The organism is Segatella maculosa OT 289 (assembly GCF_000243015.1).
Lineage (GTDB): Bacteria > Bacteroidota > Bacteroidia > Bacteroidales > Bacteroidaceae > Prevotella > Prevotella maculosa.
In genome coordinates, this window is sequence record NZ_JH594502.1 from 310,090 (window position 1) to 393,393 (window position 83,304).

78 protein-coding genes are annotated in these 83,304 nt (G+C 49.7%); 39 read left to right on the forward strand and 39 right to left on the reverse strand.

All coding sequences use genetic code 11. From position 1 onward, the window contains the following. Window positions 1-480: 480 nt before the first annotated feature. From HMPREF9944_RS05415 to ileS, 6 genes are all read right to left on the reverse strand, one after another. Window positions 481-2,115: a dipeptidase gene (locus HMPREF9944_RS05415; RefSeq protein ID WP_008564997.1), complete on the reverse strand. Its 1,635-nt coding sequence runs from the start codon at window positions 2,113-2,115 to the stop codon at window positions 481-483. A gap of 9 nt (window positions 2,116-2,124) precedes the next feature. Then, window positions 2,125-2,334 carry a hypothetical protein gene (locus tag HMPREF9944_RS05420; protein ID WP_008564998.1) on the reverse strand — a complete coding sequence of 70 codons (210 nt, stop codon included), beginning with the start codon at window positions 2,332-2,334 and terminating at the stop codon, window positions 2,125-2,127. A gap of 3 nt (window positions 2,335-2,337) precedes the next feature. After that, entirely contained in the window at window positions 2,338-3,243 is a 906-nt protein-coding gene (locus HMPREF9944_RS05425) for a DUF4296 domain-containing protein (RefSeq protein WP_044113391.1), read from the reverse strand. A gap of 4 nt (window positions 3,244-3,247) precedes the next feature. Further along, window positions 3,248-3,895, reverse strand: coding sequence for a lipoprotein signal peptidase (locus tag HMPREF9944_RS05430; RefSeq protein ID WP_008565000.1), 648 nt, complete (start codon window positions 3,893-3,895; stop codon window positions 3,248-3,250). After that, window positions 3,892-4,275, reverse strand: coding sequence for a TraR/DksA family transcriptional regulator (locus HMPREF9944_RS05435; RefSeq protein WP_004372613.1), 384 nt, complete (start codon window positions 4,273-4,275; stop codon window positions 3,892-3,894). The genes HMPREF9944_RS05430 and HMPREF9944_RS05435 overlap by 4 nt, the downstream gene beginning before the upstream one ends. A gap of 84 nt (window positions 4,276-4,359) precedes the next feature. Further along, window positions 4,360-7,995: an isoleucine--tRNA ligase gene (ileS, locus tag HMPREF9944_RS05440; RefSeq protein WP_008565006.1), complete on the reverse strand. Its 3,636-nt coding sequence runs from the start codon at window positions 7,993-7,995 to the stop codon at window positions 4,360-4,362. 833 nt (window positions 7,996-8,828) lie between these two features. Between ileS and HMPREF9944_RS05445 the strand changes: the two genes are divergently transcribed. Continuing rightward, entirely contained in the window at window positions 8,829-10,802 is a 1,974-nt protein-coding gene (locus HMPREF9944_RS05445) for a glycoside hydrolase family 97 protein (protein ID WP_008565008.1), read from the forward strand. A 20-nt stretch (window positions 10,803-10,822) separates the two neighbouring features. Here the strand turns inward: HMPREF9944_RS05445 and cmk are convergent, their stop codons facing one another. Both cmk and porQ read right to left on the reverse strand, forming a co-directional pair. After that, window positions 10,823-11,515, reverse strand: coding sequence for a (d)CMP kinase (gene cmk / locus HMPREF9944_RS05450; RefSeq protein ID WP_008565010.1), 693 nt, complete (start codon window positions 11,513-11,515; stop codon window positions 10,823-10,825). Further along, window positions 11,512-12,453 (reverse strand): type IX secretion system protein PorQ, encoded by a 942-nt coding sequence (porQ, locus tag HMPREF9944_RS05455; RefSeq protein ID WP_008565012.1) that lies wholly within the window; start codon window positions 12,451-12,453, stop codon window positions 11,512-11,514. Before porQ ends, cmk begins: the two co-directional genes overlap by 4 nt. A gap of 340 nt (window positions 12,454-12,793) precedes the next feature. Here porQ and HMPREF9944_RS05460 point away from each other — a divergent pair, with 340 nt between their 5' ends. From HMPREF9944_RS05460 to HMPREF9944_RS05495, 8 genes are all read left to right on the forward strand, one after another. After that, window positions 12,794-13,516 (forward strand): energy transducer TonB, encoded by a 723-nt coding sequence (locus tag HMPREF9944_RS05460; RefSeq protein ID WP_044113437.1) that lies wholly within the window; start codon window positions 12,794-12,796, stop codon window positions 13,514-13,516. Continuing rightward, a complete protein-coding gene (locus HMPREF9944_RS05465; protein WP_008565014.1) occupies window positions 13,517-14,488 on the forward strand; it encodes a polyprenyl synthetase family protein in 972 nt (323 codons plus the stop codon). Window positions 14,489-14,511: 23 nt separating this feature from the next. Continuing rightward, on the forward strand, window positions 14,512-15,288 hold the full coding sequence (locus HMPREF9944_RS05470; protein ID WP_008565015.1) for a TatD family hydrolase: 777 nt from the start codon (window positions 14,512-14,514) through the stop codon (window positions 15,286-15,288). A 14-nt stretch (window positions 15,289-15,302) separates the two neighbouring features. Then, window positions 15,303-16,151: a MotA/TolQ/ExbB proton channel family protein gene (locus tag HMPREF9944_RS05475; RefSeq protein ID WP_008565016.1), complete on the forward strand. Its 849-nt coding sequence runs from the start codon at window positions 15,303-15,305 to the stop codon at window positions 16,149-16,151. After that, a complete protein-coding gene (locus HMPREF9944_RS05480; protein ID WP_008565017.1) occupies window positions 16,145-16,675 on the forward strand; it encodes a membrane protein in 531 nt (176 codons plus the stop codon). The genes HMPREF9944_RS05475 and HMPREF9944_RS05480 overlap by 7 nt, the downstream gene beginning before the upstream one ends. After that, window positions 16,662-17,192, forward strand: a complete 531-nt coding sequence (locus HMPREF9944_RS05485) for an ExbD/TolR family protein (RefSeq protein WP_008565018.1) — start codon at window positions 16,662-16,664, stop codon at window positions 17,190-17,192. Before HMPREF9944_RS05480 ends, HMPREF9944_RS05485 begins: the two co-directional genes overlap by 14 nt. Next, complete coding sequence (locus HMPREF9944_RS05490) at window positions 17,185-17,676, forward strand: ExbD/TolR family protein (protein ID WP_008565019.1); 492 nt, start codon at window positions 17,185-17,187, stop codon at window positions 17,674-17,676. Before HMPREF9944_RS05485 ends, HMPREF9944_RS05490 begins: the two co-directional genes overlap by 8 nt. Before the next feature lie 78 nt (window positions 17,677-17,754). Further along, entirely contained in the window at window positions 17,755-18,258 is a 504-nt protein-coding gene (locus HMPREF9944_RS05495) for an Lrp/AsnC family transcriptional regulator (RefSeq protein WP_008565022.1), read from the forward strand. Here HMPREF9944_RS05495 and HMPREF9944_RS05500 read toward each other — a convergent pair. Together HMPREF9944_RS05500 and HMPREF9944_RS05505 are read right to left on the reverse strand one after the other, a co-directional pair. Beyond that, a complete protein-coding gene (locus HMPREF9944_RS05500) occupies window positions 18,253-18,747 on the reverse strand; it encodes a dihydrofolate reductase (protein ID WP_008565025.1) in 495 nt (164 codons plus the stop codon). The two genes, HMPREF9944_RS05495 and HMPREF9944_RS05500, sit on opposite strands and share 6 nt — an antisense overlap. Further along, window positions 18,744-20,030 carry a methyltransferase RsmF C-terminal domain-like protein gene (locus HMPREF9944_RS05505; protein ID WP_008565026.1) on the reverse strand — a complete coding sequence of 429 codons (1,287 nt, stop codon included), beginning with the start codon at window positions 20,028-20,030 and terminating at the stop codon, window positions 18,744-18,746. The genes HMPREF9944_RS05500 and HMPREF9944_RS05505 overlap by 4 nt, the downstream gene beginning before the upstream one ends. Before the next feature lie 108 nt (window positions 20,031-20,138). Between HMPREF9944_RS05505 and HMPREF9944_RS05510 the strand changes: the two genes are divergently transcribed. The 3 genes from HMPREF9944_RS05510 to HMPREF9944_RS05520 are packed head-to-tail and all read left to right on the forward strand — an operon-like array spanning window position 20,139 to window position 21,814. Beyond that, on the forward strand, window positions 20,139-20,912 hold the full coding sequence (locus HMPREF9944_RS05510) for a DUF6249 domain-containing protein (protein ID WP_044113438.1): 774 nt from the start codon (window positions 20,139-20,141) through the stop codon (window positions 20,910-20,912). 10 nt (window positions 20,913-20,922) lie between these two features. Continuing rightward, the gene (locus tag HMPREF9944_RS05515; RefSeq protein ID WP_008565028.1) at window positions 20,923-21,459 is read left to right on the forward strand and encodes an RNA polymerase sigma factor; all 537 of its coding nucleotides are present in this window, start codon (window positions 20,923-20,925) and stop codon (window positions 21,457-21,459) included. Beyond that, complete coding sequence (locus HMPREF9944_RS05520; protein WP_008565029.1) at window positions 21,452-21,814, forward strand: DUF5056 domain-containing protein; 363 nt, start codon at window positions 21,452-21,454, stop codon at window positions 21,812-21,814. The genes HMPREF9944_RS05515 and HMPREF9944_RS05520 overlap by 8 nt, the downstream gene beginning before the upstream one ends. 390 nt (window positions 21,815-22,204) lie before the next feature. On the opposite strand, the gene porE is transcribed toward HMPREF9944_RS05520, so the two are convergent. Further along, window positions 22,205-24,253, reverse strand: coding sequence for a PorE family type IX secretion system protein (gene porE / locus HMPREF9944_RS05525; RefSeq protein WP_008565030.1), 2,049 nt, complete (start codon window positions 24,251-24,253; stop codon window positions 22,205-22,207). A gap of 378 nt (window positions 24,254-24,631) precedes the next feature. Here porE and HMPREF9944_RS13310 point away from each other — a divergent pair, with 378 nt between their 5' ends. Then, window positions 24,632-24,844, forward strand: coding sequence for a hypothetical protein (locus tag HMPREF9944_RS13310; protein WP_244861119.1), 213 nt, complete (start codon window positions 24,632-24,634; stop codon window positions 24,842-24,844). A gap of 50 nt (window positions 24,845-24,894) precedes the next feature. On the opposite strand, the gene HMPREF9944_RS05535 is transcribed toward HMPREF9944_RS13310, so the two are convergent. Then, the gene (locus tag HMPREF9944_RS05535; protein ID WP_008565033.1) at window positions 24,895-27,009 is read right to left on the reverse strand and encodes a DNA topoisomerase 3; all 2,115 of its coding nucleotides are present in this window, start codon (window positions 27,007-27,009) and stop codon (window positions 24,895-24,897) included. 503 nt (window positions 27,010-27,512) lie between these two features. Between HMPREF9944_RS05535 and cdd the strand changes: the two genes are divergently transcribed. Genes cdd through HMPREF9944_RS05555 form a run of 4 tightly spaced genes read left to right on the forward strand, consistent with a single transcriptional unit; the run spans window position 27,513 to window position 30,752 of the window. Further along, complete coding sequence (gene cdd / locus HMPREF9944_RS05540; protein WP_008565035.1) at window positions 27,513-27,995, forward strand: cytidine deaminase; 483 nt, start codon at window positions 27,513-27,515, stop codon at window positions 27,993-27,995. Window positions 27,996-28,021: 26 nt separating this feature from the next. Next, window positions 28,022-28,759, forward strand: coding sequence for a (Fe-S)-binding protein (locus HMPREF9944_RS05545; protein WP_008565036.1), 738 nt, complete (start codon window positions 28,022-28,024; stop codon window positions 28,757-28,759). 24 nt (window positions 28,760-28,783) lie between these two features. Continuing rightward, window positions 28,784-30,157 (forward strand): lactate utilization protein B, encoded by a 1,374-nt coding sequence (locus HMPREF9944_RS05550; protein ID WP_008565037.1) that lies wholly within the window; start codon window positions 28,784-28,786, stop codon window positions 30,155-30,157. 19 nt (window positions 30,158-30,176) lie between these two features. After that, window positions 30,177-30,752 carry a LutC/YkgG family protein gene (locus tag HMPREF9944_RS05555; protein WP_008565038.1) on the forward strand — a complete coding sequence of 192 codons (576 nt, stop codon included), beginning with the start codon at window positions 30,177-30,179 and terminating at the stop codon, window positions 30,750-30,752. A 411-nt stretch (window positions 30,753-31,163) separates the two neighbouring features. Here the strand turns inward: HMPREF9944_RS05555 and HMPREF9944_RS05560 are convergent, their stop codons facing one another. The 10 genes from HMPREF9944_RS05560 to HMPREF9944_RS05605 all read right to left on the reverse strand — a co-directional run bounded on the left by HMPREF9944_RS05560 (window position 31,164) and on the right by HMPREF9944_RS05605 (window position 40,340). Further along, on the reverse strand, window positions 31,164-31,958 hold the full coding sequence (locus HMPREF9944_RS05560) for a TlpA family protein disulfide reductase (RefSeq protein WP_008565039.1): 795 nt from the start codon (window positions 31,956-31,958) through the stop codon (window positions 31,164-31,166). Between the two features lie 18 nt (window positions 31,959-31,976). Then, window positions 31,977-33,077, reverse strand: coding sequence for a DegT/DnrJ/EryC1/StrS family aminotransferase (locus HMPREF9944_RS05565; protein WP_008565040.1), 1,101 nt, complete (start codon window positions 33,075-33,077; stop codon window positions 31,977-31,979). Beyond that, window positions 33,074-34,006: a GNAT family N-acetyltransferase gene (locus tag HMPREF9944_RS05570; RefSeq protein ID WP_008565041.1), complete on the reverse strand. Its 933-nt coding sequence runs from the start codon at window positions 34,004-34,006 to the stop codon at window positions 33,074-33,076. Before HMPREF9944_RS05570 ends, HMPREF9944_RS05565 begins: the two co-directional genes overlap by 4 nt. Beyond that, the gene (locus tag HMPREF9944_RS05575) at window positions 33,994-34,404 is read right to left on the reverse strand and encodes a sugar 3,4-ketoisomerase (RefSeq protein WP_008565043.1); all 411 of its coding nucleotides are present in this window, start codon (window positions 34,402-34,404) and stop codon (window positions 33,994-33,996) included. Before HMPREF9944_RS05575 ends, HMPREF9944_RS05570 begins: the two co-directional genes overlap by 13 nt. A gap of 15 nt (window positions 34,405-34,419) precedes the next feature. Next, entirely contained in the window at window positions 34,420-35,580 is a 1,161-nt protein-coding gene (purT, locus tag HMPREF9944_RS05580) for a formate-dependent phosphoribosylglycinamide formyltransferase (RefSeq protein ID WP_044113395.1), read from the reverse strand. 26 nt (window positions 35,581-35,606) lie between these two features. After that, complete coding sequence (gene rfbB, locus HMPREF9944_RS05585) at window positions 35,607-36,755, reverse strand: dTDP-glucose 4,6-dehydratase (protein WP_008565047.1); 1,149 nt, start codon at window positions 36,753-36,755, stop codon at window positions 35,607-35,609. Window positions 36,756-36,760: 5 nt separating this feature from the next. After that, window positions 36,761-37,270 carry a metallophosphoesterase family protein gene (locus HMPREF9944_RS05590; protein WP_008565049.1) on the reverse strand — a complete coding sequence of 170 codons (510 nt, stop codon included), beginning with the start codon at window positions 37,268-37,270 and terminating at the stop codon, window positions 36,761-36,763. Beyond that, complete coding sequence (locus HMPREF9944_RS05595; protein ID WP_019967388.1) at window positions 37,267-37,890, reverse strand: cytidylate kinase-like family protein; 624 nt, start codon at window positions 37,888-37,890, stop codon at window positions 37,267-37,269. The genes HMPREF9944_RS05590 and HMPREF9944_RS05595 overlap by 4 nt, the downstream gene beginning before the upstream one ends. Further along, window positions 37,865-39,250, reverse strand: coding sequence for an MATE family efflux transporter (locus tag HMPREF9944_RS05600; RefSeq protein WP_008565051.1), 1,386 nt, complete (start codon window positions 39,248-39,250; stop codon window positions 37,865-37,867). Before HMPREF9944_RS05600 ends, HMPREF9944_RS05595 begins: the two co-directional genes overlap by 26 nt. 673 nt (window positions 39,251-39,923) lie before the next feature. Beyond that, the gene (locus HMPREF9944_RS05605) at window positions 39,924-40,340 is read right to left on the reverse strand and encodes a DUF3127 domain-containing protein (RefSeq protein ID WP_008565052.1); all 417 of its coding nucleotides are present in this window, start codon (window positions 40,338-40,340) and stop codon (window positions 39,924-39,926) included. A 200-nt stretch (window positions 40,341-40,540) separates the two neighbouring features. Here HMPREF9944_RS05605 and dnaN point away from each other — a divergent pair, with 200 nt between their 5' ends. Genes dnaN through HMPREF9944_RS05635 form a run of 6 tightly spaced genes read left to right on the forward strand, consistent with a single transcriptional unit; the run spans window position 40,541 to window position 47,954 of the window. Then, a complete protein-coding gene (gene dnaN / locus HMPREF9944_RS05610) occupies window positions 40,541-41,662 on the forward strand; it encodes a DNA polymerase III subunit beta (RefSeq protein WP_008565053.1) in 1,122 nt (373 codons plus the stop codon). 23 nt (window positions 41,663-41,685) lie between these two features. Beyond that, the gene (locus tag HMPREF9944_RS05615; RefSeq protein WP_008565054.1) at window positions 41,686-42,546 is read left to right on the forward strand and encodes a 3'-5' exonuclease; all 861 of its coding nucleotides are present in this window, start codon (window positions 41,686-41,688) and stop codon (window positions 42,544-42,546) included. Beyond that, entirely contained in the window at window positions 42,540-43,730 is a 1,191-nt protein-coding gene (gene coaBC, locus HMPREF9944_RS05620; RefSeq protein ID WP_008565056.1) for a bifunctional phosphopantothenoylcysteine decarboxylase/phosphopantothenate--cysteine ligase CoaBC, read from the forward strand. Before HMPREF9944_RS05615 ends, coaBC begins: the two co-directional genes overlap by 7 nt. Then, window positions 43,687-44,592 (forward strand): type IX secretion system protein PorD, encoded by a 906-nt coding sequence (gene porD, locus HMPREF9944_RS05625; RefSeq protein WP_008565057.1) that lies wholly within the window; start codon window positions 43,687-43,689, stop codon window positions 44,590-44,592. Before coaBC ends, porD begins: the two co-directional genes overlap by 44 nt. A 6-nt stretch (window positions 44,593-44,598) precedes the next feature. Beyond that, the gene (gene recN, locus HMPREF9944_RS05630) at window positions 44,599-46,260 is read left to right on the forward strand and encodes a DNA repair protein RecN (RefSeq protein ID WP_008565058.1); all 1,662 of its coding nucleotides are present in this window, start codon (window positions 44,599-44,601) and stop codon (window positions 46,258-46,260) included. Window positions 46,261-46,298: 38 nt separating this feature from the next. Next, window positions 46,299-47,954, forward strand: a complete 1,656-nt coding sequence (locus HMPREF9944_RS05635) for a tetratricopeptide repeat protein (RefSeq protein WP_008565059.1) — start codon at window positions 46,299-46,301, stop codon at window positions 47,952-47,954. 467 nt (window positions 47,955-48,421) lie between these two features. Here the strand turns inward: HMPREF9944_RS05635 and HMPREF9944_RS05640 are convergent, their stop codons facing one another. The 3 genes from HMPREF9944_RS05640 to HMPREF9944_RS05650 all read right to left on the reverse strand — a co-directional run bounded on the left by HMPREF9944_RS05640 (window position 48,422) and on the right by HMPREF9944_RS05650 (window position 51,041). Then, window positions 48,422-48,889 carry an HU family DNA-binding protein gene (locus tag HMPREF9944_RS05640; RefSeq protein WP_044113396.1) on the reverse strand — a complete coding sequence of 156 codons (468 nt, stop codon included), beginning with the start codon at window positions 48,887-48,889 and terminating at the stop codon, window positions 48,422-48,424. Between the two features lie 207 nt (window positions 48,890-49,096). Further along, window positions 49,097-50,734 (reverse strand): hypothetical protein, encoded by a 1,638-nt coding sequence (locus HMPREF9944_RS12525; protein WP_216594335.1) that lies wholly within the window; start codon window positions 50,732-50,734, stop codon window positions 49,097-49,099. 61 nt (window positions 50,735-50,795) lie between these two features. After that, window positions 50,796-51,041: a hypothetical protein gene (locus HMPREF9944_RS05650; protein WP_008565063.1), complete on the reverse strand. Its 246-nt coding sequence runs from the start codon at window positions 51,039-51,041 to the stop codon at window positions 50,796-50,798. Window positions 51,042-51,641: 600 nt separating this feature from the next. Here HMPREF9944_RS05650 and thrS point away from each other — a divergent pair. Continuing rightward, window positions 51,642-53,591, forward strand: coding sequence for a threonine--tRNA ligase (thrS, locus tag HMPREF9944_RS05655; protein ID WP_008565065.1), 1,950 nt, complete (start codon window positions 51,642-51,644; stop codon window positions 53,589-53,591). A 330-nt stretch (window positions 53,592-53,921) separates the two neighbouring features. On the opposite strand, the gene rlmH is transcribed toward thrS, so the two are convergent. Both rlmH and HMPREF9944_RS12730 read right to left on the reverse strand, forming a co-directional pair. Further along, window positions 53,922-54,392, reverse strand: a complete 471-nt coding sequence (gene rlmH / locus HMPREF9944_RS05660) for a 23S rRNA (pseudouridine(1915)-N(3))-methyltransferase RlmH (protein WP_008565067.1) — start codon at window positions 54,390-54,392, stop codon at window positions 53,922-53,924. Between the two features lies 1 nt (window position 54,393). Further along, entirely contained in the window at window positions 54,394-54,675 is a 282-nt protein-coding gene (locus HMPREF9944_RS12730) for a DUF4491 family protein (RefSeq protein ID WP_008565068.1), read from the reverse strand. A gap of 106 nt (window positions 54,676-54,781) precedes the next feature. Between HMPREF9944_RS12730 and HMPREF9944_RS05670 the strand changes: the two genes are divergently transcribed. Both HMPREF9944_RS05670 and HMPREF9944_RS05675 read left to right on the forward strand, forming a co-directional pair. Further along, window positions 54,782-56,530, forward strand: coding sequence for a phospho-sugar mutase (locus tag HMPREF9944_RS05670; RefSeq protein WP_008565069.1), 1,749 nt, complete (start codon window positions 54,782-54,784; stop codon window positions 56,528-56,530). 12 nt (window positions 56,531-56,542) lie between these two features. Next, entirely contained in the window at window positions 56,543-57,013 is a 471-nt protein-coding gene (locus HMPREF9944_RS05675; RefSeq protein WP_008565071.1) for a MaoC family dehydratase, read from the forward strand. Between the two features lie 504 nt (window positions 57,014-57,517). Here HMPREF9944_RS05675 and HMPREF9944_RS05680 read toward each other — a convergent pair. The 3 genes from HMPREF9944_RS05680 to HMPREF9944_RS05690 form a co-directional block, all read right to left on the reverse strand. Next, on the reverse strand, window positions 57,518-57,967 hold the full coding sequence (locus tag HMPREF9944_RS05680; protein ID WP_008565072.1) for an HU family DNA-binding protein: 450 nt from the start codon (window positions 57,965-57,967) through the stop codon (window positions 57,518-57,520). Between the two features lie 317 nt (window positions 57,968-58,284). Further along, window positions 58,285-59,901 carry a hypothetical protein gene (locus tag HMPREF9944_RS05685; protein ID WP_008565076.1) on the reverse strand — a complete coding sequence of 539 codons (1,617 nt, stop codon included), beginning with the start codon at window positions 59,899-59,901 and terminating at the stop codon, window positions 58,285-58,287. Window positions 59,902-59,940: 39 nt separating this feature from the next. Further along, the gene (locus HMPREF9944_RS05690; RefSeq protein WP_008565079.1) at window positions 59,941-60,156 is read right to left on the reverse strand and encodes a hypothetical protein; all 216 of its coding nucleotides are present in this window, start codon (window positions 60,154-60,156) and stop codon (window positions 59,941-59,943) included. A 373-nt stretch (window positions 60,157-60,529) separates the two neighbouring features. On the opposite strand from HMPREF9944_RS05690, the gene HMPREF9944_RS05695 reads away from it, so the two are divergent. From HMPREF9944_RS05695 to HMPREF9944_RS05705, 3 genes are all read left to right on the forward strand, one after another. Next, entirely contained in the window at window positions 60,530-61,228 is a 699-nt protein-coding gene (locus tag HMPREF9944_RS05695; protein WP_008565081.1) for an RNA polymerase sigma-70 factor, read from the forward strand. A gap of 113 nt (window positions 61,229-61,341) precedes the next feature. Further along, window positions 61,342-63,096 (forward strand): ABC transporter ATP-binding protein, encoded by a 1,755-nt coding sequence (locus tag HMPREF9944_RS05700; RefSeq protein WP_008565083.1) that lies wholly within the window; start codon window positions 61,342-61,344, stop codon window positions 63,094-63,096. Window positions 63,097-63,117: 21 nt separating this feature from the next. Next, the gene (locus HMPREF9944_RS05705; RefSeq protein ID WP_008565085.1) at window positions 63,118-64,842 is read left to right on the forward strand and encodes an ABC transporter ATP-binding protein; all 1,725 of its coding nucleotides are present in this window, start codon (window positions 63,118-63,120) and stop codon (window positions 64,840-64,842) included. A 406-nt stretch (window positions 64,843-65,248) separates the two neighbouring features. Here the strand turns inward: HMPREF9944_RS05705 and pheS are convergent, their stop codons facing one another. Continuing rightward, complete coding sequence (gene pheS, locus HMPREF9944_RS05710; protein ID WP_008565087.1) at window positions 65,249-66,289, reverse strand: phenylalanine--tRNA ligase subunit alpha; 1,041 nt, start codon at window positions 66,287-66,289, stop codon at window positions 65,249-65,251. 176 nt (window positions 66,290-66,465) lie between these two features. On the opposite strand from pheS, the gene HMPREF9944_RS05715 reads away from it, so the two are divergent. From HMPREF9944_RS05715 to HMPREF9944_RS05725, 3 genes are read left to right on the forward strand one after another with little or no spacing between them, the layout of a single operon-like run. Next, window positions 66,466-67,320, forward strand: a complete 855-nt coding sequence (locus HMPREF9944_RS05715; protein ID WP_008565089.1) for a DUF4348 domain-containing protein — start codon at window positions 66,466-66,468, stop codon at window positions 67,318-67,320. A gap of 18 nt (window positions 67,321-67,338) precedes the next feature. Beyond that, window positions 67,339-68,355, forward strand: a complete 1,017-nt coding sequence (gene murB, locus HMPREF9944_RS05720) for a UDP-N-acetylmuramate dehydrogenase (RefSeq protein WP_008565090.1) — start codon at window positions 67,339-67,341, stop codon at window positions 68,353-68,355. Further along, a complete protein-coding gene (locus tag HMPREF9944_RS05725) occupies window positions 68,352-69,119 on the forward strand; it encodes an MBL fold metallo-hydrolase (RefSeq protein WP_008565091.1) in 768 nt (255 codons plus the stop codon). The genes murB and HMPREF9944_RS05725 overlap by 4 nt, the downstream gene beginning before the upstream one ends. On the opposite strand, the gene HMPREF9944_RS05730 is transcribed toward HMPREF9944_RS05725, so the two are convergent. Genes HMPREF9944_RS05730 through HMPREF9944_RS05740 form a run of 3 tightly spaced genes read right to left on the reverse strand, consistent with a single transcriptional unit; the run spans window position 69,109 to window position 69,934 of the window. Continuing rightward, entirely contained in the window at window positions 69,109-69,354 is a 246-nt protein-coding gene (locus HMPREF9944_RS05730; protein ID WP_008565092.1) for a hypothetical protein, read from the reverse strand. The two genes, HMPREF9944_RS05725 and HMPREF9944_RS05730, sit on opposite strands and share 11 nt — an antisense overlap. Before the next feature lie 3 nt (window positions 69,355-69,357). After that, window positions 69,358-69,708 (reverse strand): phage holin family protein, encoded by a 351-nt coding sequence (locus tag HMPREF9944_RS05735; protein WP_008565093.1) that lies wholly within the window; start codon window positions 69,706-69,708, stop codon window positions 69,358-69,360. A gap of 4 nt (window positions 69,709-69,712) precedes the next feature. Next, window positions 69,713-69,934, reverse strand: coding sequence for a YtxH domain-containing protein (locus tag HMPREF9944_RS05740; RefSeq protein ID WP_008565094.1), 222 nt, complete (start codon window positions 69,932-69,934; stop codon window positions 69,713-69,715). Between the two features lie 238 nt (window positions 69,935-70,172). Between HMPREF9944_RS05740 and HMPREF9944_RS05745 the strand changes: the two genes are divergently transcribed. Genes HMPREF9944_RS05745 through HMPREF9944_RS05760 form a run of 4 tightly spaced genes read left to right on the forward strand, consistent with a single transcriptional unit; the run spans window position 70,173 to window position 73,688 of the window. Beyond that, window positions 70,173-70,661: an SPOR domain-containing protein gene (locus HMPREF9944_RS05745; RefSeq protein WP_008565096.1), complete on the forward strand. Its 489-nt coding sequence runs from the start codon at window positions 70,173-70,175 to the stop codon at window positions 70,659-70,661. 42 nt (window positions 70,662-70,703) lie between these two features. Beyond that, window positions 70,704-71,132 (forward strand): Holliday junction resolvase RuvX, encoded by a 429-nt coding sequence (gene ruvX / locus HMPREF9944_RS05750; protein WP_008565097.1) that lies wholly within the window; start codon window positions 70,704-70,706, stop codon window positions 71,130-71,132. Window positions 71,133-71,147: 15 nt separating this feature from the next. After that, on the forward strand, window positions 71,148-71,711 hold the full coding sequence (gene def, locus HMPREF9944_RS05755) for a peptide deformylase (RefSeq protein ID WP_008565098.1): 564 nt from the start codon (window positions 71,148-71,150) through the stop codon (window positions 71,709-71,711). A 9-nt stretch (window positions 71,712-71,720) separates the two neighbouring features. Then, the gene (locus HMPREF9944_RS05760; RefSeq protein ID WP_008565100.1) at window positions 71,721-73,688 is read left to right on the forward strand and encodes a tetratricopeptide repeat protein; all 1,968 of its coding nucleotides are present in this window, start codon (window positions 71,721-71,723) and stop codon (window positions 73,686-73,688) included. A 592-nt stretch (window positions 73,689-74,280) separates the two neighbouring features. Here HMPREF9944_RS05760 and HMPREF9944_RS05765 read toward each other — a convergent pair. From HMPREF9944_RS05765 to HMPREF9944_RS05785, 5 genes are read right to left on the reverse strand one after another with little or no spacing between them, the layout of a single operon-like run. Then, the gene (locus HMPREF9944_RS05765) at window positions 74,281-75,549 is read right to left on the reverse strand and encodes an ABC transporter permease (protein ID WP_008565101.1); all 1,269 of its coding nucleotides are present in this window, start codon (window positions 75,547-75,549) and stop codon (window positions 74,281-74,283) included. Then, a complete protein-coding gene (locus HMPREF9944_RS05770; RefSeq protein ID WP_008565103.1) occupies window positions 75,549-76,718 on the reverse strand; it encodes an ABC transporter permease in 1,170 nt (389 codons plus the stop codon). Before HMPREF9944_RS05770 ends, HMPREF9944_RS05765 begins: the two co-directional genes overlap by 1 nt. Beyond that, window positions 76,719-77,702: an HlyD family secretion protein gene (locus HMPREF9944_RS05775; protein WP_008565105.1), complete on the reverse strand. Its 984-nt coding sequence runs from the start codon at window positions 77,700-77,702 to the stop codon at window positions 76,719-76,721. Window positions 77,703-77,725: 23 nt separating this feature from the next. Then, complete coding sequence (locus HMPREF9944_RS05780; protein ID WP_008565106.1) at window positions 77,726-79,225, reverse strand: TolC family protein; 1,500 nt, start codon at window positions 79,223-79,225, stop codon at window positions 77,726-77,728. Between the two features lie 17 nt (window positions 79,226-79,242). After that, window positions 79,243-80,115 (reverse strand): GumC domain-containing protein, encoded by an 873-nt coding sequence (locus HMPREF9944_RS05785; RefSeq protein WP_008565107.1) that lies wholly within the window; start codon window positions 80,113-80,115, stop codon window positions 79,243-79,245. A gap of 182 nt (window positions 80,116-80,297) precedes the next feature. On the opposite strand from HMPREF9944_RS05785, the gene HMPREF9944_RS05790 reads away from it, so the two are divergent. Genes HMPREF9944_RS05790 through HMPREF9944_RS05800 form a run of 3 tightly spaced genes read left to right on the forward strand, consistent with a single transcriptional unit; the run spans window position 80,298 to window position 83,269 of the window. Next, window positions 80,298-80,519, forward strand: a complete 222-nt coding sequence (locus HMPREF9944_RS05790; RefSeq protein ID WP_008565108.1) for a DUF4492 domain-containing protein — start codon at window positions 80,298-80,300, stop codon at window positions 80,517-80,519. 60 nt (window positions 80,520-80,579) lie between these two features. Beyond that, the gene (locus HMPREF9944_RS05795) at window positions 80,580-82,130 is read left to right on the forward strand and encodes a cytochrome ubiquinol oxidase subunit I (RefSeq protein WP_008565109.1); all 1,551 of its coding nucleotides are present in this window, start codon (window positions 80,580-80,582) and stop codon (window positions 82,128-82,130) included. Beyond that, window positions 82,127-83,269: a cytochrome d ubiquinol oxidase subunit II gene (locus HMPREF9944_RS05800; RefSeq protein WP_008565110.1), complete on the forward strand. Its 1,143-nt coding sequence runs from the start codon at window positions 82,127-82,129 to the stop codon at window positions 83,267-83,269. Before HMPREF9944_RS05795 ends, HMPREF9944_RS05800 begins: the two co-directional genes overlap by 4 nt. The last annotated feature ends 35 nt before the right edge of the window (window positions 83,270-83,304 follow it).

Sequence of the window (83,304 nt, forward strand, 5' to 3'; positions counted from 1 at the left end):
GGGGGAGCTGCGAGCTTGCGGGCAATTAATTTGCACTCTATTTGTGCTCCCCTCCTTCGGAGGGGCCGGGGGAGGTTTCCGGGGGTGGGGGGAGGCTCCCGGGCTCCCGGATTTTAGGAGGTCTTCCAGCGGGAAGCCTCTTGGGGAGGGTGCACGACTTACCAGCATTTAATCAAACTCAAAATCAAAATCCAATTTTATGATTAACTCGCTTGTCTGTGTGCCCTCCCCGTTTTAAGGAAAGCCTCCCCCAACCCCCTCCGAAGGAGGGGGAGAAAGCCCACCCCTAACCCCTCCCGAGGGAGGGGGAAATATGCAAATAGACCTTGCGAACGCATTAGTTTGCAAGGCCTATTTTGTTTATTATGTATTGTTCATCATTAGCCCGCAAACTTGGTCTCCCCCTCCCTCGGGAGGGGTTAGGGGTGGGCTTCTCCCCCTCCTTCGGAGGGGGTTGGGGGGAGGCTTTCGGGGTGGGTGTTAGGGGATCGCCTTCTTCTCCATCTTCCTTGCATAGGGTGCGGGGTATCCAGAGCGCCAGACAGGGGCAGGAGTTCCACGCTTGGTGCGCAGGAAATTTCCGTTTTCATCGGTGGGTCTGACAACCATATCGTTGTATTTCACGATGAGGTGGAAAGCCAGCTGCGTCCAACGCGCAAGCATGCGCTGTGCCTGCAGGTTGCTATAGTCGTTGAGCTGGCGCAGGGCTGCCGCCTTATCGGTGGCATAGCGCCGGCAGGCTTCTTTCTCTATTTCTGCCTGCTGGGCAAAATAGCCCTGTTCGAGACTGTCGCGCACGGCTTTCAGACTTGGGAACATCTGGCTATAACGCGGATAGACCATGTTGCTGACCCAATTGCACACCCAGAAGGCATTCTTCATCGAGAAGGTAAGGGCATCAGCCCCAGGCGTGTTATAGCATTCGGGACGCACGGTGTTGCCACAATAGACAGGGGTGTAGGCTATCATGTTGCCGTCGTCGTTGCCAAACCACAGCACGCCGCCAATCTCACGGGGAAGCCATGAACGCATTTCGCTGACATAGGAGAATGTGGTTTGCTGGGTGCTCACGGGGCGCTCGTTGAAATAAGCTTTTCCGTCGACTTTATAGACCAAGGGCGAGGGGCGGTAGGGCATTTGCCAGATGCCGCCTCCGATGTCGAGGGTGTCGGTGGCGAGAGGTGTGCCTTCATAATGGTCGCGCATGGCAGTCTGCACGTCTTGCACACTGAGTTTATGCTTGGGCACTATCCAGAGTGGCATGTCTTCAGCGTTGGGATCAAGTCCCTCGGCCCAAGGCAAATAGCGGGAGAAGCCATCGGCAAAGCGATTGAAGAATGCCCACACACGGGCATCACAGAAACGACGTCCTCCGAAGTCGGGGCGCGCATAGGTCATCTTCCAGTTGAACTCGTCGTCACGCCCCTTGAACCACCCTTTGCTTCGGGCAAAGGAAATGACGTTCTTGCTATAGAGCACATTCTTCTTGTCTTTCATGTTGAAGTGTCCGATACGGCTTTGGTTGGCATGTGCACAGATAGCGTCATCGGGGATGCGCTGGGCCACCCACACCACTTTCTTGCTTCCCGCACCACAGCCCATCATCTCCATAATCCATGCTTCATCAGGGTCGCAGATGGTGAAGGTTTCGCCCTCGCTGTTGTAGCCATAAGCCTCTACCAAGGTTGTCATCACGCGAATGGCTTCGCGGGCCGTGCGTGAGCGTTGCAGGGCAATGTAGATGAGACTTCCATAGTCGAGGATGCCTGTGGAGTCGACCATTTCGGCACGCCCGCCATAGGTGGTTTCGCCAATGGTAACTTGATATTCGTTGATGTTGCCAATGACATTATAGGTCACGGGAGCCTCGGGAATGAAGCCGCGACACACGTTTGTTTCCCAATCATTGACGGCCCGCATTTTGCCTTTCTCATGCGTGGCTGCCGGATAATGGGTCAAACCGAGAAACGAGCCATAGCTGTCGGCATTGTAGGTGCAGATGACGCTTCCGTTGACACTGGCTTTCTTGCCTACAATGAAATTCGTGCAAGCCTGTGAAGAGACTGCATAAAGCATGAGGCCCAAAAGCAGAAAAAGAGTTTTATTGATGTTCATACTGATATATTAAGATAATCTAACATTCAACATTCTGATTTTCCCTTTCTCAACAAAAGCTTTTCCACCTATCCATTCGGTCATGGCAGGCTCACCGCTGAACGTATAACTGTTCAACACCTCTTTGCCACAGACTTCGACAACGGCATGATGCAACGTGTGGCCATCGTCGAAGATAACTTCATGAAAAGCCAATCGGCGGAGTGCATTTTCCTTCATAGTCTATCGGGTCATGGGCTTATTCAATTCGCCCTCAGGTATCATGGGAGTTGAGGGAGGAGTAAGGGGTTGCCTCTGACGGGAAGAATCGCGCGACAAGCTGTCGGCCTGGGCTTTCATTTCAGGCTTCTCTTGACTGGCATGCATGCGAAGGAGTCTGATTCCACTGACAATCATCAGCTTGAGTGTCGTGGTGTTCTCTCCAGGACTCTGACTTCGGCTGAGCATGAAAAATCCTCTGACTTCCTTGATGCCTAACCGTTTGTCGTCGCTCACCCTAATACTGCTATGACCTCCAGTCGAAAGATGAACCGTCTGTGAAGCTATGCTGTCATTGCTGAACCTCACGGAAAGCATCACAACACCATCGCGCATACCGTCCTGATAGATGAAATCACTGTTGAAATCAAGCATCAAGACATCACCCTTATGGAAAGCAGAGTCGGCTTTCAATGAGAAGCTATGCTGATTGAAAGGCTTCTGCGGTGCAAGCACCAATGAGGTTTCCTCACGCCATACATTGGCCGTGTCTCCTGTAAGACCAACGTTGGCAAAAGCATCTCCTGCCGAACCACCAAGTGCCACGGATTCATCTCTGAAACGCTTGGCAAGGTTTTCATAGATTGTTTTCAGCTGCTCGGTGTGGCGCAGATAATACACCAATGACGAATCGAAGTCGGCCTCAGTGTAACCATGTTTCTGAAGCACAGCCGTATGATATTTCACCATATTGACAGAGTCGTTGCCCGAGGCCGAAGCCATGGCGTCAGCCAGATGATAATCATAAAGAATATCTTCCATTTCGTCGGGCTGGATATAGGGAGAAGGTATGGTGGGCTTACAGCCTGCAATAAGCATCAGGAAGCCCACACACATCACGGTTTTCAATATTGCTTGCTTCATCAGCATCTTTTTATTTCTTTCTAAACGCTCCCTTCACAGTTTCTGAAAGGTGTTCAATCTCATTTCGATAGAACAGGAAAAGTGCAACAATACCTACAGAAATGCAGGCATCGGCAAAGTTGAACACAGGCGAGAAGAAGATAAATTCGTCTCCTCCCTTGAATGGAACCCATGACGGATAAGTGGTTACTATCATCGGGAAATAGAACATGTCGACCACCTTGCCTTGCAGGAAAGGGGCATAGCCTGTTCCAAAGGGCACGAAGCCTGCCACACTGAAAGGAGTAGAGGCCTCGAAGATGAGTCCATAGAACATGGAGTCGAGAATGTTTCCCACCGCACCAGCAAGAATCATCGACAGCACGACAATATATCCCGTTGTGTGTTTCTGCTTGAGCACCTGCCGAAGATACCAGCCTATTGCCGTGATTGCCACGAGGCGGAAAAGGCTGAGCACCAGTTTGTTGAAAAAGGTCATGCCGTAGGCCATGCCATTGTTTTCAACAAAACTGATATAGAACCAATCGGTGATATGGATAGACTCACCAAGACAAAAATGTGTCTTGACCTCAATCTTGATAAACTGATCTATAATAAGAATGACAGCTATCAGGATAAAGGCCAGGACACCATCGGATAGAATTTTGTTTTTTTTCATTTCTTTCTTGCGTTCTTCGATGCCACGCTCAATGTGGCATGAGGCACGATGCGGAGGCGTTCCTTTGGAATCAATTCGCCTGTCATGCGGTCAATCCCGTAGGTTTTGTTCTCAATTCTGAGTAATGCGCCCTCTAAAGCTCTGATGAATTTCTGCTGGCGCTGTGACATCTGAATCATTTCTTCCTTGCTCTGGTTGGCATTCCCTTCATCAAGCACCTTGTTATAGGTTGGTGAAGTGTCGTCAACCCCATTGCCGTCTTTATTCATCAACTGATCCATCAGCGCTGTGTATTCCGTACGAGCTACTTTCAATTTGTCATTGATGATAGAACGGAACTCTTCCAATTCCTCATCTGAATAACGTGCTTTCTTGTTCATAGGATATTAAATTTTTGAATTTATATATAAAAGGAAAGAGCCGGTGGCAGAGGGATGTTCCAACTGCCACACGATAGTCTCTTTTTAATCTTTCTCTACAAGGATATTGAGTTTGAAGTCATCAAATTCAACCTCTGCCCCCTGATTGTCGGCTATCTTGATGTCGTTGGCAAGCACCTGACTCTTAATCATCTCGCCGAACGATTCAATAGCGGCATCGGTCTGTACATTCGGAGCCACGGTAACAAGGATGCGGTCGGTAATCTCAAGTCCCGTTTCCTTACGCAGATTCTGAATACGGTTAATCAGTTCGCGTGCCATACCCTCACGTTTCAACTCTTCGGTCAACTCTACCTCGAGTGCCACGGTCAGATTGCCCTCATTGCTCACCAACCAGCCTGGAATATCCTCGCTGATGATGTCGACATCACATGCCTCGACAGTCACTGCCTGACCTTCAACCTCAAAGCTGATGCTTCCCGAAGTTTCGAGCAAGGCAATTTCGTCTTGGGTGAGCGCATCCATATGGGCTGCCACCGACTTCATCAGTTTGCCAAACTTCTTACCCATAACTCGGAAATTGCACTTTATCTTCTTCACGAGCATGCCCTGGCCCTCGACAAACAGAAGTTCCTTCACGTTGACTTCATTCTTGATGAGGTCGGCCACGGCTTCAATGTGCTGTTTCTGTTCAGCATCAATGGCAGGAATCATAATCTGAGCCAATGGCTGACGCACCTTGATGTTTACCTTACGACGCAAGGCAAGAGTCATTGAAGTTATCTTCTGTGCCATACCCATTCGGATTTCGAGGTCGGCATCTATTGCCTGCTCGTCAGCTACAGGGAAATGGTCGAGATGCACGCTTTCCAATTTGCCTCCCAAGTCATGATAGAGTTCGTCGGCATAGAATGGGGCAAACGGAGCCAGCAATTTCGTCACTGTCATCAGGCAGGTATAAAGCGTCTGATAAGCCGAAAGCTTGTCTTCACTCATCTCTGTGCCCCAGAAACGTTTACGGTTCAGACGCACATACCAATTACTCAAATCGTCGTTGACAAAGGCATCTATCAATCGGCCGGCACGCGTGGGGTCAAAGTTTTCCAATTCGTGCTCAACACCCTTTATCAGAGAGTTGGCTTTGGAAATTATCCAACGGTCAATCTCCGGACGGTTTTCAAGTGCCACCTGCTCTGCCTCGGGGTTAAAGCCGTCGACATTGGCATAGAGTGCAAAGAAACTATACGTATTATATAATGTTCCGAACAACTTACGGCGTGTCTCGTCTACTCCGTTCGGGTCGAACTTCAAGTTGTCCCAAGGCTCGGAGTTAGTCATCATATAGAAGCGTACAGGGTCGGCCCCATACTTATCAATCATTTCAAACGGATTGGTCACATTGCCCACATGCTTGCTCATCTTGTTTCCCTTGGCATCAAGCACAAGACCTGTAGAGATGACATTCTTGAAGGCCACATGATCAAACACCATTGTGGAAATGGCATGCAAGGTAAAGAACCAGCCACGCGTCTGGTCTACTCCCTCATTAATGAAGTCGGCAGGATAGTAAGCCGGAGGCACAGGGATGCCCTCATAGGTAGAAGTGACAAGCTCTCGACGATATTCGTCTTCGCTCTTGCCTGTAGCTTTCAGTCCTTCGGGTGCAATCTCACCCTCAAACGGATAGTGCTGTTGAGCATAAGGCATGGAGCCCGAGTCAAACCAAACGTCAATCAAATCGCTCTCACGCTTCATGGGTTCGCCTGCCTCGTTGACCAGAACGATATCATCTACGTATGGACGGTGCAGGTCGACCTTATCATAATTTTCTTTTGAATAGTCTCCAGGAACAAAGCCTTTGTCCTTCAGCGGATTGTTCTTCATCACACCGGCGGCCACACTCTTCTCTACTTCTGCATAGAGTTCTTCCAGGCTTCCGATACACTTCTCATTACGCTTATCATCCCGCCAGATAGGAAGAGGGGTTCCCCAGAAGCGTGAACGCGAGAGATTCCAGTCGTTCAGATTCTCCAACCAATTGCCGAAACGCCCCGTACCCGTACTTTCTGGTTGCCAACGAATAGTGTTGTTGAGTTCCACCATACGCTCTTTCTTTGCCGTGTCCTTAATAAACCAGCTATCAAGCGGATAATAAAGCACAGGCTTATCTGTACGCCAGCAATGCGGATAGTTGTGCACATGCTTTTCAATCTTGAAAGCTGTGCCCTCCTGCTTCATCTCCATACAGAGCACGATGTTCAGGTCTTCATCCTTTTCACTGGCGTTCTTGTCCCAAACTCCGTCAGGATTATATTTCGGGTCGTATGAATTCTTCACATAGTCACCGGCATGATGCCCATAGGCTTCCTTGTCTACGCAAGCCTTTATGAAGTTCTTGTCGAGGTCTTCCAAACCATAATATTTGCCCTGTAAATCAACCATTGGGCGAGTCTCACCCTGCTGGTTAATCAAATAAAGGGCTGGAATATTTGCGTCTTTAGCCACTTTAGCGTCATCAGCACCAAAGGTGGGCGCAATGTGCACGATACCTGTACCGTCTTCAGTGGTCACATAGTCACCCAAGATAACACGGAATGCCTCGCTGTCCATTTCAACAAACGTGTCACGACCGTCTTCGTTTGTAAACACTTTGTCAGTATGTGACTCGGCATAGGCTTTCACAAACGCTGGTGAAAAGTCATCCACCTTCTCGCAAGGCTTTATCCAGGGCATGAGCTGGCCATAATGAAGTCCTTCTAAATCAGAGCCTTTCACGCGGTCTACAATACGCCAGGGACATTGTTTATTCTCCTTGTCAAAAGCGCCAAGTTCGCCTTCCTTCACTTCCTGCTCTGGATTGAGATAGGCACTGACACGACTCTCTGCCATGATTAAGGTAACAGGCTGACCATCGTAGAGATTATAAGTCTCCACAGCCACATAGTCAATCTTTGGACCAACACAGAGTGCCACGTTTGAAGGAAGTGTCCAAGGCGTAGTGGTCCACGCAATGAAATAAGGCTTACCATGCTTTGTCCATTCGGCCTTGGGGTCTTTGATGAGGAACTGAGCCGTAACCGTAGTGTCTTTCACATCACGATAACATCCTGGCTGATTCAGCTCATGGCTCGACAATCCCGTACCGGCAGCCGGAGAGTAAGGTTGAATGGTATAACCTTTATAGAGCAGACCCTTGTTGTAGAGTTGCTTCAAAAGCCACCAAAGGGTCTCGATAAATTTATTGTCATACGTGATATAAGGGTGATCGAGGTCAACGAAATATCCCATTTTCTCCGTAAGTTCACGCCATTCAGCAGTGAACATCATCACATTTTCACGACATTTCTTATTATAGTCTTCTGTCGAGATATACTTCTGCGAAGCCTTATTGTCAATATCTTTCTTCGTAATACCGAGTTCTTTCTCTACGCCCAACTCAACAGGAAGTCCATGGGTATCCCAGCCCGCCTTACGGTGAACCTGATAGCCTTTCATCGTCTTATAACGGTTGAATGTATCCTTGATAGCGCGGGCCAGCACATGATGAATACCTGGATGACCATTAGCCGAAGGAGGACCCTCGAAGAAAATAAACTGTGGACAACCTTCGCGCTCATCGATTGACTTGTGGAAAATATCGTTCTTCTCCCACTCGGCCAACACCTCTTGATTTGTCTTGACCAGATTAAGACCGTCATGTTCGGCAAATTTCTTAGCCATAAATATCTATTATTATCATGCAACTTTTTAATGGCCGCAAAGATAAGCAAAATAGCTGAATTATAGATGTTTTTTTGGAGAATTTAAGCAATTCGACTGTAAATAAAGGCAGACTAAACTTCCCCCCAGCAAGTGCAACATTCCGAACAATACTTGCAAAACTCCAGCCTTGATATTGCGAAGTTCAACTTTCCCCTTGGTCTCCTGTTGATTTTAGCCTGGAGCTATCCAGCGCCAACCTGCGTACAATCACTCGGCAAATTCGCAGCCTTTGTCTTGCGATGCTCTCGCATGCAGGGCATGAGCAGCCTCCACATGGTCTTGGCCGACGGCATGACTTGCGCTTTTACATGATGAGGAAGTTCGTGCTGCGTTCTGCCCTATGTGCGTTCGATATGAGTCCCATGGAGAAAAAACAGGAAAAACTGCGTCTCTGAAGCATCGGATTAACGGAAAACAAAAAAGGAACACTCGTCCGACGGCTCGGAAGATAGCAAAATAAAAAAAGAAAGTTCGTCGCCCGCGGAAGAAGCTAAAAAACGTAAAAAGAATGCTCATCGCCCACGGGCGGCGAAGGATTTTTTAACAATTAGCTCTTTTCCTCCATGGATGACGAGCATTCTTTTTTTGTTTTACTATCTTCCGCCATGGATGACGAGTATTTTTTTTCTGTTTCCTTATCTTCCGAGCCGTCGGAAGGTCGTTTTTTCTATGGTTTATCTCTGACTCCCCGTTAAATAAGGAGGCAGAAAGACAGATTTGTTTCTTTCGATTTTGCCGTTCGCCGGTTTTGTCTTACCTTTGTGAAAACTGAACAACGCTTACGTAATAACATGAAGAAAAACCTTTTATTCGCATTAGGCTTATGCCTCTCAACGGGAAGCTTTGCCGACAATCACACCGTCTGCTCACCCGACGGGAAACTAATGTTGACCATCAGCAACGAGGGTGGGCACCCGTCTTACACGGTTAGTTACGATGGGGTGGAAGTGCTCAGACCCTCGGCACTCGGACTGACGGCGGACTATGGCGACTTCACGCAGGGCATGAAGCTCGTCAAGGCCATCGAGAAGCGCATTCAGGTGTCCTATGACATGACACGCACGAAGCGTGCACACGTCAGTTATGGGGCCAATCAACTGACGCTCGATATGGTGAACGCGAAAGGCTTTCCGCTGCAAATCACGTTCAATGTTGCGAACAACAATGTGGCCTATCGCTACACCTTGCTTCGACCGAAAAGCGGAACGCCACGCTGTGCCGTTATCCGCAGCGAGGCAAGTGGCTTCAATCTGCCTGACGAAACGCGCACGTTCCTCACGCCGCAGATACAGCCCATGATGGGGTGGGAGCGTACCAAGCCCAGCTACGAAGAGGAATATCGCCCAGACGCACGACTGGCAGATAAGTCGGCCTTCGGTGTGGGCTACACCTTTCCCTGCCTTTACCGCATACCGAACGGCAAGGCCGACACGTGGCTGCTCATCTCCGAAACGGGAACGGAAGACTATCCCGGTTGCCGCCTCTCCGAATATGAACCCGGCAAGGGCTATCACGTAGCCTATCCGCAGCCCGGCGAGAACAACGGCGTCGGGAGCGAATATGCTGCCGTCCCGCTGCCGGGGAGCACGCCGTGGCGCACCATCACCGTGGGCCGCTCGCTGCAGCCCATTGTTGAGACCACCGTGCCCTACGACGTGGTGGAGCCGCGCTACGAAGCAAAGGCCGAATACAAGCCGGGTAGGTACACATGGAGCTGGATACTTTGGATGGACGAGAGCTGCAACTACGACGACCAAGTGAGGTTCATCGATGTGGCTTCGAAGATGGGCTACGAATACATTCTCGTTGATGCGCTGTGGGATAAGCAAATCGGTTACGACCGCATTGAGCAACTCTCCCGTTATGCGCAGAGTAAGGGCGTCGGTCTAATGTTATGGTATAACAGCAACGGCACGGCAAACGATGCGCCACAGGGCCCGCGCAACGTAATGAACAATCCGATTAGTCGCAAGCGCGACATGGCATGGATGCAACGCATCGGTGTGAAAGCCATCAAGGTGGACTTCTTCGGCGGCGACAAGCAACAGACGCTGCAACTTTATCGGGATATCCTCAGCGATGCCAACGACTATGGGCTTCAGGTCATCTTTCATGGTTGCACATTGCCGCGCGGTTGGGAACGTATGTATCCGAACTTCGTGGCGAGTGAGGCTGCTTTAGCAAGTGAGAACGTATACTTCACGGACTATCATGCCAAGCGTGAAGCCTTTGAACTCACGATGTATCCTTTCACACGTAATGCTGTTGCGGCTTTTGATTGGGGTGGTGTGCTGATGAACCGCTATATGAGTAAGGACAATAAAAGCCGTCATCAACGCTTTACAGGTGATATCTTTGAAATGGCGACGGCCATCACCAACCAAACAAGCGTGAATTGCGTGGCACTTACGCCCAATGCGCTCGCTACACTGCCTGCCTTCGAAATCGAATGGCTAAGGCAGTTGCCCACAGCATGGAGCGACCTACGCTTCCTTGGCGGTTACCCCGGAAAGTATTTCGCTGTAGCCCGACAGACTACTGCAGGCAAGTGGTATGCCGCCGCCATCAATGCCGATCCGAAGCCGCTGACTTTGACGCTCGACCTGCCGATGTTTGCGGGAAAAGTGGTTAAAGTATATGCTGACGGCCCCAAGAAGAAAGGTTCATTGTGGCTTACGCCGAGCATGAAGCAGCAGAAAGTGGGGCGGAACGGCCGACTGACGGTGACGGTTCAGCCCAATGGTGGTGTGATTGTCAATGAGTAGAGCAGTCCCAAGGCGGTCTTTTAACCCTCGATTCTCTGCTCCACTTGTCGCATCAGCCAATCATTTTGCTCGGCAATCGTCATGTGGCTGTTGTCGAGTTCGATGGCATCTGCGGCCTTACGCAGTGGACTCACCTCGCGATGACTGTCAATATAGTCGCGCTCCTGCACGTTTTTCAGAATGTCGTCGAAGTCAGCTGGCATGCCTTTCTCCTTGAGTTCGTCGTAGCGGCGCCGTGCCCTTACCTCGGCAGATGCCGTGACAAACACCTTGAGTTCGGCTTCAGGGAACACCGTTGTGCCTATATCTCGCCCGTCCATCACGATACCTTTGTTCCTTCCCATGCCTTGTTGGCGGGCCACCATGGCCGCTCTTACGAACGGAATGGCCGCAATCGGGCTGACATGGTTGCTCACGTCGAGCGTCCGAATGGCCTCTTCCACGCACTCACCGTTGAGATATGTGTCGGGCCGACCAGCCTTTTCGTTGAACTTAAACGTGATATCTATGTTGCTCATCTGCTGTTTCAGCGCATCCGTTTTCACGCTTCCATCGGCATTAAATAGGCCATGTCGCATGGCAAAAAGGGTCACTGAGCGATACATGGCGCCCGTATCTACGTAGATATATCCTATCTTTTTGGCCAGTTCTTTGGCCATTGTGCTCTTGCCACATGACGAAAATCCGTCGATGGCGATGGTTATTTTCTTCATAAAGAATATGCGATATTGATGATGATTGAATGGTTACTGACGTGGTAAGTGCCGTAGGCAAGGTTGAGTTTGAAGCGTTCGAGGTTCAGTCCCGCGCCCATACTGAAGCCCGCTCCGTGGCTACTTTCGTTGCCAGATGTGTCGGTGATGCTCATTTCATGGGCGCGACGGAAGTTGTATCCCAGCCCTATCCAAATGCTTTCCGACAGGTTTACGTCGACACCGGCAGCCAAATGGTCAATGAATTTATAGTTCCAATGGTTCATATCCACAAGGGTTGCAGAGATGCGAAACGGCGTATTCGTGAGCCTTTTCGACGCACCCAGCTGCACGTCCAAGGGCATTTTCTCAAACGATTCGTCGTAGGCTTTGAGCTGACCGCCAAGATTTTTGGCCACAAGAGAAACCGACCAATCGTTGTCGTCATAGTAGTTCAGTCCCAAATCTACGCCCATTGCCGTTGAATGATAGCTGCCGATATAAGACATGATGAACTTGGTTGCGATGCCACCTGCAAGCTTTTCGGTCAGCATATAGGCGAAATAACCGGCCAAGGCGATGTCTTTTGCCGTGAAAGTGCCCGTCAGGTTGTTGTTCTCGTCGGCCTCTTTCATGGTGCCATAGTCCATGTATTGCGCCGAAACCGCCCACGACGCGTACTCGCCTACGTTGCGGTTGAAGGCCGCACTCCCCATGTTTGTCCCGCCATAGCGCATATAATTGAGGCCAACGGTCTTGTCCGAGACGTTCGAAAGCAGTGCGGGATTGCTGAAAATAAGGGCTTCGTCGTCCTCAACAAGGCTGACGTTGTCTCCCCCAACGGCTGCATTATGCGCACCGACAGGCAGCCGCAGGAAGTTATATCCCGTCTGACTTTCCTGTGCCATGGCCGATATTGCACAGCAGGACAGCAGCAGTGCGCATGCAGTTATTTTCATTTAATTTTCCTAATTATTCGGCAAAGATACGGCTTTTTTCAAATATAAGCATTAATTTTGCCTCACAAAGTAGCGGCATCGACCGAAAAGCGTTGGGCAAGGTGAATGGGCCTGCCGGACAGCTTGCTGGAGCGGGGCTTGCAATATCAGCCATATCGGCTTGCAATATGGCCCATATTACACGGTAAAATGGCTGATATTAGCGACCAATATGGCTGATATTGCAGGGCAATATGGCCCATGTTGCAAACCGGCCTGGCCGCGGTTGCCGCGCAATAGGTCGAATGATGCCGTTTCATGCCGTGCAAAGCGGGTCGGGAAAGAATTTATTTCAGACAATTTGGAACTGAAGAAATCATATCGTGCAGACTTAGAACACAAGCGGACAACGCACTTCTTGTTGGGCTTGACGCTGGTGTTGGCCTTGCTGTACACGGCGTTTGAATACGTTTCTCCACCCGCCGAAGACGGCCACGGCAACGAGATGACCGATGAGATGAGCGAGGACCTCGAACTGATGCCGGCCATGGATACGCGCGACATGATTGCCGCTGCACCGAATGCCGCCCCACATTCGGTGACCGAAAAGCTGAAAGCCGTGGACAAGGAACCCGATATGGTCCGCCGACTCGACCCGAACAACGGCGATGCCCAGCTCGGGACAGGGGGGCAAAACGGCCAAACGGTGCGCCAAGACGATGCGAACCCGACCGCAGCCTTGCCGCAAACGGCCCCCGACGACAGCAATCCGTTGCACTTCCGCATCGTGGAAAAACTGCCGGAGTTCCCCGGTGGCATGGTCGAACTGATGAAATGGCTCACGCACAACCTGCATTATCCGGCCTTAGCACAGCGACAACGGTTGGAAGGAAAGGTGGTCGTGTCGTTCATTATCAACAAGGATGGCTCCGTGACCGGCGAGAAAATAGAGAAAGGCATAGACCCTTTGCTCGACCAAGAGGCCTTGCGTGTGGTGAAGATGATGCCGAAATGGAAACCGGGAGTAGAGAAAAACAAACCTTGCAGGACGTTGTTTGTAATCCCGATAAACTTTAAGTTATAAATGAAAGCAGACGAACTCTTAGTGAAAGTCAACGACTTTCTTGACCATTTGCAGTACAATCGCAAGCCGGAAGGGCTGTATGCGCCCGTGAAATACGTTCTTTCGATGGGCGGAAAGCGTATCCGGCCGCTGCTGCTGCTGCTGGCTTACAATCTATATAAGGACGACCCGGAGTCGGTTCTCATGCAGGCTTGCGCCTTGGAGACCTATCATAACTACACATTGTTGCACGATGACCTGATGGATAATGCCGAGATGCGCCGCGGACATGAGACGGTTCACAAGCGATGGGACGCCAATACGGCCATTCTTAGCGGCGATTCTATGCTGGTACTTGCCTACGAACGCATGGCAAAATGCCGTGAGGTTTACTTGCAAGATGTGCTCCATACGTTCACGGAAACAGCCTTGGAGATAGGCGAAGGCCAGCAATATGACATGGATTTCGAGACACGTAACGACGTCACCGAGGCCGAATACATCGAGATGATACGCCTCAAGACGAGCGTACTCTTGGCTTGTGCGATGAAAATCGGGGCCATTTTGGCCGACGCGCCCAAGCAGGATCAAGAGAATCTTTATAAGTTTGGCGAGCAGATAGGGCTGGCTTTCCAACTTCAAGACGACTATCTTGATGTCTATGGCGACCCGAAAGTGTTCGGAAAAAAGATTGGCGGAGATATCATCAGCAACAAGAAAACCTACATGCTCATCAATGCTTTCAACCGTGCCGACGCTGAATTGCGTCGCGAACTGGTGCATTGGATCGAGGCAAAGACGTTTGATTGCGATGAGAAAGTGGCTGCCGTGACGGCTATATATAATAAGGTGGGTGTGGACAAGCTGGCAAGTGAGAAGATAGCTTGCTATTTCCAAGCAAGCAAAAAGTATCTTGATGCCGTGCAAGTGGGCGAGGACCGCAAGGCCGAATTGCGGCTTTATGCCCGTAAGATGATGGAACGGGAGTATTGACGACGGTAATCTGACAGAAAGAAATGACGTTCACTGATACGCATACCCATTTAGACGGCGAGGAGTTCAAGGCCGATTTGCCCGACGTTATCGGTAGGGCTAAGGCGCAAGGTGTGGGCCGTGTGCTCGTTCCGGCCATCGATTTGAAGTCCGTAGACACGGTGCTTGCGGTCTGCAGACAGTTTCCCGGCTATGCGTTTCCGATGATCGGGCTGCACCCGGAAGAGGTGAAAGCCGATTGGGAGACGCAACTTCGCCAGCTGAAGGCACGCTTCACGGAGGCTTCTTTCATTGCCATTGGCGAGGTGGGGCTTGACTTTTATTGGGACAGAACGTTCGAACGGGAACAGCTTTTGGCCTTTGAAGCACAGGTAGAGTGGGCGGTCGAGACGCAATTGCCGCTGATGATTCATTGTCGAAAGGCACAGAACGAGTTGCTGCATATCCTGAAACGCTATGAGAAAGAGCTGTCAGGGGGTGTCTTCCACAGCTTTACGGGCAACCAAAAAGAGGCCGAACAGCTGTTGAAATTCGAGCGGTTCGCATTGGGAATAGGCGGTGTGTTAACCTTCAAGAGCAGCCATCTGCGCGAAGACTTGCCCGCTGTGGTTCCCTTGGAACGTATTGTTTTGGAGACCGACAGCCCATATATGGCCCCCGTTCCACATCGGGGCGAGCGCAATGAGAGTGCTTTTGTGCGGTTGGTGTTGGAGAAACTGGCCGAAGTCTATGGCGTTTCGGCCGAAGAAGTGGCCCAAACGACCGAAGAAAATGTCAGACGTATATTCACGAAAATCTAAAAACGAAAATAGAAATGAAACATTTGATGGTGCGTTTTGCGGTGCTTTCGCTGCTGATAGGGGTGCTTAGTGCTCCGATAATGGCGCAGAACAAGACCGTAGGTTCGGCAAAACCAGACACGACAAAAGTTGATACGGCGACGAACGACGATGCCCTTGCGGCACAAATCGATGCGGCTTCGGCCGACAGCACGGCGTTGTTGGGCGACGAAGTGGCAGGCGAAGGCTTTCATCAGGCCCTGAAAACCAAGTTCATCGAGGGCAATGCGGGCTTCATGTCACTGGTGGCTTTGGCCTTGGTCATCGGACTTTCCTTCTGTATTGAGCGTATCATCTATCTCAGTCTCTCTGAAATTGATGCCAAAAAGTTCATGGTCGATCTCGATGAAAAGCTCATGCAAGGTGACATAACGGGTGCAAAAAGCTTGTGCAGAGACACGCGTGGGCCTGTTGCTTCCATCTGTTATCAAGGCTTAGAACGTATCAATGAGCGTATAGATAACATAGAACGGTCGGTCGTTTCCTATGGATCTGTGCAGTCATCTAACCTTGAAAAGGGCTGTTCATGGATAACTTTGTTCATCGCAATGGCCCCTTCTCTGGGCTTTCTTGGCACGGTTATCGGCATGGTTATGGCCTTTGACCAAATCCAAACGGCCGGGGATATCAGTCCAACCATCGTGGCTTCGGGTATGAAAGTGGCCTTGCTGACGACCATATTCGGCATCATCGTAGCCCTAATATTGCAGGTTTTCTATAACTATATCCTGTCAAAGATCGAGCATATCACGTCACAAATGGAAGAAAGTGCCATCACTTTGCTGGACTCGGTGATGAAATATAAGTTGAAGAACGAATGTTGAAGTTGCACGATATAGCCCATTGGCCCACGGAACGCATCTCGCAACGCGTGCTTTACCTGCTGATAGCATTGGCTGTGATGGTGTTTGCTTTGTTCTATTTTGTGGCTTATGACCGTCCGTTTGCCGACGATCCGAGTTTCAATGCGCCCTTGTTCACCGACTTGTTGCTGGTTTTTATGCTGCTGCTCGTGGTGCTTTCGTGTGGCTTGTCGGCGTGGGCTGTGATGCGAAGTGTGCGTCGTTTGCACGGAAAGGGAAGCGGAATGGAGAACAATGTGCCTGCTTTGCGCATCTCACATTGCGTGATGTTCGGAACTATTGGCATCTTTATTGTTGCTTTCCTTGTGGCATCCGGGACTGCAATGTCGGTCAATGGGAAGGCCTATCACGACTGGTTTTGGCTCAAGGTGTCGGATATGTTCATTTATACTTCGGTCCTATTGCTGGCGATAGCCATAGGAACAGTGATCTATGGTGCCACGAAATATTACAGAGGTTCAAGGAAAAAGCATGTTCAGGCATAGGAAACACGGTGTCCCGGTACTCAATACGACGTCGACAGCCGACATATCTTTCATGCTGTTGATATTCTTTTTGGTGGCCTCTTCCATGGACATTGATAAGGGACTTTCACGACAATTGCCGCCCGTGGAGCGTAGACCGCAGCAGGAAGAGACAGAAATTAACCGTCAAAAGCTGCTTGAAATCAAGATAACCGACCGGAATTTGTTACTTGTAGACGGCAAACCGATGCCGCTGAACCGGCTCTCCGGCCATGTAACGCGCTTCATCATGGCCCGTGGAAAAGACCATCTGATTTCCATAGATGCCAGTCCTGAGTCGGCCTACGATGTCTATTTCCACGTTCAGAACGCCCTTGTCGAGGCCTATCGTGCCTGGCGTGACCGCGCTTCCAAACAGAAATTCGGCCATGATTACCACCATCTTTCGCCCCGACAGCGCGAGGAAATCCGAGATATTTGTCCACAACGGGTGGCCGAGACCTACGACATGGCAGCGAAAGGAGGCCGAGATGAGTAGGTTTCGCAGGCGTTCGCACGAGATGCCGGGGCTGAATACGGCTTCGCTTCCCGACTTGATTTTCTCCGTTCTCTTCTTCTTTATGATCGTAACCCACATGCGAAAGGAGACCTTAAAAGTAGAGTGTCAGGTGCCACAAGGCCGGGAATTAACGCGATTGACCAAGAAATCAGCCGTCAGTTATATTCATATCGGCCGGCCTTTCGATGGGAAATATCCTGCTGCGGGCATGATATTCGATGGTTCGTGCATTCAGTTGAACGACAAATATGTCACGCCTGCGGAAATCATCGACTATATTTCGGCCGAAAGGAACCGTCTTTCTCCCGAGGATAAGCAGGCGATGACGGTCTCGATAAAGGCGGACAAAGATACCAAGATGCGTGTAATTAATGCCGTAAAGCAAGCCTTGCGTCAGGCAAAAGCCTTGAAAATCAACTATTCGGCAGTGGAAAATGGGCGCATTAAAAGTGAAAAAGAATAACGATTTGTCATAAAGTTGGCCGTTAAGTTGCAATATTCAAACAAATATACTACCTTTGTAGACAAATTAATATAAACCATGTTACATCATCATTTAGACGCATTGGATAAGAAAATCCTTAGACTTATTGCTGAGGATGCACGTATCCCGTTCCTTGAAGTAGCCCGCGCATGCAACGTAAGTGGCGCAGCCATTCACCAACGTGTGCAGAAATTAACGTCTTTAGGCGTGTTGAAAGGCTCGCAATTCATTATCGATCCCGAGAAAATAGGCTATGAAACGTGTGCTTATGTGGCCCTTTATCTGAAGGAACCTGAGAAGCATGATGCCGTAATTGAGGCCTTAAAGCGAGTTCCGGAAGTGGTGGAATGTCATACAACTACGGGCGGAATGGATCTCTTTATCAAGCTTTATGCGCGCAATAATCACCACATGATGCAGATTATTCACGACAAATTGCAGCCCTTGGGCCTGTCGAGAAGCGAGACGATTATCTCTTTTAGCATGCTCATCGACCGTCAGTTGCCTGTCAGCGAGATGGAAGTTGACGACGAGGAAGATGAAGATAAGGAGGATTTATAGGCAGAGTATGGGCTTTTGATAGACAGTAAAGGCGAATGTAAACGGATTATATTCGCCTTTTTTATGTGTTTCATAGTATATTCTGTGCCAATCTTGATAGTCAGGAAAGAAGGCATCGGCACGCTCGGGCATGGCATCTATCTCTGTTAGATAGAGCTTTTCGGCCTGATTGATGGCCTCTTTGTACACCTGTTCTCCCCCGATAATGAATACTTCCTCTTCATTTTGGCACTGTTCCAAGGCCTCTGCGAATGATGAAACCCGCACGCAACCGGCGAAAGATGCAACGGAACGGCTGATGACAATGTTCCTTCGGTGGGGCAAAGCACCGTTGGGGAGCGACTCAAACGTGCGTCGGCCCATGATAATCGTGTGGTCCGTGGTTAATTGTTTGAAGCGTTCGAGGTCGGCTTTGAAGGGATAAAGCAACTTATTCTGATAGCCGATGGCCCGGTTCTTGGCTACGGAAGCAATGAGAGAGAGTATCATTCGAGTACGATGGTTGGTTCTTTCGGAAGGTGAGAACTCTTGATTTTCCACGCCTGTGGATAGAGGTTGTTGGCCCGACTGCCCAAGTTCTTGGCGAAACCGAGCGGATATCCGCGATAAGTAATCAGTACTATGCCACGCGGACTGCCTTCCGGAAGCGTGATGGCTTCAGTGCGCAGGTAGGCGATGGCCTGCGGATAATCAATCGATATGCGCGGATAAGCCGAACAATCTGCTGCAACAGACAAGGCTTTCGAGTGGTCGGGAACGGTTTTTTTGCCCTTTATTGTGTCGGGGAGTGGGCCATGTGACAGCACATGCAACCCTTTTAAAGCCTTTTCGTCAATGGTTCTCACCATCTTCAGCCGCTTCTCTTCGTTCGCATTTTCAGTCTCTCCGTGCTTCCGAAGCACAGCCAAGAAGAAACCTTCACCGCGCGTTTTTCCCGGAATGAAGCGGTAGACGGGATTCGAATCAATGAGGCTCCCCGTGATGTTCCATGCCTTTTCCGTCGGAATCTCCACGAAGTCGGCCCCTAATTCCCGTGCAATCGATGCCGCATTTTCCTCATCTTCGTGCGCATTGAAAGTACAGGTAGAATATAGCAACAGTCCGCCTGGCTTCAGACAAGGCCAGATGTCGCTGACAATCTCACGCTGCAGGCGGGCGCATTCCTCTACTTTCTTCATGCTCCAATCGTCAATCGCCCCCGCATCTTTGCGGAACATGCCCTCGCCGGAGCAAGGAACATCGGCCAAAACGACGTCGAACTGCAACCTGCTTCGGCTGTAATCGCAGGCGTAATTATTGGTGACAACGATATCGGGGACGCCAAATTTCAATACATTCTCATTGAGAATGCTCGCCCGCCTGCGGACAGGTTCGTTGCTGAAAAGCATGCTTCCGTGGGGCAAGGCAGCAAAGGCACAGCCGGTTTTCCCACCGGGAGCCGCGCAAAGGTCAAGCATTCTGACCGGCATTTTGACTAATTCACGCAGCACATGGTCCACAAACATCGATGCAGCCTCCTGCACATAGTAAAGTCCGGCATGCAACAATGGGTCGAAAGTGAAGTCGGGGCGCGCCTTCAGATACACGCCATCGCGACACCAAGCCACGCCTCCTGCGCTGTCTTTTACGCCAAGACGCGCCGCAGCTCCTTTGAAAGGGTTAAGTCGGATACTCACGGGCGGCTCCTCGCGTAGGCCTTTTTCGAGCGTGGCATACAGTGCATCGCCCATCAATCTACGGGTGTATTCTGTGAAATCTGTCGGCAGTTGCATCGTATATTGTCTTGAATGATGGTGCAAATGTAGGAAAAAATTCGTTCCTTTGCAACTAAATAAGCCGGGGTTTCGTCTAAACCTCAGATAATAATCAATATAATGAATATGAAACAAACTCTAATCGCACTTCTGTTAGTGCTGACATTGGGAACAACCGACGTGGTCGTGGCACAACGACACAGGCATACACCGCGCACGGAAGCCTTATCGGGGAAGGCAAACCCCGATGACAAAGCACATCAAACGGCCGCGGGAAAGGCGAAAGATGAGGGCATTGATGCTTTCTCAGACACGACATCGGCGGCCGATGCCACCGTTATGGACACCACCGACACCACGTACACGTCGAGTTACGACGATGATGCAGATGATTTCAATGATGCATCGTGGTTCGTTAAGGCTATCACGGGCACCCTGGGCGCCAGTGCTGTGCTATTTGCCCTGCTGATAATCGTGCTTATCTTCCTACTTCTTATTTCTCCTTTCATTGTTGTCGTACTCGTTTTGCGCTATCTTTTCAAGCGACACAACGACAAAGTGCTGCTCGCCGAGAAGGCTATGGAGAGCGGACAGGCCATACCTTCGGAAGCAAAGCCCCGTACCTCGCGTTCCTATACAAGAGAAGGACAATGGCAACGCGGCATCAGGAACGTCTCAATAGGCCTTGGACTCATGGGGCTTTTCTGGTTCATCGACGCCGAAGAACTGATAGGTGTAGGCGTATTAGTGCTTTGTATGGGAGCCGGGCAGATGTTTATCGCACGCACCTCGCGTGGTATGACGCCTCCAAATGCTGACGACATGACAGACGAGGACCAAACCTATGACGAAAAACCTGCAGCGAATGAGCAGCAGGAAACCGAAGGCGACACGCAATAAGCTCTCATAAGTGAAGCAACCAACCGATATCTCTCTCGTCACACAGGTGGCTGTGTTTCGCAACCGGAAGGCTTTCGACCGACTGGTTGTGAAATATCAGTCGCCTATTCGGCGTTTCTTCCTTGCCCAAACGGGGGGAGATGCGCAGCTCAGTGACGACCTTGCGCAAGATACCTTCGTCAAAGCCTATACCAACATCACGCATTTTCGGGGCTTATCGAGCTTTTCCACGTGGCTTTACCGCATTGCCTACAACACCTTTTACGACTATGTGCGCCATCATAAGCCAACGGGTAACATCGATACTCCAGGCATTTTGGCTGCCAAGGCGGCCCATGTTGACAGCGGATTAAAATTGGATTTGCAGCATGCCCTGCGCATTTTGTCGCCCAAAGAACGTCTTTGTATCACGCTTCAACTTATCGAAGGGCAACGCATCGACAAGATTGTTGCCATCACAGGCATGGCAGAAGGGACGGTGAAAAGCCATCTTTCGCGGGGCAAACAGAAGCTGACCGTTTATCTAAAACAGAATGGATATGACTGAATATAATATTGATGAAAAACTGATTACACGCTTCTTTGAAGCTAATCGGATAGGAGAAATCGAGGATCGAGGCTTCTCCCGTAGGGTGATGCGGCAGCTTCCGGTATCCCGTATGCATCGGTTGAACACGCTGTGGACATTGCTTTGCACGCTCATCGCAGTGGTTTATTTCTTCATGCACCAAGGAACAAGAGTGCTCTTTGTGGCGTTTAGCCATCTCTGGAATAATTTTTTTGCCTCTCTTGTCATGCCGGAATGGAATATGACTACGGCGCTATTGACCTATATAGGGGTTGTTTTGGTGATGGTATTTGCTGTATATCATGTCTTAACAAATGCCCGGAGGTTCATTTAGCGGCTGTGTTTAGACGGATAAACCCTATTTGATTTATTTAACAAAATACTCAAAAAAGCGAACAAAAACATTTTGCTCGCTTTTTTATTTATTGCCTTTTGCGTTCTGTTTTCATTCACTTTATAAACTAATCAAAGTCATATTGCGTTACAAACTACGTCATTTTGCCGTGTAATCTGATGCATTTTAGAAACTTATTTGATATGAAAACATCGGCTATTTCATGCATTTTGTTCTGTTTGTATGCTTATATACGAAATAAGGGAAAGCCTAAATGGACTTTCCCTACAGCAAAGATAATATATTTTCAAGGCGAATGCAAATCTGATATGAATTTATTTGACAATAAAGGTGATAGGTTCAATCAGTCAGACGAAACGTCTTTGAAGCTCAAAAATAGATTTCTGTCTCTTCTTTTCCTTTTTTCTTCTGTTTGTTTTCAGGCTCTTTCTTCAGCTTTCCGTCCTTGTCGAACATGCCGTATGTTGTTCGAAGCACGCTGAATTCAGTGCGTCGGTTCAGCTGGTTGCATATTTCCTGCTGTTCTTTATCAAGCTTTTCGATGAAAGCGGGCGTGAGTTGGTCACCTTCTTTCAGCCAAGTATATTGCTCGGTCAGCTTCTTTTTGATAGTTTTCGGACGTTGTTTCCCATAGCCAACTGCCGTTAAACGGTCGGCAGCAATGCCGCTTTTGATGAGATAACGCACCACGTTCTCGGCCCTTTGTTGCGACAATCGCTGGTTGTATTCAGCCGAACCGCGGTAGTCACAGTGGGCCGCAAGTTCGATAGTCACATGAGGGTTCTCGTTCAAAAGAGCGACAAGCTGGTCCAAAGCCTGTGCCGATTCGGGGCGAAGTGTGGCTTTATCGAGGTCGTAGAAGATGTTGTCGATGAGCACGGGGGCCGTTATTGAGGCCAAAGGAAACTGTAACACGTGTTCTTCGGAAGCCTTTGTGGGGCGAATGTTGAGGGTTTCGTGGTGATTGAGAAAGCCATCACAGGTGGCAAGGAAAATGTAATCGACTCCCGGTTTCAGCGTCTGTGTGAACGAACCGTCGCCTCTTACGCTTAGTTTTAGGTTGGTTCCGTCGTTTCCCACCATGTAAACTTGCGCATGAGGAAGCTCATATCCGTCTTTTTCATATACCCAACCTTTGACCGTTTGCACGATTTCTGGGTATTCAAAGCTGTAGATATGGTCGTATCCCCGGCTGTCGTTGCGGTTCGAAGCGAAGTATCCGCGGTTGTGAGGACCTTCGAACGTCATGCCGAAATCATCACCGTTACTGTTCAAGGGATAGCCGGGGTGGGTGAGGGTTGCATGATTTTGCCCATCAAAATGGGCGATAAAGATATCTAAACCACCCAATCCCGGATGTCCATCACTTGAGAAATAAAGGTCTCCATTAGGCCGGAATGTGGGAAATTCTTCATTACCTGGTGTGTTGATTGGGCTTCCGAGGTTCTCCGTTCCGCCCAATCCTGCGGGCGTGATACGCACACGCCAGAGGTCAAGACCGCCCATTCCGCCCGGCATATCCGAAGTGAAATAGAGCCAATTCCCATCAGGAGAGACGGCCGGGTGGGCGAAAAGCGAGAGCGTGTCGCGGCTGATAGGCAGTTCAGTTGGCTTGCTCCAGGTGGCATCACTACGTTCGGAAGTCATGATTTTAGCGTAACGTGGGAGCGTTGGGTCAGTGGAACATTGTGTCAAATACATTGTTCTTCCATCGGGAGAAAAGCAACATGCCCCCTCATCAAAGGCCGAATTGAGGGCTCCACCAACGGGTTCGGGCTTGCTCCATAGGCCTTTATCGTTCTTTTCGGAGACGAAGATGTCGCCGTTCTTCGTGCCCGTGATACCGCTTAATTCATCACCTTGTGCATCGTTTCGCGTGGACGTGAAGTACAATTGGCTGAAATCGTTGCCGTAAAGCATGGGAGAGTAGTCGGCTTTATAGGAGTTGAAGGCAGTCTTCTTCACGGTATAGCTGCTCCCAAGCTTCTTCCATGTGGGGGCCTTACGGGCAGATTGCAGGCCGTTCACGACCAATGTGTCGTGCGGAAGCGAGTCTTTCAGGGCCAAGAACTCCTTTTCTGCTGCCTTATATTGTCCGTCTTTTAAGAGCAATCGCGCGTAGATCAGACGGTCATTGAGCGTAGCCTGTCGGTAACGAATGGCGTTTCTGAAAGCTGGAATGGCCCGTTGTGTCTGGTTAATTTTAGCGTAACAGCGTGCCATTTTCACGGCCCTTTGACCGCGAACTTCCCCTTCTTTAGCCGGTGTTTGCTGGTAGGCTTTGCGGTATTGCAGTGCAGCTTCGTAGTATTCTCCTATGGCTTGATGCTGTTCGGCTTTCTTCATGGCGCGTTCAACGCCGCAGGAAGCGAGGGCAAAGAGGGCTGTAATATATATAATAAGGTGATGTTTCTGCATATGAAAATAACGGAAAGCGTGGGGTTATATTATAGTTTTCAGTGGGTTTTGCCCTGTATTTCTGATAGATTTTTATATCTTTGCCCCGCAGATAAGGTCAATATGAAGATAAAAAAGTATTTTGTTAGACTTCTGATAGGCGTGTTTTGGACGTGTCTTGTATTGGAATTGCCTCAGCTTTTCTTGAATATTGCGTGGCCAGATGTGATGAATGATACTCTTTGGCTACTTGGTCCAACGTCGTGTTGTGCCTTGATAATCCGATGGTTTTACGTGCAAAGTCGGCGTAATTCGAATGCCGTGACAAAAGCATTATACGCTATGTCATGGCTCAGTTTGCCTGTTTTGGTGTTGCATTTGCTATTTTATAGTTATGTAATGACAGGCAGAACGTATGAGGTTCTCTATCAAGACAAGGAGTATGAAGTTGTAGTTGACTATGCGTCCTTTGCCACAAATAGTGATTATGTATCAGTATATAAGCGGTGGTTAGGTTTTCGAAAGACACTTTACAGAGGCTATTATGGAAGTGAAACCGATTCGTTGAGGAGCCGGAAAGCCATAGAAAGTTTCTTGAAAAAGCAGAATTAAGCGTGAAATTAGACATTCATCTAATGGTCATTAACCTTGATGAATGTCGTCTATGCTTTGTCATTGAAAGGCAAAACGAATTTACAACCCTCCTTCCAGCTGCTGCAGCCGTAGGCATTCTTTCCTTTGATGATGCGTCCTTTGCCACATAATGGGCAGGGTTTTCCGATGAGTTCGTCGCTCGGTTTCAGAGAGATATTCTTTGTAGAGACTTTTTTCTCGGTAGATTTTGGCGTCGCTTTCTTTTTTGTTTTCTTCTTTAAGTCTTCATCGGAGAGTATAGTCACGCGACGATTACTATTGTCACGCAACACATCATTCACGATATTGGAGATTTGCGCCTTTAATTCTTCGATGAATTGTGAGGCATCATACTTCCGATGTTCTATGTCGCGGAGCTTCTTTTCCCATATACCCGTGAGCTCGCAACTCGTGAGAAGCTTCTCATGAATCATGTCGATGAGTTCTATTCCCGTAGGAGTTGCCACGAGATTCTTGCGTTCACGGCGAATATATTTACGTTTGAAAAGCGTCTCAATGATGCCAGCTCGGCTTGAAGGACGACCGATTCCATTCTCCTTTAAGGCTGCACGCAGCTCATCATCTTCTACGAATTTGCCCGCAGTTTCCATGGCACGGAGCAGCGAAGCCTCTGTATAGAACTTCGGAGGTGTGGTTTGTTTCTCCGTAAGTGTAGGCGTGTGAGGTCCGCTTTCGCCTTTAGTGAAAGTGGGAAGAGCGGCAGTTTCACCCCCAATTTCGCCCCGAAGAGCGTGGGAAGTGGGTTGTTCTTCCTCTTGAGAAGCCATGTTATTTGAAAGCGTATCACTCTTTTCGTTCTTTGAGGAGATGCTTTCCGTGAGACTTCTCCACCCGGGTTCCAATATCTCCTTACCCGTAACTTTGAATTCTATGCCGTCAACTTCGCCGAGAACCGTGGTCGCTGAGAACTTACAATCAGGGTAGAAAGCACTGATAAAGCGTGTCGCAACGAGGTCAAACACGTTTTGTTCCATGATAGTAAGGCTTTTCACGGGAACTCCGGTCGGTATGATGGCGTGGTGATCTGTTACCTTACTCGTGTCGAAAACCTTCTTACTCTTGGGCAACTTCTTGCTCATGGCCGCCAAGTCCTTTATCCATGGCATGTATTTTGGTTGACTGTCAATCTTACATTGACTCAAACCATTGAGTATCTGCGGGCATTTCGGATAGATATCATCGCTCAGATACTGCGTGTCGACACGTGGATATGTCGTGAACTTCTTCTCGTATAGGCTTTGAATAAGGTTCAAAGTCGTCTCTGCCGAATAGCCGAATTTGCGGTTACAGTCCACTTGCAGCGACGTAAGGTCATAGAGATGAGGGGGCGCTTCGGTGCCTTTCTTCTTCTGAACGCTCTTGATGGTGAACGGTTTCCCATCGATAGTGGCGAACGCTTTCTCGCCTTCTTCCTTGCTGGTGAACTTACCCGAGGTGGCCGTGAACTGCGTATCGCGATAGATAGTGGCCAAAACCCAATAAGGTTCTGGCTTGAAATTGTCGATTTCCTTTTGTCGATTAACAATCAACGCCAGCGTCGGTGTCTGCACACGGCCGATACTAAGCACCTGCCTGTTCTGTCCGTATTTCAGCGTGTAGAGTCGGGTTGCGTTCATACCCAACAGCCAATCGCCGATAGCCCGACTCAAACCAGCCATATAAAGCGGTTGATATTGTTGCTGATCCTTAAGGTTTTGAAAGCCTTGTTGTATGGCTTCGTCGGTCATAGACGATATCCAAAGCCGCTTCACGGGGCATTTCACGTTGGCCTTCTGCATCACCCAGCGTTGAATCAGCTCTCCTTCCTGCCCGGCATCACCGCAGTTGATAATCTCATCTGCACCTGCATAGAGTTTTTCAATGGTCGAAAACTGCTTCTTAATGCCGTCATCGGGAATGAGTTTAATGCCGAAGCGCAGCGGAATCATCGGCAAGGCAGCGAGGCTCCAATGCTTCCAATTCTCGCTATAGTCGTTAGGTTCCTTCAGCTCGCACAGGTGTCCGAAAGTCCATGTGACCTGATATCCGTTCCCTTCCATGTATCCATCCTTGGCAGTCGTAGCTCCCAAGATGCGTGCTATATCCTTTGCTACACTCGGTTTCTCGGCAATACAGACAATCATTCTTTATCGGTTTAGGCTTGCAAAGATACGAATTATTGTTGAAAATAGTAAGGAAAAGCCGTTTGAACGTTCATTCTTGACGACATATTATAAGGAAAAGGGAGATTAAACGGCATTCACATGTTTTTAGATAAGCACGCAAATGTTTTCAGATAAGCATGTAAACGTTTTTATGATAGGGAGGAAAGCCATTTCCTTCCGTATGTTTTATGATTTCCATCCGTATCTAATTGAATTATCTCCACGGAGATAAATTCTTATCACCGTGGAGATAAATATTTATCTCCATGGAGATAAGGTCTTATCACCATGGAGATAATCCGACGAGATACGGATGGAAATCGCAGGAGATGCGGATGGAAATATGCTTCCCTCCCGTTCTGAGTCATAAGACATGCTTATTCGGCGTATCGGCTTAAGCTAAAAAAAATGTCCAGAAGGGCGTGGTTACTTCGATTTAATTTGTATCTTTGTGAATAGTATTAAACAACATAAAAAGCAGCATGGAGAAATTGAAGATTGAAATAGAATATGATTTCTGCCGACTTGATGAACTGAACGAACAAGACCGAAAGCTCATCGAATGTGCCAAGGCTGCGGTGAAGAACAGCTATGCCAACTACAGCCATTTCCATGTGGGGGCGGCCTTGCGACTGCATGACGGGCGGGTTGTCATCGGTGCCAATCAAGAGAATGCGGCTTTTCCTTCGGGGCTGTGTGCCGAGCGTTCGGCCATATTCGCTGCGCAGTCGCATTATCCGGAGCAGGCGATTGATGCCTTGGCTATTGTCGCTCACAACGAAAAAGGCTTCCTGTCGGACCCGATTACGCCTTGCGGTGCCTGCCGACAAGTGATGCTCGAGATGGAAGACCGGTACAAACAAGATGTCCGTATCTTGCTCTATGGCACGTCGGGGGTGTATGTTCTGCAGCGTGTGAAGGACCTTTTGCCGTTCGCTTTCGTCGATGAAAACATGAGGAAATAGCGCAAAAATTATTTATACAAAGCATTATGAAAGTTGGATTGTTTGTTCCTTGTTATGTCGATGCACTGTATCCGGAGGCCGGGATTGCTACATACAAGTTGTTAAAACACTTCGGAGTCGATGTTGACTACCCCGAAAAGCAAACTTGTTGCGGTCAGCCTATGGGCAATGCCGGCTTTGAAAACATGGCAAAACCATTGGCTCGGAAGTTCGATGACATGTTCCGTGGCTTCGATTATGTGGTGGCTCCGTCGGCCTCTTGCGCCGCTTATGTGAAGGTGTATTACCCCCGCTTGCTGAAAGGAGAGCACGAATGCCTGTCTTCAAAGAAGATGATGGACATCGTGGAGTTCCTGCATGACGTGCTTAAAATCACCTCTTTGCCGGGCAACTTTCCTCATGTAGTGAGTGTACATAACAGTTGTCACGGTGTGCGGGAGCTTGGTTTATCTGCCCCTTCTGAGCGGAATATTCCTCCTTTCAACAAGATTATCGACTTGTTGAAGCTTCTCAAGGATATCACGATCAAGGAACCGGAGCGCAAAGACGAGTGTTGCGGCTTCGGAGGTATGTTCTCTGTGGAGGAAACGGCGGTTTCTATTCGCATGGGAGAGGATAAGATTGACCGCCATATTGCCACAGGCGCCGAGTTTGTCACGGGGCCCGACAGCAGTTGTCTGATGCATATGGCGGGCATTGCCAAGCGCGAAAAGAAACCTGTCAAGTTCGTTCACGTGGCCCAGATACTGGCTGTCGGACTTTAATGTAGTTGAACAGGAGATGAAATTATGAGCACAGAACATTCAAAGAAGGCCGCCCTATTCAATAAGGACCGCGAGAAAACGACTTGGCATGACCAGACTTTCTGGTCGGTTCGCATGAAACACGACGACGTAGCTTACCAATTGCCCGAGTGGGAAGCCCTGCGCGAGCATGCAAGCAACATCAAAAAGCACACCATAACCCACCTTGCCGACTATCTCGAAACATTCACTTCGAACCTCGAAAGTCGTGGAGTTGTCGTGCATTGGGCCAAGGATGCCGATGAATTTAACGCCATTGTGTATGGCATACTCAAGTCGCATGGCGTGCGAAAAATGGTGAAATCGAAGTCTATGCTGACGGAAGAATGTGAGATGAATCCCTATCTTGAGGCCCGTGGAATAGACGTTGTGGAAACCGATTTGGGCGAACGTATCATTCAACTTCTGGGACAAAGGCCGAGCCATATCGTCATGCCTGCCATTCATTTGAAGCGCGAAGAGGTGGGAAGAATGTTCGAAGAAAAGGGCATTTCGCATGAGAAAGGCAACTACGATCCTACATATCTCACGCGTTGTGCACGTCATCATCTGCGCGAAGAGTTTATGAATGCCGAGGCAGGAATGACAGGTTGCAACTTTGGTGTGGCCAAAACGGGCGACATTGTGGTGTGCACCAACGAGGGAAATGCCGATATGACGACCTCCATGCCCAAGCTACATATCGTCTCAATGGGCATAGAAAAGCTCATACCCGACTATGCCTCGCTGGCTGTTTTCCAGCGTTTGCTCTGCCGTTGCGGTACGGGTCAGCCCACAACCACCTACACTTCGCACTTCCGACAGGCGCGTCCGGGGGCCGAAATGCACGTTGTTCTGGTTGATAATGGGCGCAGTGACACTCTCGCCAACTCCGAACATTGGGAGAGTTTGAAGTGCATTCGCTGCGGCGCCTGCATGAACACGTGCCCTGTTTACCGTCGAAGTGGCGGCTACAGCTACAGTTATTTCATTCCGGGGCCTATCGGTGTGAACCTCGGAATGTTGCATGATGCCCGGAAACATGCGGGCAACGTGAGTGCTTGTTCGCTGTGTTTGAGCTGCGATAACGTGTGTCCCGCCGAGGTAGCACCGGGCAGTCAGATTTATGTTTGGCGTCAGATGCTCGACAGTATAGGCAAGGCCGACCCGATGAAAGAGGTGATGTCGATGGGAATGAAAGTGCTTTTCGACTCGCCGATGCTCTATCAGACGGCCTTAAAGTTCGCTCCTTTCATCAATAGGGTACCCGAACACCTGACTAAAATGGGTAGTCTCAATCCTTGGGGTATTGGTCATGCGATGCCCGAATTTGCCAAAAAGTCATTCCATCAGCTGTGGAAAGAGGGTAAGGTGAAGTGAAACCATGTAATTTGCAAGTATGGAAAAGAAAGAATTTCTCGATAGATTGCGTGCCAATACGCGTGAGCAATACGATATGCCCGACATGAATATCAATGGCATTACCTATCCCGACACTGTCAAACAGTTTGTTGAAATGACGCAAACCGTGGGAGGCAATGTGATAGAAGCCCAAGAAACGGACGACTTGAACGTGCTTATTCGCCGCGCATATCCCGAAGCTAAGGTCATCGCAAGCCATCTTCCGGGCATCAAGGCCGACCGAAATCCCGATACAGTTGACGAGGCTTGCGCGCTGAATGGAACCGATGTGGGCGTCGTTCGTGGCGAAATCGGCGTGGCAGAGAACGCATGTGTGTGGGTACCTCAAACGATGAAGGAGAAAGCCGTGTGCTTTATCTCGGAGAATTTGGTCATCATTCTCAACCGAAACCAGCTGGTTGACAACATGCATCAAGCCTATGAGCGGATAAAGATGACCGACTATGGCTTTGGAACATTCATCAGCGGGCCCAGCAAGACGGCCGACATCGAGCAATCGCTTGTCATGGGCGCACAGGCTGCCCGTTCCGTCACGGTCATCTTGGTGGGTTGACAAATCGCCTTTGCTACCCCGGCTCGCAATATTCATTCATACTGCAGGCCAATCTCAACCATTTACGCATCAATCCGGCAGTGATGACGATGTAGAGATGCATAAACAAACAACTTGTCCGCCCAATCTATTTGTCAACAGCCAATCGTAACGTGAGTGGACGCATGAGCCGTGCAACCCTACATGCATTCAAGTAGCTATGGTGTCAGCCTCATTGATAATCAACGATTTATACCTTGCATTTTAATCTCAACCATTTTACCTTGCAATCCCAGCCATTTCGCGCGCTAATATGGCTGAGATTACGTCGCAATATGGCTGAGATTGTATGCTGAAATAAACCATTTTGTGCGCCAACCTTTTATATCCTATGTTTTGCATAGGCTTTCTTGCACTTTCAGAAGGGCGTTTTCACTTTTCTGAAACGAGTTTTTCAAGTTGCAGGATAAGCGCTTTACGAATCGTTTCGTTTGTTCCGTGAACCATATACTGCAGGGTTCCGTCGGCCGAAAGTATGAGGGTCAGCGGATAACCCTCACTGCCCACCCACTTCGTAAAATAGTTGTCGCGGGCCAAGTGTGTCCAATTAAAGCCTTGTTTTTCTGTAATCTGTCTGATTTTTTCAGGCGTTTCGAAGTCTGCCGAAAGGAATCTTACCTGTGGGAAACGCTCTTTCCATGTGGAGAGTTCAGGCATTTCCTTGCGGCACGGACCGCATCCTGAATACCAAACGTTGACAACGGTCACGCGTCCTCGCAGCGAATCCTGCGTCCATGTGCCGCCGTCGATGTCGTGAAGCATGAACGTTCCCGGCAGCTTCTGCCCGATTTCGGGTGCTTTCAGCTGTTTGTCTCCGCTGTGAGTCGCTGCTTCCATCTCGTCGAAAAGATGGGATGCCGCTTCGAACTTGTCGGCATTGACAACGTTTTCCCGTGCGATTTCATATTTCTTCCATGCTTCGGGAATAACGAAATCGGCCGAAACGAGCACGCGCAATGCCGAATGTTTCTCGCCGTCAGAGAGGTGTTGCATTCCTTTCTGAATGGAAAAAATCTCCTGTATTGGCAGTCCTTGCTTGAAGAAATGGCCGTTGATGATGATAGCCGGCATTTGTTTTTGTGCCTCTTGCGCCCATGTCTTCGGTGTAAAAAGCATAAGGAGCAACAGTAGCGAGGCAAAAGCAGTTTTGAAAAATGAGTACTTCATGATTTGTTATTTATGTTTTTAGTAAGTTTCTGTCCATTGATTGATGGCCTGTATGACCGTTTCCACCTCCTCGTCGGTCATGGCTTGGTTGCATGGCAGGCTGAGTTCGGTTTGCGCAATGCGCTCGGTTATCGGCAGTTTCAGTGTATTCCATGCCTTGAAACAAGCCTGCCGGTGGGGTGGGATAGGGTAGTGGACCATTGTTTCGATGCCTTTTTGATGGAGAAAAGCCTGCAGATTGTCGCGCTGTTCACAAAGGATTGGAAAGATATGGAACACGGAATTGGTCGGTCGAATGAGCGTTATTCGCTCGTTTTTGATGCCTTCAAGATAGCGAAGAGCTATCGTTTTGCGACGTTGGTTATCGGCATCAAGGTATTTAAGTTTAACCATTATGACCGCTGCTTGCACCTCATCAATGCGACTATTGAGGCCTTGATAGGGGAAAACATACTTGTGATTGCTACCGTAATTTCCAAGAGATTGCACCGCATTTGCAAGCATTTCGTCATTCGTTGTCACGCAACCTGCATCGCCGAAAGCACCCATATTCTTACCCGGATAGAAGCTATGTGCGGCGGCATTTCCTATGCTTCCGGTGCGCAATCCGTTCCATTTCAGTCCGTGACCTTGGGCATTATCCTCGACAAGTAGCAGCTTATGGCGACGGCAGATGGCTCGAATGGCATCGTTCATAGCACAGATTCCATAGAGATGCACAAGCAAAATGGCGCGCGTCTTGGGCGTTATGGCCTGTTCAATCTGCGTGGAATCGATTTGCAATTCGGCATTCGGTTCAATCAAAATCGGGGTCAATCGGTTCTCTGTCAGGGCGAGAATAGAGGCGATATACGTGTTGGCTGGCACGATAACTTCGTCACCTTCATGCAGAACGCCCAATTCCTTGTAGGCTCGGAAGATAAGAATCAGCGCATCAAGTCCGTTGCCACAACCGATACAATGCCGTGTTCCGATGTATTGGGCGTAGGCCGTTTCAAAGTCATGCGTGGCTTTTCCTTGCAGATACCAACCGCTATCGACGACTTGGTTCACGGCTTTGCAAAGCTCATCAGCATGTTGCCGGGTGATACGTTTCAGGGAAAGATAATCGATTTTCATAGGTTCCATTCATACCAATCATAGCAAACGGCACGCCCACCGAAGCCTTCTTTCTGGTAAATCAGGCTTTCGTTGAGCGTCAATCCCTGCCGTTCGGTGGATTTACCGAAGTCGAAATAAGTCTTATCTCGATAGACATTGTGAATCAATTCATCAAAAAGCAGGTCGAGTGCATGCAGTTGTTTGCCTTTCGGCGAGGCCGATATGTATTGTGTGTGTACCACGTCGCCGTATTCATAAACAACGGTTCCGGCGAGAAGTCCGTCAAGTCGGGCCGTGAAAAGACGGATGTTGTCGGGAAATCTCGCCTTGAGTAGCGTGATTTCTGACAAGGAATGGACGGGAATGACATGATATTTCGTTTGCAGGTTCTGCGTCAATAGCTGCCAAAAGTCGGCCCAACGATCGCTCTCCTCGATGATGATGCCAAGTTGTTTTGCCTTTTTCATGCCGCTATTCCGTATGCGGTAGCAAGACAAGGGCACATGAAGTTTGATGACAGAAGCTATGTCTCTGGCCACTAATTTGGCGTTGGTTGTACGGTAAATCGCGTAAAGGTCTTCCTCGGAAGGCTGTTGCTGATAGAGCCAAGGCACGGTTTTGTAGACCACTTTTCGCAAGCCTTCGTCGCGTAGATAGGCATTGATGAGGCGTAGAACGGTGATGGCTTCGGTGGCAGTGAAATGAGAATTGACAATCAAACCGCCGAAAGTGAGTCCCTGATGCGAGTAGAGCGTGTCGCCTTCTCGGTTGGCCGGCAGGAGCGCATAGAGTTTATTACGCCGGTAGATGAGGAGTGAATGGTCGGTAAAACGCTGATGATAGTCCATATAATCCCTATAAAAGAGAAACAAACCGTTTTTGGACGCGGCGACAAAAGCGTCCCATTGGCGTTTCAACTTGGGCGTATAGGGTTTTATTTCGAACATTTCAAGTAGGCGAGAAACTGTTGATAGTCGTAGATATAGTCTGCTTCGTCGAATTCATCTTCGGCCAATACGAGGCAAACGGCACCCGAAGAGAAGTCTTCAAGCGTCCGCCAAATACCCGTATCTACCAGCAGTCCCTGATAAGGATGGTTGAGATGATGGGTTATTTTGCTTTGTCCGTCGTCGAGAACCACGTCGAAACTTCCGCTCACGGCAACGATAAACTCGCGACAATGACGGTGAGCATGCCCGCCACGGCATTCACCAGAAGGCACATCATAGGTCCAATAGACGCGCCGAATGCCGAAAGGCACCTGCGTATATTGCTGTGCAACCGTCAGATTTCCACGCGGATCGATGATCTTCGGCAGGTCTATGATTTGGCCTAATGACTTCATGTGTTGGCTGTTTCCTTATTTGATGATGGTCGCTGCCACGCGTTTTGCCTTCTCACGCAGGGTATCCATGTCGTCATCAAGGTCGCCGTAGCATAGCACGACCCCCATTCTACGGCCTGTATGTTGGTCGGGTTTGCCGAAAATACGCACGCGTGTACGGTCTTCTTTCAGTGCTTCTACGAGATTGTATGCAGGTTCATGGTCGGCATTCTCCTTGGCCAGAACAACGGCCGAGCAGCCCTTGTGCTCCAAATGAATAGCAGGAATGGGCCAACCCATGATGGCTCGCAAGTGAAGTTCAAATTCATTGAGGTTCGTTGTGTGCCCCAAGGTGACCATGCCTGTGTCATGTGGGCGCGGACTTAGTTCTGAAAAGATGACTTCCCCTCGTTTTGTGAAAAATTCAACACCCCAGATACCCTGTCCCGTCAGTGCTTTTGTGACCTTTTCTGCCATCATTTCGGCTTGCTTCAAGGCTTCTTTCGAAAGTTGAAATGGCTGCCAACTCTCTCGATAGTCACCGCCTTTCTGTACGTGTCCGATGGGTGGACAGAAGATAGTTGGGGCGTTTTTCTGCGTCACAGTGAGCAAAGTGAACTCCGAATCGAAGTCAATAAACTCTTCAATAATCACCTCTTTCACATCGCCTCTGCCTTCTTCCATGGCCTCATGAAAGGCGGTTTGCAGTTCATTCTCATTGTGAACGTAGCTCTGTCCGTGCCCACTTGAACTCATCAATGGCTTTACCACGCATGGAAAACCTATTTCATCAGCGGCCCGTTTGAACTCTTCAAAGGTCTTTGCATAGAAGTATTTGGCCGTCCTTAAGCCCAATTCGCGTGATGCAAGGTCACGAATGGCGCGACGATTCATTGTGAAGTTGACTGCCCGAGCAGATGGAACAACTTGGATGCCTTGCTTTTCAAAGTCGAAAAGTCGCTCTGTTCGGATAGCCTCTATCTCTGGAACAATGATGTTAGGACGGTGCTTCTCGACTGCAGCGGCAAGGGCGTAACCGTCCAACATGCTGAAGACTTCGCGCTCATCTGCCACTTGCATGGCTGGTGCATCATTGTAACGATCGCACGCAACGACATGAAGTCCTGCTCTTTTTGCAGCAATTACAAACTCTTTTCCAAGCTCTCCGGAGCCCAAAAGCATGATTTTCTTTGTCATGGTTGGGGATATTATCGATTAAATGGTTATCTGTTACCGTACATTTCGGCGTAGTATTTCTGATAATCACCGCTGGTTACCTCTCCGACCCACTGCTGGTTGTCGAGGTTCCACTTGATCGTTTTCACGATTCCATCAGCAAATTTAGTCTCAGGATACCAGCCAAGCTCTTCCTTTATCTTTGTAGGATCGATAGCATAGCGCTTATCATGGCCCAGACGGTCGGTCACATGGGTAATCAAGTCGTTGTTGATCCAACTGATATCAATGTCGCCTTGCGCATCTTTCTCTTGTTTTTTGAGTACTTTGCGCAGGCTCTTGTCGGCTTCCATCATATCATGTATGGTCTTAATCGTAAGCTTTACGATGTCAATGTTGGTCATTTCGTTGTGTCCGCCGACGTTGTAAACCTCACCTTCGCGGCCTTCACGCACCACCATGTCGATGGCTTTGCAATGGTCTTCCACGTAGAGCCAGTCGCGAACGTTGAGCCCTTCGCCATAAACAGGAAGCTTCTTACCTTCCAAGATATTATTGATGATGAGTGGTATCAGCTTCTCCGGGAAATGATAGGGGCCATAATTATTGGAGCAACGCGTGATTGTTACGGGCATTTTATAGGTGTCATGGTAAGCCATGACAAACATATCTGCACTCGTTTTGCTGGCACTATAGGGGCTGTGAGGGCACAATGGTGTCTTTTCCGTGAAGTAACCTTCAGCACCAAGACTGCCATATACCTCGTCAGTTGACACCTGATGGTAACGCTTTCCGGCTTTCCATGTGGGATAGCCTTGGGCATCTTTGCCCGTAACCCATGCTCTGCGGGCTGCGTCGAGCAGATTCTGTGTGCCCAATATGTTGACGCTCAGGAAGAGTTGTGGGTCTTCGATGCTGCGGTCTACATGGCTTTCGGCCGCGAAATTGACCAAATAATCGATGTCATTTTCAGTAAACAGACGATCAACAAGCTCTCGGTCGCGTATGTCTCCCTTGACAAATACGCAACGTTTGCCGTCGATATCGTCCTTGATAGTACCGAGATTACCCGCATAGGTGAGTGCATCGAGAACGATAACTTTGATATCTTCGTTCTTATATTTGCGGTTCAAAAGATACTTGATGTAGTTAGCACCGATGAAACCGGCCGCACCTGTTACGAGATATGTCTTCATATTGTTTATAATTTTGTTTGTTTCTGTCCTATTGTTATAACTTCGCAATCTGTGAATTTATTGCCTTCAATGGTCAAACGCACTAAGGTTCGTTCCTTATGCCAGCCTTGAATGCCGGCTGCACCGGGATTGATATGCAGCAAATCGAGCCTCTTATCGGGCATGACCTTCAGGATATGAGAGTGCCCAGAGATGAATAAATCGGGCGGAGATGCATAGATTTTCGCTGCAATCGAACGGTCGTAGCGTCCCGGATAACCACCGATATGTTTCATCATCACGTCGATATCCTCGCATTTGAAACGCAGGATTTCGGGGTAACGTGCCCTTAGATCATACCCATCGCAGTTGCCATAGACGGCCCGAAAGATAGGTTTCATGGCTTCAAAGCGGTCAGCCAGCTCCACAGACCCAATGTCGCCGGCATGCCATATCTCGTCGCATTCGCCGAGATACAGTTCATATTTGTCGTCCCAATAAGCATGTGTGTCGCTGATGATGCCTATCTTCTTCATCTTTCAAAGCGTTTACGAACGAAAGAGATGATGAAGGCCGTGGTATCTTCCAAGCCTAACAAGCTACTGTTCACGCAGAGATCGTAGCTTTCGGCAGCTCCCCATTTCTTCCCGGTATAGTAATTATAATAGGTGGAACGGGCCTCTTCACGGGTATTGATGAACTTCCTTGCCTCCTCGTTTGTCAGTTGTTGGCGTTCGCACACACGCTTAATGCGGTCTTCGATGGCTGCCGTAATAAAGATGTTTATCGTGTCCTTGCGGTTACGAAGCACATAGTCTGCTGTCCTACCCACGAAGACACAGCTCCCCATATCGGCAGCTTTGGCGATAGCATCGCTTTGGAATTGATACAGACTCTCCTGTGAAAAGTTGTTCTTATAGAAGTTATTCTCGCCCATCAGCGGCACATGGGTATGAAACAACGAGCGAAGAAACCCCTTCTGTTCGTCGTTCTGCTCGAAGAACTTCTCGCAGAAACCACTCTCTTTGGCTGCCAGATTGAGCAATTCGCGGTCATAAAACGTGCAATTCAGGTCGTCGGCGAGTTGCTTGGCAATGATTCTCCCACCGCTTCCTACCTGTCTTCCGATGTTAATGATCATCTTCTTGTTCTCCATATTGCAATTCCTTATGTTGTTTCTTGAACTTCTTTACGTTGAAAAGCATGATGACTGCGGCGATAAAAGCAGCGAAACCATCAGCGAAGGGCATGGCATACCACACACCGTCTACGCCTCTGAACAATGGAAAGACGGCTAAGGCCGGCAGCAGAAAGATGAGTTGACGGGAGAGAGACAGGAAGATGCTCACCCTTACCTTGCCGATGCTCTGAAAGAAAAACGTGATGACCATCTGGCTTCCGATGAGAGGAAACAGCACCATACTGATGCGAATGGCCTTCATACCTAACTGAATCAGCGTCGGGTCTTTGGTGAACAGACGCGCACAGTAGTAGGGCATGAACATCGCGATGAGCCATCCTGTGGTCATGATCAGCGTGGCAGCAATAATCGAAAGCTTCACCACATGTATCATTCTGTCTATCTTTTGTGCACCATAGTTGTAACCTACGATGGGTTGCATGCCTTGATTGACGCCCAAAACGAACATCAGAAAGACGAAAGAAACCTTGTTTGCGATGCCGTAAGCACCCACATCGAGGTCGCTGCCATACCTGACCAGTTGCTGATTGATGAAGATAACGACGACACAGGCACACACATTCATGGCGAAAGGTGAGATGCCTACGCCGATGATGTTCCTCACCAACTCGCTGCGAAGCCTGTAGATGTCACGTTCAAAGTGCAGGAGTTCCTGCTTGTTGCTGAATATCCGAAGCTGCCATATCAGCGCCATCACCTGTGCAAGCACCGTGGCGTAGGCAGCACCTTGAATGCCCCAACCGAAGAGCATGATGAAGACATAGTCGAGCATCGTGTTCATCACGACCGTGACAATCGTGGCATACATGGCCTGACGAGGCTTCCCGGCTGCCCTGAGCACTGCGTTCATGCCGAAATACATGTGAGAAAAGACGTTGCCGACCAAGATAATCACCATGTAATCGCGGGCGTATGGCAGCGTGGCCTCACTGGCTCCGAAGAACTTCAAGATAGGGTCGAGGAACAAAAGACACACGACCGAGAATGCAATCCCAATGATAAGGTTCAGCGTTACCGTGTTTCCCAAGATGCTTTCTGCCGTCTTATAGTCTTTCTGTCCCAGCTTCATGGAGATGAAGGTTGAGGCCCCTACGCCCACAGCGGCACCGAAGGCAGTCGAAAGGTTCATGAAGGGAAAGGTGATGGCAAGTCCGGATATGGCCAAAGGGCCAACGCCCTGACCAATGAATATGCTGTCGACGATGTTGTAGAGCGACGCCGCCGTCATCGCCACAATCGCCGGCATGGCATATTGCAGCAGCAGTTTGCCCACAGGTCTCGTGCCCAATTGTAATGTCGCGTCCTTGTTGTCCATGATGCAAAGGTATAAAAATATTTTCAAACCCTACCTATATAATAAGGAGAAAATAAGGCTCCGAGGGGGAGCACAGTCTAAGGGGAAAGCCCCGCTACGAGGAACTCTTGGCCATTCCTTATAAAGAAGGGCGGAGGACCTCCATTGGGAGTCCTCTTGCACTTCCATTGGAAGTCCTCTTGTACCTCCATTGGAAGTCCTCTTGTACTTCCAATAGAAGTCCTCTTGTACTTCCAATAGGAGTCCTCTTGCACTACTGATAGTAGTCCTTTCGTACTACTGATAGTAGTCCTTTCGTACTACTGATAGTAGTCCTCTTGCACTACTGATAGTAGTCCTGTTGTATAGATAGTATCTATCCTGTTCTATACATAGTATCTATCCCTTCGTATAGATAGTATCTGTCCTCTCGTATAGATAGTATCTATCCAGCCCTATACATACTATCTATCCTATTGGCCCCAAAGTATAGGTCTTTGGCGACACTGAAAATCCATTCCGGCCCTTCCAAAGAGGAGGAAGAGGTTTCTTTCAACTGCTTCCGAGTAGGGGAGTGCGAGTTTGCGGGCCAATGACAAATAAAAACAGACCTTGTGAACTAAGGTGTCCACAAGGTCTGCTTGCTTTCTTATAAAGGCTGTATCCTTTCTGCGCGGAATGCCGTGCGTGCAATTTAGAAAGGTAGGTCGTCTGCACTTTCACCTTCGGCGGCCTGCTGCGGAGGGAACGGAGCCTGAGCCCCGTCCGGAGCCGGTGACGATGCTGCATTGGGGGCAGCCCCGAATGGTTCGGGAGCAGCCACTCCGGCACCTAATGTGGCAGGGTCTACAAGGCGGACATCGTAGGCCCGGATACTGTTGAACCAGCGACCATTGTATTCGTGAGCGTCGATATCGAACGAAACCGTCACTTCCTGACCGACTTGAATATTGAAACGCTGCAACCGTTCTTCGCCAAACACGCTGAAAACCATCTTGTGAGGATAGTTCTCATGGGTTTCTATCACGAAATCCTGTGCTTTCCATTCGCCACGTGCAGATGTACCCGAACGTGCGGGAAGTGCTGCAATAACCTTTCCTTGTAAATCCATAATCTGTTTTATATTGTTTTTTAAGTTTCAAAAAAGCCGAATAAGGGTTTTTGTTTTTACACTTCTGCTCGCGAAATTACTAAAATAGTTCTAATAAATGAAACATTTTATGCCTTTTTTTTGTTTTGCACAATGGTTTTTAGTATTTTTGTATGTGTAAAAAAATAAACGGAACATTAACTATTAAACGAAATATACTGATGAGATTTACATTATCAAGCAGTGCACTGAATGCACGTCTGCAGTCTCTTGCCAAAGTGATTAACGGCAAAAATTCTTTACCTATTCTCGACAGCTTCCTTTTCGAAGTTGGTAACAAGGAACTCAAAATCACGGCTTCTGACAGCGAAAACGTTATGACCTCCCTCGTTTCGCTTGACGAATGCGACGGCGAAGGGAGTTTCGCCGTGCCCAACCGTACGATACTTGATGCGGTCAAAGAACTTCCGGAGCAGCCTCTTTCGTTCGATATCGACACCGATGCACTCACCATTAAAATCCTCTATCAGAACGGTATATACAACTTCACGGCACAGAATGCCGACGAATATCCTCACACGCAGGCTGTTCCTGACGGCGCACACGTCATCACGATGAGTTCGGCCTCACTGGTGAACAACATCACTCGCTCGCTCTTCGCAACAGCTGCCGATGAACTTCGGCCCGTGATGAACGGTATCTATTTCGATTTGTCTACCGACTTCCTGTCCATCGTCGCCACAGACGGACATAAGTTGGTGCGCAACCAAGACTACACCGTGAAGAGCGATACCCCGGCTTCGTTCATTCTTCCGAAGAAACCGGCCATGCTGTTGAAGAATGTGCTGACAAAGGACGATAATGAGGTGGTCATCAAGTTCGACGACCGCAGTGCCGAGGTCCGTTTTGCCGAGGGCCAGCTTACTTGTCGGCTCATCGAGGGTAACTATCCCAACTATAATAGCGTCATTCCCCAAAATCCCAACAATATGAGTATCGACCGCAGGAGCCTTATCGGTGCACTGCGTCGTGTGCTTCCATTCGCCAGTGAGAGTAGCCAGCTTATTCGCTTCCATATTGAGACCGGAAAACTGGAGGTGTCTTCCGAAGATATCGATTTTGCCACCAGTGCCAAGGAGCATATCGTATGCGATTACAACGGGCCACAGATAAGCATTGGTTTCAAAGGTAGCTCTTTGCAGGAAATACTCAACAACCTCGACAGCGACGAAGTCGTCTTCCAATTGGCCGACCCGAGTCGCGCAGGTGTGATAGTCCCGGCCCAACAGCCCGAGAATACCAACATTCTGATGTTGATTATGCCGATGCTGCTTAACGATTAATGCATTTCCCACTCTTTTAGAAAATGAAATTAAATCTTACTAAGCCCCTCGTAGTCTTCGATCTTGAGACTACGGGGCTTGATATTGTAAACGACCGCGTCATCCAACTGTCCTATATTAAGATTTATCCTGATGGGACAGAGGAGCGCAATAACTTTCTTGTCAATCCGGGCAGACACATACCGGAGTTTGTCAGCGATCTTACCGGCATTGATGACGAGCGCATAAAAGATGCTCCCTCGTTCAAACAACTATCCACAACCTTAGCCGAAACGTTCAAGGGCTGTGATTTTGCAGGCTTCAATTCGAACCGCTTCGATGTGCCCTTGCTGGCCGAAGAGTTTCTGCGTGCAGGTGTTGATTTCGACTTTTCCAAATGCCGTCTTATCGATGCACAGACCATCTTCCATAAAATGGAAAGAAGGAATTTGGCAGCAGCCTACGAATTCTATTGTGGACGGAAGATGGAAGAAGACTTTGAGGCCCATCGTGCTGACCAAGACACCGAGGCGACCTACCGCGTGCTGATGGGTGAACTTGATATGTACACAACAGAAAGGCAGGAAGATACTGACCGCATCTTGCCCAACGACATGGACTATCTGGCAGAATTCTCCAAACAGAACGATAATGTAGACTTTGCAGGGCGTATCGTGTGGGCACCCGTGAACGGAAAAGACGGAAAGCCTTTGACTGATAAAGACGGGAAACCGCAAATGCAAGAGATATTCAATTTCGGAAAATACAAGGATATGCCCGTGGCCGAGGTGTTGAAGAAAGACCCGGGATATTATTCTTGGATGTTGGCAGCCGAATTTCCTAATAACACCAAACAAGTATTGACACGTATCCGACTGAGAGAATTCAACAACCGCTCATGCTGAAAGGGAAAAAGATCGTATTGGGAATCACAGGCTCCATAGCTACTTATAAGTCATGTCTCGTTATTCGGGAACTCATCAAGCGTGGTGCTGAGGTGCAAGTCGTCATCACGCCGTCTGGAAAAGAGTTCATCACGCCGATTACACTCTCTGCACTGACTCGAAAGCCTGTCGTCAGTGAGTTTTTTGCTCAACGTGACGGTACATGGAACTCGCATGTGGACCTTGGTTTATGGGCCGATGCCATGCTCATAGCTCCCTGCACGGCAAGCACATTGGGTAAAATGGCGCATGGAATAGCCGATAACATACTCATCACGACCTATCTCAGCATGAAAGCCCCTGTATTCATTGCTCCGGCAATGGACCTTGACATGTATCAACATCATTCAACACAGGCCAACCTCTTACAACTGAAAGCCTATGGCAATCACATCATCGAGCCCGTAAGTGGTTTTCTTGCCAGCGGTCTTGAAGGAAAAGGGCGTATGGAAGAACCAGAAAAGATAGTTGAGACACTCGAAATGTTTTTCAGTTCGGCAGATGATTTGAAAGGAAAACGTATCATGATTACGGCCGGTCCAACGTATGAGAAAATTGATCCGGTTCGTTTCATCGGTAATTATTCAAGTGGAAAGATGGGCTTTGCTTTGGCTGAAGAGTGCTATCAGCGTGGTGCAGAAGTAACGTTGATAAGTGGCCCGGTGGTTTTATCCTGCTCTAAAGGTATCAAAAGAATAGATATCGAAAGTTGTGAGGAAATGTATGAACAGGCTATCACAATCTTTCCACATCAAGATGTCGCTATTTTGTGTGCAGCTGTGGCTGATTTTCAACCGGAAAATGTGGCTAATTATAAAATCAAACGAGAAAAAGAGGACTTGGTTATCCGCCTGAAACCCACGCGCGATATTGCAGCCACGCTTGGGAAGATGAAGACCAATGAACAGCATCTTATTGCTTTTGCCCTTGAAACCAATGACGAAGAGAGTAATGCCCGACGAAAATTGGAAAGAAAACATGCCGACTTTATCGTACTAAACTCTACACGCAATCTCGGTACGACATTCCAAAACAACGAGAACAAAATAACGATTATCAACAGGGAAGGAAAGAAAGAATATGCCAAAAAGCCGAAAATCGATGTTGCTAAAGATATTGTTGACGAGCTGGCTACTCTTCTATAGTGGTTTGCTCATGGCACAAGAGCTACAGGCCACAGTCAATGTCAACTATTCCCAAATACAAGGAACCGACAAGACCGTGTTCGATAACCTGCAAACAACTCTTGAGCGATTTCTCAACGACAGGAAATGGACGGCTCTCCAATTTCAGAAGAAAGAACGAATACCGTGCAGTTTCAATATAACTGTTACCAAATATGACCCTTCGAGTAATCTTTTCACCTGCAAGGCCATCATACAGGCCAACCGTCCGGTGTACAATTCGTCCTACACGACTACCTTATATAATAATGTCGACAATGACTTCGATTTCGAGTTTGCCGCGTTCAGCCAGCTTGACTTCAACGAAGAACATATCGACAACCAACTCATAGCACTCTGTGCCTATTATGCTTACCTCATTATCGGTATCGATCTTGATAGTTTCTCGCCTTTAGGGGGAACTGATATTCTACAACGATGCCTCAATGTAGCAAACAATGCCCAGAATCTGAACTTCACTGGTTGGAAGAGTTTTGATGACAATCGTAACCGGTATGCCATCATCAATGACTACATGGACGAAGCACTTTCTCCTTTCCGCCGACTGCAATATGATTACTATCGCACAGGGCTCGACCAGATGGCCAACAACACAGAGAAGGCGCGTGTCAATATTTCCTCTGCACTCGAGGCCAATCTCCGCAAGGCCCACGAGAATCGGCCACTGAGTATGCTACCGCAGATATGGACCGACTACAAGAAAGAAGAGCTCGCTGCCATCTATCAAGGCAAAGGTACCCAGAAGGAAAAGGAAAGTGTCTATGGGCTACTCTTCAGTATCAATGCCAGCCAAAATAATTCATGGGAGAAGATAAAACAATAACAGTATATGCTGAAACAACTATACATTAAGAACTTCACGCTGATAGATGAACTGAACATCACTTTCAACAGTGGTTTCTCGGTTATCACGGGTGAGACCGGTGCTGGAAAGAGTATTATTCTCGGTGCGATCAACCTGCTCCTTGGTCAGCGAGCCGACACGAAAGTCATCAAAGCCGACGAAGACAAATGTGTGATTGAGGCACATTTTGACTTATCCAACTACAACATGGAGCAGTTCTTTGCAGATAACGATATCGATTATGAGTCAGAAGATACCATCATCCGACGCGAAATCAACAAGAACGGAAAGAGCCGGGCTTTCATCAACGACCTCCCCGTGCAACTTGGTCTTATGAGAGAGTTGGGTGAAATGCTGGTAGACATTCACAGCCAGCATCAAAACCTTTTGCTCCAAAAGGAAAACTTTCAACTCAACGTAGTGGATATCATTGCCCATGACAGCAAAGAATGCAATGCCTATCGGGAAAGTTTCGCCGCTTATAAAAAGGCGCAGGCCGACCTGAAACAGTTGGAAGAGAATATCGCACAAGGCAGGGAGAACGAAGAGTTCATGCGTTTTCAGTTCAACGATATCAACAAGGCCGGCCTGAAGGTTGACGAACAAGAGAGCATCGAACAAGAGTCCGAACAGCTCTCCCATGCCGAGGAAATCAAGGAAGCCCTTTCCGACAGTGACAACCTTTTAAGCGGTGAAGTGCAAGGGGCAGTGGAACAGGTGAAACGAGCCGCAGCCCGTCTGCATGCCATCGAACACGTATTCCCCGATGCCCGAGAACTGGCCGAACGACTCGACAACTGTCATATAGAACTCAAAGACATCGCATCGGAAATCGGTCGCGACGCAGACCACTTGGAGTTCGACCCAGCACGTCTTGACCAACTCAACGAGCGACTTGACACCATCTATTCGCTCCAGCAGAAGTTCCACGTATCAACCATAGCAGAACTCCTGCAAATCAGGGACGACCTCGAACGGAAACTCGGCAACATCGATAACTCAGACGAACTGCTCGAAGAAACCCGGACACGTGTGGAGCAGCTCCGAAAAGACTGTTTAGACAAGGCTGCCTGCCTGACCGAGAAACGCGAGAAAGCCGCCCTACTGGTAGAGAAAGAAATGGCGAGCCGTCTTGTGCCGTTGGGCATACCCAATGTAAGGTTCCAAATACAGTTTACCACCAAAGAACTCTCCGAAGACGGCCGTGACAAGATTGCTTTCCTCTTCAGTGCCAACCGCAGCACGCCTCTTCAGCCCATTAGCGAAGTGGCCTCAGGAGGTGAGATTGCCCGTGTCATGCTCTCCTTGAAAGCCATGATTAGCGGAGCGGTCAAGCTGCCCACTATCATCTTTGACGAGATAGACACCGGTGTCAGCGGACGCGTAGCCGAGATGATGGCACAAATTATGCAGGAGATGGGCCGCAACGACCGGCAGGTCATCAGTATTACTCACCTGCCACAGATTGCAGCCCTCGGTGCCGTCCACTACAAGGTGTCGAAGGAAGAAACTGCCGAGGGCACCGTCAGTCGAATGCAACGGCTCACCCCTGAAGAGCGCATACAAGAGATAGCCCAGATGCTAAGCGGAAGCAACGTCACGGCCGAGGCCGTCAGCAATGCCAAGGCGCTTTTGAAGAACGCCTGAAACACCTATCACAAAATAAGAAACAACTACTCCACACAATGAAAAAGATACTCCTTTTCTTTACGGTCTTTCTCCTCACACTCTCGGTGAAGAGCCAACCGGCTGCCGTGCGTAAAACAGTCAAATCTGTTTTCACCCTGACTACTTTTAACAAGGATGGAAGTCTACACGCTTCCGGCCACGGCATTTTTGTCTCGGCCGACGGACAGGCCGTCAGCACATGGACGCCCTTTGTGGGTGCCGACCATGCCGTCGTCATTGATGCTGATGGCAAGCAGTACACTGTGGAGACCATCATCGGTGCCAACGAACTCTACGATGTTTGTAAGTTCACCATCAATGCCCGCACGCTTCCCGCCACGCTCGCCCCAAGTCCGGCAAGCGGAACAACCTATCTGATGCACGGTTCCAATGCGAAGGTCGAAGCACGCCCATATAACATCGGCCGTGTGGAGAAGTTCATGAACCGCTACAACTACTATGTCTTCTCACAAAACGCCCCCGAGAACCTCACCGGCAGTCCCTTCGTCAATGCCCAAGGACAAGTCATCGGATTGCTCCAACGGAGCAAGAAGAGCGGCGAAGCGTATGCCACCGATGCCCGATTGGCAGCCGACCTTAAGGCGAATGCCTTCTCACTCAACGACCCCGTGCTGCGTACTTGCGCCATTCGCACGGCCTTGCCCGAACAACAAGATCAGGCACTCCTCACCATCATGATGACTGGGGAGACGGTCGACTCGCTCAAGCGACAAGCCTATATCGACGACTTCATCAGCCGGTTCCCAAAGGCTGTTGAGGGCTACTCGGCCAAGGGCATGAGCTACGTGGACGCAGGTCGCTATGCTGAGGCAGACAAGGTCATGCAGACGGCCCTCGAACGAGCCGACAAGAAAGACGAGGCCCACGCCGAATATGCCAAGGTCATCTTGCAAAAGCAACGCTATCATGCCGACAAGCCTTTCGCGCCGTGGTCGCTCGACAAGGCACTCGACGAGGCACGAAAGGCCGAAGCCATCAATCCTCTCGACATCTACCGTCACCAACAGGCACAAATCATCTACGCACAGGGTCGTTATCAAGAGGCGCTCAATAGCTTCCTTGCCCTCACCAAGAGTTCTATCCGCGGCGGTGAGCTTTTCTATGAAGCCGCGCAATGCAAGACCATGCTCAAGGCACCCGATACAGAGGTCATGGCACTGCTCGACAGTGCGGTGGCCGCCTGTCCTAAGCCACTCTCCGCGATAGCCGCACCCTACGTGCTGGCACGAGGCATGGCCTTCGACACACAGGGGCAATACCGCCTTGCACTGAAAGACTACAACCTCTATGACTCGCTCATGCAGGGACGGCCCCTCTCGGCCGACTTCTATTATCTGCGCTACAAGTGCGAGACACGCTCCCGCCAGTATCTGCAGGCCCTCAACGACATTGCCCGCGCCATCATCACGAGTCCTGCCGAACCAACCTATTATGCAGAGATGGCTTCGTTGAGCCTGCGCGTCCGTCGCAATGACGATGCCGAGAAGGCCGCACGTCGCTGTACGGAGCTGGCACCCGACTATGCCGACGGCCACCTGCTGCTCGGCATGGCCCTGCTCGAGCTCGGACGCAAGGAAGAGGCACGTACGGCCCTGCTCAAAGCCAAGGAATTGGGCGATAAGCGCGCCGATGAATATCTCGCGAAGCTGTAAGATATTCACTCAAACACCCAAAAACCACTCTCGACCCCCGGAAACCTCCCCCAACCCCTCCAAAGGAGGGGAGTAGAAGCCTCTCCCCCGACCCCTCTCCCAAGGAGAGGGGAGTAATATGCAAATAGACCTTGCGAATACTTTAGTTCACAAGGTCTATTCAATTCATAATGACATTACCCATCATTAGCCCGCAAGCTCGGTCTCCCCTCCTTTGGAGGGGCTGGGGGAGGTTATTGGGGAGGGCACACAGACAAGCGAGTTAATCATAAGGTGAATTTTGATTTTGACTAAATACAGGTAAGTCGTGCGCCCTCCCCTTGAAACCTCCCCCGGCCCCTCCGAAGGAGGGGAGACCGAGCTTGCACTGAATTAGTTTGCACGCTGTTCGCGCTCCCCTCCCTTTGGGAGGGGCTGGGGGTGGGCTTTCTCCCCCTCCTTTGGAGGGGGCTGGGGGGAGGCTCTCCTTAATTCCCGTGCTGCCCAATTCCCCCTTCCTCTTTTTTCTCTTTCTTCTTCTTTTTCTCCTCGCCTTTCCATTCCAACCACTCGATGACCGCGTCGGTCAGGCCACGGGTGGCCACCCGACTGGCAGCTCCACGCACATAGCGCGTCTCGGGAATGAAGCGCACGCGAACGCCGTTGATTTGGTTGGCCGACACTTTTTCTTCCTTGTCAACGCCGTTCTTGTTGGCCGTGGCCGTGAAGTAGAACGAGCCGATGCCCTCCAGCTTCACCGAGCGCCCCTCGGCCATGTATTCGCCCATAACGCCGCCCAGTGCCAGAAGCACGGCATACGTGTCGGCCAGGCTCACCGTCGACTCCTTGGACAGCCGCTCGGCAATCTGTTTCGTGGTTACGGGCGAACCCACAAGGACTGATTTCGGATACCACAGTCCGTTGATTTTCATTTTGACTCTTTTCCAAAATGCCATGATTTTTTGTGTTTTTTGTCTGCAACCGGACCGACGGTGCGCATCGACGGAAGTATAAGTCGTAAAGTACGGAAGTATAAGTCGTGGACTACGGGAGTATAATCCGTGCCCCACGGAAGTATAAGTCGTCAAATTGCACTGCCGGTATACGTTTACAGACGGATTAATATTAAAGTGAATAAATACAGGTTTTCAATCTCTCGTTTATCAGAAATGGATGAATGCGCGGACACAGCAACCGATGTAATTCTTTTCATCTGTACCAAAGGTGAATATGTTGTCAGCAGGGCTCCGGTCGAAGCAAACTACAGTAGCTTGCTGACCGTTGTATTCTCCGCTTGCCCAATACCAATAGTTCTCAAGTGCAGTCCCCCCGACCGCTGTAAAGATGGTATTCAATGTCGTCCAATCAAACTTGCCTTTAGTGGTAGGAAGGCTTGAACCGCCGTATTCCTCCATTGTCGTGGGGAAGTAGGTTACCTTGGCCAGTAACTTCAAGGCCTTTGCCCATTCACCGAGACTGGGCAGATACCATTTTCCGAGACGTTCGCCACTGAAAGCAGGTGGAGTGGTTGAGTTGTAATTGGCGGCAGTATAGAAAGAACCAAGCGTCGAATTGTTGGCCTTTACCGTTCCGTCTTGACTGCCCGAAGCATCATATGTCCAATGATAGCCGTCGATGTCAGCCAACTGCGTATTGAAGTCCGTGCTTTGGGTTGTGTTGAGCAACTGTGTGGACACCCCTAATTTTCCCCATGCTTGGTGAGTGGCAGGTGTTGTCGCGTCTGTCAGCGCAATGGCTGTTCCTTCTGTCCCGGCAGTCTTCTCTATGACGACCACGCCGATAGGCGTACGCCCTCCGGCCTCTGCCAATGTACCGGTGGTTCCGTCGCTGAAGAGATAACGCACGGGGAACACGACGTCTTTAACGTCGGGGGCGAACTTCTTGTTCGCGCCTGCATGGAAGTCTTTAGCGGTATAGTTGACCGTGACTGTTCCGGGGACATGACTTATAGGGTGTGTCACAGTGTATTCAATGTCGAATGTATTGTAAGTGTTGGGAGGCAGTACGAAGGTTGCGGAGTTGTCGGCAGGGGTGGCAGTTGCAGGCAGGGTGAAGCCTTTGCCGTCTGTGCCTTGCAGGTTCAGCGTGATGCTCTGCGAGGGCCCTGCGGGCGCGGTGGCAATGTCGAGACCGGCGTCACCGAAGTTGAAAGTACCGGCCAAGGGCTTATCGGCGGTTATCTTGATTTTAGTGAGTTTGCCACCGACTAACTTGCTGTCCGAAGAGAACGGTGTGAGGGTGAAGTAGGCGGCCTTGTGGCGCAGGGTGAAGTCGTAGTGGTCGCCGTTCTTGGTGGCGGTGGCTATTCCGCAGTCGCCACACTCGCCTATCTGTGTTGCCTCGAGGGGCAGCTTTTGGGTCTGTATGGGGGCGATGGTCACCTTGTCTTTCGTGCCGTTCTTGCCCGTGTAGCGCAGAATGTAGCTCGGGTCGGTGTAGGTGCCGTGGAAGTAGAACGTGGCCGTGGGCACTTTGGTGATGGTTCCACCACCGGCTGCGAGTTGGTCGCCGATGTTTGAATGGTGGCTCTCTATCACGTCAGAGCCGGTGTTGAGCCACAGGTGGTCGTTCTCCGTCCAGTAGAACTTGACCTTTGAACCGGTGTATTCGCCGGCGGTGCGGCTCTTGGCAGACTGCGGTGCAGGTGCCTCGTCTACCATGGTAAAGGCCGTGGCGCCTGCCGTCGGGTTGTCTTTGTCCTGCGCAGTGTCGTCGCTTGCACAACCTGCCGTCGAAAGGAGTGCGGCGAGCAGGAACAGGAATGTCATTGCTTTTTTCATTGTTTCCTTGTTTAATTGTTCTTTACTTGTTTTTACGTTTCACTTGGTTTGTGCTTGGGGCCTACCAGCCCTCGTCGAGCGCGTCGTGGTGGCCTCCGAAGCTGGGCGTGTAGTGCTCGAAGTCTTCGTCCAAGGCGTCTTCGTGGCCGCCCGTTCCCGGCGAATACGGCTCGAACTCCTCGTCAAGGGCATCTTCGTGCCCTCCGGTTGCATGCGAGCCGAGCAACAGCCGGCAATAGTCTTCCGTCTCGACCACCCGGATATGGGGAGGCACATAGACCCGCTTTTCTGTTTGTTTTCTGTTCATCTTTTATCTCGTTTTAGCGTGATACTCTTCGTTTGCATGTAGGGACGCACGGCTCGTGCGTCCGCTCCAATGGCCTATGAATTTGTCTGCTTGGTCACACACACTGTCATACTGCGCTGAGCGGACGCACGAGCCGTGCGTCCCTACATTTCGCCGTGTTATTTCGTTCATTTTTTGCTCGTAAAGGGACACGAAAATGCGAACAAAGGGAACTCCGAGAAGCCCTTTGTTTATTGGGGTTACGCGCGCTTCGCGCGCGCGTACGTGAAGACGTTTAAACGCCAGGTGCGCTAAGTGTGTGTGTGTGTGTGTGTGTGTGTGTGTGTTAGCAAATTATTTGGATTGGCCAAATAATAAGCGTTAAAAGATGCAGAGAAATCAAAGTTTCTTTGCATCAGGCTTACACCTTTATAATATATATGATTACTTTTTATCATCGCGTGCAAAGGTAAACAAAATTCGGGAAACAGAAAAGAAAAAGGGAGATAATCTTTCACAGACGGCAAAGAAATCGTGAAATAATGTGTCCCGTTATTTTGCTATCTCGTGCTTTTGGCGTAACTTTGCGCTCACAATTGATTGATAAAACTAATTTGTAACATGGTTAAAATCACTTTCCCGGACGGGTCTGTTCGCACGTATGAACAGGGCGTTACCGGTTTGCAAATCGCAGAGAGCATCTCGCCGGCTCTCGCCCGCAACGTTGTATCTTGCGGGGTTAACGGTGAGACCGTAGAACTGAACCGCCCCATCAACGAAGACGCGACGATTGCACTCTACAAGTTTGAGGACGAAGAGGGCAAGCACACCTTCTGGCACACGTCGGCGCATCTGCTTGCCGAAGCCTTGCAGGAGCTTTATCCCGGCATTCAGTTCGGCTTCGGACCGGCCATCGAGAACGGCTTCTTCTATGACGTCATGCCGGCCGAAGGGCAGGTGATTTCGGAGAACGACTTCGCCAAAATCGAGGCCAAGATGCTCGAACTGGCCAAGAAAGACGAGCCCGTCGTGCGCAGAGATGTCTCGAAGGCCGACGCGCTGAAGGAGTTCGAGGCCGACGGTCAGGCCTACAAGTGCGAGCACATTGCACAGGACTTGGAAGACGGCACCATCTCCACCTATACGCAGGGCCGCTTCACCGACCTTTGCCGCGGTCCGCACCTGATGTCCACCGGGCTCATCAAGGCCGTCAAGATAACGAGCGTGGCCGGCGCATTCTGGCGCGGAGACGCCAAGCGCGAGCAGATGACGCGCATCTACGGCATCACGTTCCCGAAGAAGAAGATGCTCGACGAATACCTCGTCATGCTCGAAGAGGCCAAGAGGCGCGACCACCGCAAGATAGGCAAGGAGATGGAGCTCTTCATGTTCTCCGACCGCGTGGGCAAGGGCCTACCCATCTGGCTGCCGAAAGGCACGCAACTGCGTCTGCGCCTGCAGGAACTCCTGCGCAGCCTCCTGCGTCCCTATCACTATCAGGAGGTCATCACGCCCGGCATCGGCGGCAAGAGCCTCTACGTTACCTCGGGCCACTATGCCCACTACGGGAAAGATGCGTTCCAGCCTATCCACACGCCCGAAGAGGACGAGGAATACATGCTCAAGCCCATGAACTGCCCCCACCACTGCGAAGTCTACGCCCGCAAGCCGCGCTCCTACAAAGACCTGCCGCTGCGCATCGCAGAGTTCGGCACTGTCTTCCGCTACGAGAAGAGCGGCGAGCTGCACGGACTCACCCGCGTGCGCAGCTTCACGCAGGACGACGCCCATATCTTCGTGCGCTCCGACCAAGTGAGAGCCGAGTTCGAGGCCAATATCGATATCATTCTCAAGGTGTTCAAGATGTTCCACTTCGACAACTACGAGGCGCAGATATCCCTCCGTGACCCGAAAGACAAAGAGAAGTACATCGGCTCCGACGAGGTGTGGGAGGAGAGCCAGAACGCCATTCGCGAGGCTTGCAAGGAAAAAGGCCTCACGGCACACGAGGAGATAGGCGAGGCCGCCTTCTACGGCCCGAAGCTCGACTTCATGGTCAAGGATGCCATCGGCCGCAAGTGGCAGTTGGGCACCATTCAGGTGGACTACAACCTGCCGGCCCGTTTCAAACTGGAATACACGACAGAGGACAACGCCAAGCAGACGCCCGTGATGATACACCGCGCACCGTTCGGCTCGCTCGAGCGCTTCACGGCCGTGCTCATCGAGCACACCGCGGGCCACTTCCCCCTGTGGCTGACGCCCGACCAAGTGGCCGTGCTCCCCATCTCTGAGAAATATAATGACTATGCAAGGCGAGTAGTCGACCATCTCGACGCTGCAGGCGTGCGTTGCGTCATCGACGACCGCAACGAGAAAATCGGCCGCAAGATACGCGACAACGAGCTCAAGCGCGTGCCCTACATGGTAATCGTGGGCGAGAAGGAAGCCGCCGAGGGCCTCGTCTCCATGCGCAAGCAAGGCGGCGGCGAGCAGGCCACGATGACGATGGAGGCGTTTGCAAAGCGCATCAACGACGAGGTGGCCGAGCAGCTGAAGACGTTAGACTGACCCTTCACGCCAGCCCTGCAGGACAGGCGCGTCACACGGTAAGGCAGACAACATGACACCCGCAGCGGTGTCTGTTGTCTGCCTTTCTTATGCGCTGTCGCCACGCCTCCGGTCACGGGCTTTCTGTCGACGAGGAGTTCCACGGCTGTTTCATCTATGTGGAACTGTGCATTCCACGTACGTGGAACTGTGTGTTTCATCTACGTGGGACTGTGTGTTTCATCTACGTGGAATTGTATGTTCCACGTACGTGGGACAGGTTGTTCTATATGCCTGTCCGTTCGGCAAGCAACTTGTCGACCCATTGACTTGTCGGCTTGTGGGCTAAGGCTATTCGTGATGGTAGGGCTCGCCCTTGATGATGGTGCAGGCGCGATAGAGTTGCTCGGTGAAGATGAGGCGCACCATCTGATGGCTGAACGTCATGGGCGAGAGGGAGAGGCGTTCGTTGGCGCGGGCGTAGATGTCGGGGGAGAATCCGTAGGGGCCGCCGATGAGGAAGACAAGACGTCGGGCGGTCTGCTGCTTTTGCTGCAACCAGCGGGCGAATGCGGTCGAGGTGTGCTGCGGTCCGTGTTCGTCTAAGAGGACGAGGGTGTCGGTGGGGTGGAGGAGGCGCAGGACGAGGTGGCCTTCGCTCACCTTCTGCTGTTCTTCGCTGAGGCTCTTGGTGTTTTTCAGTTCGGGGACGACGGTGATGTCGAACGGCATGTAGTGTGTGATGCGACGGTGATAGTCGTCGATGCCGGCGAGGAGGTGCTTGTCGGTGGTTTTGCCTATGAGTATGAGGCGCGTCTTCATGTCATTGTTTCTTTCTGCGTGGGAACCATCCTTTTTCTACCCGCTTCTTTTGCTCGAACAGTTCACCGATGCTCCAGAGGAGCGATGCGCCGAGGACGCCGAGCACGGACGACCATACGACGTGGGCGACGCAGAGGGAGGCGGCAATGGAGGCGATGCCGAGGACGAGGAAGAGGGGCCATGGGCGGGTGCCGAAGTAGTATTCGGTCTTGATGACGATGGGGTGGAAGACGCCGATGATGAGGAAGGTGGAGAGGGCGATGATGATGCCTGTGAAATACATATATAGTGATTTTAGGCGGCAAAGGTACAAAAAATAGTTGTGAAACGACGTGGTTTTTCGTCGAAAATGCTTATCTTTGCCCTAAACCAACTAAATACTTATGATTATGACAAACAGTGCAGAACTTATTTCACAGTGCGAGGCGAAAGCCAAGCAATGGCTTGCTCCGGCCTTTGACGAGGAGACGCGGAGGGCGGTCGAGGCACAGCTGGCTGCGACGGACAAGACGGAGTTGATCGAAAGTTTCTATAAGGATCTCGAGTTCGGGACAGGTGGGCTGCGCGGCATCATGGGCGCGGGCTCGAACCGTATGAACGTCTATACGGTGGGCATGGCTACGCAGGGCTTTGCCAACTATCTGAAGAAAAACTTCGAGGGCAAGAAAGATATCGCGGTGGTCGTGTGTCACGATTGCCGAAACAACAGTCGTAAGTTCGCCGAGACCGTGGCGAACATCTTCTCGGCCAACGGCATCAAGGTCTATCTGTTCGACGATATGCGGCCCACGCCCGAGTGCTCGTATGCCATTCGTCACTTGGGGTGTCAGGCCGGCGTGAATATAACGGCGAGCCACAACCCGAAGGAGTATAACGGCTACAAGGCTTATTGGGAAGACGGGGCGCAGGTGTTGGCTCCGCACGACAAAGGTATCATCGACGAGGTGGGCAAGGTGAAGGTGGAGGACGTGAAGTTCAAGGGCAATCCGACGCTCATTCAACTCATCGGCAAGGACATCGACGAGCCTTACCTGAACGAGATACATACGTTGAGTATCGACCCCGAGGTAATCAAACGTCAGCACGACCTGAAGATAGTCTACACACCGCTCCACGGCACGGGTATGATGTCTATTCCGCAGAGCCTGAAGTTGTGGGGCTTCGACAATGTGCACTGTGTGAAAGAGCAGATGGTGCGCAGCGGCGACTTCCCCACGGTGGTGAGCCCGAACCCCGAGAACGGCGAGGCACTGGCGCTGGCCATTCGCGACGCCAAGGCCTTGGACGCTGACATCGTGATGGCCTCAGACCCCGATGCCGACCGCGTGGGTATGGCCTGCAAGAACGACAAGGGCGAGTGGGTGCTCATCAACGGCAATCAAACGTGCCTGCTCTTCCTTTATTATATCATCACCAACCGCAAGGCAAAGGGCCTGTTGAAGCCGACCGACTTCATCGTGAAGACCATCGTGACGACCGAGGTCATCAAGAAGGTGGCCGATAAGGCGGGCATCGAGATGCGCGACTGCTACACGGGGTTCAAGTGGATTGCCCGCGAGATTCGTCTCTCCGAGGGTAAACAGAAATACATCGGTGGCGGCGAGGAGAGCTATGGCTTCCTTGCACAGGACTTCGTGCGCGACAAGGACGCCGTGTCGGCCATGAGCCTGCTGGCAGAGATTTGCGCGTGGGCCAAGGACCAAGGCAAGACGCTCTACGACGTGCTGATGGATATCTACTTGGAGTATGGCTTCTCGAAGGAGTTCACGGTGAATGTAGTCCGTCCGGGCAAGACAGGTGCAGATGAAATCAGGCAGATGATGACCAACTTCCGCAACAACCCGCCGAAGGAACTCGGGGGCAGTAAGGTTGTGCTGTGGAAAGACTACCAGTCGCTCGAGGCCCTGCACGCAGACGGCAGCAAGACCAAGCTCGATATGCCCGACACGAGCAACGTGCTGCAGTGGTTCTGCGACGACGGTACGAAGGTGAGCGTGCGCCCCTCGGGCACCGAACCGAAGATCAAGTTCTACCTTGAGGTGAAGGGCGAAATGAAGCACGCCTCGGAGTATGCCGCACTCGACGCACAGGGCATGGAGAAGGTGAACGCCATCAAAAAGAGTCTCGGATTAGAATAAAAAGAATAAAGCATGAGCAAGTTAATTGTCAATTCATACGAAGAGTTCGCATCGCATCTCGGCCGTCAGCTTGGCGTGTCGGAGTGGCTGCAGGTAGACCAAGAGCGCATCAACAACTTCGCCGACGCTACGCTCGACCACCAGTGGATACACGTAGACGAGGCGCGCGCCAAGGCCGAGAGCCCTTACAAGAGCACCATTGCCCACGGCTACCTGACGCTCTCCCTGCTGCCTTACATGTGGAACCAAATCATCGAGGTGAACAACCTCAAGATGATGGTCAATTACGGCATGGACCGAATGCGCTTCGGCAAGCCCGTCCTCACGGGCAGTCGCGTGCGCCTTGTGACGACGCTCGATGCCATCGAGAACCTGCGTGGCATCTGCAAGGCACAGATTGGTTTCAAGATTGAGATAGAAGGCGAGAAGAAGCCCGCCCTCGAGGGTGAGGCCACGTTCCTTTATTATTTTACTAACTCTTAATCTCTTCCAGAAGCCTCCCCCAAAAGCCTCCCCCAAAAGCCTCCCCCGGCCCCTCCGAAGGAGGGGAGCCCAAGCTTGCGGGCTAATGATAAACAATACATAATAAACAAAAATAGGCCTTGAGAACTAAAGTGTTCGCAAGGTCTATTTGCATTTTACTCCCCTCCCTCTTCGGGGAGGGGTCGGGGGTGGGCTTCTCCCCTCCTTTGGAGGGGCCGGGGGAGGCTTCCGGGGTGTGTATTAAAACGGGGAGGGCACACAGACAAGCGAGTTAATCATAAGGTGAATTTTGATTTTGACTAAATACAGGTAAGTCGTGCGCCCTCCCCAATAACCTCCCCCGACCCCTCCGAAGGAGGGGAGCACAAACAGCGTGCAAACTAATTCCTCGCAAGCTCGGTCTCCCCCTCCTTCGGAGGGGGTTGGGGGGAGGCTTTTCTCTCCTCCCTTCGGGAGGGGCCGGGGGTGGGTGTCAGGGGTGTGTGCTTTTGGGGTGAGTCTTCCTTAATTCCCGTGCTGCCCTATTCCCCCTTCCTCTTTTTTCTTCTTCTTCTTTTCTTCCTTCCGCTTCGGGTTATCCACTTCTACTTCTATTTTCTTCAGCGTTTCGGCGATAGGCTGCTTCCAGCGCACGAGGATACGGGGACGCTTGAGCGAGGTGGCACATACGTCTTCTTCCTTAGCCTCCATTTTCGAGGGAATCGTAGTGCGAATGGAAAAGATGTCGCCGAGGTCGAGCGAACCGCCGAGGGTGACCACCTCCTTGATGATGTTTTTCAGCGTGATGAGCACGTTGCGCACGTCGCCCTCACTTAACGAAGTTTCGCGCACGATGCGCTCCACGAGCCACGTCGACGAGAACTTGTTCGGAGCCTTGGGTTCTGCACAATAAGCCTTCTGCCCTTTTTTCGGGCCTACGCCGAGCACGCGCTCGACAACTTTAAAGATAATCATGTTTTTAATGTATTAAATGAATAAATGTGGGGCTCGGTCCTAAGGCCTTGCCCCGTTAACGAAATTTGTTTTCATTCTGCCTCTCCGCCGAGAGGTTTCTGCCTTCTTACCGAGAAGTCTTTCGTCTTCCTATTGAGAAGCCTTTTGTGTTCCCATTGGGAAAGGTCTTGTCTTCCTATTGGGAACACCTTGGTCTTCCTATTGGGAAAGGTCGAGGCTTCCTATTGGGAATACAACCACGTTCCTATTGCAGCTGTGTTTTTGAAGAACGTGATAGCATAACCCGCCAAGAAGTCGATAAGAATACGTCGGAAGCATCATTCGAATTTATGTATATAGCAACCAGCTTTACGCTCCTCCTGAACTACTGTCGGTGACATGGAATTTATATCAAATTTCAGAGCGTAAGCATAGTTTTGTGGAATACCCGCATAAGGGGTCTTACCAATGCTTGTAGATGACCAATACTGAGCACTATAGCCCATCGGTCCTTCCAATCTTCCGTTTCTATAGAAACCTATAAAAGGAAGGAAAAAATAATCTGTGATATTAGGTACAGGGTCAGCACTACCCCAGACGTAATTGTTCGCTACTTCTACGTTCTCCGTACGCATATCCCTGTCTACGCCATACCTGTCGGGATATCGGTTCTCAAAACGCCAGGCACTCAGGTCGGAATTGTCTCGCAGGATTGCGGCTTTCTTCTTGATCCAGAGACCTCCCTTAAACACCTTTCCTTTTATAGACCACACTTGATCGAAATCCCAATGCGGGTCTCCTCTGAAGACATACCAAAAGAGTTCATTCGCATTGGGACAATCCTTGCATGACGCTGTGGCCGTGATAGGACTTGTGGCACCGCCCTCATGAAACCAACGTTGGTCTGAATTGTTTTGAGCATAATGGGTACTTGGTGTCTGCCCTAAATATTCACTAAGGCCAAGAAACTGCTGCTCGCTTTCATACCCTTTCCAATAGTTGTAATTCTCCGTTGCGTCCCACATATAGAATTCTTCACTCGAATATTCTTTGATGCTCAGATTTGCTGCCATGTCGTAATAGTTGTTGGCTGCATAGTTGAAGGGAGCATAGGTCTTGACGACTGTGCTTACCTCGTTTGTGGCAATGTTCTTCAGCCAATAGCGCATCGTAAGGGCATGTGTGCCGGGCTTGATAACCATATAGCTGCCGTTGGTAGCAAGGCTGACAGTGGTGTTCGTCAGAGGAAAGCCATCAGGATAGCTGCCGCTTGCATCGCTCTTGGTCTCCAAAGTGATAGTTTTACTGCCCGAGCCGGTCAATCCGATTGGTGAAAGGGTGAAAGTGCCGGCAATGTCGTTGTCAGAAGAGACTTCAATCTTTGTGAGTTTGCAGTTCTGAATTGTCGAGTTGACAGTATAAGGCTGAATGGCGAGCACGGCAGCCTGATGTTTCAATTGGAAGGTGAAGGCAAGGCCGTCGGGTTTCCAGTCGGGCACGGCTGTGGCCATGCCACACTCACCATAGTTCTGGAGCGCGTCGGTTGTGTTGGGTTGCTTCTGCTGCTGTGTTGCAGGAATAGTCACTTGGTCGTTGCTTCCGTTCTTACCGGGATAATAGACAACGGTGCCTGTGGGCGAGTACATACCGGGCAGTTGAAAAGCAAACTCGTCTTTGTGGCCGTCAACGACCGTACTTGCTTGCCAATTGCCTTCTCGGTCTTTCGCATAGATTTTGTCTCCTGCCTCCCAAAACCATTTTTCGGAGGCATAATCGAGCGAGGTGCGCGTCTTTGCTCCTGTTGTTTCATCACTGTTGCGCGAGAAAAAGGTTGTTAGCATGTTGTCGGCTCTCTTGTTGTCTTTCTCTTCTTCTGCTGAATCCTTTTCAGTACAGGCAGAGAAGCCGAGCGATAAAACACAACATGTTATTATAGCGAATTGATACTTCTTCATACTTTTATGCTTTAATAAGTTCCTACATGTTTATTATGCTTAAAAATCTTCGTCCATCTCATCGTCTTCATCATCTGAGGTCTTTTCGTCTTCCCAAAGGTCTCCCCACTTTTTTGCTCCTCCGATGGGCGAAGGACCAGTTTCGTGATGAGGTTTCTCGTGCTGTCCGGGCATCGAAGTGACCTCCATGATGCCATAGTTTTCTTCTGCCGTGATTACTTCGCAGACAGGGATGACATACTTCTTTTTCTTCATTGTTTCTTACTGTTTTTTATTCTTGAATCTGTTCATTTTCTCTTCATAAAAACACACGACTCATGGGACAAAGGAATTCCTTGAAAGTCCTTTGCCTATAGGGGTTACGCGCGCTTCGCGCGCGCGTACGTGAAGACGTTTAAACGCCAGGTGCGCTAAGTGTGTGTGTGTGTGTGTGTTAGCAAATTATTTGGACCAGCCAAATAATAAGCGTTAAAAGATGCAGAGAAATCAAAGTTTCTTTGCATCACCGTACACATCTTATTATCGTTGATTGAAAATATCATCTTGGCGGCAAAGGTAAGGCTTTCTTTTCAAACTGCCAAACTTTCAGCGGATAAAATCTCTTCGTTCTCTTATTTCAAACCACGAAATGAAAAAGAAACCAGAGGAAATCATTGCAGGGTTTCGGGTTATTTGCTACCTTTGTCAACGAGAAACAAACCCACCGATACCGTTGAACGATACGATAACGAGAAACAAGAAAGACGCGGAATTCGACTTGCTGTTCACCCGTATGAAAGCACACGACGACCGGAATGCTTTTCGCAGCCTGTTCGAAGCGTTCTTCGCACCCTTGTGTGTGTTTTCCGGCCGCTTTATCCCCGATACTGATGCGGTAAAAGACATTGTGGAAGACGTGTTTGTCGCATTGTGGGAACACCGTGATGAGATAGAGCCGGTAACCTCGGTCAGGGCATACCTTCAGACTGCTACAAGGAACCGATGCTTGAACGTTCTCAAGCACGACGCCGTTCAGCAACACTACGTGGAATATGTCAAATTGCAGTCGGCTGTGACGAAAGATACCGATGCGCTTCTTGTGTACGAGGAATTGCAAGAGCAATTGAATAAGATTGTAGACTCCCTCCCCGATGCTTACAGAATTGCTTTCGTGATGGGCCAGCTGCAGGAAGAGAAGACCTCGGCCATCGCGAAAAGGCTTCAGGTTTCAGAACGAACGGTAGAACGCTTGAAACTTAAAGCCCGACAGATTATCTGCCATGAGATAGGTAAGCGCTATTCGCTTCTCCTATTGTATGTTTTGTATGTTGCCTTAGAATTGCTTTAAAATACTTATTTTAGGGTATTGCCGCTTTTCCAATCTCTTGCTACTTTTGGGTCGTAAACTTTTACTTGCTTCTCTCAACTTGTGGAGAAACAGCGAGTCTTAATGAAATGTATATGATAAAGACGCTCAAACGCTTGGGAGCTTACATGGGAGGGCGCAGACTTCTGCTGCCTTGCTCCATCGGGTTGTCGGCCGTCAACGGACTGCTGTCGCTCGTTCCCTTTGTCTTCTTGTGGCTTGTAGTGCGCACGTTGCTCATGGCAGACGGCAATCTTTCCGATACACCTTTGTGGAATTATGCCATTGCTGCGTTGGTAGTGTCCGTAGCCAACGTGTTGCTATACTTTGCAGCACTCATGTGCTCGCACCTTGCTGCCTTCCGTGTTGAAACTAATATGCGACGCAGGGCCATGGAACGCCTGATGCGTATGCCGCTGGGCTACTTTGATACCCGTAACACAGGCCAAATGAGGAAGGTTATTGATGAAGACTCCGGACAAACGCACACCTTTGTGGCGCACATTCTGCCCGATGTAGCAGGAAGTATCGTCGCTCCTCTCGGTGTCCTTATCCTCTTGTTTACGGTTGACTGGCAGCTTGGCCTTGCTTCGATGTTGCCAATCGTTAGTGCCTTCGGTATCATGGGCTATATGATGAACCCGAAGAACAACGATTTCCAACGAATGTATCTCGACGCACAGGAGAAGATGAGTGCAGAGGCAGTGGAATACGTACGCGGCATTCCCGTGGTGAAAGTCTTTCAACAAACGGTCTTCTCATTCAAAAGGTTCTACGACAGTATCATCAGCTATCGCGACCTCGTCAGCCGCTATACCCTCCTGTGGCGCATACCCATGTCGGCCTACACCGTTGCTATCAATGCCTTTGCTTTCTTCCTCGTGCCCACAGGAATTATTCTGATAAGCCACGGCGAGCACCCAGCGATGGTCATAGCCGACCTTTTCCTCTATGTCGTGATAGCACCTGTTATAGCTGCCAATATAATGAAGGCCATGTATCTCAGTCAGAATCTCTTCTTGGCGAATGAGGCTGTAGACCGTTTGGAGAAACTTACCGCTACGCCTCCGCTGCCCGAACCTGCAGTGCCAACTAAACCCCAGGGGTTTGACATTAGGCTGAACGATGTCTCTTTCCGCTATGAGGGAGCTGCGAAGGATGCCGTGAGCCATATCAACCTAACTATTCCCGAAGGTAAGACGGTGGCCCTCGTCGGTGCCTCTGGAAGTGGAAAGACCACGATTGCACGACTTATCCCACGCTTCCGCGACGTGACGGAAGGCAGTGTGACCATCGGCGGAACCGACGTACGCCGAATGGACAAGGCTGATTTGATGCGTAGCGTGTCGTTCGTCTTTCAAAACACGCGCCTCTTCAAGACTTCCCTCTTGGAGAACGTGCGCTATGGGAGTCCGGAAGCCACGCTTGAGGAAGTGAACCGCGCCATAGACCTTTCGCAAAGTCGCGACATCATCGATCGCTTACCACAAGGACTGGATACCGTCATCGGGGCCGAAGGAACCTATCTGTCGGGTGGCGAACAGCAGCGCATCGCCCTTGCCCGTGCCATATTAAAAAATGCTCCCGTCGTGGTGCTCGACGAGGCAACCGCCTTTGCCGACCCCGAGAACGAACATCTCATACGCATGGCTCTCGCTAACCTCACCCAAGGTAAGACCGTCCTCATGATTGCCCACCGACTGACCACCGTAGTAGACGCCGATAACATCGTTGTCGTCGATGGTGGAAGCATTGTCGAACAGGGCACGCACGAAGAACTGCTGGCTCGAAAAGCCACCTATTATAATATGTGGAACGAATACCAAAGGGCGATAGCGTGGAAACTATAACCAACCATCAAAGATACAACTATGATCAGATACTTTCAAAACCGTTTCGCTCTTTCTGAGAAAGGAGCGAAGGACCTGCGGAGGGGCATCATCTTCTCCACGTTACTCAACCTTGCGTTGATGTTGCCACCCACTTACCTCTTCTTCTTTCTCATGGAATACCTTGACGCCCAGCCCGGCCTGCAACCCCATGCACTGTGGGTTTATCTGCTATTAGCCGGCGGCTTGGCCGTCGTGATGTTTATCGTGGCCCGATGGCAGTACGATAGTACCTATACCACCGTTTATACCGAGAGCGCACGACGCCGCATCAACATGGCTGAGAAGTTGCGCCGGCTACCGTTGGCCTTCTTCGATGAGCGCAATCTCTCCGACCTCACATCGACTGTAATGGAGGATTGCACACAGCTCGAACAAACTTTTTCACATGCTGTTCCACAGCTCTTTGCCTCTGTGTTAAGCATGCTCGTCATTGCCGTCAGCCTGTTTTGTTACGATTGGAGATTGGCGACCGCACTCTTTTGGGTAGTACCGGTGGCGCTTGCTATGCTGTTGCTGTCGAAACGCCGACTCAATAAGGTCTTCAATAGCCATTATCTCACCAAACGCGGTGTCACCGAACAGATACAAGAAGGATTGGAATGCGTACAGGAAATCCGTGCTTACGGTGGGGAACAGGCCTACTGTCAAAGCTTCGACCACAGACTGAAAGGCTACGAGCGCGAACTCATTCATGGAGAATTGGTGGCGGGCGTCTGCCTAAATCTCTCGGCCATGCTGTTGAAGTTGGGCCTGCCCACCGTTATTCTCTTGGGAGCTTTCCTGTTTCAGCGCGGCGACGTTTCCATTTTCGTTTACATGGCGTTCCTCCTTGTCTCGGCTATGGTTTACAATCCGGTGCAAGAGGTATTCGCTCATCTGGCCATTCTCTCATTCCTCGACGTGCGCATCAACCGCATGAAGGAAATCGAGGCTATGCCCACACAAGAAGGTAATGAGGAAGCTTCGATGAAACGATACGACATTGAGTTTCGCAACGTTAGCTTTGCCTATGAAAGCGACAAGCAGGTGTTGCACAACGTCTCTTTTACGGCCCGGCAGGGCGAGGTGACTGCCCTTGTGGGACCATCGGGCGGTGGAAAGAGCACTGCTGCCAAGCTTGCCGCACGCTTCCGTGATATTGATGCAGGGGAGATACTGCTCGGTAGTTGCAACATCGCGACCGTCGATCCCGAGGAATTGCTAAAGAACTATGCCATCGTCTTTCAAGACGTGCTACTTTTCAATGCTTCCATTGCCGATAACATTCACATTGGCCGGCGCGAAGCAACCGACGACGAGGTACGACGCGCAGCACGGTTGGCACAGTGTGACGATTTCATCTGTCGCATGCCGCAAGGCTACGACACGGTCATCGGGGAAAACGGAGAGACACTCTCTGGCGGTGAGCGTCAGCGTATCTCCATCGCGCGTGCACTCTTGAAGAATGCACCCATCATCCTTCTTGACGAGGCCACCGCCGGCCTTGACGCAGAGAACGAAACGAAGATACAGGCCGGTATTTCCGAGCTTGTGCGCGATAAGACCGTCATCGTTATTGCCCACCGCATGCGTACCGTTCGCAATGCCGACCACATCGTGGTGCTCAAAAATGGTACTGTTGCCGAGCAGGGCACGCCCGATGAACTGATGGCGCAGAATGGCGAGTTCGCCCACATGGTGGGGTTGCAACAAGGAAAAGCCTAACACCCTCCCAGCCCCCCGTTGTCGTGACGGGAGCGACAGAAACCTTGAAGAGGTGACGGAACGAAGCAGGAGTTGTTTCCGCTGGTCCGTCACCTCTTCGGGGGTCCCGTCGATACATCTTTTAACTTTTGACTCTTAGCGGAACTTCCGCTAACACATCTTTTAACTTTTAACTTCCTGCGGAGTTTCCGCCGATACACATTTTAACTTTTAACTCCTCGCGGAACTTCCGCCAACGCATCTTTTAACTTTTAACTTCTCGCGGAGTTTCCGCTGATATATATTTTACCCCTTGGCTTTCGGCGGAGTTTCCGCTGCATATTTTTTGTTTCCCGAAGTCTCGGCGGAGGCACCGAAGCTCTTTTTTGATTTCCCCCATTGGGATTTATCCCGAACTCGCGTAAATTTAGTGTGCCGAAACAAATTCGTTCAAGAAGCGGGTGTCGTTTTCAGAAAACATACGGAGGTCGCTGACACGGTATTTCAGGTTGGTTATTCGCTCTACGCCCATACCGAAGGCATAACCTGTGTATTCGTTACTGTCGATGCCGCAGGCTTCGAGCACGTTCGGGTCTACCATACCGCAACCGAGGATTTCGACCCAGCCGGTGTGTTTGCAGAAGCCACAACCTTCGCCACCGCAGATGTGGCAAGAAATGTCCATTTCGGCACTGGGTTCGGTGAATGGGAAGTAGCTTGGGCGTAGGCGTATCTTAGTTTCTGGGCCGAACATCTCGCGGGCGAACGTGAGCAGTACTTGTTTCAGATCGGTAAAGCTGACGTTCTTGTCGACATACAGGCCTTCTACCTGATGAAAGAAGCAGTGGGCACGGGCGCTGATAGCCTCGTTGCGATAGACGCGCCCCGGACAAAGAATGCGAAACGGCGGCTTGTGGGTTTCCATGAAGTGCGACTGGTCGCCGGAAGTGTGGGAACGCAGTAGAATGTTCTTTGTTACGTCGTCAGGATTGCTTTGTTCGATGAAGAACGTGTCTTGCATGTCGCGTGCAGGGTGATCGGCAGCAAAGTTGAGCATGGTGAACACGTGCTTGTCGTTATCGATTTCCGGACCGTCGGCCAACACAAACCCCATGCGTTGGAAGATGTCGATGATTTCGTTTTTGACGATGGTTAGAGGGTGGCGTGCGCCCAACGGGATGGGGTAGGCTGTGCGAGTGAGGTCAAGGTCGTCGGTTTGGGTCTCGACTTGCGTAAGGCATTCTCTGAGGCTGTTGATTTTATCGGTGGCAGCCTGCTTCAGTTCGTTGATTTTAATGCCGATATTCTTCTTTTGATCTGCAGCTACGTTGCGAAAGTCGGCCATTAGTGCGTTTATCTCGCCTTTTTTACTGAGATATTTGAGGCGTAATTGCTCTACTTCATCTGCATTCTTGGCCGTCAGACTGCCTACTTCCTGCAGGAGAGTTTCTATTTTTTCTAAAAGCATATTCTTATCTTTTCGTTAGATGGTTGCAAAGATAAGGATTTTAATCGAGAACAAATAAGTGAAAATAATAATTTTGCTGTAGGTTCGTATTTTTCCGAAGGTTTATTGGGCCAATCAAAATTTAATTGTAATTTTGCAATGTGCTTGAGCGTGTATTATCACCTTGGCAAAAGAATATGAAAAAGTTTGCTATAATTCTTGTTTTCTCTATCATCTTTGTGACTGTATTCGTTTCGACAACAGGTTGTACGGACAAGAGACCAACGCCTTCAGACAGTGTGGCTGTGGACTCGATACAGTCGGATTCAACTGCGGCCGACACGTTGGAAACACTGATAACGGAACAGCCGATGCCAAAGTCAGCCGATGAACTATTTGATGATTTCTTCTTCAACTTCGCAGCAAACAGAAAACTGCAACGTAAACGTATTCATTTTCCGTTGCCGATCTATCGGGATGGAAAGGTTGAGAAGACGATTCGGAAAGGCGAATGGAAGACAGACAACTTCTTCATGCGACAGGATTTTTATACGTTGATATTTGATAATGCCAAGCAGATGCAGGTTGTCAAGGACACAACCATCGGACATGTCGTTGTGGAGAAAATCTACTTCAAGACAAAGACCGTCAAACAATATCTTTTTAACAGGGTCAATGGTGAGTGGTTGCTGACTTCTATCAATTTCAAGCACATGTATCAGAATAGTAATGCTTCGTTTCTTGCGTTTTATCAAAGGTTTGCGGCAGACTCGGCTTTCCAGATTCAGAGTGTGAACGACCCGCTGAAGTTTGTCGGCCCCGACCCGGATAATGATTTCGCTACGACATCGGGAACGCTATTGCCTGAACAATGGTCTTCTTTTGCACCGGAATTGCCTCGCGACTTGATCTATAATATCATTTATGGGCAAAAATATGTGACTAGCGATCAAAAGATATTCGTCATTCGCGGTATTGCCAATGGCTTGGAAACGGAGTTGACGTTCAAACGTCGCGGTGGAAAGTGGAAATTGACAAAACTATCTATGTAGTGGGAAAGGCTTCGTGCGATGAAAGATTTGAAAGATTATAGGCTTCTGAAGCATAATACATTCGGTATTGATGTGTCGTGCAAGCGTTTCTTGGAATATGCCTCTGTCGATGAAGCCATGGAATTGACTGCGTCTTTGACGGAGGAAGATGACCCTCTGCTGGTCATCGGTGAAGGAAGTAATCTGCTGTTAAAGGGGGATTATCCGGGAACCGTGATTCATTCGGCCGTTCATGGTATTGAAGTGCAGCCAACCACTGATGGATATTGGTTGTTGCGTTGCGGCTCGGGTGAGCTTTTCGACGATGTCGTGGCTTATGCCGTAGCACACGGATATTATGGAATGGAAAATCTTTCGCTGATTCCGGGCGAAGTGGGAGCAAGTGCGGTTCAGAATATCGGTGCATACGGTGTTGAGGCTAAAGACTTTATCGTCGAAGTGGAGGCTGTTGAAATTGTAACCGGAAGGATTGTGAAGTTTACGAACACCGAATGTGAATATGGTTATCGGCAAAGCAAGTTCAAACATGATTGGAAAGAACGCTTCCTGATGACCCATGTTACCTATCGACTGTCAAGCACATTCAATCCAAAATTAAGTTATGGCAACATAAGTTCCAAACTTGCGGAAAAGCATATTAAGAACCCGACAGCCGAGGAATTACGAAATGTAATTATTGAAATCAGACAAGAGAAACTTCCCGACCCAAAGATTATCGGTAATGCCGGTAGTTTTTTCATGAACCCCATAGTCGATGAAGCTAAATATAAGGAGCTGTCGGTCGTTTACCCACAGATGCCATTTTACCGTACATCCGAGAATGCATATAAAATTCCGGCAGGTTGGATGATTGAACAGTGTGGTTGGAAAGGCAAAACATTGGGAAAGGCCGGTGTCTATGAGAAGCAAGCATTGGTGTTGGTCAACCTCGGAGGGGCAACGGGAGAAGAAATTATTGCACTTTATCATGCCGTTCAGCATGATATCAAAGCACGTTTTGGTATAGCAATAAATCCGGAGGTGAACATACGATGAAAGTCGTTTTATTAGGGACAGGCACTTCGCAGGGAGTTCCGGTGTTGGGGTGTGATTGTAAAGTATGTAAAAGTTCCAATCTACATGACCAACGGCTTCGGTCTTCAGCTTTAATAGAAACAGCTTCCACACGTGTGTTGATTGATTGTGGCCCAGATTTCAGGACACAGATGCTGAAACAGCCTTTCCGAAAGATTGATGCTGTGTTGTTGACACATATACACTACGACCATGTAGGAGGTATTGATGACTTGCGACCTTATTGTAAATTCGGGGATATCAATCTCTATGCTGATGCAAGTGTCGTTCAGGGTTTACGCCATAATATGCCTTATTGTTTCCCAACCGAAGGCATATTGTATCCCGGAGTCCCGAGATTGAATTTGCATGAGATAGAAGCCCATAAGCCAATATCTATCGGCGATATGGATATTATACCCGTAAAGGTGATGCATGGTCAACTACCTATCCTCGGATTTAGGATAGGGAAATTGGCCTATATTACGGATATGAAGTATATGGGAGAAACGGAATATCCCTATTTGAACGGGGTAGAGGTTTTGGTTGTCAATGCCTTGCGATGGAAACGGGAACATCACAGCCATCAGTTGATAGGTGATGCCATCGCTTTTTCTAAAAGAATTGGTGCCAAATGCACATATCTCATTCATATGACACACGAGATAGGCTTGCATACAGATGCAAACCGTTTGTTGCCGGAAGGTGTCAAATTTGGTTATGATGGAGAAATTATCACGGTCTGAACTTGCGATAGAGTTTCCAGCCTAAAATAACACCATCAAGCACACTGGCTCCGGTGTTGATAATTCCTGAGATACGCTGTGAAGGGCTTGTGTTCTTTGTACGGTTCCCTGACGGGTGAAAGAGATCGCCCCAAAGACTCCTTATCTTTTGGTCTTCTTTGAGGATATCATCACGTAATTTTTCTCTACGCAACTTGATATCGTTAAGAGATTTATATTCAGCAACAGTTTCCATGAATTACTTGTTAAAAAAGAGAAGGGCTAAAAAACGAACTAGGGGCCGCTCAATCCATTGGTGCCTAAACAGTATACAAAGCATAAGCATCAATAGGTAGAAACCTCCCACAATACAGAACGCTGCTACGTTACCCAAGCTCGAACTAAGTGCAAATGCGGCAGCAAAACTCAGATAAATGAGTGCCAGCATCAGTAGGACGACAAAGATTGCGGAGATCGTGATTGCCGTTAGTAACCGAACAATCTTTTCGAACACATCAAGCTTCAGAGATTCGGTCTGAAGCTCAATGTAGTGTTTCGACACCTCGATGAGTTGTCCTATGGTTTCGATATTCTTATCGTTAGAAAACATACAATCAATCTGTTACTGTTTCCGGTGCAGCATCTTTGATGTCGTCGACCAAATCTTCCACATCCTTTCGTGTGAGTTTGATGTTATGCCTCTTGCAGAAATCATCAACAGCATCTGTGATTTTACTACGTGTGTCTGTTCCCTTTTCCGGGGCCATCAGCAATCCAAGAGCAGCACCGGCTATTGTTCCGCCGATAAAAGCTCCAATGTAACCTAAAGTTTTCATACGCTCAATATTTAATTGTTAGACATAATAATATAAACATCGATCAATACGGACCAATATTAAGGCAAATATAATAAATGTTTTGTAAGTATGCAATGAAATCTATTTCCTTTTTGTTATTTTTTATGTATTTCTTTGATTTAACAAACTTTATGCGCGTTCTTCGCTATTTATTGTGATATATTTCGTACTTTCGCAACAATAAAATTTAAGTCTAATTTCAATAAATAGGAGAATTATGAAAAAAACGTTGGTATTATGTATAGGTCTTTGTTCAGCTTTTGTTTTCACGGGTTGTAAGTCAAGTGAAAGTGCATATAAGAAAGCTTACGAGAAAGCTCAGGCTCAAGCGAACACACAGCAAGCCGAAGAACCACAAACGACTGCTCCCGTTGTGACTCCTTTGGAACAAAAACCGGTAACCGAAACAACCGTTATGGATAATACGGATAATGCCGTTGTTCGTCAAGAAAACTTCTCGGTTATAGGTGGTCCTAATGTCAGAAGTTTTGGTGTGGTAGTTGGATCGTTCTCATTGAAAGCTAATGCAGAGGGACTTCAGAATACACTGAAGAGTGCAGGTTACGATGCCTCTATCATCTATAACAGCGAGCGTAACATGTATCGTGTTGTGGCAACTTCATTTGACAACAAGAACGATGCTGTCAGAAGTCGCGACGCTTTGCGCTCAAAATATGCTGACGCTTGGTTGCTTTTTAAGAAGTAGACCAAGTAGTAGATATTCTCTGGAAGCGAGAGGCATATCTATATGGCGCGTATATTGGCCATAGATTACGGTAAAAAGCGTACGGGCCTGGCTGTGACCGATCCATTAAAGATTATCGCAAATGGATTGGCCACAGTTTCTACTGCGGGATTGATAGATTATCTAAAGGATTATATCGCGAAAGAACAAGTAGAGCGTATTGTGATTGGGAGGCCTCTGCAATTGAATGGAAGTCCGAGTGAGAATCTTGCAAGAGTTGAACAATTTGTCAATCGTTGGCGTAAGGTGATGCCGGAGATACCTATCGATTATTTTGATGAACGCTTTACATCGTCATTGGCCCATCAGGTTATTTTAGATAGTGGCGTCAAAAAAAAGGTGCGCAGGGAAAACAAAGGATTGGTAGACGAAATCTCTGCAACGATCATACTGCAAGACTATATGCGGTACAGAACCTCGGTACTTAAATAAGAAGAAGATTACAGAATGATATTACCTATATATATATATGGACAGCCTGTCTTGCGAAAAGTGGCGAAGGATATAACTCCAGACTATCCCAATCTCAAGGAACTTATCGCAGATATGTTTGAATCATTGACGGCGAGTAATGGTATTGGATTGGCTGCCCCACAAATAGGCAAGGACATTCGGTTGGTCGTTATTGATTTAGATGTATTGAGCGATGACCTCCCCGAGTATAAAGGCTTCCGAAAAGCGTTTATCAATGCACACATCATAGAATTTGATGAATCTTCTCCCAAGGAAACAATGGAAGAAGGTTGTCTTTCGTTACCGGGACTCTCTGAGCGTGTGACGCGTCCGACACGTATCCATGTGAAGTATCAAGATGAAGATTTTGTCGAACATGACGAGTGGGTCGAAGGTTATTTAGCACGCGTCATGCAACATGAGTTCGACCATTTGGATGGAAAGATGTTCATCGACCACCTCCCACCTTTCCGCAAACAGATGATTGTCGGCAAACTGAAAGCCATGTTGAAAGGAAAGGTCAACTGTGCTTATCGCACGAAAGTCGTGTGCAAGTAGTTTCCGACAATGTTGAGGCGCCTACTAATCTTAATCACCTTTTCTTTTACTGTGCATGCTGTAGGCCTTGCACAGTACAACACACAGCGTTTGCTTGACGTAAGTGCGACGGCCTTGGATAATAAAGACTTTGTGGTTGTTATCCAATATTGCAACAACATCATTTCCAACCGCCCCAATCTCTACAAGGCATGGTTTTACCGGGGCGTAGCCAAGCATTGCTTAGGCGATTATACGGGGGCCGAAGAGGACTACAATCAGGCTGTAAAACTCAATCCTTATGTGCACGAACTCTTTCGTGAACGAGCCAATAACCGAATGTCTCTGAAGACATACGACCTTGCTACCGAAGATTACAGTCGTGCCATTGCACTGTCTCCCGACAATAAGGAATATTGGTTCAACCGGGCCTTGTCGCGCTATTATCAAAAGGACGTGAAACAGACTCGCCAAGACCTGCAATACATTCTGAAGCGATGGCCCACTTTGCCCAATACCTATGCCTTGATGACTGAAACCTATCTGAATGCCAACGACACACTGAATGCGCGTCGATGGGTAGAGAAGACATTGAAAGTCAATCCCTACGATGGCAACTCTTGGTCGATATTGGGCCGTCTTTGCCTGCGAAGAAATAATTGGAACAAGGCAGAACAGGCTTTCAGTCAGGCCATACACTATACGCCCAACGTGGTCAACAACTACACCTATCGGGCGATGTGCCGGGTAAACCTGAACCGCTTGGGGCAGGCGATGGACGACTTCGACAAGGCCATCGAAATGGACCCCAACAGTTTCCTTGCCCACTACAACCGCGGACTGTTGGGGGTTACCGTAGGCGACGACAACAAGGCCATCAGAGACTTCAGCTTTGTCTTGCGCTTGGAACCCAACAACCTTCAAGCCTTATACAACCGTGCCCTGCTGCTTGACAGGGTGGGAAACTATACCGAGGCCATAGCCGATTATTCCCGCGTCATCAATAAGTTTCCCAACTTTTGGGCAGGCCTGTTGAACCGTGCCAAGTGCTATCGCCATTTGGGCATGACGGCCAAGGCCGAGCTCGACGAGTTCCGTGTGCTCAAGGCGCAGATGAACAAGCACCTGGGCATTCAGCAACGCTGGAGCAAGGAGAAGTTGCGTCAAGTAAGGAAGATGAACGACTTCGACATCGAGAAATACGACCGCTGGATCGTCCTTGGCGAAGAGGTCTCGACCCCGCAGTATTCAAGCAATATCCGGGGATATATCCAGAACCGCCGGGTGTCTACCGATTACATGCCGATGTATTTCCTGTCCTATCAATCCTACACCAACGGGGTGAACGATTATCAGGTGTCGAGTAAAGAGGTCGATGGGTTCAACGAACGGCAGGCACCCTTGCACAAGCTCTACGTCACTTGCCGTACGGTTCCGGCCAACGAGCAGCAAGCCAAGCAATATTTCCGTTTGATAGAGCGTCTTTCCGAGCGCATCAATAAGTTCTCCGACCCGAAAGCACTGCCTTCACTGTTGTTGCAGCGGGCCGTAGCCTATACGGCAACCTACGATTACGCGGACGCCTTGAACGACCTTTCTGCCTGCATCGAGCAAGACTCCACCCTCTCCATGGCCTATTGGCAACGGGCGGCCTGCCTCATCCTGTCCGCCAATAACGAAAATACCACTGCATCGGACGAGTTGGTCATCAAGAAAGCCATCGATGATTTGAAAAAGGCGATGGCACTCAATGCCGATAATCCCTACCTGCACTACGATTTAGGCAACGCCTATGCCTTGCAGAAAGATTATGCCCGTGCGATGGTCTGCTACGACAAGGCCCTAAAGCTCGATAGCCGTATCGCCGAGGCCTATTACAACCGTGGCCTTGTCAAGATAGCCCTACAGCAACAGACCGAAGGGCTCAAAGACCTTGGCAAGGCAGGCGAACTCGGCCTCTACGATGCCTATGGAGTGATAAAGCAGGTCGAGAAGTGAGGTCCTGAAAGCCACCCCAGCCTCCCCAAGGGAAATACCCACCCCGACCCTCCCCAAGGGAGGGAGAGACACCCACCCCAGCCCTCCCCAAGGGAGGGAGACGAGGCTTGCGGGCAAATCATAATTATGAATTATGAATTTTGAATTATAAATTAAAAAAGAACGGGCCTTGCGGATAGTTATTCGCAAGGCCTGTTTTTTGTGTAGGGGGGGTACTTAAAGTCCCTGAGAAGCTATACTTAAAGATGTTGAGGACTTATACTTAAGGTCCTTAAGGAGTTATACTTAAAGATGTCGAGGACTTATACTTAAAGTCCCTGAGGACTTATACTTAGTGTCCTTTGGTATAGATAGTATGTATAGGGAAAGATAGATAGTATGTATAGAAGGCTATAGATACTATATGTAGGAAAGGATAGATAGTATGTATAGGAAGCTATAGATACTATATATAGAAGAGGATAGATAGTATCTATACGACAGGATGCCTATTGAAGGTAGGATAGGACTTCCAGTGGAGGTACGAGAGGACTTCCATTGGAGGTCGGGGAGGGGGCTAGGGGAGAGGCTTTTGGGAGAGTTGAGTTTGGTGTTACTCTTTGCTATTACGATTGGATTTGGCTTCCACGGCTTTGCGCTTGAGCATGTCGAGGCGGTCGAAAGCCTGTTGGCGAGTGTGGTTGATTTGGAAACGATAGACGGCACAGGTGGCGAAGAAGTAGAGGGCGGCCTGTATCCAAAGGGCAATGAGTTCGGGGCGGATATCGTGAAGGTTGCCGCCCATGCTACTGAGGCGCAGGAAGCCGCGCACGCCAAAGGTTGATGGGAACACACTGGCCACGTATTGCCAGATGGCGGGCATGTTGGTCTGCGGCCACGAGATGCCGGTCATGAAGAGTAGCGGCAGAGAGGTGAAGACGACGAGGAGCATCACGTTTTCCCGGTATCTCACAAGGGCCGAGAGGGCCATTCCGAAGAAGATGACGGCCAGGAGGAAGGGCGTCAGCAGGGCAACGAGTTCTGGTCCGCCTGCCATGGTAGTGAAGCGGAAGAAGTGGGGCACGCAGCGTGTGAGGTAGGCTGCCATAAGGGCGAAGACCATGAAATAACACAGGGCCTTTCCGAAGACAATACGGAAGACGCCGACGTAGTGCTTGCTGATGGGAATGAGTTCGCGGTAGCGGTTGTTCTCGCGTGCTGTTCCGGCGGCAAGTCCGATGCCGAGCAGGAGGGTTTGCTGTAGAATAAGGATAAGCACGCCGGGGATAATGGCGTTGCCATAGCCGCCCGTGGTGTTGAAGAGGGGCACTTCCTCAACATCGAGCGGCTGGGTGGTCAGCTCTTCGTCGCGGTCGGTGTAGTTGGTCGACCGGGCTATTTGTATGCCGGCGTTGATGTCGGTGGCTACGGATTGGGCAGTCTGATAGATGGCCTTGTAGGTGAGCATGAGGCTCATGTCGCAATAGACGCCGATGTGGGCCTGTTCTCCCCGATTAAGTTTATGGCTGAAGTCGCTCGGGAAGTAGAGCACGCCGCGCACCACTTGTTTGGCCACGAGGTCTCGGGCTTCGTCGATGTTGTCGCAGAAGTAGGCCGTCTTTGTCTCCGGACTTGCATCGAAGGCGCGGATGAAACGACGGGAGGTTTGGCTGTGGCTTTGGTCGACGATGGCCACGGGCACGTCGCGGACGACCTCGTTGTTGTAGATCCACGAGTAGAGCAGCGGGTAGGCTATGGGGACGAGTATGAAGAAGATGAGCACGCCTTCGTCGGTGACGGTGGAGCGCATTTCCTTGGCCCAGATATAGCACATGTCTTTGAGGCCGTTGACGATTTTCTGTAGCAAACTGTGTTTCTCCATTAGGGAATGTAAACGTATAAGAGCATGGAACGCTTGATGTTCCACAACGTGAAGAGGGGCAGCAGGCTGAAGCACACGAGGGCGGCGATGTTGAACCATGCGTCGGCGAGTGGAAAGCCATTGAAGATGCCGATTTGATAGATCATGTAGTAGTGGCGCAAGGGGAAGAGCTGTGCGACTCCCTCAAGGAAAGGACTCATGGCAAAGGCGGGATAGGTGGCACCGCTGGTTGAGAAGCTAATCATGGCCCAAAGCGAACAGACACTCATCGACATGCGGAGGCTGGGCATGAGTCCGAAAGCAAAGATGCCGAAGCCTTGAGCTGAGGTGACGGCGAGAAGCCCCAGCAGGAGGATGGGGAAGATGCCGCCGGGATGGGGGAATTCCAACACGTAGTAGATGTAGAACTCAAAGGCATAGAAGATTGTGAGAAAGAGCATCAGCTGTGGCAGAAGTTTGCCAAGCAGGGCGACCCATGTTTTGTTGTCGGCCATGGCCATCCACTCTCTTGAGCGTTTGAACTTGAGTTCTGTCCCGATGGAATAAGGCGTGATGAGGAAGACGAACAGCATCAGGAGTCCGGGCACCATTGCAGTGGTGAGATAAACGTTGTAGTTGGCCCACGGGTTTCCGATCATATGAAGATCAAGGGCTATCGGTTGCAAGAAGGTGCGTATCTCGTTGCCGGTCTTTCCCACGGCAGCGAGCTTTTGTTGGCCGACGGCTGCTGAACCTAACGCGGCCACGGTTTTAAGGTCTCGGTAGAGCATGGACCCAGCGACGAGGGTGACGTTGCTGTAGTAGAAGGATATCTTGGGTTGGCTTGCAGTGGCAAGTCCTGTTGTTGTGCCTCGAGGAATGTAGAGAAAGGCGTAGATTTTGTTTTCTTGTATAGCCTTCCGGGCTTGGTTCACGTTATCGTAGGTGGCGGCGACCTTAGTGGTTTGGAAAGCGTCGAGCCGGCGAATCATGGCCCGGGTTGTTGTGGTGTTATCAAGGTCGACCACTCCGACGGGCATGTCGGTCGGTACGCCGGCCTGCATCATCGAGGTGAAGAACCAGATGATGAAGATGGGAAACAACACCATGCAGAACCAGTAGATGGGGTTCTTGATGATGATGCCGCATTCGCGAAGGGCAATCTTGTATATCTGTCGGAGGATATGCATTTATTTCTTGATCAAACTCATACCGGGACGCAATCCGTCGAGCTTGTCGAGGGGGCGTGCTTTCACTTCAAAGGTTTTAAGGTCGTATGCTCCGGTGGTCTTGGTGGCCTTCCACACGGCGTAGCTTCCTTGATCCTTGATGTAGAAGACTTTCATTCTTATTGTTTTGTTGAAGGCAGGGACGAAGGCCTTGAACGTGTCTCCGAGTTTCATGCCGTTGAGTCTGTCTTCGCGAATGTTGAAGGAGCCCCACTGGTCGTCCAAGAGGGATATGCTCATGATGGGCGAGCCGAGTCCTACGAGTTCGCCAACCTTCGGATAGACATCGCTGACTTCTCCCTCCACTTGTGCCACTTGGACGGTTTCTTTCAACAGGGAGTTGACTACATCTACGGCGCCCTTTGCTGCTTGTGCGTTGTTGGCAACGATTCGCTTCTCTTGTGTCCTTGCTCCGTTCTTTACCATTTCATACTGGCTTTCAGCGGCTTTGACTTGCGCCTCTGAAGCCTTGAAGGCAGCGAAAGCCTCGTCACGTTTCTGTCCGCTGATGACACCTTCGTTGTAGAGGTTCTGCATGCGGTTGTAGGTCTTCCGCGTTATCTCGGCGGCGGCCTTCGCCTGCTGCACCAGTTCGAAAGCCCCTTGTATCTGTTCCTTTCGTGCCCCGGCATCGGTGAGGTCCTGCAAAGCTTGGGCTGCAGCTCCTGTTGCTTGGACGACTTTCTTCTGTGCGTCGATTTCGGGGATTTCGAGAATAGCCAAAGTGTCTCCTATGTGTACGAAGTCGCCTTCTTTCACGCGAAGCTCAACGATGCGGCCGGGCAACTTGCACGATACCCGGTATTCAGAAACCTCGACTTCGCCCTGAATGGTATCGTCTCCTCTGTCGAGCGTGAGGAAGCCGATGAGTCCGACAACAACAATGACGAGAACGAAGCCGATGATGGCAAGTAGAATGTTGTTATGTTGTGATTTTGCTGACATGATAGGTTTGTTTCCTTTAGATGTTAATAAACTAATACGCCGAGGGCCTTTTGCAGGTTCACTTGTGCCAGTTTAACCTCGACTTCCGCGTCAATCTGTTGGCTTTGGGCCTGCTGCCATGCTGTCTGTGCTGCCATAACGTCTGTCGTCTCCATGACTCCTTCTTTGAAGCCGATGTTGGCGCAACGCAGGTTCTCTTCTGCACTCTTGATGTTCTTGCGGGCCATCATCAGGCGTTTGTGGGCCTCTTTCACCTTGAACCGGCTTTGCGTAACTTGAAGATTGATTTTTTCTTGTGCGTCGGAGAGTTCCATTCGGGCCATGCTTGTGGCAACCTTCGATGCTCTTATTTTATAGGCACCGTCGAACCAGTTCCACACGGGGACATGCACGATGACGCCCACGTTCCATGTTCCGGCGAACTTGCGCTCGAAGCCGTTGAAAAGGTTGGGATTGCTGATAAGGTAGCCGCCTGTGAGCATGACATGGGGCAGGTAGGCGGCACGGACGAGTCGGGTTACCTGTTGGCTAATGTCGACCATGTTCTGCAACGTTCGAAGTTCGGGACGGTTGTTGTTGGCCGATGATTTGTCTGCAACATCGGTCGACAGTTCTTCAAGGTTGACGTTCAATTGCTTTCTGTCTTCATCGGCCAAGACGATGTCTTGCTCCATCGGGAGTCCGCAGAGTTGACAGAGCAGCATCTTTGCTAAGGCAAGGCCGTCTTCGACCTGTGTCACCTGCATCTCGGCTTCGTTAACCTTGACATCTACCTTCAAACCTGCAGCCCGTGTGGTTATCCCTTGACGGATCATCTTCTTCACGTCGCTGTCCAACTTCTTCACCAAGTTGAGATAGCTGTTCGCAAGCACTTGTTTCTGCTTCAGAGAAACGACGAGCCAGTAAGCTTGGTCAATGCTGTAGAGCGTTGCCTGTGTCTTTGTGTCGGCATCGTTGGCCGCTAACTGCTCGTTGATGGTTGCAATAGTATTGATAGCCGTTATGGCTCCACCCATGTAGATGGGCTGCCGAACCATGATGGCTCCGCCCCAAATATGATGGGTGTTGGTCTCCAAAGCCTTGGTGATGGATTGTCCTATTTCATTGCCGGTTGCCGCCATGGGAGCACCGACTTGGTTTACCATGCCATTGATTTGTTGTGCAACGGCGGGAGTGATGATGCCTTGCCGCACAAGTCCGGTAATCATGCCGGTGAGGCTTCCGCCGGCTGCAGTTGCGAGGTTGGTGCCCAAGTTGTTGAGAGCCGACTGCTGGTCCTTGCTCAAGAGTGAAATCGATTCACTGAAGTATTGATAGCCCCCCGCCGCATCCACTTTCGGCAGATACTTCGTTCTGGCAGCCTTTCGGATATTCAGTGCCATCTCCTGCTTCAACTTGGAGACGTTGATCTGTTTGTTGTTGTGCAAAGCCAACGCGCGACAACTGTCGAGGGTCAGAACCTTCTGGGCCGCGATAGGAAGACCAACGCTACAAAGGGTTAGTATGAAAAATATCTTCTTCATCTCTTATGACTGATGTCTTATTTTAGCGTAAAGCTTCGGGAACCGATCATGTTACCGTCGGCAAAGATGCTGACGTTATAAGTGCCTTCCATTAATGCTTGGTTAACGTTCCAATACAAGGTGACGGGGATTTCCTGCCCTCCGTATTCAATGGTCTTCTGCATAGAACTTGCAAGACTTTTGTTCTCATATTGGAACGACCCTCCGCCTGCAAGTAGTGTGCCCGTTGGCGAAGTGATACGCACGTAAATGGTCTTCGTGCCGTTTCCTGCAGTGACATTCTTGGTAATAGTGAAGTTCAGTTGCAAGGCTGTACATTTCTTTATCTTATTCGTTGTCTTTCCATGTTTGTCCTTTGCCTGCAGACTAATGCCTGTAGCATCAAGTTGTGAAGCAATGGCAACCTTTTCAGAGAGTGTAGCCTTCTCACTACTCAAACCTTCTATCTGACGGGTAGCCTCGGCATATTGTCCTTTGATTTGTGTGTTTTCTGCGGTCAAATTCTGGTTCAGTCTGTTGAGCGAATCAATTTCAATGATATAACTTCTCAGAACTTCTCTTACCGTAGCCAATTCTTTTTTGAGTCGTGCTATCTCTGCAGCATCGGTGGTTTTGACGTTTCTAAGTTCAGCCAACAGACGTTGTGTGCGCTCTTGCTCCGCCGTTAGTTGGGCAATGATAGAATCATTGCTGATTTTCGTCTTCATCTCGCTATATTGGTTGGCAAACTGCTGATATTCGTTTTCCATTTCCTTTTTGTCAAGTTCAGCCAACTCCTGCATCGCTTTGTTTTCTTTCTTCTGGTTATCCAGCGTGACCCACAGATAAATAACTCCGGCCACAAGGAACAATCCAATGATAATCATTGGAATCAATAGCTTCTTATTCATATTGCTGTTTAGCTTCTAACGTTGATTAACAACGCAAATTTACCTATTAAATCTTAATTGGCAAAGGTTTTTTAATGTGTAAACTTTAATAGTATGCTTTTTTAGCATTTTTACCGAAAAAAAGGACAACATTAAAATATTTTTCTTAATTTTGTCGCCCCAAACAATAGCGAACAAATAAGATGAAGACAAGAGGGTTCTTTAAGAAAGCATTCTACCTCTATTATGATGGCTTCCGACAGATGACTTTGGGTAGAACATTATGGTTGATTATCCTGATTAAACTGTTTGTCATCTTTGCGGTGTTGAAGTTGTTCTTTTTTCCTGATTTTATCGGGACTCGGGCAAAGGTTGGAGGTGAAGCCGACTTTGTCAATTCGCAGTTAGAACAACGTATGCCTTGAAAGCATCGCCTTCACAGCTTGATTTACGAAACAATTTAATAAATACTCAAAAATTACATTATGATGCATCAAATATTGGATGTCAGTGCAGCCACAATAGACTGGTCACGGGCACAATTTGCATTGACTGCCATTTATCATTGGCTGTTTGTTCCATTGACGTTGGGACTGGCTGTGATTATGGGAATTGCCGAAACCTGTTATTACCGTACACGGAAGCAGTTCTGGAAAGACGCTTCCATGTATTGGCAAAAACTCTTTGGGATAAATTTTGCTATGGGAGTTGCTACGGGTATTATCCTTGAATTCGAGTTCGGGACCAACTGGAGCAATTACTCGTGGTTTGTGGGTGACATCTTCGGAGCTCCACTTGCTATAGAAGGAATCCTTGCCTTTTTCATGGAAAGTACTTTTGTAGCTGTGATGTTTTTCGGGTGGAAAAAAGTATCGGCCGGATTCCATTTGGCTTCAACATGGCTCACAGGTATCGGGGCGACCCTCTCGGCTTGGTGGATATTAGTGGCTAATGCATGGATGCAATATCCTATTGGGCAGGAGTTTAATCCCGATACCATGCGTTTCGAAATGAATTCCTTTTGGGAGGTAGCCGTTTCTCCTTTTGCCGTAAACAAGTTCTGTCACACCATTACTTCCTCGTGGATTATCGGGGCCATCTTCGTTGTCGGAGTGAGTAGTTGGTATCTCTTGAAAGGTCGCGAAAGGCAGTTGGCTGTCAACAGCATGAAGATTGCTACGGTTGTCGGTCTTTGTGCTTCACTCTTGGCAGCGTTCACCGGTGACGGTTCTGCTTATCAAGTGGCAAAGGTTCAGCCGATGAAACTCGCAGCCATGGAGGCACTCTACAACGGAGGCCACTCACAGCCTCTGACTGCTGTCGCTTGGGTATCGCCCTTCGAGCAGCCTGACTATCAAAAAGGACAGGAACCACCTTTCAAGATAGGTATTCCCAAGGCACTCTCTTTCTTGGCCACACGCGATTTCGACGGCTATGTGCCCGGTGTGAACGACATTATCGCCGGTTACACGAAGGCAGACGGGGTCAGAGAGCCTTCCGTGACCGAGAAGATACAGCGCGGACGTAAGGCAATCTTGGCATTGCAGCAATACCGTACGGGGAAGAAAGACGTGACCACACGTAAGACCTTGGTAGACAATATCCGATACTTCGGCTATGGCTACGTGAAGTCGGCCGACCAAATCGTGCCGAATATCCCCATTAGCTTCTGGGCATTCCGTGTCATGGTGGGACTGGGTTGCCTCTTCATTCTCTTTTTCCTTGTTGCCGGCCACATCACATGGCGCAAGGACATCACGCACCGTCGTTGGCACTGGCTCCACATTGCAGCCATTGTGCTTGTGCCTTTGGCTTATGTGGCCAGTGAAGCAGGCTGGATTGTAGCAGAAATGGGGCGTCAGCCATGGACCATTCAAGACATGCTACCCACATGGGTTGCCGTGAGCGACCTCCATTCGGGCAGCATCATGCTGACGTTCTTCCTGTTCCTCGTGCTCTTCACGACCATGCTTGCCGTCGAAATCAACATTCTTTTGAAACAAATCAAGAAGGGGATGGAGGCCCCGAACGTATGACATATACATTCTTACAGCATTATTGGTGGTTGCTCGTTTCCGTGTTGGGTGCCTTGTTAGTGTTCCTCATGTTCGTGCAGGGGGCAAACTCTCTACTCTTCAGTCTGGGGCATACGCCCGAAGAGCGCCGCTTGGTTATCAACTCCACCGGTCGCAAGTGGGAGTTCACCTTCACCACACTTGTCACCTTCGGCGGCGCATTCTTCGCCTCGTTCCCGTTGTTCTACAGCACAAGCTTCGGCGGAGCCTATTGGTTGTGGATGATCATTCTTTTTACGTTTGTGTTGCAGGCCGTGAGTTATGAGTTCCAGAACAAGCTCGGCAATCTGCTCGGCCCCCGCACCTTCCAATGCTTCCTTGTCATCAACGGAATCCTTGGCCCGTTGCTCTTGGGCGGAGCTGTCGCCACGTTCTTCAACGGCAGCAACTTCCTTGTCAACAAGATGAACATCACCGACACGCTGCAGCCCGTCATCAGCCGTTGGGCCAATGCAAGCAACGGACTCGACGCGCTGCTCGACCCATGGAACCTCGTCTTCGGACTGTCGGTCATGTTCTTGGCCCGCGTCTTAGGGTTGTTCTACATCATCAACAACGTGGCCGACGGAGCCATCAACACCCGTGCCCGCCGCCACCTTATATATAACGTGGTACCTTTCCTCGTGCTGTTCCTCTCGTTTCTTGTGCGCACACTACTGAAAGATGGCTTTGCCTACAATCCCGAAACAGGCACGATTTTCATGGAACCGATGAAATACCTGCACAACATGACCGTGATGTGGTATGTTTCACTTGTCTTCCTCACGGGCGTCGTCCTGTTGCTCTTCGCCGTCGTGCGAACAATGATGAAGCCCGATTATCTTCGCGGCATCTGGCCTGCAGGCATCGGCGTCGTTCTCACGGTGATAGCCCTCCTGCTCTTCGCCGGCTGGAACAACACGGCCTATTATCCTTCTACGGCCGACCTACAGAGCAGCCTGACCATCGTGAACAGTTGCAGCAGCAAGTTCACCCTGAGTGCGATGTCCGTTGTCTCGTTGCTGATACCCTTTGTCTTGGCCTACATCTTCTACGCTTGGCGCGCCATCGATAGTAAGAAGATCGACCGTGAGGAAATCGAAAACGACGAAGCGTATTAAGAATACCTAACACCAGACACCCAAATACCTCCCCC

What these genes read in the sequence shown, in the direction of transcription:
- porQ (WP_008565012.1), bottom strand. Translation starts at nt 12,453, where the DNA reads ATGAAAATAACTGCATGCGCACTGCTGCTGTCCTGCTGTGCAATATCG.
- HMPREF9944_RS05670 (WP_008565069.1), top strand. Translation starts at nt 54,782, where the DNA reads ATGACAAACAGTGCAGAACTTATTTCACAGTGCGAGGCGAAAGCCAAG.
- HMPREF9944_RS05775 (WP_008565105.1), bottom strand. Translation starts at nt 77,702, where the DNA reads ATGTCAGCAAAATCACAACATAACAACATTCTACTTGCCATCATCGGC.
- HMPREF9944_RS05770 (WP_008565103.1), bottom strand. Translation starts at nt 76,718, where the DNA reads ATGCATATCCTCCGACAGATATACAAGATTGCCCTTCGCGAATGCGGC.
- HMPREF9944_RS05765 (WP_008565101.1), bottom strand. Translation starts at nt 75,549, where the DNA reads ATGGAGAAACACAGTTTGCTACAGAAAATCGTCAACGGCCTCAAAGAC.
- rfbB (WP_008565047.1), bottom strand. Translation starts at nt 36,755, where the DNA reads ATGAAGACATATCTCGTAACAGGTGCGGCCGGTTTCATCGGTGCTAAC.
- HMPREF9944_RS05500 (WP_008565025.1), bottom strand. Translation starts at nt 18,747, where the DNA reads ATGATACTCTCTCTCATTGCTTCCGTAGCCAAGAACCGGGCCATCGGC.
- pheS (WP_008565087.1), bottom strand. Translation starts at nt 66,289, where the DNA reads ATGCTTTTAGAAAAAATAGAAACTCTCCTGCAGGAAGTAGGCAGTCTG.
- porE (WP_008565030.1), bottom strand. Translation starts at nt 24,253, where the DNA reads ATGCAGAAACATCACCTTATTATATATATTACAGCCCTCTTTGCCCTC.
- dnaN (WP_008565053.1), top strand. Translation starts at nt 40,541, where the DNA reads ATGAGATTTACATTATCAAGCAGTGCACTGAATGCACGTCTGCAGTCT.
- HMPREF9944_RS05790 (WP_008565108.1), top strand. Translation starts at nt 80,298, where the DNA reads ATGAAGACAAGAGGGTTCTTTAAGAAAGCATTCTACCTCTATTATGAT.
- HMPREF9944_RS05510 (WP_044113438.1), top strand. Translation starts at nt 20,139, where the DNA reads ATGAAACAAACTCTAATCGCACTTCTGTTAGTGCTGACATTGGGAACA.
- HMPREF9944_RS05635 (WP_008565059.1), top strand. Translation starts at nt 46,299, where the DNA reads ATGAAAAAGATACTCCTTTTCTTTACGGTCTTTCTCCTCACACTCTCG.
- HMPREF9944_RS05735 (WP_008565093.1), bottom strand. Translation starts at nt 69,708, where the DNA reads ATGTTTTCTAACGATAAGAATATCGAAACCATAGGACAACTCATCGAG.
- HMPREF9944_RS05730 (WP_008565092.1), bottom strand. Translation starts at nt 69,354, where the DNA reads ATGGAAACTGTTGCTGAATATAAATCTCTTAACGATATCAAGTTGCGT.
- HMPREF9944_RS05430 (WP_008565000.1), bottom strand. Translation starts at nt 3,895, where the DNA reads ATGAAAAAAAACAAAATTCTATCCGATGGTGTCCTGGCCTTTATCCTG.
- HMPREF9944_RS05605 (WP_008565052.1), bottom strand. Translation starts at nt 40,340, where the DNA reads ATGGATTTACAAGGAAAGGTTATTGCAGCACTTCCCGCACGTTCGGGT.
- HMPREF9944_RS05480 (WP_008565017.1), top strand. Translation starts at nt 16,145, where the DNA reads ATGTTGAAGTTGCACGATATAGCCCATTGGCCCACGGAACGCATCTCG.
- HMPREF9944_RS05545 (WP_008565036.1), top strand. Translation starts at nt 28,022, where the DNA reads ATGAAAGTTGGATTGTTTGTTCCTTGTTATGTCGATGCACTGTATCCG.
- HMPREF9944_RS12525 (WP_216594335.1), bottom strand. Translation starts at nt 50,734, where the DNA reads ATGAAAAAAGCAATGACATTCCTGTTCCTGCTCGCCGCACTCCTTTCG.
- cmk (WP_008565010.1), bottom strand. Translation starts at nt 11,515, where the DNA reads ATGAAGAAAATAACCATCGCCATCGACGGATTTTCGTCATGTGGCAAG.
- HMPREF9944_RS05520 (WP_008565029.1), top strand. Translation starts at nt 21,452, where the DNA reads ATGACTGAATATAATATTGATGAAAAACTGATTACACGCTTCTTTGAA.
- HMPREF9944_RS05675 (WP_008565071.1), top strand. Translation starts at nt 56,543, where the DNA reads ATGAGCAAGTTAATTGTCAATTCATACGAAGAGTTCGCATCGCATCTC.
- HMPREF9944_RS05590 (WP_008565049.1), bottom strand. Translation starts at nt 37,270, where the DNA reads ATGAAGAAGATAGGCATCATCAGCGACACACATGCTTATTGGGACGAC.
- HMPREF9944_RS05490 (WP_008565019.1), top strand. Translation starts at nt 17,185, where the DNA reads ATGAGTAGGTTTCGCAGGCGTTCGCACGAGATGCCGGGGCTGAATACG.
- HMPREF9944_RS05575 (WP_008565043.1), bottom strand. Translation starts at nt 34,404, where the DNA reads ATGAAGTCATTAGGCCAAATCATAGACCTGCCGAAGATCATCGATCCG.
- HMPREF9944_RS05690 (WP_008565079.1), bottom strand. Translation starts at nt 60,156, where the DNA reads ATGAAGAAAAAGAAGTATGTCATCCCTGTCTGCGAAGTAATCACGGCA.
- HMPREF9944_RS05600 (WP_008565051.1), bottom strand. Translation starts at nt 39,250, where the DNA reads ATGGACAACAAGGACGCGACATTACAATTGGGCACGAGACCTGTGGGC.
- purT (WP_044113395.1), bottom strand. Translation starts at nt 35,580, where the DNA reads ATGACAAAGAAAATCATGCTTTTGGGCTCCGGAGAGCTTGGAAAAGAG.
- HMPREF9944_RS05560 (WP_008565039.1), bottom strand. Translation starts at nt 31,958, where the DNA reads ATGAAGTACTCATTTTTCAAAACTGCTTTTGCCTCGCTACTGTTGCTC.
- HMPREF9944_RS05700 (WP_008565083.1), top strand. Translation starts at nt 61,342, where the DNA reads ATGATAAAGACGCTCAAACGCTTGGGAGCTTACATGGGAGGGCGCAGA.
- coaBC (WP_008565056.1), top strand. Translation starts at nt 42,540, where the DNA reads ATGCTGAAAGGGAAAAAGATCGTATTGGGAATCACAGGCTCCATAGCT.
- HMPREF9944_RS05435 (WP_004372613.1), bottom strand. Translation starts at nt 4,275, where the DNA reads ATGAACAAGAAAGCACGTTATTCAGATGAGGAATTGGAAGAGTTCCGT.
- HMPREF9944_RS05485 (WP_008565018.1), top strand. Translation starts at nt 16,662, where the DNA reads ATGTTCAGGCATAGGAAACACGGTGTCCCGGTACTCAATACGACGTCG.
- HMPREF9944_RS05535 (WP_008565033.1), bottom strand. Translation starts at nt 27,009, where the DNA reads ATGATTGTCTGTATTGCCGAGAAACCGAGTGTAGCAAAGGATATAGCA.
- recN (WP_008565058.1), top strand. Translation starts at nt 44,599, where the DNA reads ATGCTGAAACAACTATACATTAAGAACTTCACGCTGATAGATGAACTG.
- HMPREF9944_RS05475 (WP_008565016.1), top strand. Translation starts at nt 15,303, where the DNA reads ATGAAACATTTGATGGTGCGTTTTGCGGTGCTTTCGCTGCTGATAGGG.
- HMPREF9944_RS05470 (WP_008565015.1), top strand. Translation starts at nt 14,512, where the DNA reads ATGACGTTCACTGATACGCATACCCATTTAGACGGCGAGGAGTTCAAG.
- def (WP_008565098.1), top strand. Translation starts at nt 71,148, where the DNA reads ATGATATTACCTATATATATATATGGACAGCCTGTCTTGCGAAAAGTG.
- HMPREF9944_RS05695 (WP_008565081.1), top strand. Translation starts at nt 60,530, where the DNA reads ATGAAAAAGAAACCAGAGGAAATCATTGCAGGGTTTCGGGTTATTTGC.
- HMPREF9944_RS05740 (WP_008565094.1), bottom strand. Translation starts at nt 69,934, where the DNA reads ATGAAAACTTTAGGTTACATTGGAGCTTTTATCGGCGGAACAATAGCC.
- HMPREF9944_RS05705 (WP_008565085.1), top strand. Translation starts at nt 63,118, where the DNA reads ATGATCAGATACTTTCAAAACCGTTTCGCTCTTTCTGAGAAAGGAGCG.
- HMPREF9944_RS05795 (WP_008565109.1), top strand. Translation starts at nt 80,580, where the DNA reads ATGATGCATCAAATATTGGATGTCAGTGCAGCCACAATAGACTGGTCA.
- HMPREF9944_RS05570 (WP_008565041.1), bottom strand. Translation starts at nt 34,006, where the DNA reads ATGTTCGAAATAAAACCCTATACGCCCAAGTTGAAACGCCAATGGGAC.
- rlmH (WP_008565067.1), bottom strand. Translation starts at nt 54,392, where the DNA reads ATGAAGACGCGCCTCATACTCATAGGCAAAACCACCGACAAGCACCTC.
- HMPREF9944_RS12730 (WP_008565068.1), bottom strand. Translation starts at nt 54,675, where the DNA reads ATGTATTTCACAGGCATCATCATCGCCCTCTCCACCTTCCTCATCATC.
- HMPREF9944_RS05685 (WP_008565076.1), bottom strand. Translation starts at nt 59,901, where the DNA reads ATGAAGAAGTATCAATTCGCTATAATAACATGTTGTGTTTTATCGCTC.
- ileS (WP_008565006.1), bottom strand. Translation starts at nt 7,995, where the DNA reads ATGGCTAAGAAATTTGCCGAACATGACGGTCTTAATCTGGTCAAGACA.
- HMPREF9944_RS05640 (WP_044113396.1), bottom strand. Translation starts at nt 48,889, where the DNA reads ATGGCATTTTGGAAAAGAGTCAAAATGAAAATCAACGGACTGTGGTAT.
- HMPREF9944_RS05785 (WP_008565107.1), bottom strand. Translation starts at nt 80,115, where the DNA reads ATGAATAAGAAGCTATTGATTCCAATGATTATCATTGGATTGTTCCTT.
- HMPREF9944_RS05565 (WP_008565040.1), bottom strand. Translation starts at nt 33,077, where the DNA reads ATGAAAATCGATTATCTTTCCCTGAAACGTATCACCCGGCAACATGCT.
- cdd (WP_008565035.1), top strand. Translation starts at nt 27,513, where the DNA reads ATGGAGAAATTGAAGATTGAAATAGAATATGATTTCTGCCGACTTGAT.
- porD (WP_008565057.1), top strand. Translation starts at nt 43,687, where the DNA reads ATGTTGCTAAAGATATTGTTGACGAGCTGGCTACTCTTCTATAGTGGT.
- HMPREF9944_RS05425 (WP_044113391.1), bottom strand. Translation starts at nt 3,243, where the DNA reads ATGCTGATGAAGCAAGCAATATTGAAAACCGTGATGTGTGTGGGCTTC.
- ruvX (WP_008565097.1), top strand. Translation starts at nt 70,704, where the DNA reads ATGGCGCGTATATTGGCCATAGATTACGGTAAAAAGCGTACGGGCCTG.
- murB (WP_008565090.1), top strand. Translation starts at nt 67,339, where the DNA reads ATGAAAGATTTGAAAGATTATAGGCTTCTGAAGCATAATACATTCGGT.
- HMPREF9944_RS05800 (WP_008565110.1), top strand. Translation starts at nt 82,127, where the DNA reads ATGACATATACATTCTTACAGCATTATTGGTGGTTGCTCGTTTCCGTG.
- HMPREF9944_RS05595 (WP_019967388.1), bottom strand. Translation starts at nt 37,890, where the DNA reads ATGGAGAACAAGAAGATGATCATTAACATCGGAAGACAGGTAGGAAGC.
- HMPREF9944_RS05550 (WP_008565037.1), top strand. Translation starts at nt 28,784, where the DNA reads ATGAGCACAGAACATTCAAAGAAGGCCGCCCTATTCAATAAGGACCGC.
- HMPREF9944_RS05725 (WP_008565091.1), top strand. Translation starts at nt 68,352, where the DNA reads ATGAAAGTCGTTTTATTAGGGACAGGCACTTCGCAGGGAGTTCCGGTG.
- thrS (WP_008565065.1), top strand. Translation starts at nt 51,642, where the DNA reads ATGGTTAAAATCACTTTCCCGGACGGGTCTGTTCGCACGTATGAACAG.
- HMPREF9944_RS05465 (WP_008565014.1), top strand. Translation starts at nt 13,517, where the DNA reads ATGAAAGCAGACGAACTCTTAGTGAAAGTCAACGACTTTCTTGACCAT.
- HMPREF9944_RS13310 (WP_244861119.1), top strand. Translation starts at nt 24,632, where the DNA reads ATGACAGGCAGAACGTATGAGGTTCTCTATCAAGACAAGGAGTATGAA.
- HMPREF9944_RS05495 (WP_008565022.1), top strand. Translation starts at nt 17,755, where the DNA reads ATGTTACATCATCATTTAGACGCATTGGATAAGAAAATCCTTAGACTT.
- HMPREF9944_RS05780 (WP_008565106.1), bottom strand. Translation starts at nt 79,225, where the DNA reads ATGAAGAAGATATTTTTCATACTAACCCTTTGTAGCGTTGGTCTTCCT.
- HMPREF9944_RS05650 (WP_008565063.1), bottom strand. Translation starts at nt 51,041, where the DNA reads ATGAACAGAAAACAAACAGAAAAGCGGGTCTATGTGCCTCCCCATATC.
- HMPREF9944_RS05505 (WP_008565026.1), bottom strand. Translation starts at nt 20,030, where the DNA reads ATGCAACTGCCGACAGATTTCACAGAATACACCCGTAGATTGATGGGC.
- HMPREF9944_RS05715 (WP_008565089.1), top strand. Translation starts at nt 66,466, where the DNA reads ATGAAAAAGTTTGCTATAATTCTTGTTTTCTCTATCATCTTTGTGACT.
- HMPREF9944_RS05445 (WP_008565008.1), top strand. Translation starts at nt 8,829, where the DNA reads ATGAAGAAAAACCTTTTATTCGCATTAGGCTTATGCCTCTCAACGGGA.
- HMPREF9944_RS05615 (WP_008565054.1), top strand. Translation starts at nt 41,686, where the DNA reads ATGAAATTAAATCTTACTAAGCCCCTCGTAGTCTTCGATCTTGAGACT.
- HMPREF9944_RS05415 (WP_008564997.1), bottom strand. Translation starts at nt 2,115, where the DNA reads ATGAACATCAATAAAACTCTTTTTCTGCTTTTGGGCCTCATGCTTTAT.
- HMPREF9944_RS05760 (WP_008565100.1), top strand. Translation starts at nt 71,721, where the DNA reads ATGTTGAGGCGCCTACTAATCTTAATCACCTTTTCTTTTACTGTGCAT.
- HMPREF9944_RS05745 (WP_008565096.1), top strand. Translation starts at nt 70,173, where the DNA reads ATGAAAAAAACGTTGGTATTATGTATAGGTCTTTGTTCAGCTTTTGTT.
- HMPREF9944_RS05420 (WP_008564998.1), bottom strand. Translation starts at nt 2,334, where the DNA reads ATGAAGGAAAATGCACTCCGCCGATTGGCTTTTCATGAAGTTATCTTC.
- HMPREF9944_RS05680 (WP_008565072.1), bottom strand. Translation starts at nt 57,967, where the DNA reads ATGATTATCTTTAAAGTTGTCGAGCGCGTGCTCGGCGTAGGCCCGAAA.
- HMPREF9944_RS05555 (WP_008565038.1), top strand. Translation starts at nt 30,177, where the DNA reads ATGGAAAAGAAAGAATTTCTCGATAGATTGCGTGCCAATACGCGTGAG.